Raw genomic sequence first — 115,343 nt, forward strand, 5'->3', positions numbered from 1 at the left:
GCCGCCAACCGGCATGCCTTGTGCCAAACGCGACACCTGTACCCGATGCTTACGGCACAGTTCGGCGATATAAAATGCGGTCGCTTCCCCCTCCACAGTCGGATTGGTGGCCAGGATCACTTCTTCAATTTTGCCTTGACCCAGTTGTTGCGATAACGCATCCAGTCCCAATTCCGTCGGACCTACACCATCAAGGGGCGACAACTGTCCGCGCAGCACAAAATAACGCCCGGCAAATAAGCCGGTTTGTTCAATGGCAAATAAGTCCGCCGCACTGGCGACGATACAGAGCAAAGAACTCTGGCCACGGATCGGGTGCGCGCAGATCTGACAGATCTGGCCTTCGCAGAACGTGCGGCAACGCTGGCAGTGGCCAACTTTGGTCATGGCGGAGTGCAAGGCAGAGGCCAGTTGTAAACCAGCCTCGCGATTGCGTTCCAGCAATTGGTAAGCCATACGCTGCGCTGACTTGGGGCCTACCGATGGCAGTACCCGCAGCGCATCAATCAGTTTTTGCACTAACGGCGTATGTTTACCCATGCATCACCTCAGGATTAAGCTGCTCAGAATGGCATTTTAAAGCCCGGCGGTAACTGCATACCACCGGTCACTGACGCCATGCGCTCTTTACTGGTTTCTTCGACCCGGCGTACCGCATCGTTGATCGCAGCAGCGATTAAATCTTCCAGCATTTCTTTGTCATCAGCCATCAGGCTGTCGTCGATGCTGATCCGGCGCACATTGTGATTGCCAGCCATAGTCACTTTGACCATGCCAGCGCCGGCTTCACCGGTCACTTCCAGCCGGGCGATTTCTTCCTGCGCACGCTGCATTTTTTCTTGCATCGCCTGCGCCTGTTTCATGATGTTACCCATGCCACCTTTAAACATATTCTGTACTCTCAGCTGTATTGATAATGGCGGCCAAGATAATCACAAAGCCGCAAAATTACAAGATTCCGCCCGTGCCGAAGACGCGGACTGGTGAATTAAAATACTTCCAGACTATCAGGTAACCATTCACCGGCAAAATCGCGGGCGATGGCATTTAATGTCGGGTCTTCCTGCAACACCTGATGCACATAACGCCGGCGCGCCGCATCTATACGCTGTTGCAACGCCTGCGGGCTGGCCGGGACCTCATCGACAAATTCAATGTCGACGCTCAGTGGCAAGCCAAATGACTCTGCCAGCACCGACTGTAATTGCGCGCGATTACGCTCCGAATCAAGATGACGCTGCGAACTACTGACCTGAAGAGTTAACTGATTACCATCCAGCGTCATACTACTGTGTAACAGGAACAACCGCATCAGGCCACCAATACGCAGGCTGTCTATGCGCTGCGCCCAGGCATCGACCTGACTGCTACTGCGCACGGCAAAGTTGCCGGCGTGGATCTGGCCATCAAACGTCAGGTCGGCTTCTGTGCCTGCAACCGTCTGCACTTCAGCGATGGTTTCGCTGGCAAAATCGAGATTGTCCGGCAATTCCGGCACGGCCAGACTTTCCAGCAAAGCATGACGGATCGGCTGCACTGGAGCTGCGCTATAAGATTGTTGCCATTGCCATTGTTCAGTGGATTCGACCACGTCGGTGATGTCTGCATCATCTTCTGTCGGGACAACCGCCTCTACAGGTCTGGCGACTGGCACGTCTTCGTCCATCTGCTCTTGATCAACGCCATCATCCACTTGTGGCGTTTGTTCAGGCAATTCATCCCATGGCGGGATATCCGCAGGCTTTGGTTGTACCGGACGCGCAGCCGCTGCTATCGGACCGGGCGCTGCCACAGAGGCATCAACTAGTGTTGGTGCAGCGACTACAGCAGCAGTTCTGGCAGGTAATACGACAGGCGCCTGCTGGCGCTCAGACTTTTTTGGTTCGTTCGAAGCCGCCCGCTGCAGACCACGGCGTGCCAGAATACTGGCCGTAACTGAATCGATACCACTGCTCGCCGCAGATTCTGGTGCCGTTTCAGGCGCCGACACTGCGGCTGCCTTTTCGACCGGGGCTGCAACAACAACTGGTTCCACAGTGAGTTGCGCTGTTGGTAGCAGCTGCGCAACTTGCAGCTGCGGCACCTCGGTTTCGGTTGATGGCGATGCAACAGCTGGCATTTGTGCTGGCGCCACATGCGCCGCCGACAGCGCTGCTGCCCGGCCGGCACTTACTTCCGGCATAGTGCCGGCTTTGGCCGGTACAAAAGCAATAGCACGAAGCAACGCCATTTCCAGACCAATCCGCGGCTCGGGGGCATATGGCAAGTCACGTTTGCCGGATAACAATAATTGGTAATACAGCTGGATCGATTCCGGCGCGTGCGTCTTGGCAACAGCGCGAACAAAAGCCGACTCGGTCAGCGCCAGTTCGGAAGCACTCAGCTGATACTGTGACAACGCAGCCAGATGTAACAGCGATAACATGTCATCTAACACCGCCTGAAAATGGCTGTGGCTACTGACCAGTTGCTGAATATGCGCTTGCATCCCAAATAAGTCGCGGTTAAGCACATCCTGCAGCAGGATCTCGGCCCAGCTTTGCTCCAGAAACCCGAGCATTTCACGCACCGCGCCGAGGCGGATATCGCCGTTAGTCTGTGCGATCGCCTGATCAGTCAGACTGAGAGAATCGCGTAAACTGCCTTTGGCGGCCCGCGCCAGCAACGCCAGCGCTTCGTCTTCGGCAGCGATACCTTCCTGGCCGAGGATATAATTCAGATGCTGTTTAATCTGGCTTTGCGATAGCGCCTTTAAACTGAACTGCAAGCAACGCGACAACACGGTGATCGGCAACTTTTGCGGATCTGTGGTCGCCAGTAAGAACTTCACATGAGGCGGCGGTTCTTCCAAAGTTTTCAGCAGCGCATTAAAACTGTGTTTAGACAACATGTGCACTTCGTCGATGAGGTACACCTTATAGCGGCCACGGGTTGGCGCGTACTGTACGTTGTCCAGCAGATCGCGGGTATCTTCAACTTTGGTGCGGCTTGCCGCATCTATTTCCATTAAATCGACGAAAAAGCCTTTATCGATTTCGGTACAGGCACTGCAGATACCGCAAGGCGTGGCGGTGACGCCCTGTTCGCAGTTCAGACTTTTGGCAAAGATGCGGGCGATGGTGGTTTTACCAACGCCGCGCGTACCGGTAAACAGATAAGCATGGTGCAGACGATTTTGCGTCAGCGCGTGCGTCAGTGCAGTTTTGACATGCTCCTGCCCCACCAACTGACCAAAATTCTGTGGCCGCCATTTGCGCGCCAGCACCTGATAACTCATGTGTTCACCTTGTCGGAAGTCGCGCTGGCATCATGCCGGTACGCAGGTCGGGTTTAGTGTCCCGGAAAATCAACCAGACTGTGGATGGTCAGACCCAGCGCTTCAAGACGCAGCTGGCCACCGAGATCCGGCAGATTGACGACAAAAGTAGCATCCGTGACTTGACCGCCTAAACGACGGACCAGTTTTGTCGTAGCATCAATAGTACCACCAGTCGCCAATAAATCGTCAACTAACAGGACTTTATCTTCTGGTGCGATCGCGTCCAGATGAATTTCCAAAGTGTCCTGACCGTATTCCAATTGGTAGCTTTCCGCGATAGTTTCACGCGGCAGTTTGCCCGGTTTACGCACCGGCACAAAAGCCACGCCCATGGCATAGGCCAGTGGCGCACCAAAAATAAAACCACGCGATTCAGTGCCGACAATTTTGGTGATGCCATGGCCACTGTAATGTTGCTTCAGATGATCAATTACTGCGGCAAAAGCGGCGCCATCCTGCATCAGGCTGGTCACGTCGCGAAATAAAATGCCTGGCTTCGGATAGTCCTGCACTGACTTGATGACTTGTTCAAGTAAGCGGCTTAATTCGGTATGCGTCATGGAGAAATCTCTATATTAAATTCGATAAAAAAACCGCCTGCAGGCGGTTTTTCGGTCTGGTCGCTCGGCTTAACCTAAAATGCGCAACCAGGTTACCAGGGGCGGTTGGCACAACAGCAATACAAACACAGCGACGAAGCCTAACAAATGCCACACGCTGAAGGATTCTTTAAAATTCTCGTCTGCCATCGACATCTTTCCAGTGCAAAATAAGGGGGGGTCGATTTTAATAAAAAAATCTGGCAATAGCCAGTGATTGTCGCGGCGGCCAGGCGCATTTTTATCGGAAAAATTCTGGTCGGAACTAAGGTCAACGATACGGGCACTGAAGGCTAGTTTTCGGCCGCAGCAGTGACAATGCCGCGCAAGGCAAAATCGGTCAACAAAGGCGTCACCTCGGCCAATAACTGGTCGCTGTCCCATTGCGGAACATAAGGCTGCAACCATTCAAGATAGGTGCTGATTTGCTGACCTGGTTCTGCCAGCATCAACTGCAACAATGCGGCACTCCAGGCGTTCAGTTCGAGAAAGCGCACCTGATCGGCATGATCGCGGTACAACAGCAAAAACACCGGTTGTGCCGCCGGCGCAGTCGGTTGAAACTGTACTGAAATTTGCTGTACCGGATATTGATAACAACACAGACGCGCCAGTGGCGACAAAGCCAAAGCGGAATTAGGACTAAATTGCCAGCCTGACGCGGCCATCGCGATATCAGTCGCCAATGCCAGTTCCAGCCACTCATATTCAGCCAGCTCCAGCGCAAACAGGGGCAATTGTTCTTCGACCTGCGGTAGCCAGTGCAGAAAAGCTTGGGAAATATGCAGAAAATAAGGACTATGCAGCCGCTGTTCGCGGAAAAACTGCCGGCACAACGCTTGCCAATGTGCTGCAGAAACAATCGACAGCAACACCGGAAAAGCGCTGGAAACAAAATTCTGTACATTGTTAAAAAACAATTCTTCGTAGACGGCCATCCGCTCAGGTCGCATGCCCGCCGGCAAAGGCGCGCTTGGATCTTTGATCCGGTTTATAAAGGCCAGCTGTTGCTGCTGAAAGCTGTGCATCAGGCAGCCCCGCTGTTGAGCCGCGATGCTTGCCGCTGGATCTGACGGATCTGTTCAACTTCCGTCATCAAGTCAGCAAAAGGCGGCAGATTAAAGTCGCGCTCTAATAATGTCGGTTTAACGCCATGCACAGCATAAGCTTCTGCTAACAAAGCCCAGACCGGGTCATTGACATCACTACCATGGGTATCAATCAGTAAGTCAGCACTTTGGCGTAAGTGACCTGCTACATGGCAATAGCGAATGCGTTGGGTCGGTAGCGCACGCAAAAAAGCACTGGCGTCATAACTATGATTAACCGAATTGACATAAATATTGTTCACATCGAGCAGCAAACCACAATCTGCCCGATCCAGCACTTCGCCCAGGAATTCCAGCTCAGACAAGGTCGATGCAGGCGTGTCGTAATAAGAGATATTCTCCAGCACCAGCTCCTGCTCCAACACGTCCTGCACCTGACGAATACGGGGCACCAGATAATCAATAGCTTCAGCACAAAAAGGCACCGGCATCAGATCATACAGATGCCCTTGCCCCGAACAATAACTCAGATGCTCGCTGTACAAATGCACCTGATGTTGACGAAAAAACTGTTTCAGCTGATTCAGAAAGACCAGATCCAGCGGATCCGGCCCAGCAATAGACAGCGACAAACCGTGGCAAATCAGCGGATATTGCGCCGCGACCTCCGCAAACTGGCGTTGCAGCCGGCCACCAAAGGGGATCCAGTTCTCCGGTGCGACTTCGATAAAATCAATGCCCTGCTCGCCTTGTTGCAACGGGGCCAGCAGCTCACGCCGCAGGCCCAATCCAACGCCTTGGATCGGCGGCATATTAGTTCATGCCGCCGCATTTACCTTCTTTGGCTTTGTCTGTGCCGGCTTTTTTGTCGCCACCGCACTTACCTTCACCGCACTTGCCCTCACCACATTTACCTTCTTTGGCTTTATCGGCGCTGGCGTCGGCTTTCTTGCCTTCACCGCATTTACCTTCGCCACATTTGCCTTCTTTAGCTTTTTCCGCGCCAGCTTTTGGATCTGCTGCTTGTTGTGCCGCACCATCAGGTGACTGCTGATAACCAGAGCTCAGTTCTGTTGCCTGAAACGCCTGAGCGGTGCCACTTAAACCGGCCAGCGCGGATAACATCAGGCCACCTAAGGCTGCTTTGACTTTTTGTTGTTGATTCATCTGCTAAATCCTTCTGTTGTTTTGAACGATGTATTGGGCTACCGGTTTATTGTCACCGATAACACACCAGACCGACGTCACTGGGAATTTCTTTCGCCGAGCATAGTAAAATTTTGCAATGACCGGAAGATCACGCGGGCCACCAACGGGGATTTCGCGGTGACCGGCGGTTGCGTCGAAAAAAATCCTGCAACTGTAGATAGCTTTGATCTGTATCAGCACAGAGCTGGTGGTCTTTTGCCACACTGCAGCCTCAATCATTATTTCAGCGCTGAGGATCTTATGCCCAAGTCTCTCATTCCGGAATTACGTGGCCAGTTACAGCAGGAACTTCAGCAGCTACGCGAGGATATCTTTTCCTACCTGCAACGCGATCATGCCGACGAATTCAGTCACTTATTATTGCAGCTTGAGCATCAGGCACTAAGCCATTGGCCTGAATTGTTGCGGCATTGGCTGACGCCCGAACTGGAACAAAAAAGTCGTAGACTCGAATTGGTGCAGGCAGCGCTTAGCCAGATGGATATGGGTCTGTATGGACTCTGTTCGGATTGCGAAGCCCGAATCGAACGTGAGTTACTGCAGCAAGACCCGGCCAGACAGCGTTGTGCCCGCTGTGAACGTCAGTTGCACGAAAACAAAAGCCGGGCTCTTTGTTAAAATGGACGAAGTGGTCGTCCAATCCGGCTGGCCGCTTTACCCTGTTTTCTGTTAATTTAGCCACATTCTGCTTTGAACTCAGTGTTGATTATGCACGCTCAGCAATTTCTTCAGGCTGCCATTGCCGCTTTTGGTCAGGGCCAGCTGGACCGCGCCGGTCAATTCGCCTTACAAGTCTTACAGCTGGTGCCGGAACAACCCGATGCTTTGCATCTGCTGGCTTTATGTGCACGTCAACAAGGCCAAGCCGACCAAGCGTTGCAATGGTTTAAACGCAGTCTGGCAGCAGCGCCGGCACAGAGTGTCGTCTGGTCCAACTACGGCAATCTGTTGCAACAACTGGAGCAAACTGACCAAGCCGAACAAGCTTACCAACGCGCCTTGAGTTTAGCGCCAGAACAAGCTGACACCTGGCTCAATGCTGGTTTGCTGGCGTTACGGATCCAGCAACCGGCTTTAGCACAGCAACGTTTGCAAAAAGCGCAGCAACTGCGGCCAGATGACCCACGTAGCTATGCTCCTCTCGCCAGTGCGTTGGCACAGCTGCAACAAGTCACTGCGGCGTTACAAACATTGGAGCAGGCACTAGTTCGCTGGCCTGCGCAGTCGCAGTTGTTATGGCAAAAAGCCCAGTTACTCCGAGATCAACAACAAGCAGGCGCCGCAGCAGAGATCATCCGGCAAATGCTGATTGCCACACCACAACAGGCAGATTTGCACTTTATTGCGGGCTGTCTGCAACACGATTTAGGTCAGGATCAGCATGCGGAATCCGCGTTACTGCAAGCTATTGCGCTGGAACCTTTACATATCGGCGCCCACGAGGCGCTCAATCAGCTGTACTGGGAACAACAAAACCTGGCAAAGTTCCTACAGTTAACCAGCCAAACACTACAGGCACAACCCGAGGCATTGGCGCTGCGTTATTGCCTGGCCACCTTGTTGATCCAATCAGGTGATAATAGCGAAGCGACGCGCTTGCTCGAGGCTGGTCTGCATTTACATGGCCGTTTGCCTGACTTGTTGCATGCGCTGGGAGTACAAGTTGCGAAAACGGGTGATATTCGTCAAGCCGCAGCACTGACCACTGAAGCATTACAACATCCGCAAACACCGCCGGCATTCCGGGTGCGGGCCCTGATTGATGCCGCAAACTATGCCATTCGGTTGCAGCAACTAGACCATGCCGTGCAGCTATTGCAGCAAGCTCGGCAGCTGAGTCCACAGGATCAGGAGATCTGGGCTTATTTGGGTACTTGTTGGCGTCTGCTAGGCGATGCAAAAACCGACTGGCTGAATAACTACCCAACTTTGATTGACGCCCGGCCTCTGCCGACGCCACCAGGTTATCAAAGTCTGGCAGAGTTTCTGGCCGTGCTGAACCCGGTGATCCGACGTTTACATACCAGTACGCGTCAGCCGTTAGATCAAAGCGTCCGCGGTGGCACTCAAACTTTGGGACGGCTGTTGTCTGAACCAGACCCGGCGATCCAACAATTTCGTGCCGCATTGGAACAAAGGATCCACGAATACCTGCAGCGTCTACCGCAAGATGCTGAACATCCACTGCTGGGCCGAAACAACAAGCAATTCCGTTTCTCCGGTAGTTGGTCAGTCCGGTTAGCCGATCAAGGTTTTCATACCAATCACGTGCATCCGCAAGGTTGGTTATCTGCCTGCACCTATCTCGAGTTGCCAGACTGCATCCGGCCGGACGACCCATTGCGACAGGGCTGGCTAAAACTTGGTGAAACCTCTCTGCTGCTGGGTGATCAGGAAGAAGTGGCGCAGGCAATTTGCCCCGTGCCGGGTCTTGTTGTGTTATTTCCAAGTTTTGTCTGGCATGGCACTTATCCGTTTCATACCAGCAATGGTCACGACTTCCGCATGACAGCCCCCTGCGACATCATGCCGGTTTGAGGGTCAGACTGGATCACCACTCGCATCAATCAAACCCGCGGCAAATAACCGTTCACGCACAGGGGTCAGTTCATTTGCAAACTGACGCCACTTTTGCACAGATTTTTGGTGAATAGGTTGACGGACCTGCGCTGCGCTAGCTGTGGTCGAAGCAGATTTAGCCTGATGGAAGGCCAGTAAGTCTTGTTGCCATGGTAAATCACACCAATCCAGGATCCGTTTCGCCTGGCTCTCGGGCTCAGCGACCACCTGTTCATAATGCACATCGAGGATTTGCCCCGGCAACACCTGGTGCCAATGCGCCATCAGCTTTTTATATTCGATAAAATAATCTGCCAGCTCATCCAGCTGATATGAAAACGAATAGACCTGATTAAACAAGGTTTTATAAATTGCAAAACAGGTATCGAGCGGGTCCCGCACTAAATGGATGATCCGGGCCTGCGGTAAAGCTTTTTTAATCAGGCCACAGTAAATAAAGTTAAATGGCAATTTATCGATAAAAATTGGCTTGCCCTGCGCCATCGCTGCGGCTTGTTGCAGGTAGCGGGCGCCCAGTGCCGGATAATCGATTTGTAATGCCGCCTCAACTAAAGAACCAACTCCTTGAACTTGCTGGGCAGCGAGCCCCACTTCCTGCGGAAAATCCGGAAATTCACCAATCGAGATAACGTCAGGATGCTGGCCCAGGATCCGCTCGACGAGGGTTGTGCCAGTGCGCGGCATGCCAAGAATAAAAATAGGTTTCAGTGTCGATATGGCCGCAGGCGTCGGGACTGATCCAGCCTGAGCAAAAAACGCGGCGTTAAAATGCTGCCTCATAGCGGCGAAGGTTGCGAACTCGCTGCGGGCGTCATACCGCAGTTGCTGGCGTTTTTGCGTCGCCGCCTGACGCAGGGCCACAAAAGCAGCCGCATAGTCCCCAATATCTTCTAACTCTTTGGCAAGCGCATAACCTGCACCGACAGCATCTTGTGGCCTGAGCGCTCGCTGTGCTAAACGCTGTTGCAGGTCAGCAATATGATTATCGTCGTTGCTGGCGCTGCGGGTAGCAGATCTCAGGTGCAGCACGTTACCGGCCAGCGGCAGTTGCTCCAGCACCAGTGCGAGATTCTGTTGCGCGGCTGTCATTTGATTTAAAAAAAACTGTGCCAATGCCAGATCAAAACGCAAAGCTGCATCCTGCGGCGACCAGGACACGGCTTGCTCCAGCCAGGGTAAAGCTGCTGAAGGATCATCCAGCGCACTATATACCGCCGCGACGGCCCGGTAAAAACCCGCATCCTGAATCGGTGCTTCGGCGATCAAAGCTAACATCTGACGACACTCTAAGCGCCGGCGTGTTGCCACATAGTGCTGCGCCAGACGCAGTGCCGCGCCTGCCTGCTCATCTCTTCTGCGGCAAATATCGGTAATAATCGGCACAACTGCAGCGTCATTGCCACTGCTTAAAGCCAGCTCCAGAGCAAGCACGCGCCACTGCGGGTGATCGACCTGATGGCGCTGTAAGAAAGTTTCAACAGCCTGAAATTGCTGTTGGCGTAACGCCTGATAAACCTGTGGCAGTAGTTGCAAAAAGGATGATAGAAGCGCTTCAGAAGACATGACAATTCCCAATACCGCAAGAAATGAGATAAGAGTGCTCAGTTCCGGCCCGCACTGCAACTACTCTTTGCAAGCGCACACCAGATACAAAATGACCTGATAAAAAAAGCCGGCAACAGCCGGCTTTTTTCGGGGTTCAACTTCGAATTAGAAGCGAACTGTTACGCTAGCGTGCAGGTAACGACCCAGAGTGTCGTAGTAACCTGATACGGTGTTCGCGTTTGTAGACAGAGTCAGACCAACCATTGGAGGTTCTTTGTCCAGTACGTTGTTCACACCGGCCAGTAAGCTAACATGGTCGTTCAGATCGAATGAACCAACTAAGTCCAGGTAGCTCTGAGCACTGATGCCATCTGGGATCAACTGATCAGTAGTTCCCTCGTAGTCAACCTGACCATAGTAACGCCATTTCGCTGTAGCTGACCACCAGTCACCTGTGGTGTAGCTGGCTGACAGCGTGTGACGCCATTTTGGTTGAGCGAAACAGTCGATGCTGACGTTACCAGAACAGTCATAAGTGGCTGAATCGTTACCTGGCAGTGATTCGTACTCTTTCTTCATGTTGATAGAGCCGATCATCTTGACGGTCAGTTTACCACCGAACACTTCTTGTTCGTAGTTAGAGCTAACGTCAATACCACGCCAGTGACGGCTGGCTAAGTTGATGTTCGTTGCTTGAACGAAACCAGCGTTACCTAACCACAGGCTACCTGTAGGAGCACGTTTGATGTTGTTACAGAACGCAGCAGCACCTGTCGTAGCACACTGGTCAACAGTCAGCTGAGCAGATACGTTACCGATAACTTCATCCAGTTGGATATCCCAGTAGTCGATTGACAGGTTCAGGTTATCCAGTGGTTGACCAACGATACCGAAAGACATGGTATCTGCAACTTCTGGTTTCAGATCCGGGTTACCACCGAATACGCCGTTGTACTGACCAGCCGGGCTGGCAGAAATTTTGCCGTATTGTGCCGCAGTTACACCAGTCAGCGCACATTGTGCAGCTGAGTATTTCGGAGTTGCGCCTGAACAGCCGTCAGTACCGCCCCACAGACCGTTGGTTTGCGGTGCGAACAGTTCACCAACGTTTGGTGCACGGACTGCACGGTTGTAGCTGGCACGGATTTTCCAGTCGTCGATCGGAGTCCAGTCCAGTTCAGCTTTGTAAGTTGGCTCGCTACCTGAAGTTGAGTAATCTGAATAACGACCACCCAGACCTAAAGTAACATCTTTGAAGATACCAACTTCTTCAACCAGCGGGATGCTTAATTCACCGAACACTTCTTTCACGGTGTAACCACCTTCGATAGAAGGAGTCTGGCCGCCCTGACCTAACAGTAAGCCTTTAGCAAATACTTCGTCCGCAGTACGTTCGAATTTGTTTTCACGGTGTTCAACACCGATTACAGCAGCGACTGGCATTGAGTGAGATGGCAGAGTAAAGCCCAATTCACCTGATGCGAAACCGTTCAGGATTGTTTCTGAAGTCACACCTTTCATGACCGCAGTACCAGTCAGGTTGCTGGCTTGTGCGCCAGTAATACCTTGGTATTTGAACACTTGGTAAGGGATACATGAACCAGTACATGGATCAGCACCTTCAGCACTTAACGCTTGCGCGATACGTGGGCCGAAGAAGTCGTTCAGGTAAGCAACACCAGAAGTAGTGACACCGTGCTGGAATGACAGGTCATAAGACCATGTATCGTTGATGATACCTTCAGTACCAGTTACCACGCGGAAAGAGGTGTGTTCCAGGTCTGACTGACGTGGGCCACCTTCTGTGTTCCGTTTACCGATATAAGCGGCAACTGTTTTCACGTCGTTACCGAACGCGGTACGGAATTGACCACGTTGTGCATCGCTGAACAACGGGTTGTTGATATCTAAGTGATATTCTTCCGCGTAGAATGTACCTGATTCAGCAATCTGCGCCACAGTACGGTCGTTCATGAACGACACTTCTAAGTACGGACGAACATATTCGCTGATTTCATAGTTGGCGAACGCACCTAAAGTGTAACGCTCGTCAGGACGCATGAAGTGGTTGATTGGCGCATAGTTGTAGATGTTACCAACTGAAGGAATGAACTGGCTGCTTGAATTCAGCGTCCAGAATTGTTCCTTGTCATAGTCAGTTGCACCGTTCACTACCGGATAGAAGTAGAAGTTAGGCACTACCGCGTTACCTGAACCACCACAAGCAGTACCGGCGTTGTTTAACGCACAAGCTGAGTAGTCACGGGCTTCTTGACGCAGTTCATCAACCTGACGCCAGGTTGCATATGCAGTCACGTGGCCTTTTGAACCTAATGAACCACCCATAGTCAGATCGATATTGCCGGTTTTACCGTCAATGCCTGAGCTGCCTGTAGGGTAAGTGAACTTACGTTTGTCCATCAGACCCTGGATGTATTTGTTGTCGTTGTCATGCTGGTAACCTGAACCACCTAAGGTCAGCTCCATGCCTTCGAAATCTTTTTTCATCACGAAGTTAACAACACCGGCAACCGCATCCGCACCGTAAGTAGCAGAACCACCACCGGTCAGCACTTCTACGCGCTCAACCAGGGCTGAAGGGATTTGGTTAACGTCAGCTGCACCAGCGTTGTAGATACCGCCTGGTTGCAGACGACGGCCGTTGACCAGCACTAATGTACGCTGAGCACCCAGACCACGTAAGTCCAGTGTCGCGTTACCTGAGGCGCCGTTGGCCTGGAATGAAGTTTCTGACGCTTCGATTTGCGGCAGGCTGTTCATCAAATCTTCGATTTTGGTGAAACCTGACAGCTTGATGTCTTCCGCAGAAGTGATTTGTACCGGGCTCGCAGTTTCAATGTCGGTACGTTTAATCCGTGAACCTGTAACTTCGATACGTTCTACTTTGTCTTTCGCTTCTTCAGTCTGCTCTTGAGCAGACACAGCAGTTGAGGTAAAGGCTGCTGTTGAAGCTGCGCCGAATGCAAGGGCAATACGCACGGCATTTGCTGTTTTATTGTTACTAAACATTATTATCTCCCTGGACCACTTAGCAGTGATTTTGTTGTCTGTAAGTCAACTGGCATTACCCGCCATACTGGTAGTTCGGGCAATTTTTTCCGCTATGCGCGGAAACTGACCACTGGATAATAAGAGTATTTTTTTAAACGGGTCAACCGCTTTTACACAAATTCCCACAGAGATTTGCAGATGCAGGGAACTATTCGCCAAGCCAGCAGTCGTGCCGCTTACAGGGAATATGCAAAGATTCGAATGAAAGGAAAATAATAAAGGGTAATTATGTTTTTTATATGTTAGCAGTCGGGGCTTATTTGGTAAATTACCCCTTTTTGCATCCGATTAAGTGAATTTTTCAGCCGCATGACTGTTTGCTCGAAATTTAATCTCGTAAAAAAATCAATACAGATTAATTCTGCAGAATGTTGTTACAATTCTGAGTCAAAAGCGCAAAATTTCTTACATATGACTGATAACAGTTCTTATTGCGTTTTTAACAGAGTCCAATTGCCGTCAGTTCAATGGCAAAAAGCTATGTGCAACTGAAGCGCTAAAACTACTTTCAATAAAAAAGCCGGCATCAGCCGGCTTTTTTTTAACAGTTCAATGCTGAATCTATTAGAACTTCTGAGTGAAGCTCACGTAGTAGAAACGGCCTGGTGTACGGTAGTTCGGGTCGAAAGAGTTAGCGAATGCTGAATAAGCAACCGGTGGTTCTTTGTCGAAAATGTTACGCACACCAACTGAAATATCGCTGTTCCAAGGTGAAGTCCAGCCGATTTGACCGTCAAAGTACACAGTCGCTTTCAGCTCGTTGGTTGCCCAAGCTTCGTTTGGTACTTCTTTTGGCTGACCATTGGACAGGGTATAACCCATGCGAGTGCCATCTGGGTTTGAACACAGATTTTTCAGTGCTGGTTGTTTCAGACCATTCGCAACACCGATAACCAGGTTACATTCTTCAGTCAGTTTACCCAGATACTGAGCAGTAACTGACGCGTTCCAGTCATCTTTGCTCCACGTCAGAGTCGTGTTTGACTTCAGACGGTAAGCTGTACCACCACCAGAAGCACCAGCTGTCAGACGACCTGAAGCGTTACCACCAGACAGAGAACCATCCAGAGTCAACTCGCCACGTTTCAGTTTACCCAGTGAACCATCATAGATCACGTAAGCGTTATCGTTGTTGATGCGCCAGGTACCGTAATCAGTGGTGAAACGGTAATCGATGTTCAGGTCGACACCTTCTACATGTGAACCACCTTTGAAGTTCTGGTTGGTCAGCGCCATAAAGTCAACTTCGCCGATGTTGCCGTTCAGAGCACCAGTTTTGTCACGAGTTAACAGCTGACAGTACTTGGCATCGCCTTCTTTGTAGCAACCATCAAACACACGTTGTGCACTGTATGAACCAACCGCATTGGCGATTTCGATTTTGTACCAGTCTAATGTCAGGCTCAGACCTTCGATGAAGTCTGGGCTATACACCACACCACCGGCCCATGACTCAGAAGTCTCTGGTTGCAGATCCGGGTTACCACCTACTTTTGCCTGGATTTGAGGCAGTTTCTGCACGAAACCAACTGGTACACCGGCTGCGGCACAACGTGCAGCGATATCGGCAGCAATTGGTGCTGAACCTGCTGGTGGCGTTGAACATGGATCATTCGCGGTTGGACGCGAGTCGTTCATGCCTTGGTACAGTTCCTGAATGGATGGCGCACGGAAGCCTTCGTTAAAGCTGGCGCGGAACATCACTTCAGACGTTGGGCGGTAAGTCAGTTTATAGCTGCTATTGGTGGTGTCACCAAAGGTAGAATAATCTGAATAACGGGTAGAAACTGACAGGTCCAGACTTTCTACAAATGTAACATCAGCCAGTAATGGCAGGTTTGCTTCTAAATAAACTTCTTTCAGGCCATAACCACCTTTGGTTGGGGTGGCAGCGTTATCACCCAATACCTGACCTAATACAGTCAGCGGCTCTGGGCTGGTGAAACCTGATTCACGGCGGATCTCAGTACCAGCAGCTACCTGAACCATACCAGCTGGCAGTTCAAACAGGTCTGTGGTGATGTTCGCCGAGTAGTCCCACATTTTGGCGTAAGCTAAGTCACGTGGTGCTACAGATACATAATCCAGCATGGCTTGTGTTACGCCTGTTGGACCACCGAATACGTTAAATGGCACACAACCAGCAATTGGAGCCGCCACGGTACCACAAGTCGGTACGCCTTGCGCATTCACGAAAGATGGACCCATCGCTGTAGTGAAACGGCCTGAATGGAAGAAACCTTCTTTCAGTGCAACGAATGAGTTGTCAGAGTAAGTTGCCGCAGCATCCCAAGTGAAGGTGCGGTCTACCAGTTCAAATTCACCATCTAAGCTGGTACCAAAACGCCAGGTATCCACTTCTGCACCAAACACACGTGGAGAAACGATTGGGCGGAATGACGCACCAGAAATACGCGTTTTGAACGGGTTGTACATGTTGGCTGCGTCAACAACCATTGGCGTGCCGCTTAATGGCTGAGCCGCCAGCTGTGCAGTTGAAGTCCGCTCGTTGAACAGCACTTCTGTTTTCCAGTTCAGTGTATCGGTGATGGCATAACCACCTTGCGCGTACAGAGACAGTGTTTCAGAAGGTTGTTGGATATAGTTCACTGGTGCGAAGTTATAACCATCTGTGTTGCCGTTAAATGGTCTGAAGTCAGCTGTTGAAGTACAAACTTTGTTTGCAACACAACCAGCTTTGCTCGGGTCCAGCGTCATCGATACGCCATTGACCGGGAACTGACCATATGGAGTCGTTGGTGATGCGCGACCGCCGTTGATCGAAACGTTTGCTGGCAGACCATAGATAGGCACTGAAGAGATCTCACGATCGCCGCCCATGATTGGCTCTTGCTTGGTATAGCTGACGTTGATCAGGGCGTTTGACTTCTCGGTAGAAGTACCGAAAGTCGCAGAATAAGTTTCACGTTTGCCATCTTCAAAAGACGTCTGACCGTTGTAGGCAGAGATTTCTGCACCATCAAAGTCGTTTTTAGTGATGATGTTTACAACACCACACATTGCATCGGTACCGTAGATTGAAGATGCGCCATCTTTCAGAATTTCTACAGAGCGGATTGCAGCCAGTGGGATTGTTGATAAGTCCACAGCACCATTCAGGTCAGCCACCCAGCGACGGCCGTTAACCAGTACCAGCGTGCGGTTAGATGAACAGTTACGCAGGTTGACGCGCGATGCACCACCAGTGTTACCGTTGTTGGTTTGTAAGCCTAAAGCGGCACCGTTGGTTGAAATTTCTTTTAATACGTCACCGACGCTGACCAGACCTGAACGAGAAATATCTTCCTGGCTGATAGCCAGAACTGGTTGTGCGGTTTCCATATCAGTACGTTTGATACGAGAACCAGTCACTTCAATCCGTTCTACTTTTTTCGCTTCTTCAGTTTCCTGAGCAACAGCATTAGTGCTCAGAGCAGCTGTAGAAGCAGCACCGAATACCAGTGCCAATCGAACCGCGTGGGTAACTTTGGTATTTGTAAACATTGATTTTTCTCCCTGGACCACTTAAGGAAAGTGATTCTATTTGTAAAGTTAATACCGGCGTATTAACGAAAAGTATCGGGACCTAACACAATACTGGCAGCATAAATATCGGATTTTATTTTTAAGGTCAATGCATTTACTGGGAACTTCATCGCATCAAACAGGTCACGCCATCCGTTCTTACATTTGTGAACAAAATCAAAATAACCACCACTTAACCCAATTTAATATTCAGATACAAACACTTACGCACGAACTTTGCATGCCAAAAAACCACAATTTTACGATTTTATTAACATTTGTAGTGGTGTTTATTTTGTCTCAAAAATCTGGTCTGACCACGCCAAATCTGCGAATTAGTTTGCCGCAGAGGCATTCTGCACATTAGACTGGCAACACTGTACTTTCATACAGATCTTCTTATGCTAAGCGACGCGCTGAAACAACAAATCCGTTCTATTCACCAACAAATGAAAGCAAACCTACCGGGCTATCAGCCAAGGCCAGGTCAAAATCAGCTGGTCGCTGAGATGGCCAATATTTTGGCCGGTAGCTATCACAACCACGATCGGATTGGTTTGATTGAGGCCGGCACTGGCACTGGCAAATCACTGGCCTATCTGATGGCCGCCATTCCATTGGCACTGGCACAGAAAAAAACCTTGGTGATTGCCACCGCCACAGTAGCGCTGCAGGAACAGCTGGTGAATAAAGATTTGCCATTCTTCCAAAAACATAGCGGTATAGATTTCCAGTTCAGTCTGGTGAAAGGCCGCCAGCGTTATGCCTGCATTCAGCGCCTGCAGCAACAAATTCAACAACCTGAATTATTTGCGCAGGTGCAGTTAGGTCAGTTGGCGCGTTTGCTGGAGGACTGGAAAAGCCGCAGCTGGCTGGGAGATCGCGATTCATTGCCCGAAGCATTGCCGGAGACAAGCTGGCAATTGCTGCAAGCCGACGCCTATCACTGTCCGCGACAGCATGCGGCGCACCGCAACTGCCCTTTCCATTTGGCACGCGCCGAAATTGAGGACAGTCAGGTGCTGGTGGTGAATCACGCCTTGCTGTTGGCCGATCTTGATGCCGGCAGTAGTGTGTTGCCAGCCCCCGAAGACTGCATTTACGTCATTGATGAGGCACACCATCTGGCCGATGTGGGCCGGGATTATTTCTCGGCACGCGCGTTACTCAGCAGCGAAGCCAGTCTGTGGCAAGATAAAGTGCAAAAATTGAAGCAAATGCTGAACAAGCTGTTGCCACAACATGCTGCCATTGGTGAGCTGCTGCGACTGGCAGACGCAACCGATGAGTTTTTTGGTCACTATCAGCCGGTACAACGCCAAATTGCGGCGTTATTCCGGGCCGCTGCCGGCGATGAACCTCATGTCAGGTTCGCCGATGCGATATTGCCGGATTTACTGCAACGCCAGGCAGAGCCACTGCGCGACAGCAGCCAGAAGGTACTCACGTCCATCGACAAACTGTTTCAGTTACTGCTCGAAGTGGCCAATGACGGCAAACTGTCTACCACTGCTTTAGCCAGCCTGCAGCAGGAACTGAGTCAGTTACAGCAAAAATTCAGCAGTCAGGCTGAACTGTGGGCCTGCTGGAACCAATCACAACACCATGTCAATCAAGCACGCTGGCTGGAAGCGGACGCCCAGCATATCAGTGGTCATGCCTGCCCGTTATCGGTCAGTTTTCAGTTAGAAGATTTGTTATTTAGCCAGGCTCAGGCCGTGTTGTTATGTTCTGCCACATTAAAAACGCTCGGCAGTTTTGAGCATATCAGCCGTGAATTGGGCCTGACCGATCACCCGGGCTTGCGCCAGCTGGAAGTCGCTTCGCCTTTTGCCTTTCGCGAACGTGGCCTGATCCACATTCCGCGGCTGAACACGGAGCCCACTGCAGATGCTTTTACCGACGAGCTCTGCCAGCGTCTTGCCAGCTTTTTGCAGCCAGATGCCGGCAATCTGGTGTTGTTCGCCTCGTACTGGCAAATGGAACAGGTCGCCGCAGCCATACGCCAGCAAGGGCTGAGTTTGTTAGTGCAAGGTGAAGCCAGCCGGCAGGCGCTACTGGATCTGCATAAAAGTAAAATTGACGGCGGCAGTGGCAGCATTTTGTTCGGCACTCAGAGTTTTTCCGAAGGTCTGGATTTGCCGGGCAAACTGCTGACCAATCTGGTGATCACCAAATTACCCTTTGCCGTCCCCACTTCGCCATTTGAAGCGGCCATGGCAGAAGCCATCACTAAACGCGGCGGCAATGCCTTTCTAACCCTGACGGTGCCGGCCGCGGCACGCAAACTGGTGCAGGCCTGTGGTAGACTGCTGCGCCAGGAACAGGATTATGGCCGGATAGTGATCCTCGACCGGCGTCTGGTCAGCAAATCTTATGGCAGCGCTATGTTAAATGCCCTGCCGCCCTTTCAACGTCAGATAGATGAATAATCATGGAAGTACTGCTCGACCCCACTACACTGGCTTTGCTCTGTGCTGTTGCCTTTGTCGCCGGTTTCATTGATGCCATTGCCGGAGGCGGTGGTTTGTTGACAGTCCCGGCGTTATTGACTGCCGGCCTGCCCCCACATTTGGTGCTAGGCACTAACAAGCTGGCCGCAACTTTTGGCTCGCTGACCGCTTCTTACACTTATTATAAGAAAAAGCTGTTTGATCCCCATTTCTGGCGCCACGCGTTGTTGGCTACCGCGATTGGCGCCTGTATCGGCGTGCTGGTGGTAGATCAAATCAGCAAAAGCGCATTGGAAAAAGTGCTGCCGATATTAATCCTGCTGGCAGCCATTTATAGTTTGTTCGCCAAAGTGCCGCATGATGACCAGCAGCAATTACCGCTGCAAAACCGGCAACACATCTGGACTCAACGCACTCAGGGGTTCGTGCTGGGTTTCTACGACGGGATCGCCGGACCAGGTACCGGTTCATTCTGGATGGTCTCCAGCATGGCGCTGTATAAAATCAATCTGCTGCTAACCAGCGGCCTGGCCCGCACGATGAATTTTATTTCTAATGGCGTGGCATTAGTCACCTTCGGCTTATTAGGACATATTCATTATCAGCTTGGGATTGCGATGGGACTGTGCCTGATGGCCGGCTCTTATCTTGGTGCTCACACGGCGATCCGGTTTGGCAGCAAACTGATTAAACCACTGTTTATTTTGATGGTCATGGCGATTGCAACCCGACTTTTGTGGCAACAATGGAGTCATACCTGATGGCGGCACAGCAACTGCTGCAACAACTCGAACACCAGTTACTTACTTTGGCAGCACGGGCTGGCAAGCTTGATCAGCATTTGCCGGACTGGCAGCAACGCGATTGCTTTTCAAGTCAGTTGTTTCAGACCCGTTCACGCCATTTACTCGACTATGTGCAGGAAAGTATGCAGCTGTGTCAGCGAATTAAGACTTATCTGGATAAACCGCAAGCCCTGCAATCTCAACAAATGTTGTGTGAAAAACTGGCGGCACAGGTGCAAGCCCTGATGCAGGCCTTCTCTAGCCAAGATGTGCGGCAAAAAGAACAAGCACCGAAATGGCGCGCGGCGCGCAATAAAACCGCACCGGCAACAGTGGCACGACATCAGGCTGGTCAGCTGCTGGCGCAACTGGGCGGCACAGCTCAAGCCATGCACCAGCAGTTAGCTGAGTATCGTGGTTTTGAGCGCCGTCTGCAGGACATGGTGCAGGAATCAGCCCAGCTGCAACAACCACCGGCCATGCAGTTGGCTTTACATGCCAGGCTTGGCCGTTGCCGTAAAGCGATTAGTGCGCTGGAAGCGGAGATCCAGTGGTACGAACAGCGCGGACGTAAATCCTGATGCTGCCAATGGTCTACCACGAATGCTACAGCGATTTGGTATTGCCGGAACGGCATCGCTACCCGATCGGTAAGTATCGTGCGCTCTATCAGCATTTATTGCGCGTCGGCGTGCCGGAAACCTGGTTTGAGCTGGATGCGCCGCCGGCAACTCCGGCGCAACTCGGCTTCGTGCATCACCCGGATTATATCGACGCGTTGTGTTATGGCCGACTCGACAGCAAAGCGATGCGCCGGATTGGCTTTCCCTGGTCAGAATTTCTTCTGCAGCGTAGTTTGCAATCGGTTGGGGGCACTGTCCGCACCATGCAACTAGCCCTCAAACATGGCGTCGCGCTGCACCTGAGCGGTGGCTACCATCATGCCTTTGCCGAAGAAGGCGCCGGCTTTTGCCTGTTTAACGATTTAGCCGTGGCGGCCAAAGCCGCACGGCAACAAGGTGTCGAAAAAGTGCTGATTTTCGACTGTGACGTGCATCAGGGGGACGGCACTGCCCTGCTGTTTGCGGACGAACCGAACATCATCACAGCATCTCTTCACGGCGAGAAAAACTTCCCGGCGCGCAAGCAACAATCCAATTGGGATATTGCTTTACCAACGCACTGTGGCGACGAGGACTATCTGGACGCAGTCAAAACCAGTCTGGATTATTTATTACACCTGCATCAACCCGATCTGGTGTTGTATGACGCTGGCGTTGATATCCATCAGGACGACGATTTAGGCCTGTTGCAAGTTTCCACCTTGGGCGTGTTTCAGCGCGATCGTTTTGTCTTTGAGCGCTGTCGTGCCTTACAGATCCCAGTGGCAGCAGTCATTGGCGGCGGTTATCAACGCGATATGACCAAACTGACCGGAGTGCACAGCCAATTATTCCGTGCTGCTTGCGCCGTCTACACGCCGGCGCAAGCATTACTCTGGGACTGATTAACCCGCATCCCCGGAGAAATAGAACCCCAGCTGCCGCCGCACCGGAGCCGGCAGAACCGGGAGACTGGCTTTGGGCACTAAAAAAGTGGCCATATGAAATAAGTCGGTGAACACGCGGTTTTTCTCCGTCGTGCGTTTTAGGTAGTCATGGCCACTGGAGCCACCGGTACCAATTTTGGTCCCGAGCATCCGCTGCACCATCATCGCGTGTTTATAGCGCCAGATCGTCAGGTTTTCATCGATTTCGGTCAGACAGGTCAGTACTTGAAACGGCAAGTTAAACACCGGTTCTTCCTGATACAAACTAATAAACAAGGCGCCTAACATCGCACGCTGACTCAAACGGAAGCTGCCTTGTTGTTGTAACTCGGCGTACTTGTCTGCATCGAGCAACGCATTAAACTTCGCGCGGGTACGTTCAATCTCATCGAGCTGTAACTGCCGCTCCGGCGCTGCCAGCGCAGCAATTGATTCGACAGTTTGCTGATCTTCGTCGAGCATTTGTGCCGTTACCTGCTGGTACATCTGCCAGAAACTGAAATCGCCAAATTCCAGGAATGGCATCCGCTCAAGCCAAGCCTGCACGCGCTCAAATAGCGATGGCAAGGTTTCAAAGCTTTGCAGGAACTCGCGGTCTTTGTCGTTCAGCCGGTTATAAAACGAGTTTTTGTCAAAATCGATGCGGAACTCACTTTTCAGGCCCAACCCAATTTCCAGCATCTTAAATTGCACCGACTGAAAACCAGACGCCGGTACCAGATAGTCGCGAAACGACATAAAATCCTGCGGTGTCATCGTTTCCATCACACCAATCTGCTGGTTTAGCAGCTGCTGAATGGTAATGACCCGCTTGAGTTTATGCACCACGCCAGTCAGTTGCTGGTCGTGGATCACTGGTTCAGCGAATACGGTCAGCACCGCTTTTAACTCATGCAGAATTTGTTTAAACCAAAGTTCATATACCTGATGCACCACGATAAACAAGGTTTCGTCATGCGCTTCATTGCCATAACGGGCACTCTCGGGCGCTTGCGCCGCCAAGATTTTGTCGAGTTGCAGATAATCGCCGTAATAGCAGGGAGTGGTATTTTTTTGCATTTTTTATTATTCCGGCCCTAGGCCCTGAGGAAGACAAAGCAGTCTAACGTGACCATCGGTGAATGTCAGCAGCTGTGCCCGGCCGGAGGACTCTGGTCAGTCCGGTGGCGTTTTTGCCAACTAATGGTTATGCTGGGTCGATACCGGCTGCCTGCTGGCAGATTTAACCCAACTCGCGGGAGTAGTTGATGAAATTACATGACGATATCCATAATTATTATGAAAAACTGATGCTCGATCACCTCAGTGAACTGGGCCTTAGTGACGCCCATGACAGTGAATACCTGGCTGATTTGTGTTGTATTGTGCTGAATCAGTTGCCGTGCAAATATATTCGTTATGAAGTGGACATGGCATTTTACCTGCCACAAACCGAGCGGTTTGAAATGGTGACGCGGGTACAGGATGCCGTCAGCAAAGCCAGAGCATTCCTCGACAGTCCGGATAACAAAAAAATCGATCCGGTTGCCCCTGCCGAAGCATGACAACCGATCAGCTATCGATAGACCAAGCGCCGCCAGCAGTGCAACTGGCGGTTGACCTTATCATGCTGTTAGAGCAACATCAGCTTGATCCGGCCATTGTGCTGGCTGCATTACCAATAGTGACCAGAGATTTTCTGCGCAAACTGCAAAATCAACAGCAAGCGCAGCAATAAGCCTGCAACAGCTTAATGAGATAAAATTTGGGGAGTTTGGGTGGTAGCCTTACCAGCCACATCCCGGCACATAGATCATTCGCTGCGGCTGCTTCCTTCCGGACCTGACCGGGTTCACGAACTACTATTGCGGGAGGACCAATAAGGCCACCATAGTGTTGCTGACAGGCGTCAGCAATGAGTGCGGCGGCATTATGCGCAAAAGCGCTTTAGCCTGCAACCAAAAATCTGTCAGCGACAACAAAAAGCCGCTGGCTCGGACAAAACTTCAGCACAAACCGACAATGAGCGTTAAAAGTTCTGCGGAAAACGTGGCTGCATCTCAGTAAAAAATTCGCGCATTTGTGGGTAGTCCACATCGAAACTTTCGCCGGGTTGCAGTAACGGCCCGAACACAACCGACTTCGTTTTAAAATCCAGTCCAATCAGTTGGATAGGCACATTGGCCTGTTTGGCAATATGCCAGAAACCTGATTTCCACTGCGCAACTTTTTTCCGCGTACCTTCAGGTGCAATACCAAGCAGCAAAGCAGGCTCGCGCTGAAAGGTCTCGACCAGCTGCGGCACAATGCCATGACGCTGACTACGCTCGACCGGAATTCCGCCAAACCGCAGCAGAAAATTCCGCACAGGCCAGATAAAAATACTGTGTTTACCCAAAAAAGAGATTTTCACTCCCAGCGCCAGACTGGCGGCAAAAGCGACAATAAAATCCCAGTTTGAGGTATGCGGTGCCACGGCGGCGACCAACTTGGGCAAGTCCGGCAAATTACCGCGAACCTGCCAACCGAGGCGCAACAGGATCCAATATCCGAGCCGCTGCGCCCGGGCACTGCCATGCCGTGGCAATGCTGGCGCCAACTCAGGCAAGCGTAGACTCACCGCTTTAATACCGACTGATATTGCACCAACAACAATTTAAGCCGCTGCTGATTCGCTTGCCCCAGCCGCAGCATTTGTTTTTGTGCCATACCCAGCTGTTCCAGCTCAGCATCGGCAAAAGCATAATGGACCGAGGGTAATGTCAGATCCGGTTCATCGCTGATCTCAGGTGCATTCAGCAACACTTTAATCGCCTGCTGTACACGGTCGTCAAATTGCTGGTTCGGGTACCCAAGCTCTAAATAAGCCGCCTGCAGTAACGGATAAAACTGCTTATATAAGGCACCAACCTGCTCTGGTGGCACACTCTCCAGCAAATCCAGATATGGCTGGTAACGAGCATAGTTACTTTTATCCAGCGTATAGCCCTGACCTTTAGCCTTGGCGGCGAAGTCTTTGCTGAGACCTTTAAACAAAGCCTGCTCCGCAATCAATCGACCCTGAGCAATATTGTCAACCTGCACGACAAAACGCCGGATCATCTCTTCATTTAAAAACAATGACGCCAGGCCCGGTTGCCATTTCAGGCCCAAAAACGCTTCTTTGACTACAGCATCTGACTGGTCCAATGGCGGCAAGGCCGGCGCGCCGGCGACTTCAGTTTCACTGCCAAGATCAGTGCCAGCATCATCAGCCTGAGCCGCCAGGCCATCCTCGCCGACTGGAACCGGGGTCAGTTTATCCGCCGGTTCCGCCTTGACAGGCGCTGGTACTACAGGCGCCGGCTGCATTGAAACCGGGGTTGTGGCAATAGGTTGTGGTACTGGTTTTAACAAATACCAGGCGGCCCCTGCGATCAGCACCAACACCAACACCGGTGCAATCCAGGATATAGAACGAGATTTCGGTTGATTCGACATAAACGCTTCGACTCCTTGTGAACCTATTCAGATTACTTTAACGCAGACCATGTCGTTTTAGTTATTAAAGTGATTGAAAAGTTTCAATTTTATCTTGTCGCCAGCCTAGCCCGACCAGTGATGGCATTGCTTAAAACCATGCAATAGTTAATAGTTAGGCTATTCAGACGTATGTTGTTATCTCTATGACAGATAAAACAAATTCACAAAAAACCGCCATTCTACTGACTGGCGGTGGCGCGCGTGCGGCCTATCAGGTCGGCGTGCTTAAAGCGATAGCACAACAATATCCGCGCAACAGCAAAATTCCGTTTCAAATCATCTGTGGCACTTCGGCAGGCGCCATCAATGGCACCGCCATCGCCTGTTACGCCAGTTGCTTTCAGCTTGGCGTCAAAAAACTGGAGTGGGTGTGGAAAAACTTCCATACCGGTCAGGTGTATTATTCCGATTATATCCGCGCCACCTGGCATTTGATCCGCGGGTTTCTGAGCGCTTTTCAGGCCGATTATGCCAATCATAAACCGGTATCGATGCTGGACAACAAACCACTGAAGATCCTGCTGAATAATATGCTGGATTTAAAGCGGCTGGACCGCAATATTATGGGCGGTTACCTCGACAGCGTGTCAGTGACCGCCAGTTGCTACAACAGCGGTGATTCGATTACCTTTTTTCAAAGCCGGGATGCCAGTGAATGGCAACGTTCGCGTCGTTGTGGTCAACGCACATTGCTGGGGATCCACCATCTGATGGCCTCTGCCGCCATCCCGCTGGTGATGCCATCTGTGCGCATCAATCAGCAGTATTTTGGCGATGGCTCAGTCAATCAACTGGCACCGCTCAGCGCGCCAATCCATTTGGGCGCAGATCGGATCCTGATTGTCGGTCTGGAACAACCGCGCCGGCGCGAACATCTGCAGCAGATGCCACATCACCCGAACCTGTCCACTATTGCCGGCCATCTGCTCGACAGTATATTTTCTGACACGCTGAATGCCGATTTAGAACGGATGCAACGGGTGAATAAGACACTCGAGACATTGCAGCAACATAACATCGGATCCGAACTCAAGCCCGTTCACAGCTACCTGATCAATCCGTCGGTGAATTTTAATGCGCTGGCCAGCGAGCACTTTCTGGCGCTGCCGATGGCAATACGCTCGTTGTTACGCAACATTGGTATCAAACAACACTCAGATTCCAGTCTGGCCAGTTATCTGCTGTTTGAAAAAAATTTCACCAAACGCTTAATTGAACTGGGTTATCAGGACGCGATGGTACAAATGGACAGTCTGATGACTTTTCTCGCCGCCAAAAATTAGTCACTTGCGGCAGCATGCTGCCGCTTCTGCAGTTGATTTAACGCATGTTTTTTATACATTCTCATTTCTAAACATATACTTACACTGAGTGGCACAAAACATGCTTTGCTGAACTATTATCCACGTCAGGGAGTCGCTGATGGAAATGTTCAGCTTTTCCGATATGTCATTACAACATGTGCCCAGTTATGCCGGCATTACCAGCAGCCCGTTGTGGTCCGCCGTCGCCAATAAACTGAGTTCGGCGTTGCCGGAACAACTGCAAACCACGCTGGAACTCAACCAGCAATTGCAGATGTTCTCGATGGCCGCCGGCAAAATTCTGCCATTGACGGCAATGCAGCTGTGCACCGCCGTCGGCGAGTTTAAGGCCGCCGGTTCCAGCAATGGCCCGCATGAATACCGCAGTATGCTGGTGCTGAATGAACAATGTTTGGCTGAACTGATTTATCAGAGTGAACTGCCGGTCAGCCCAATGCAGCAGCGCAAATTGCTGGAGTTGGAACAACAATGGCTGTTCCCGCTGCGCAATGCGTTAATTGTCACCCGGCTACAGCAACTAGCCCTGCGTGATACGCTGACCGGGCTCGGCAATCGACGGTATTTTGACGATGCGATCCAAAAAGCGCTGCAGCTGACGGAGCGCAAGCAACAGCCGATGGTGCTGATCCTGTTAGATTTGGACAACTTTAAACAAGTGAATGACAACTTCGGCCATCATGCCGGTGACGAAGTGTTGCTGGCCGTCGCAGACGCCATGCGCTGTACACTGCGTGCCAGTGATAATCTGTTTCGCTTTGGTGGTGACGAATTTGCCGTGTTGTTAACTGCAGAAGATGCCCAAAGCGCTGAATTGGTTGCACATCGCCTGGTGAAGGCCATTGGCCAGCATCATATTTGTGTCAAATTTGGTGTATCTGCCAGCGCGGGCTTAGCTTCCCACCAAGCGGAAGAAACCACTCAAACCTTGTTTAATCGAGCCGATTCAGCACTATATGACGCCAAGCAAAGTGGTAAAAATGCGGTGCGTACTGCCGTGATCCACAGCAAGCCGATCGTAGAAGTGATGAACGCCTGAATTAAACTTCCGCTTTAAAGTGCAGCCAGCTGAGTGCCTGTGCTGCCTCGCAATGACTGGCAAAATCAGGCACTGCGACCACTGTGTTTTGCTGTCCGGCGATGATAAACGGCATGGAGCCACGTCGCCAGGGCGGCACTTTCCAATGCTTACACCAGTCTTTCAGTGCTTTGCTATGCGCATAACCTGCCGGGGTAAAACGTCGGTTAAGTTGCCCTGTGGTCAGCCGAAGCTGGTCTGCCAAGGGGACGGCCAACGGTAAGCTGGACCACGTCGCATCAGGCGCCTTTGCATCACTATTCCATAAAAACTGCCAGTGCTGCCAAAGCAGTGGTTGCTGCGGCGCCAGCTGGGCTTCATCGGCTGGCTGTGCTGTCGCTTGCAGCTGTGCTTTTTGATCAAGCAGGTATAACAAGCCATCAAAGCGGCGCAATTGCCAATCCCCCCACTGCAGCTGCGGCTGTGCATCCGTTTCAGCCAATAAAAAGCACTGGACAAACTCACGGGTTTGCTCGGCAGAAGGCGTCAGGTCAAAGCGGCTCAGGAAGTGTCTCAGTAATAAATCGCGTACCGGATTCGCTAATTGTGCAAGCCGGGTTAAATCCAGTTGGTCGTGGCGCAGTACTCGTGTCAACTCGCTTGCCAACTGCTGTTGCTGGTATTCAAGACTTTGCTGCAACAACTGACAACTGCGGGCCGTGGTTTGGCTGATCGCAGGGAAACGTTGTTGTAATAACGGCAGCACGTGCTGGCGCAGGAAATTCCGGTCAAAGCTGTCATCCTGATTGCTTGGATCCGTGACAAAAGCCAGCTGCTGAGCTTTTGCATATTGTTCCAGCTCAGAGCGACTAAAAGCTAGCAGTGGCCGCAACAGCTGAGTGCCGGCAAAAGGTTTTTGTGCGGCAATTGCGGCCAGTCCTTGCAAACCACTGCCGCGCTTAAGCGCCAATAACATTGTTTCCAGCTGGTCATCAGCATGGTGTGCTGTCATTAACACAGTGTCCGGCGTCAGCAGTTCTGCCAGCGCCTGATAGCGCAAGGTGCGCGCCTGCTGTTCAATATTGCGCTCTGGCTCGGCTAGCTGGACCCGGCAGAGTTGAAAATCGAGCTGCAAGGCATTCGCCTGCGCCTGACAAAAAGCCGCCCAATCGTCGGCCTGCGCCTGCAAGCCATGATGGACATGAGCGACCTTTAAAGAAAAGCCGGCTTTATGCCGCAGGCTCGCCAGCAGGTGTAGCAACACCATTGAATCCAGCCCACCGCTCAGCGCCAACAGGACATTGGGTTTGTTGCTGGCCACAAGCGCAGTCAATACGGCCTGCTGCAGGTTTTGGCATAAATTATCGGCTTCAGGGCTGATTAGCATCGAGATAAAAAAGCCGCCTGACGGCGGCTTTCCTTGTTGCTGGCTTAGCAATAACCAAAGGACATCAGGCGTTTATACCGCCGGTCCAGTAATTCGGCAACAGAGAATTTATCGAGTTTCGCTAAATCACGTTGCAGTGCTGTTTTAACACTTTGTGCAATTTGCTCGTGGGCGCGGTGCGCGCCACCAAGCGGCTCATTGATGATGTCATCAATCAGGCCTAATTCTTTGATGCGAGGTGCAGTCACACCCATTGCCTCGGCCGCCAAAGGAGCTTTTTCCGCGCTTTTCCACAGAATGGAGGCACAGCCTTCCGGTGAAATCACCGAGTAGGTGCTGTATTGCAGCATGTTGACCTGATCGCCAACGCCAATCGCCAATGCACCACCAGAACCACCTTCACCAATCACAGTACACAGCACCGGCACTTTCAGGCCTGCCATCACTTTGAGGTTACGGGCGATAGCTTCACTTTGACCACGCTCTTCCGCGCCGATGCCCGGATAAGCACCCGGGGTGTCAATAAAAGTGATAATCGGCATTTTAAAGCGTTCAGCCATTTCATACATGCGCAGCGCTTTGCGATAACCTTCTGGCTTCGGCATACCGAAGTTGCGTTTGATTTTCTCGGCAGTATCACGGCCTTTCTGATGACCGATAATCATCACCGGACGGTCGCCTAAACGGGCAGTACCGCAAACAATAGCCGGATCGTTGGCAAAAGCGCGGTCGCCAGCTAGTTCATCAAAATCAGTAAAGATGTGTTTGATATAGTCCAGCGTGTAAGGACGCAGCGGATGGCGGGCTAACTGTGCAACCTGCCATGGACCTAACTCTGCAAAAATCTTTTTGGTCAGCGTCAGACTTTTTTCTTTGAGCTTGTTCACCTCTTCTTCGAGGCCCAGGTCAAACTCACCATTACGGCTGACTTTGCGCAGTTCTTCTATTTTTGCTTCAAGTTCCGCAATCGGTTGCTCAAACTCTAAATAATTCAGCATCATCGACTGTCACTACCTACCTAATTAAATTCAAGTTGTATTGTTGCTAATTGTTTTAACTGATGCAACAAAGCGTCTGTGGGTGTGATCCACCAATCTGTACCGAGTGCCAGTGTCACCGCGCCTTCCGGACGCTGGTAACGTAATTTGACAGGCACGGTTCCGGCTTTAAATTCGTTCAGAACCTGCCGCAACTGTTGCAGCTTGTCCGGATTGAGTTTGTCGGCGTCAATACTGACAAACAAATGTTTCAGGCATTTTTCCCTGGCCTGGGTGATCTCGACCACCTCGCGGCCGGTCATTGTAAGGCCACCGCTGAAATCATCAAAGCTGACCTGTCCTGATACCACCAAAACCTTGTCTTTTTGCAGCAGATGCTCGAAGTTCTCGAACTGTTCGGGGAAAAAACGTACATCTAACCGCGCCGATTTATCATCGAGCTGCACCAAAGCCCAGCGCCGGCCTTTTTTATTGATTAAAACCCGCACGTTCACCACTAAGCCACAAGCATGCACAGTCTGATCACGCCGGGTCGGCGTAAAGTCAACCAGCCTTGCCGTTGAATAATGGTGGATCTCCGCCAGATAGCGGTTGATCGGGTGACCGGTCAGATACAAGCCCAGCGTTTCGCGTTCACCTTCCAGCCAAACTTCATCCGGCCATACCGGCACCTGTTTAAAAGCATGCTGCGAGTTTTCCGGCTCAGGCGCGAGAGAACCAAACAAGTCATCTTGTCCCATCGCCTGCGCTTTGGCTTGCTGTTCCGCGGCTTTCATCGCCTCTTCCAGCGTCGCCATTGTCGATGCGCGGTGCGGCCCCAGCCGGTCCATCGCACCGGCCAGGATCAGTTTTTCAATCACACGGCGATTGAGCCGTTTTAAATCAACTCGATGGCAAAAATCGAACAAATCCAGGAAAGGCCCACCGCTATCGCGCGCTTCGATAATCGCTTCGATCGGACCTTCACCCACGCCTTTAATAGCGCCAATACCATACACGATATGGCCATCGGTGTTGACGGTGAATTTATGCTGGCCCGAATTCACATCCGGTGGCAGCAGTTTGAGCTTCATATGCTCACATTCGTCAACCAACGTCACTATTTTGTCGGTGTTGTCCATATCCGCCGACATTACCGCCGCCATAAACTCGGCCGGATAATGCGCTTTCATCCATAGCGTCTGGTACGACACCAGCGCATAAGCGGCAGAGTGCGATTTGTTAAAGCCGTAACCGGCGAACTTCTCTACCAGATCGAAGATTTTCATCGCCAATTCTGGATCTACACCGTTGGCCGCCGCACCGTTCTGGAAGGTATCACGCTGTTTGGCCATTTCTTCGGGTTTCTTTTTACCCATAGCCCGGCGCAATAAGTCAGCGCCGCCAAGCGAATAACCCGACAGCACCTGCGCAATCTGCATGACTTGCTCTTGGTACAGAATAATGCCGTAGGTTGGTTCCAGGATCGGTTTTAGCGATTCGTGTTGCCAGGTTGCATCTGGATAGGAAATTTCTTCGCGGCCGCGTTTCCGGTCGATGAAGTTATCCACCATGCCCGATTGCAAAGGGCCTGGCCGGAACAGCGCAACCAGTGCGATCATGTCTTCAAAGCAGTCCGGCTGCAGCCGGCGGATCAGATCTTTCATGCCGCGTGATTCCAACTGGAATACTGCGGTTGTCTCCGCTTTCATCAGCATGTCGTAACTTTTACGGTCGACCAGCGGGATATGATTGATATCGACCAGCGGCTGATTGGTTTTTTTATGCCGGTCGTTCACCATATTGACCGCCCATTGCAGGATGGTCAGGGTGCGTAAGCCAAGGAAGTCAAACTTCACTAAGCCGGCATATTCCACGTCGTTTTTATCAAACTGGGTGACTGGGTTATTGCCTTCAGCGTCACAATAGACCGGAGCAAAGTCGGTAATTTTTGTTGGCGCGATCACCACGCCACCGGCGTGTTTACCGGCGTTACGCGTCACGCCTTCGAGCCGGCGCGCCATATCAATCAGATCTTTCACTTCCTGATCAGACGCGTACAACTCAGGCAGCCGTGGCTCTTCAATAAAGGCTTGTTCCAGCGTCATGCCAGGTGTTGGCGGGATCAGTTTAGAGATGCGATCAACAAAACCATATGGATGCCCCAGCACCCGGCCAACGTCGCGGATCACCGCTTTGGCCGCCATAGTACCGAAGGTAATAATCTGCGACACCGCTTCGCGGCCGTACATGTCGGAGACGTGTTCAATGACTTCGTCGCGCCGGTCCATACAGAAGTCGACGTCAAAGTCAGGCATTGATACCCGTTCCGGGTTTAAGAAACGCTCAAACAGTAAGTCAAATTCCAGCGGATCCAGATCGGTGATCTTCAGTGCATAAGCCACCAGTGAGCCGGCACCCGAGCCGCGACCCGGCCCTACCGGAATGTCGTTATCCTTAGACCACTGGATAAACTCCATCACGACCAGGAAGTAACCCGGGAAGCCCATCTGGTTGATCACGTCGAGTTCAATCTGCAGACGTTCATCATAAGGCTGGCGTTTTTCAGCACGGACCGCTTCGTCCGGAAACAGGATCTGCATCCGATCTTCCAGACCTTCGCGCGATTTCAGCACCAGAAAATCGGCGTCAGACATGCCACCGGTCGGAAAAGCCGGCAGGAAATATTCACCAAGGCGGATAGTCACATTGCAACGCTTGGCGATTTCGACAGAGTTGGCCAGCGCTTCAGGCAGGTCGTGAAACAGCGCAGCCATCTCGTCAGCCGAGCGTAAGTACTGAGATTCACTGTATTTTTTCGGTCGGCGTTTGTCTTCTAAGGTATAGCCATCGTGGATGGCGACCCGAATTTCATGCGCAGAAAAATCATCCGGCGTTAAAAACACCACTTCGTTGGTCGCAACGACCGGAAGGCCGGTATTTTCCGCCAGAGTAACCGCTTGCTGGATATAGATCTCTTCATCCGGTCGGCCTGTGCGGATCAACTCGAGAAAAAAACTGTCCGGGAAATATTGCTGATAGAACTGCACCAGCGCATCGGTACTGCCCTGATTGCCTTTGATCAGTGCTTTCCCTAGCGGACCTTCTTTGCCGCCGGAAATCACAATCAGGCCTTTGTGATGTTCAGCCAGCCAGTCGTGGTCAATTTGCGGTTTGTTGTCGACATGGCCACGCAAGTAGGCCTTCGACAGCAACATGGTCAGATTCTGGTAGCCATCATTGTCAGCGGCCAGGATCAATAACCGGCAGGCTTCACCGGGGAAAAACGGATGTTGGACAAACAGGTCGGCGCCAACGATAGGCTTGATACCGGCGTCGTGCGCAGTGGAATAAAACCGCACCAGACCACACATGTTCATCTGATCAGTCAGCGCCAAGGCTGGCATCGCCTGCTTTTTGGCCGCACTGACAATAGGTTTGATCTTCGATAATCCATCGATCATCGAAAAATCACTGTGCACCCGCAGATGTACAAAAATCGGTTCCATCAACACCCCGCCACGGCTACTGGCCTGTGGTTATAACAGCTCACGCACCGGCCGGAAACTGCGACGGTGCTGCGCCAAGATACCAAATTGTTTGATCGCCGCCAGATGTTCAGCGGTCGGATAGCCTTTATGTCCGGCAAAATTATATTGTGGATACTGTTGATGCAAGGCCGTCATCTCTGCGTCACGCGCTACTTTGGCTAAAATCGACGCGGCACTGATCTCCGGCACCAGACTATCACCTTTCACCACCGCGCCGGCACGGCCTTTGAGACCTTCCGGCACGCGGTTGCCGTCAATCAGCACCCACTCAGGTCGGATATGTAAGCCGGCCACGGCACGTTCCATTGCCAGCATCGTTGCATGCAAGATATTCAGACTATCAATTTCTTCAACTTCAGCCCGGCCCAGGCTCCAGCTTAAAGCCTTGGCTTTAATTTCTTCAACCAACAATAAGCGTTTCTTTTCGCTGAGCTTTTTAGAGTCATTCAGACCACTGATCGGCTTTGCCGGGTCGAGTATCACAGCCGCCGTCACGACTGCGCCAATCAGCGGACCGCGGCCGACTTCATCGACACCGGCAATCAGCGTAAAAGGCGGCCGGACAAATTCATAGGTCATTGCTGTGTCTCTACAGAGGAGGTTTCAAGTAATGCGGTCACAGCCTGCGCCGCAGTGGCGCTGGCATCACAGCGAATTTGTTGGTGGATGGCGACAAAATCCTGATAAGTATCCTGCCCTTTGACGCCAAGCAGTGGCTGCATTTGACTGACTAAGGCTGCAACTGTCACCGCGTCTTGTAATAGCTCTGGCACCAGTGCTTTATCGGCCAGTAAATTCGGTAAACTGAAATGCTGCAGTTTCACCATCCGGCTGGCGATCTGATAAGTCAGCCAGTTGGTCTTGTAAGCCACCACCATCGGCGTTTTAGCCAGCATTGCTTCTAACGTCGCAGTGCCGGAGGCGATGTAGACCGCATCGGCGGCGGTCAGCACATCGCGCGCCTGACCTATCAGCAGTTTGACCTGTAACTGAGGTGCGACTTCATCTTTAATCTTTTGATAAAGCTCGGCTTTTTGCGCAGTCACCATATTACAGACTAGCTGCAGCTCAGGCTGCTGTTGCTGTAACGCGGCCGCCGCGCGGAAAAAATCCGGCGCCAGCAGTTTGATTTCGTTGGTGCGGCTACCCGGCATCAGCGCCAGTAATGGCCGCTCAGCGGCAAAGCCTAACGCCGTTTTCGCGGCGATTTTGTCAGGCTCGACCGGCATCTGGTCAGCCAGGGTGTGGCCAACAAAAGCGCAAGGTACCTGAAATTTATCATAAAAGGCTTTTTCAAACGGCAACAACGCCAGAACCAGATGAGTCGCCTTTTCGATTTTAAAAATACGTTTTTGCCGCCAGGCCCAAACCGAGGGACTGACATACTGAATGGTTTTGATACCCGCTTGTTTCAGTTTCAGTTCAACCGGTAAGTTAAAATCCGGTGCATCGATGCCAATAAAGACATCGGGCCGGTTTTGACTGAAATGCGCCAGGATCTCGCGCCGCACCTGCAGTAACCTCGGAAGACGGCCTAGCACTTCAACAATGCCCATCACGGCCAATTCTTCCATATCAAACACTGCGGTAAACCCTTGTGCCCGCATACGCTCACCACCGATGCCATAAAATTCAGCATCTGGATAGCGCTGCTTTAACGCACGGATTAAATCAGCGCCAAGGATATCACCGGAATGTTCACCGGCGATCAAACCGATGCGAAGAGGCGTTTTAAACAAGGAGTTCATCCTGAAACAAGAAGCAGGTGATTGCCGGAGCTGCAGCTGGGCAGTCCGGCGCCACCATCAGCGGACAATACCGCGTGATGCGTTTTCAATAAAATCAGTGAAGGCTTTTAACTCTGGCAGCTCTGCCGCTTTGGCGTTTAACTCTGCCAGCGCTTCCGGCACCGTCAGGCCCTGACGGTACAGCACTTTATAAGCGCGGCGGATCTCCAGAATGACTTCTGAAGTGAAACCACGACGTTTTAAGCCTTCGCTGTTAATGCCATGTGGCACTGCGTGCGAGCCATGCGCCATCACATAAGGCGGCACATCTTTGACCACAATAGAGCCCCCGCCGATAAAAGCGTGCGCGCCAATGTGACAAAATTGGTGAATGCCGCTCATACCGCCCAGGATCGCCCAATTGCCGATATGCACATGGCCTGCGGCCTGCGCACCACTGGCGAAGATCACGTCATCACCAATGACACAGTCATGGGCAACGTGGCTGCTGTTCATATACAAGCCGCGACTGCCGATTTGGGTGATGCCTTTGTCCTGGATAGTGCCGCGATGCACAGTACAGTTTTCGCGAAATACGTTGTCATTGCCAATGATCAGCTGTGTCGGTTCGTTGCGGTATTTTTTATCCTGACAAGCTTCACCGATACTGCAAAACTGGAAAAAGTGATTGCCTGAACCAATCCGGCTCGGGCCTTTAATCACCACATGAGATTCCAGGATACAATTATCACCGATCTCAACGTCGGCACCGATGTAACAAAATGGGCCGACTTTTACATTGGCGCCAATGCGGGCACCGGCTTCAATCACCGCACTTGGATGGATCATATTAAAGCTCTCTTCTGGCGCACATAATCTGGGCAGAACAAACGATTTGACCGTCGACTTTGGCTTCGGCGTAAAATTTCCAGATGTTGCGTTTTTCAACCAAAAACTTCACTTCGAGGATCAGCTGGTCGCCCGGCACGACCGGCTTTTTGAATCGCGCTTCATCGACACCGGCAAACAGATACAACTCGTTTTCTTTGCGTTCGCTGACGGTCTTAAAACCAAGCAAACCAGTCGCCTGTGCCATTGCTTCAAGGATCAACACGCCAGGAAAGATTGGCAAATTCGGGAAGTGGCCGGTGAAAATTGGCTCGTTGATTGTGACATTTTTCACTGCGGTCAGGCTCTCACCTGGCACATAATCCAGCACCCGATCGATCAACAGAAACGGATAACGGTGTGGCAATAACGCCATGATTTCCTGGATGTCCAGTGTGTTTAATGAATTAGCCAAAATGATTCCTCTGTCTGAAAAGAAGCGTTGCCGCCCGGCGTTTAAGACGCGTTCGGGCCGGCTGACGGCGTCAGGGCAGCGACTTGCTGCTCCAGTTCGCGTAAACGCTGATACATCTGATCCAGCTGCCGGTAACGGGCACTGTTTTTGCGCCATTCCAGATTGGTGGCCGCTGGCATCCCCGAAGAATAAATACCTTTTTCGGTGATGGATTTAATAATCATCGACATGCCGGTGATCTGGACACCATCACAGATCTCCATATGCCCATTGATGGCACAGGCGCCGCCAATGATGCAGTATTTGCCAATCTTAGTACTGCCGGCGACCACAGTACAGCCAGCGATGGCAGTATGGTCCCCAATCTGCACGTTGTGCGCGATTTGTACCTGATTATCTATAATGCAGTTAGTACCTATTACGGTATCTTCCAGCGCGCCACGATCTATCGTGGTGCTGGCGCCGATCTCACAGCGATCGCCAATGATGACGGTACCAACCTGGGGGATCTTCAGCCAGTTGCCGCGCTGATTGGCAAAACCAAATCCATCGGCACCCAGCACTGCGCCACTATGCACAATACAATCAGCACCGAGTCGTACGCGATGATAAATACTGACATTCGGCCAAATCTTACTGCCGGCACCGATGACTGCGCCTTCGCCGATAAAACAACCAGCGCCGATTTGCACGCCATCGCCGATCACCGCGCCGGCACTAATGACCGCATGATGACCGATAGCAACATCAGCGCCAAGCTGCGCACTGGCGTCAATCTGTGCGGTCGGTGCTATCGCGGTAGCGGCGCGTGGGGTGTTGTCGAGTAATTGGGCCACTTTGGCAAAAGCGACGTAAGGATCGGGCACCACTAAGGCTGCGACCGGGCAATACTCCAGCTCAGCAGCACTAATCAACACGACAGATGCCTGGGTTTGCTGCAGATACTTGCGATATTTGCTGTTGGACAGAAAGGTGATCTGGCCACGCACGGCATTTTCTAATGTGGCAACGGCGCTGATGATTTCAGCGCCGTCTCCGTGCAGCTCAGCTGAGAGCAGCTGAGCTAATTCATGCAGGCTAAAAGCTGGCATTATTTCGCTTTGCTGACCTGAGCAACCACAGCGGCAGAGATGTTGTACTCTGGCTTGGCATACACAGCAGCTTCAGCATTCAGTACCAGATCGTACTGGTCTTTTGCTGCGATTTGATCGATAGCAGATTTGATCAGTGCCTGCAGTTTGTTCCGCTCTTCTGTTTCACGAGCGCGGATCTGTTCACCCAGCGGACGAGCCAGTTGCTCATACTGTTGCTGTTGTTTACCGATATCTTCCTGCAGTTTTTTCTTTTGCTCGTCGCTCATGGTTGAGCCATCACGTTTGAATTTTTCAACGTTGAATGCGATGTCTTTTTCCAGTTTTTGTACTTCAGCGATTTTGCCACCGAATTCGGCTTTCATCGTTTCTTGCAGTTTGGCGGCTTGCGGCAGTTGTGAGAACACTTCACGCACATCAACAAAACCAATTTTCATTTCTTTGGCAGACACAGCACCGGCCATCATCACACCGGCAACTAACAGTGCTGTTTTAGAAAAAGCTGACTTAAACATGTTTCCTATTACCTCAAATTAATTTTTAGAATGTAGTACCAATGTTGAAACTGAAGTTCTCTTGCTCGTCACCTTCGTATTTGCGCAGGATCTTCGCGAGACTAAAGGTTAACGGGCCCATTGGCGAGATCCATTGCACAGTCAGACCGGCTGAAGCGCGCATCATACCTGCATCTGAATAATCCAGCAAACCAGGCTGGTAGTAGGACGAATCCAGTGCCTGAGTCAGACCTGTGTACCGATTAATGTCAAATTCGGTGTCCCAGACGTTACCGGCATCGACAAACAAACTGGTGCGCACTGAGTTGGCATAATCTTCTTTCAGGAACGGCGTAGGCGTGATGAGTTCAAGCGTACCAATCGCCATCGCGTTACCACCGAATGACCGGCGGGATACCTGATAAGTATCATATTTCGCCGAGTTTGGCAGCCCCCCGGTAGAAGTGCCGTTAAATGGATCAGGTAAACCTGGAATCGCATTCACATAACGATAAACAGCGCGTGGACCGATTACGCGGTTTTCAAAACCACGGAAGTTCTGACCACCGGCATAGAAGCTGTCGTTAAATGGTAAGGTATGGTCGTAACCATTGTTATCGCCATAGCCGTTGCCATAACCCAGTTCCAGCTTGCTAAGGAATGACCAGCCGTGATCGCTGCTTAGCGGAATATAATGCCGCGCCTCAAAGTTGGTTTTAAAGTACGTTAAATCTGAATTGGGCGTCGTTACCTTGATATTGGCACCCAGATAAGTACCGTCCGTTGGGAAAGTGCCGCGGTTTAACGTACTCATCACCCAACCGGCCAACAGTTCATAGTTAGTGAACTTGTAAGCTGCATCCGGATTTGCTGAATCAATCAAAACACCACGGAAATGGCGGATTTGGTCAAATTCTTGAATCGAGTTGATCTCGTTCCATACCACGTTGGCACCAAAATTCAGCCGGTTAAAGTCATTCAGCGGATAGCCGAAGTTTACACCCGTGCCATAACTCTTCTGGTTGTATGCTTCAAGACCCGCACGGCTACCGTCGAAGTCAGAATAAAACACTGAGCCACCGAGGCTGACGCCATCGAGGGTGAAATACGGATCGGTAAATGACAGATTCACCGACTTCTGATATTTGTTGGTATTAAAGCTGATGCCAGCAGAATTACCGCTGCCGAGGAAGCTTTGTTGCTCAACGCCAAACTGGAACGCCAGACCTTGATAACTACCAAAAGACACACCGGCGTTAAAGCTGCCCGACGGCCGTTCTTTGATCTTAAAGGTCACGTCGACTTTATCGTCGACACCCGGTACATCTTTGGTCTCGAACTCAACCTTCTCGATATACGGCAGGCGTTGGATAAATAACTTCGACATTTCCAGCCGGTCATTCGACAACCAGGAACCTTCCATCTGCCGCATCTCACGACGAATGACTTCGTCTTTCGTGGCCGCATTGCCGGTCACAGAAATGCGGTTAACATAGACGCGCTTGCCCGGATCAACGTTAATCGACAACGCCACTTCTTTAGTATCGTCGTTGATGTTCGTGCTGGTACGCACTTTCGAGTTGGCATAACCGAAGCTGGCCAGGAATTTAGCGATACTTTCTTCGGTGTAAGTCACCAAAGCGCCGTTATACAACTGGCCGTCTTTGAGTGGCAGCATGGCTTTAATCAGCTCATCCTGACCAATCAGGTCGCCAACAAACTCAATGCCTTTGATGTTGTATTGCACGCCCTCTTTGACTTGCAACGTAACATACACTGAGTTTTTATCCGGGCTGACCGCAACGGTATTGGCTTCGATATCAAAACGCAAATAACCACGATCCAGGTAATAACTGCGGATCTTTTCCAAATCGCCTTTTAAGGTGTCTTTTTGGTAACGGTCAGATGACATAAAACGCCACCACGGTAAATCGACCATCGACTCGATATCTTTCATGATCTCTTCGTCGCTGAACAATTCGTTACCGACGATATTGATCTGACGGACGGAGGCGGCATCGCCTTCTTTAAATTCCAGTTTCAGATTGACGCGGTTACGTGGCAGATAAGTCAGTTTGATCTCAACTTTGGCATTGTATTTACCAACACCATGGAAGAATTCGGTCAAACCATTTTCCAGTTCACGGATGATCGTCTTGTCCAGTTGTTCACCGACGATGATCTTCTGGTTAGTCAGACTTTCCTGTAACTGTTCTTCTTTGATGTCTTTGTTGCCGTCGAACTCCACCGCGTTAATGGTCGGACGTTCTTTGACGCGGTAGATGATGGCATTGCCATCGCGCAGCACTGTAATCTCATCAAAATGGCCAGCTGCGTACAACGTTTTGATACTTTTAGATAAAGTGTATTCTGTAACAGTGTCGCCGATGTTAAACGGCAGATTATTCAGGGCTGCACCTAAAGCGACGCGTTGTAAGCCTTCCACCTGAATATCTTGTACAGTAAATGATTGTTCAGCGAGCACCGACGCGCTGGCAGAGGCCAGCCACATCGCAGCTACTAATCGTTTAATTGTCATTGTTTTGGACTACTTTTGATTAGTTATTACAAACGAGAAATATCGTTGAGCAGCGCAATTCCCATTAACATCAGCAGAACGAAGGCTCCGATTTTAAAACCTGTCTCCTGCGCTTTCTCAGAGACCGGCCTGCCGCGTATTAGTTCCACGACAAGATACATTAAATGACCGCCGTCCAAAATAGGCAGCGGCAGTAAATTTACCACTCCCAGATTGACGCTAATCAGCGCCAGAAAGGACAGGAACGCAATCAGACCAAGGTCTGCACTGCTACCGGCACCTTGTGCAATGGCGATGGGGCCACTTAAATGTTTCACGGAAACGTCACCTAACAGCAGTTTCCCCACCATCGAGAAACTCAGCCGCACCAGTTGCCAGGTCTTTTGTATGCCCTGCCAAACCGCTTCTATCGGCCCATATTGCACCTGTTGAATAAACTGAGGGTCAACCGGTTGCACCTTTGGTGAGACACCAAGGAAGCCCTGATGAAAACCATCTGGTGTGAGTTGTGATGCAGGAGTCACCGTCAGTGTCACAGGCTGACCATCCCGTTCAACCAGCAATGACAGCGCTTTGCCCGGATTATTCTGGATAATTGTGACCATACTGGCCCAGTCAGTTAGTGCAACACCGTCCAACACCCGCAATTTGTCATGCAGCTGCAGACCTGCCGCAGCTGCCGGGCTATTAGGCTGCACTGAGCCCACATCTAACAATGGTTTCGCTTGCACTGGCACCATGCCAAGACTGCCAAAGACTGAGTCTCGTTCAGGGTCAAATTGCCAGCTGGTCAAATCCAGCTTCACATCGGCACCTGGACTGTTGCTATCATCCGCCATCGTCAGGGTAACACTGTCCCGACCGATTTGCTCCAGCAGTAACAGTTGCACGCCTTGCCAGTCCTGCACACTTTCGCCATTAACGGCAATAATTTGCTGATTTGGCAAATAGGCTTTGGCCGCTATCGAATCCGGCGTGACCTGTGCAACAACCGGTCGCAGGCTTGGCACGCCAATCAGATACATCAACATCAAGGCAAAAATGGCAAACAGGAAATTGGCGGCAGGGCCTGCGGCAATGACAGCCATGCGTTGTGGTACGGTCTTGCTGTCAAATGCCAGATCAGCATGCTGTGGCAACACCGGGTCGACCCGGCCATCGAGCATCCGGACATAACCGCCCAACGGAATCGCCGCGATTACGAACTCGGTGCCATGACGGTCACGCCAGCTAAACAGTGTTTTACCAAAACCAATCGAAAAACGTTGCACCAGAATGCCGTTTTTACGCGCTACCCAAAAATGACCGTATTCATGCACTGTAACCAGCAGACCAAGCGCTACAACAAAGCTCAGCAGGTTCCACATAAAATCAAACATCAGGACCAATCCTTTAATAACTTCAGCGAATACACACGGGCCTGACTGTCCAGCGATAAAATTTCTTCAAGATCAGCTACTTTGCTTGAAGCAAAATGATCAAGAACCTGTGCGTTTAACGCTGCGATCTGCGGAAAACGGATCTGCCGGTTTAAAAATGCTTCCACCGCGATTTCGTTGGCAGCATTTAACGCTGTGGTTGCGCCCTGGCCCGCCGCACAGGCTTGCTGCGCCAGATATAAACATGGATAGCGTTCAGGATCCGGCTTATCGAAAGTAAAAGCCGGCACTTCAAAGAAATTCAGCGGTTTAACATTGGAAGCAATACGTGCCGGAAAGGCCAGTGCATGGGCGATCGGTGTGCGCATATCCGGATTACCGAGCTGCGCCAGTACCGAACCGTCGGTGTATTGCACCATCGAATGAATGATGCTTTGTGGATGAATCACCACCTGAATATCGCTGACGCCGCAGTTAAACAACCAACGCGCTTCGATAAATTCCAAACCTTTGTTCATCATCGTCGCGCTGTCGACCGAGATTTTTTTGCCCATATTCCAGTTGGGATGGGCCACAGCCTGTTCCGGCGTGATCTGGTCAAAGGCATTCAGAGGCGTCTGGCGAAATGGCCCGCCGCTGCCGGTTAGCAGAATTTTGGCGATACCAGCGGTTTGTAGTTCACTCTGATAACAATGCTGCTGCAACGCTGCGGGCAAACATTGAAAAATCGCATTGTGTTCACTGTCGATCGGTAACAGCGTCGCGCCGTGTTGTTGTACCGCGCGGATAAACAACTCGCCGCTCATCACCAACGCTTCTTTATTGGCTAGTAGCACGGTTTTACCGGCCTTGACCGCCGCCAGTGTTGGCAGTAAACCCGCCGCACCGACAATAGCCGCCATCACGATCTCGGCATCCGGATGCGCAGCCAGTTCTGCCAGTGCGTCAGCACCTGCGACCACTTCAGTCGTCAAACCTGCTTGCTGCAGTTGCCGCTGCAGTTCAGCAGCATCAGCGGCATCACTTAGTGCTGCATATCTGGGCCGGAACTGCATACATTGGGCGAACAGCACGTCGAGACGTTTACCGCCGGTCAGTGCCAGTACCTGATACAAATCAGGATGTTGCGCTATCACATCCAGCGTACTGCAGCCAATAGAGCCGGTTGCGCCCAGCACTACTACTTGTTTTGGCATTAAAAACCACCAAACATAGCAACAAAAATTGCGAACAGCGGTGCCGTTGCGGTCAGACTGTCAATCCGGTCTAACATGCCACCATGACCTGGAAAGATGCTACCGCTGTCTTTGAGACCTGCGACACGTTTAAACATACTTTCAGACAGATCACCAAACACCGATAACAACGTCAGAATCACCGCAGCAGCAAACCATAAACCGGTTTGTTCAGGCCAGCCTTGACCTGCAGCAACGACGCCGACCAGCAGCAACACAAACAGCAATCCGCCAGCAAAACCTTCCAGCGTTTTCCCCGGACTGACATCGGGCATCAGTTTGTGTTTCCCAAATGGTTTACCGATGACGTAGCCGCCAATGTCTGCCGCCCAGACCAGCCCTAACATCAGACAAATCAGCCAGGCGCCGGTAAAGCTGGATTGGTCGAAATTAACCTGACGGACTAACAAAATCGCAGTGAAACTAGGCACCAATGTCAGTACCCCCATCAGTGCTTTGATAGCCTGGTTGCCGGCCCAGAAACGTTGGGAAACGCGAAAGCTTAGCACCAGCAACACAGCCAGCAACCACCAGATCACGCCTAACCACAACAAAGCTTGCACGGCATAATTCGTCTGCACCGGCCAGTGTAACGCTGCAGGAGTCACTAGATACACGGCACCATACAACATTGAAATCAGCGTGGTAAAAGCGGTCTTGCTACTACTGGTATGCCAGCCACAAAAACCGGCCCATTCCCAGGCTGCCACTGCAAAAGCCGTTGCCAGAAAGATAGCAAAGCCGATCGGCGGCAAATAAAACACCGCCCCTAGCGCAAGCGGAGCCAGCACTAAAGCTGTGATCACCCGTTGTTTAAACAAATCTATTATCCTTGTCCAGTTGCCGCTGCCAGCTCGCGGATCTGCGCGCCGGTACAGCCGAAACGTCGTTCGCGGCTGACAAAACTGGCGATAGCATCGGCAAATACCTGATCATCAAAATCAGGCCATAAGGTATCAATAAAAAGCAGCTCCGCATAGGCAGCCTGCCAAAGCAAAAAATTGCTGATGCGGATATCACCACCAGTACGGATCATCAAATCCAGTTCAGGCTGGTCGTGCATCTGGATATGGCTGGCGAGTAACTGTTCGTTGATGTCTTCAGCACGCAAGGTACCTGCTGCGACCTGAGTTGCCAGCTGTTGCGCTGCCTGAGCAATATCCCAACGCCCGCCATAGTTTGCCGCCACATTCAGCGTTAAACCGGTATTGCCAGCAGTCAGCGCTTCGGCTTCTGCAATTTTGGCCTGTAATTTTGTGCTAAATCGCGACAAGTCACCGATGATGTTCAACCGGACCTGATTTTTATGCAGCAATTTGATCTCTTTTTGCAGCACAAACATAAACAGTTCCATCAGACTGCTGACTTCGTCTTCTGGCCGGCGCCAGTTTTCGCTGCTAAATGCAAACAGCGTTAATGAAGGAATATTCAGTCGACGGCAAAAGCTGACCGCGCGACGCACCGCGTCCACACCTTTTTTGTGGCCCCAGACTCGGGGTTTGCCTTGTCGTTCTGCCCAACGGCCATTGCCGTCCATAATGATTCCGACATGCCGGGGTAGCGCTTGATCCATCGTCGAGCTTGTAATAGTCATCCGTCGAAATATCCGCATTGAATGCTGTTTTTATCAACAAAAAAGCGCCGCGAAGGGGTCTGCACGGCGCTTTCCATCAGCCATGGACAGTCATCAGACTTCCATGAGTTCCTTTTCTTTCGCTGCCAGAACTTCATCAATCTTTTTGATGAACAGATCGGTCAGCTTTTGCGTTTCTTCCGCGGCGCGGCGTTCATCATCTTCACTGATTTCTTTGTCTTTTTGTAACGCTTTAAAATCAGCGTTCGCGTCGCGACGGATATTGCGCACAGCAACACGAGCACCTTCAGCTTCAGCGCGCACTACTTTAACCAGATCGCGACGACGCTCTTCAGTCAGCGCCGGTAACGGCACCCGGATGCTGGTGCCGGCACCGATTGGGTTTAAGCCTAAATCAGATTGCATAATCGCCTTTTCCACAGCCTGGATCATCGAGCGATCAAATACTGTGATCATCAGCGTGCGGGAGTCTTCAGCAGAGACGTTGGCACATTGACGCAGCGGCGTATCCACACCGTAATAAGACACGTGAATACCATCAAGCAGGCTCGGGTGAGCGCGGCCGGTCCGGATTTTCGACAGCTGGTTTTTCAGCGCATCTACGCTTTTATCCATCCGGGTTTTGCTGTCTTGCAGAATATCGTTAATCACTTGGTTGTTCCTTCGCGTACTGTCGGCTCGAAAAAAGTGCCGGTAGTTTACTGTAAATTTTCAGCGTGGTCGATCACTGTACCTTCCGCTTCGCCCATCGTCACGCGCTTCAGTGCGCCTGGTTTATTCATGTTAAACACACGGATTTGCAGGTTATGGTCACGCGCTAAAGTGAATGCAGCTAAGTCCATGACTTTTAACTCTTTTGACAGAACTTCATCATAAGTCAGGCTGGCGTATAAAGTTGCCGTTGGATCTTTTACCGGATCGGCGGAATAAACTCCGTCTACTTTTGTCGCCTTTAACACGGCATCCGCTTCGATTTCGATGCCACGTAAACAGGCGGCTGAGTCTGTGGTGAAAAATGGATTACCGGTGCCGGCAGAGAAAATCACGACACGGCCGGATTTCAGCAGGCTGATGGCTTCAGCCCAGCTGTAGTTGTCACAAACGCCATTCAGCGGGAATGCACTCATCAGGCGAGCGTTAACAAAGGCACGGTGCAGCGCATCACGCATCGCCAGACCATTCATCACAGTGGCCAGCATGCCCATGTGGTCACCCACCACACGGTTCATGCCGGCTTTTGCCAGACCTTCACCGCGGAAAATGTTACCACCGCCAATCACGATACCCACCTGGATCCCAAGCTCGACCAGCTCTTTGATTTCGGCAGCCATCCGGTCCAGCACTTTGGGATCAATACCAAAGCCTTCATCGCCCATCAGGGCTTCACCACTGAGTTTTAACAGGATTCTTCTATAGGTAGGTTTTGGATTGATGCTCATAGGATCCCCATCATGCTGGTCAGTTAAAAACATAGAATGCAATGAAACTACTGAGGCGGTACTGACAGATGGACTGCAGTTTCCACAGGTTTCACTTAAAAAAAACCGCGGCTGGCAAGCCAGTCGCGGTTAGTGTAGTCGGTTTCAGCGTCATGCTGAAGCGCGATTATTTCTTCGCTGCAGCGATTTGAGCAGCAACTTCAGCTGCGAAGTCAGTTTCCTGCTTCTCGATGCCTTCGCCTACTTCCAGACGGATGAAGCTGACTGCTTTCGCGCCGTTTTGCTTCAGGAAGTCGCCTGTAGTAATAGCTGGGTCTTTCACGAATGGCTGACCAGTCAGAGATACTTCGCCAGTGAACTTAGTCATCCGGCCAGCAACCATCTTCTCAGCGATTTCTTTTGGCTTACCGCTGTTGATAGCGATTTCGATCTGGATTTCCTGTTCTTTTGCCACAACGTCAGCCGGAACTGAGTCTGGAGTCAGGAAAGATGGGTTGTTTGCAGCAACATGCATAGCAACATCTTTTGCTACGTCTTCGTTACCGCCTTCCAGTACCACTAACACGCCGATACGGCCTGAGTGCGTGTACTGACCGATCACGTCACCCTGAACTACAGAGATGCGGCGGATGTTGATGTTTTCACCGATTTTAGCAACCAGTGTCGCGCGTGCTTCTTCAACAGTCGCTTCGCCCAAAGAGGCAGCGCTTAACGCTTCCACAGTGAACAGCTGGTTGGCGTGTGCCAGGTCAGCAGCAGCATTGGCGAATGCCAGGAAGTTAGCATCACGGGCAACGAAATCTGTTTCACAGTTGAATTCAATTGCAGCAGCGTAACCGTTACCAACGCGAGTCAGTACAGTACCTTCTGCAGCGATCCGACCAGCTTTCTTGGCAGCTTTGGCCTGACCGTTTTTACGCATTAATTCAATTGCGCCTTCGATATCACCGTTGGTTTCTTCTAAAGCTTTTTTGCAGTCCATCATGCCAGCGCCAGTGCGCTCGCGTAATTCTTTAACCATACCGGCAGTTACGGCCATGGGGAATTCCTCGTTTCAATCGGGTTAGACAAACAGGGGCGAAGCCCCTGTCAGATTAAAAGGTGAATGGGGTCAATCTGATGACAGACCCCATACAGCTGTATTACTCAGCTGCAACGAAGTTGTCGGCTTCAGCCTGAACTTCGATGTTTTTATCACGGCCTTCTGCGATAGCAGCATTGACGGCGCTCAGGTACAGCTGGATAGCGCGGATCGCGTCATCGTTACCTGGGATAACAAAATCAACACCTTTTGGATCAGAGTTTGTATCAACGATAGAAACCACTGGGATACCCAGGTTGTTGGCTTCTTTGATCGCGATGTGTTCATGGTCAGCATCGATCACGAACAGAGCGTCTGGCAGACCGCCCATATCTTTGATACCGCCTAAGCTCTTTTCCAGTTTTTCCATTTCACGGGTACGATCCAGAGCTTCTTTTTTGGTCAGCTTGTCGAAAGTACCGTCCTGGCTCTGAGATTCCAGGTCTTTTAAACGCTTGATGGACTGACGAACAGTTTTCCAGTTAGTCAGCATACCGCCTAACCAGCGGTGGTTAACATAGTACTGGTCAGCTTGTTTAGCAGCTTCTTTGATTGCTTCAGAGGCAGCGCGTTTGGTACCAACGAACAGGATTTTGCCTTTCTTCGCAGCCACTGACTGGATGAAAGTCAGTGCGTCATTCATCATTGGAACAGTTTTTTCCAGGTTGATGATATGAACGCGGTTACGGGCGCCGAAAATGAACGGCTTCATTTTTGGATTCCAGTAACGAGTTTGGTGACCGAAATGTACGCCCGCCTGGAGCATATCGCGCATTGAAACTTTAGCCATTTGAGTAATTCCTTAAAGGGGGTTAGGCCTCCATACATCCCATAGATCCGACTGAAGCGAGCTTCAGCACCCCGGCTTATGTGACGATGTATGTGTGTTGTTTAACTTAAGTTTGGGTTTGCAATATTGACGCTGACGGCTCTTTTCAGAATTTCGTCGGCTTTATTTGCCAAATTGCGGCGCGCTTTATACCATAGGCGCCCCGTAAACACAACGAATTGTGTAGTTTTACAGCAGAGAGCACCCCATGGCCGCGACGATCAAAACCCCGGAACAAATCGAAAAAATGCGCATTGCAGGCCGTCTGGCGGCAGAAGTGCTGGAGATGATCGAACCGCATGTGAAACCGGGTATCACTACCGGCGAACTCGACCGGATTTGCCACGACTATATGGTCAATGTGCAAAAGACCATCCCTGCCCCGCTGAATTACCACGGTTTTCCAAAATCGATTTGTACGTCAGTCAACCATGTGATTTGTCACGGTATTCCGGCGGATGACAAAGCGTTAAAAGACGGCGATATCGTCAACATCGACATCACCGTGATTAAAGACGGTTTTCATGGCGACACATCCAAAATGTTCGTCGTCGGCAAACCCAGCATTCTGGCCGAACGGCTGATCCGGGTCACGCAGGAATGTTTGTACCTTGGTCTGAAAAAAGTCAAAAACGGCGCGCGCCTCGGCGATATCGGTCATGTGATCCAAGTCCATGCCGAGAAGCATAACTATTCAATTGTGCGCGAATATTGCGGCCATGGCATCGGTGAAGTTTTCCATGAAGACCCGCAAGTGCTGCACTACGGCCGGCCAAACACCGGTGACGTGTTAAAAACCGGCATGTGTCTGACGGTAGAGCCGATGGTCAACGCTGGAGAACGTCACAGTAAATTACTGAAAGACGGCTGGACGGTTGTAACGAAAGATCGTAGTTTATCCGCTCAGTTCGAGCACACGATTGTCGTGACGGACACGGGTTGTGAAATTCTGACCTTGCGATCAGATGACACTATTGAGCGGATCCTGACAGCGGACGCCTGAGCGCGGTCCCTGTCAGCACAGGGTAACAGCGCATGACAACGGCTATGGTCTTTGAAAAAACAGTCCCGGGCCAGTTTACCCTCGACGGTTATAAAAAACATTTCAGCGACTTTCTCGACTGGCTGAAGGTCGCTTCGGCCAGCCAAAGCGTGGCAACGCTGGTGCGGGCCAGAGCTCGTTTTATTGACGAGGTGCTGCAACAGCTGTGGCGCCATTACCAGTTACATCAGCACAAAAGCCTGACCTTAATTGCCGTGGGTGGTTATGGCCGTGGTGAGCTGCATCCCTATTCTGATATCGATTTATTGATCCTGACCGAATCACGCTTAAGCCGTGAACAGCAGGAACAAATTGGCCAGTTTGTCACTATTTTGTGGGATTTACGTCTCGAAGTTGGCCACAGCGTTCGCACCATCAAAGAAACGCTGACACTCGGCCGCGACGACATCACCATCGCCACCAACCTGATGGAAATGCGTTTTCTCTGTGGTAATCAGCCTTTATTTGAACAGCTATCGCACGAAGTCGGTAAAGACAACTTCTGGCCGAGTAAAGACTTCTTCCAGGCCAAGCGCCATGAACAACAAGGCCGTCATGCGCAGTATCACGGTACGGCGTATAACCTCGAACCGAATTTAAAAGCCAACCCAGGTGGCCTGCGCGACATCCAAACTGTTGGCTGGGTGGCGAAAAAACATTTCCGCACCCGTACCATGCGCGAGTTAGTGGCGCACCATTATCTGACAGAAGATGAATATCAGGAGCTGATGGAGTGTGAGGCCTATCTGTGGCAAATGCGGTTTGCCCTGCACCTCGAAGCTGGTCGCAATGAAAACCGCATTTTGTTTGATTATCAACCTGCAGTTGCGCGCTGGCTCGGTTTTGGTGATGATGGTAAAGCCTCGGTCGAACGGATGATGAAGCGCTTTTTCCGCACCGTGCAGCGAGTCAGCGAACTGAACGAAATGCTGTTGCAGCATTTTGAAGGCAACATCCTAAAAAGCCACAGTAAATTCAAAGCGCAAAAGCTGGATGATGTGTTTGAGCAACATGGTCATTTAATTTTTGCTTCTGACAAAGCTGTATTTGCCCGGCGCGAGAATATTCTGAAGTTGTTCTGGCACATTGCTGAACAACCGCAAATCCAGGGCATTCATTCCGAAACGTTGCGCCTGCTGCGTCAGGTGCGCCGTCGTCTGATGGGCGATCTGCAGGACTATCAGGGCTGCCGCGATTTATTTATGGCGATCATCCGCCATCCGCAAGGTATGGACCGCGCTATCACTTTGATGCACCGCCACGGCATCCTGGCCGCTTATTTACCGGCCTGGCGTAACATTGTTGGCCAGATGCAGTTTGATTTGTTTCATGCTTACACCGTCGATGAACATACTCACCGCCTACTGAAAAACCTGCATCGCTACACCGAGCCGGAGTTTGCTAACGAATTCCCGCTGTGCACCGATATTGTCAAACGGCTGGAAAAACCGGAACTGCTGTATTTGGCCGGGATCTTCCACGATATCGCCAAAGGCCGTGGCGGTGACCATTCTGAACTCGGCGCTATCGATGCCCGCGAGTTTGGCAAAATGCATAAACTCAGTGAATTTGATACCAAACTGATTGTCTGGCTGGTGGAACAACATCTGCTGATGTCGGTAACGGCGCAGCGCCGTGATATTCACGATCCGGCCGTGATCGCCGAATTTGCCGACAAAGTTCGCGACGAAACCCGATTGAATTACCTGTATTGCCTGACACTGGCCGATATCCGCGCCACTAACGATAATCTGTGGAATGACTGGAAAGGCTCGTTATTGCGTGAGCTTTATCTCGGTACACAAAAAGCGTTCCGGCGTGGTCTGGAAAAACCGATGGACCTGCGTGATCAGATCCGCGAACACCAGACTGAAGCGCTGCGCTTGTTAGCAGAGACAGGCATTACCGAAGATAAAGTGTTACCGCTGTGGGCAAAATTCAAAGCCGATTATTTTGCCCGTTACAATCCGAAACTGATTGCCTGGCATAGTGAAAACCTGCTTGCGCACACTGATTTCGGCAAGCCAATGGTACTGGTCAGCCCGACCGCGATGCGCGGCGGCACGCAGGTCTTTGTTTATACTGCGGACCAACCAAAACTATTTGCCCGGATGGTGGCGGCGCTCGACAGTAAAAAAGTCAGTATTTTTGATGCCCAGATCATGACTAACAAAGATGGTTACGCCATGGATACCTTTGTGGTGCTGGAGCAAAACGGCAATGCGGTTACGTCCACTTCCAGGATCCAGAGTATTAAAAAGGCTCTGGAGCAGGCAATTGGCCAACCCGAGCTGGTGCTGAACGCCAAAGTGCGCGTCAATAAGCAGCTCAAAGCTTTCCATGTGCCGCCAAAGGTGGTGTTTTTACCCGGCAAAAATAAACAACGCACGATGCTCGAACTGGCAGCGCTCGATATGCCGGGTTTGCTGGCCACTATTGGTCAGGTGTTTGCGCAGTGCGAGATTAATATCCATGCTGCCAAAATCACCACTATCGGCGAACGTGCTGAAGACTTTTTTATGATTTCAACCCGCGAGGACCAGGCGTTATCTGCTGACGAGCAGGCGATTTTGCGCCGGGTGCTGGTGGAACAACTCACAGATGTTACAGAAGGCTGAAGAACCACCATGTCTGATTTAAAAAGCATTATCGAACAAGCATTTGAAGACCGCTTGTCGATCACTCCATCTACCGTCAGCGACGAAGTCCGCCAGGCAGTCCAGAATGCGATCGCCCTGCTCGACTCCGGTCAGGCCCGTGTCGCCGAAAAAATTGCCGGTGAATGGGTGACCCATCAGTGGCTGAAAAAAGCGGTACTGTTGTCGTTTCGCATTAACGACAATCAGGTGATGGATGGTGCTGAAAACCGTTTTTTCGACAAAGTGCCAATGAAATATGCCAGCTACAGCCATGAACAGTTTGTTGCTGAAGGCGTGCGTGTGGTACCACCTGCCGCCGTGCGTAAAGGTAGCTATATCGCTAAAAACGTCGTACTGATGCCCTCCTATGTCAACATCGGCGCTTATGTCGGTGAAGGCACAATGGTAGACACCTGGGCCACCGTTGGCTCTTGCGCCCAAATTGGTAAAAACGTGCATTTATCCGGCGGCGTTGGCATCGGTGGCGTGTTGGAGCCGCTGCAGGCCAATCCAACCATTATCGAAGACAATTGCTTTATCGGTGCACGCTCTGAAGTGGTCGAAGGTGTGATTGTCGAAGAAGGTGCAGTGTTGTCGATGGGTGTTTATATCAGCCAGTCAACCCGGATTTTTGACCGCGAAACCGGCGAAATCACCTACGGCCGTGTGCCTGCAGGCGCTGTGGTTGTGCCAGGCTCTATTCCGTCGAAAGACGGTACGCATAGCCTGTATGCCGCGATCATCGTGAAAAAAGTTGATGCGCAAACCCGCGCCAAAGTCGGCATTAATGCGTTGCTGCGTAGTATCGACTAATAAATTAGATCGCGAGAGCCCTGCAGATGCGGGGCTTTTTTTGCCTGCGATACCGCCTGCGGTGTATCCAGAAACAGCTGGCAATGAGAGGACGGCAACTGTCTCTGCATGCACAGCGCGTCGACTAAACCGGCATAAAAAAAGCCCGCTGAGGGAGGGACAGCGGGCTTTGCCGGTTAACTTACAGAATTAGAACCGACCTTCAATACCTACACGAACATAACGTGGTGTTTGCCATGTGTATGCAGCATTGTACCAAGGGTTAAAGGTCCCTGCAGAACGACGGGCTTCATAATGTTCATTACTTGACGTAATTTCTTGAATATTAAGAATGTTATAGACGTTTACAGAGGCTCTTAAATCAACACCTGAAACAGTGAAGTCATAAGTCGCTGATACATCGACATTGAAGTTCCAAGGCGTACGACCCGCACTACCACGTGGCGTTTTAGAGAAAATACGTTCCGCTGGATCACACTTGCCATTACCGTTGGTATCGGTACAGCCTGTAACCAGATAGAAAGTATCACCGTAGCTACCATACAGTTTAGGATCGCTGCTTGGGTACCCTTGACCAAACATGCTCAGTGGGCGACCACTGCTCAGAGTCGAGTTCATCCCCAAGGTCAGTTTGTCAGTAACATCATAGCTACCGAAGAACTTAAACACATGACGACGGTCGTTGGCCTGATATCCATCAGCACCATCCATCAATGCAGGGAAGTCAAAGTCCTGAGTAATACCAGCATCAGCCTGGTTGATATCAGATTTCACCGCACCTTCAAAATTACCAGTACTACGCGACCAAGTGTAAATGAAGTCCCAACGCAGCGCTTCGTTGCGGTAAGCTAATTGGCTTTGCAATGACACATAGTCGTTGTCAGCTTCAGGTAACGCCATATCTGCAGCAGTGTAAGTTTTTAACGAACCTGCATCCGGTACGTTGTCGTCATCGGCGTCAGAATACCAGCTACCAGGTTTGCCAGGGTTCACCAGAGTACAGAAGTGCTGATTCGCAACTGGACCACAGAAGTCATCCAGTGCTGCACCTACAAATCGATAAGTACCGCGGACTGACGCTGAGTAGTCGTCAGTCAGTTGGGTTTCATAACCCAGTACCCACTCTTCTTTGTAGAATGGTTCAGCTTCTTGTGCTTGGAACAAAGCAACACTTGGCATTGCAGTTGATGTTGAGTTCACAACCTGAGAATTTCCAACAGTGCCATTGACCGGAGTAGCGCCTGTTGGAGCGCCTGTTTTCGGATCAAAGCCAGTGAAATAATAATAAGTTGTCGTATCGTCTACACCTGATGCAGCACGGTAGTTGGTGTTGTTAGGGACAGGCAGATAATAACGGCCCCAGGTACCAAATATTTTTGACTCACCAGATCCAGTTGGGTCGTAGCTGAAACCTAACCGTGGAGCAACATCAGTTTTCAAATCAACGAAATCGACGCCGGTCGCACCTGTATTGATGAAGTGATCCTGACGAACACCGATGTTTAAAGTCAGTTGTTCTGTCGGTTGATACTGGTCTTCGATGTACCAAGCAGTCAGTTCACTACCAAATGAACCACCACCTACGAAGATACGGTCTTCAACCAAATCAACCGGCTTGCCTGTGGTGTTTGCCCACAGTTGGCCGTTGTTACCCTGAATGGTATCGCCAGCCAGCTTAGTTGAATATGTGAAGCTGTGGCCGCCAACCGGAGCTGTAGTCTTTCTGGACTGACGATCTTGTTTGTCGTAGCCGAATTTCAGTAAATGTGAACCATACAAATCACCGGCAGCCCACTCAAAATCGGCACGAGTTTGTTTGTTATCGTCGTAGTCATCGCCTAATGTACCGCCGGCACCACAACCAACAATCGGTTTTGCGACCTGACGACCATCAGTAACGAATGGGCAATCGGTCACAGTTGGAGTTGTCCCGTATTGTGTTTTAATCTTGCCGTACATCAGATTGACAGTAAAATCATCTGTAATGCTGCCAACGTAACTCAAGCTAGCGGCTTCACCACCTCGCTCGTTGACAAAATCACCCTGTTTTGCGCCAATAATTCCAGTATTCGGGTTGCGGGCATAACGGGTTTCTTGCGAGTCAGTGCGGTCAGAATAAGCGAAGAAACTCAGACGGTGGCCTTCAACGATATCCCAATCAATTTTGCTACCCCAGAACAGGTTATCACTACCTGATGATTCCAGAGTACGCCAGCGATTGTCAGCGTCGTATGGGACACGACCACTGGTATCCGACCACTCTGATTTACGATCACGAGGGTTCACAATAGCGTAGATAAACAACTTGTCTTCGATCAGCGGGCCAGAAGCAGACAGCGTTAAATCGCTTTCGCTGAATTCATCATCTGTGGTATCACGAAATACCTGGCCTAAACGACTGCCTGTACCATAAGATTTTTTACCTTCAGCACGTAAAGATGAAGGCTGAGAGTTGGCCGTAAATGCAAATTCCCATTCATTGCTGCCTGACTTCGTCACAGCATTCAACACACCACCAGTTGAACGACCGTACATAGCAGAGTAACCGCCAGTCTTGACCTGGAATTCTTTATAAAATTCAAATGGTACAGAGCCACAACCTAAACCCTGACGAGTGTTAGTCACTTCAAGACCATTGATATAACAGGCGTTTTCCGAAATTGATGAACCGCCAAAAGAAGCAAAACCAATACCACCCGATGCACCAAACTTGGAGTCACCTAATACAACACCCGGCGCCAGTAATGACACTGCAGTGATATTACGTGCAACAGGCATTTTATCGAATTCCATCTCGCCAACAACCAGACCTGAATCAACGCTGGTTACGTCAACTGCACGAATACGCGCACCAGTGACTTCAATAACTTCAGTACCATCATTCGGCCGGTTTAGTGCAAATGATGCAACTGAGTTACTACCTAAAGACAAGCGAACTTTGTCTTGAGCAACAACTTTGCCATTTGCCGTAACTTCAATTTGGTATTCACCAATTGGTAACTGGCTTACACGGAAGTTACCAGCATTATCCAGTGATACTTCGCGACTGAAGCCGGTTTTCGGATCTTTCACTTTCACACTGTAGGATTGTGAACTGTTTAGACCCTTTACACTTCCGAGAATGTTAGATGTATCTGCAGCGTAGACAGCACCTGGTAAGCCAAGAATTGCAGAGACAGCGACTGCAGCCAGCGAGCGCTTAAAGCGCCATGTTCCATTGTTGGATTTCATTATTTCTTATTCTCCAATTTGTTGTTATCTAGGAACTTTCCGTTCCTTACCTAGTATTACCATGAACTTACTCCAGCTGTACACCGACAAATTACCCATAAATGGAACTGAAAAGATGCAAAAAAAATGGAAAAAATGCGTAATATTTTCATTCAAATTACATGCGTTCACAAAATAGGCAAAAATTTGCCATACCCAGGGGCGTTATTCATTGAGAGGAAATATGACAAAAATTACATAAATATATGTAATTAAACGCTTTTTATACATATCTTTATCAGCCTGACTGCATGAAACAAAAAAATCGATTCATATTAATTTTTTCATTTATTTATCATTATTTAACATCAGGCGAGGCGCGCGGCTGCGTCCAATTAACAAAATTTTGCGATATTCGGTTTGAACTGACCCCGTGTCAGTTTAAAGCTTATTTTATAGCGCCTCAATCAGGTAATTATCCCAATTCTTGCCTAATCCTGCCGTTGGGGTAACACCTGATAGTTCAATGTGGGGAGTTGGTGAATGAAGTCATCTTCGGTGAATGTGAAGCCAATTTGACGCAATAATGCGGAAAAATCGCGCCAAGGCGCTGATACCGAAATGGTCTCACCGGAGACTGGATGGCTGAAACTGAGCCGGGCGGCGTGCAGAAGTAAACGAGCGCAGCTGAACTGTTGACGGAACAACTGATTGTGCTTGCCATCACCATGAGTCGTGTCGCCAATAATTGGATGAAACAGATGTTCACAATGGCGGCGCAGTTGATGTTTACGTCCGGTAAGTGGTTGCAACGCGAGTAAGCTGTATCGCGCTGTTGCATAACGACCGACAGCAAAGGGTAATTCGATATGTTGTAAAGGCCAAATTGCCGTTTGTGCCGACTGCGCCGCTTTGTCTTGACGGGCGAACTTATCAGCAATCGCATCCTGCTGCTCTTTTAGCGCATAATCGAGCAGCAGCGCCTCTTTCAGATGTCCACGCACCACAGCCAGATAAGTCTTTTGCCACAGATGCTGTTGTTCTCCCATGACTCGGGCGATCTCACTAGACAAGCCAAATAACAATACGCCTGAAGTTGGTCGGTCTAAGCGGTGTAGTGGAAACACATGCTGACCAATCTGGTCACGCAGCCGCAACATGACGAACTCGGTTTCATGTTTGTCGAGAAAAGACCGATGCACCAGCATACCGGCAGGTTTATTGACCGCAACCAGCCATTGATCCTGATACAAGATCTCCAGCGGTGGTTTAACTTCAGACTCTTGCAATTTTTTGCTCCCGCCGGCCACTTAACAACTCATCCAAATCGGCGATGCGGTTAATCAGCGGCCATGCTGTTGCGCTCAAATCGGCAAAGGCTTCTTCGGCGATCGGGCAAATACTGATTTGTGTCGGCAACGGCAGTCGCGCATCAATCAGTGCCTGAATTCTTGGCAGCAAAACATATTGCAGCCAGTGTTGCAGTGGCATCGTATCGCAACAAAATGGCGCCTGGCTGGCAAGCGCTGCAGCGCTGGGCGGCAGCTCAGTCCACAGCTGCAGGCGTCGTAATTCAGCCTCAATGGCCTGTAATATCGCTTGGGTCTGTTGATACTTCATCGGAAGCTCCCCGGAAGAAAGGCTGCGGATTTTAGCACAGTGCTTGCTTTTACTGATGAGCAGCCACATGATCGTCGCAGGGAGGAACCTTTATGAGTTCAATTGCGGTTTTACTGGCGCTGATGCTGGTCGCTTATCTGTTTTTACTACAACGCCGGCAAGACGAACGCGCTACTGCGTTAGCGCGGCAACTGTGCCAGCAACAGCAAGTACAGTTTCTCGATTGTGCACGTGACGGTCACCGCTGGGTCAAGATAAGCCAGAGATCTGGTTTACGGACTTTATATCTGATTGATTTCAGTGGAGATGGTGAAAGCCGCTACCAGGCAGAACTGTGGATGAAAGGCCTTCGCCTGGCGGACTTTAAACTACCGCCCTTTCGGGTCTGATGCGGTCAAACGCGCTGCCAATCTGCCGGTCATAAACTCAGCATACATGACCCAGTCACCCAGCAGGCTGTAAAACGGGTATTTGAAAGTCGCAGGCTTGTTGTGTTCGACAAAAAAATGCCCCACCCAGGCAAAGCCATATCCAGCCAGTGGTAACCACCACAATAACGCCCATTGGGCTGTCCACAATGCATAACCTAAAATAACCAACACCAATGTGCTGCCACAATAATGCAGCGCACGGCACAGCGGGTGTTGGTGCTCGCCAAGATAGTATGGATAAAACTCACTGAAACGCTGAAATTCGGGCACTGACATCAAGACTCCTGCAGTAGTTGCCGCTTTCTGAACAGCAATTTACCGCTGACCTGCTGGAAGTCAAGTTGACCGACGACCTGATATTGGTCCTGATGGAAAAACTGCAGGTATTTGTCCAGCGTGACAAAAACGCCGACGCCTTCTGACCCCGGATGCTGGTCAACCCAATGATCAATTGCTTTTAAAAAATGCCCCATGGCCTCTGGGTGATGGTAAGCCGGGTTTCGGGCGATAAACGCCAGCATATGGTAGGAAGATGCAGGCATTGCATCGTGTACTTTGCGTTCTTTGTCGAGCATTTGTTTGCTGGATAAATATCCTGCCGTCAGCAACATTTTCAGCCGCCAATGCCAGAGGCGCTCGCCCTGAAATCCGGCATCTGGCTCAGTCAGGCAAGCCACCCCCAGCAATTGCTCATCACAAAACAAGCCCAAAACCGGCTGTTGTTTATCCCAGAATGTGGCAATTTCTTCTCTGATCGCGGCCCGTAATCTGGCTTCAAAATCCGGTTTTTCTGCCTGAAAAATCTGCATAAATAAGGGATCGTCGTGGTAGGCGCTATACAGAATAGAATTGGCTTGTCTGAGTTGTTCGGCATTGAGTTGCTCAATGCGACATTTGGAAAAATCCAGCGTTGTTGACTGGTTCATACCACGCCCCTTTTTTATAGTTCCACTGACGATAGCAGGGCGAATCGGAACTGCAAGTTTGTGCCTCGATCAGGTGTCGACAAAAAAACGCCGGGCTCTGCACCCGGCGCTTTCTCATGGCCAGCTTGTTCAGAGGTTTTGATAGGCCTTGTCACCCCAGCCAACTAATAAACCCCGTTTGAAAATCAACGCGGTGCATTCATCTTTACTGGTCACGCCATCACTGTGGCTGTGATGGGTGCGATAAAACAGTACTTCGACCGTCTCGCCCTGTTTATTAAAAGACTCACTGAAAGCCGGAGTGCCGAGGTTCTGCCGGACGGCGCCAATCTCAGTACCCGTTTTGAGCCCGCTGACATAATTCTGGTTGTACTGCTGAGTCTTGCGCCAGTTGTTGCCATCATCGTCATCATCAAAATCATCATTACCGACAGCCACAACACACCCTGACAAACTGCTGATCACTGCAACTGCGGTGATTAATTTAAAAAATGCATGCATATATTTTCCTTAGTTCTGAAAAAACAATTCGCTGACTGAATTGATAAACTCGCTCAGCAATCCTAATGCCAACTATTTAATCATTTAAATTCAGATAGTTAAACCACCACACTCGCACTCAGCACAATTAAAGTGGTAAATTAAACCAATATTTAGCCAATGTAACGATTCTGATGAGCACATTACAAAACCGGATTGGTGTTATTGCCACTCAACTACAACAGGAAGGTAAGTCGCCAAGTCTTGCACTGGTGCGGGCCCGGCTAGGCGGCGGCATAAACCCGGCAGAGCTATTCAGCGCTTACCAGAGCTGGCGCGCTCAGGGCAGCCCGCTGACAAAATCTTCAGAAGAACCCGGTGCCGTAACTAAATCGAGCGCTGACGGCAAAGATAACGCCAATGACACAGCCATCAGACAGGATTTGGCGCGGATTGAAGCGAAATTGGACCTTATTCTGACGTTGCTGCAGGAAAAATCCTGATGTACAGCGCCGAACTTCAGTTCCGGATCATTGGCGATACCAGCTATGCAGCTGCGGAAACTGCGATCCGTGTGTATTTGGAAGCGTTGATTTTTCAGGGCCAAATCCTCGGCCGCGAGTTTCCCACAGCATTCCAGCAGGAACAGTTCGTCAGCCGGGTGGTGTTACCAGAAAAAAATGCGTTGCAAGCCGCATATCATAGCCAATCGGGCCACAAGGCGCTGCAAGCACTGCAGCAGGCTGGGCTGTCATACCCCAAAGTACTGATCATGGGGATTGATTTGATGTCCAATCACACCGACCCTTGCGAGCAGCCAGACAGTTATATCCTGTACTGCCGTTTTGCCCAGATGAATTCAGTCCTGTATTGCGCGGAACATTTTGCCCCAGTGCCGCTTTACCTGCTGGGCATGCAAACCGGCTTTGAAGATTTAATCCGCTGGCAGTTGCAGTATCAGGCGTTGGACGAAATCCAGATGCAGCAGCACAGTGTGCTGCTAAAACCGGCTGAACGTGCCCTGCAGAGTTTTCGCAGCACAGTCAATGTGCAGGGCCGGCAATTTGCAAAAAGACTCAGAGCCCACACCGGAAAACCGGTGTATTACGCCTTGTATCGTGGAGTTAGTGCGGACTGTAGCCTTGAAACCAGCCGTTGCTGTCCGGGCTGTGGCGGGCCGTGGTTACAGGACGAGCCCTGGCATGATTTGTTCGATTTCCGTTGTGATAGCTGCCAGCTGGTCAGTAATATTGCCTGGCAATGTCAGGGCTGATTTTTCTGTCAAAACCAAATCAGCCCGGGCTCAACTGACGTAGAAAACTGAGTAAATCTGGCGCCAGCAACTGTTTAACTTCCTGCCCGGTCTGCTCCAGATACACTTCGCCGGTGCTATTTAACACCGACAACATCGAATCCTCTTCATCGGTCACGGCAAAAAACAGCGTTTCACGTTGTTTCAGCCGTCGTTTCATCAGGACATGCGCAATCAGATTTTGCTGCAAACGGATAAAATCGCCCGGATGCCATAATAACAACAAGCTGGCTGGACCACGGGGATGACTGACCGGCAGATCTGCCCCCCATAAAGTTGCGTAAAAGTCTTTCACAGAAGGATGCAGGGTCAAGCCCAGACCTTGTTCTAATCCGGTAAAATCGAGCGGATCATTCTGCGCTACAGGCCACCAACCAACTTGATCTTCGCTTGGCTCACCATATTGCGCCGGTGAAACTTCGGCTGGATCGGCAAACGCGCGCCAATGGTCGCCTTGTTGTTCCGCTTTCAACCGGGCTTGTTGTGCCAGTTGCAGTAGTTGCAGTTGTAACTCAGACATCGATATTTGCTTCCTGTGATAAACTGGGAATTTTATCCCGTTCACCATTTTATGCTTTTCGGATAAGCCATGACAAAACAAACTGAAGCAGCCCTTGCTCATCTGAGCCTTGGTAAAGTAACCGCCTATGCCGACCAATATGACGCCAGTCTGTTACAACCTGTGCCACGCCAGCTGGCGCGCGATGCGATTGGCCTTGCCGCTGACAGCGCACTGCCGTTTGTCGGCCACGATATCTGGCACGGCTATGAGCTATCCTGGCTCAACAGCAAAAGCAAACCCATGGTGGCGCTGCTGACCGTCGTGGTCCCTTTCGACTCGGCAAATCTGATCGAATCCAAATCTTTTAAACTGTACCTGAACAGTTTCAACCAAAGCCGATTTCGCGATATCAGCCAGGTCTATCAAACTCTGCAGCAGGATTTGTCGCTCTGTGCCGGCAAAACGGTAGAAGTGACCATCCATCATGTTAACGAGCTGGTGGCATTTCAGCCGACCTGGATCCCGGGTCGTTGTATCGATGATTTGGACATCGATATCGACCAATATCAATATGATGGCACCTTGCTGCAACTGACTGACAACGCCGAGCAAGTTGAAGAAAAATTGCATTCGCATCTGTTGAAATCAAATTGCCTGATCACCTCGCAGCCAGACTGGGCCAGTGTATTTATCCATTACAAAGGCAAAGGTTTGTCACACGAGAGTTTATTGCGCTATCTGATCAGTTTCCGCCAACACAATGAATTCCATGAACAGTGTGTCGAGCGGATCTATACCGATATCTGGCGGCTGGCCCAGCCAGAGTTTCTTGCAGTCTACGCCTGTTACACCCGCCGGGGCGGTCTGGACATCAATCCATTGCGCTCTAACGTACCTTATACACCGCCAAATATTCGTCTGACCCGCCAATAACTCGGATCAAAAAAGCCCGCACTGCGGGCTTTTTCATTGAGAACCTGTGGAGTTATTTCGCAGAAGGCAGATCTACGCCCAACCAGGCCCGATAGTACGCCTTCTGCTGCCGGGTCGGCTTGGCAACCGGCACAATCTGCCAGCTACCGGCAGGCTGTGTTTTCGGCGTCAACTGTCGCTCCAGCAAACGCCCATCACGAAACAGTGTCACTTTGATAGCGGTATCCGCCGGAAAATCTTTTAACCGCTCAGCAAGCTCGGTTTGCAACTGCAGGCCATCCAGCGCGATGATTTGATCGCCGACGGAAAAATCTGCCAGCCAGGCTGGAGAATCGCGCTCAACTTTGCTGATCTCTGCGCCAGTTTTATCAGCCTGTACGGTCAGCCCGGTAAAAGGCTCCGTCGGTTTAGGTTTCACCAGCTGTAATCCGGCAGCTGTCAGTAACGTTTCTGCATCCAGCTCCAGTGGCGTTTCAACTTGATCTAACCAGAAGTCAGCCAACGATTTCCCAGTCAAATCCTCGGCGATTTTCTGTACATCGGCCGCGGTAAACGCCGTGGTTTTGCCAAAGCGCTGGTACAACTCATTGTGCAACGTTCGGTAATTAGATTTTAAGCCACTGTTATTCATCAGAAAATGATCCAGCATCCAACTCACCAGATAACCTTCGCTATAAATGTTCACGCTAAAGTTGTCAGCATGATCACCACCGAGGCTAATCCAATTATCAAAACTACTTTGCGCCACCGACTGGATCTCCCGACCAGGTGTCCGTTCAAAACGTTTTAAACGTTTGGCTAAGTCGGTATAGAACTCTTGCGGTGTCATCAGCCCCGCCCGCAGTAATAACTGGTTCTGGAAATAACTGGTAGAGCCTTCAGAAATCCATAACAGTTTGCTGTAATTTGGCTGCAAATAATCATAAGGCACTAACTCTGCAGGCCGGTAAGCTTTCACATTCCAGGTGTGCACCAGTTCATGGGCTGCGGTCGACAAAAACTCCAGATAATGTTCACGTTTGCGAAAGCTAAACCGGTCACGTTGGATCACGGTCGAATTCAGATGTTCCGTTGCGCCACGTGCACCGCTGGCGGCATGCACGATAAACAGATAATTCTGATACGGATACCCTTGCCAGATACTGCCGGCCTGCAACACTATTTTTTCGAGGTCCTTCACCGTTTGTGCGGCGTCAAAATTACCCTGCCCCCAAAATACAACTTCGTAATCACGGCCGTCGGCTTTAAAAGTGAAACTCTGATGGATACCGGTTTCAATCGGCGAATCGGCCAATACATCATAATCGGCGGCTTTAAAACTGTGATCGCCGGTACGGGTCATGCCAGAAGTACTGCGCCAGCCTTGTGGCACTTGTAAACTGACGGTCACCGGATCTTTACGCTGTGCATCGTGATACATCAGAAATGCAGACGCATTGATGTAGGCATGAGTATCGTCAATATGCCGGGTACGCTGGTTCAATTCGTTGGCATACAGCTGGTAACTGACCACGATATCGCCGGCGGCCGGCAACTGTAATTGCCAAGTGCTTTTCTCAGTTTTTTCAACCGGCACCGCTTGCCCGTTGGCTAAACGCGCTTCAAAACGTCTGACGCCATTTGCTAAATCGAGGATCTGATATTTCCCACTGCGCCAGGCCGGTAGTTTCAGCGAAAAAGCCCCCGCCTGTTCCGCGGTCATTTTGATCTGGATATCAGCTAAATGCTGATCGGGATCAGTGATTTTGATCTGATAGTCCACTGCGGCCGAAGCCCATAGTGGTAGAACTGCACACAACAAAGCTAAATAACGCATACAAACTCCTGATTTTTATCCAAGCCTATGCAAATCCAAGCCAGGAAACCAGCGCTTTGCGTTAAAGCTGGCAAATTTCGCTGCCAAAATTCATGTAACCCATCATGTAATAGTACGAAATAACTTTTACTTTCGAATCGAAATATGTTTAAATATTCTTCGTTGGTGCCAGACACATCAACCCAACCCGAATGCTGATTTAATGCTGAAATAGGAAAGTTGTTATGAACATGCTTACCGATGCTGAAGAGCAAAGCTGGTTACCCTACTACCTGACAAAAAAATAATTCGGCCAGCCCCGCTGCTGGCGAAATAAATAAAGCCGGAGGCTGCAAAAGCCCCGGCTTTATTTATTTTTGCAACATTCATATGTTTCGTTTCGAAAGAAAACCCACAGCGATTGACCACAATCAACATTAATAAGACAAGATATTGAATCTGTAGAAAAACCTACAAAACAGCCCCAGCATTCAGCCGATTTTTTGACTGTGCTTTTTCCGCTTTAACGATATACTTAGGTCAGTCTTCATTGCCGCTACTGACGGGAACATCTGAGTCGTGGATTCCGAACAATCTCTCAAGCAACAACTTGCTACTGCCGTGAAAGCCCGCAAACAGCTGGAAGACACCTACGAAAGCCAGTTCACAATTCTGACGCAGTTCGTCGCCCGTTTGTCACTGGTCTGTAAAGGCATCGATGTCGAACTCGACAACCGGCTAGCCCGTTTACGGCAGCAACTTAGCAATGGTACTGACCTGGAAAAGTTGTTGCCACAAATCGACGCGACCTCTGAGCATCTGAAAACGTTAGACACTAAGCAACAACAAGAAGTTAAAAAGGCGCAACTGACCATCAGTGAAGCTGGAAAACTGTTGCAAAAACAACGCGGTTTACCAAACCAATTGCGGCGCGACCTGCGGGACTTACTGAGCCGGGTCGAAGAACCTGCGCCGACCATCCATGCCTACATGCCTCATTTGACGCATCTGACTGAGCTCTATCAGCTGGCGCTGAATGCCAAACAAAGCATGGAGCTGGAGGACATCTCTGACAACAGCAGATACGAGCGGATCTGCCGGCAAATCTCAGTTGAGCTGACCAATTTACTCAGTGAACTAGCTTTTGAAGGCGCTCATGCCAAAGCCATTGATGCTATCCGGCAGAGCTTGTTGGGTGAGCTCAGTATCGAAAAATTGCTGGAAGCTTGCTTACGCACTATTGAAATTATTATCTCCAGCATTAACGAAGAGCGGCAATCTGCGCAGCATTTCCTGCTGAAACTGAATGATGCGTTGACCAGCGTACAAAATTCACTGGTTTCGTCGCTGAAATCGACCAATAACATCCGCGACAAAATGGCGTTGCTGAATCAGCAGATTGAACAGCAGATTTCGGTGCTTAGCCATGAGACAAAATCTGCAACATCGCTGGAACAGCTGCAACGACTAGTGACCGACAAGCTCAATACACTAAGCATGTCGTTAAAAGACAAAGAAGCGCTGGAAAAACAAGAACGTGAGATCCTGTTGTCATCAGTCAAAGAAATGGATGCTCGCCTGAAAGAACTGGAAGAAGAAGCCAAGCAATTCAAAAAACGTCTGGCGGAACAGAAATTCCGGAGTTTGCAGGATGCACTGACTGAATTACCTAACCGCGCCGCGTTTGACGAGCGCTACGAACTCGAACTTAAACGCAGTCGGCGCTACAACACGCCACTGTCTATTGTGCTGGCAGATGTTGATCACTTTAAAAACATTAACGACAGCTATGGCCATAGTGCCGGCGACAAAACACTGAAAGTCATTGCCCGTGCGCTGAAACAAAGCATGCGTGAAGCCGATTTCATCGCCCGCTATGGTGGCGAAGAGTTTATTTTGTTGTTCCCGGAAACCCCGCTGGAACAACTGGAAACCCCGCTGAACATTCTGCGGGAGAAAATCAAACGGATCCCGTTTAAATTTAAAGACACCAACGTCCCTATTTCCATTTCTTTTGGGGCGACACAACTTAAACCTACAGACGAAGGCCGGGAAGCTTTTGATCGCGCAGACGAAGCGCTGTACGAAGCCAAGCGGCAAGGCCGGGATCAGGTCATTCTGAAGTCCTGATCCACTGCGCTGCTGTCCCCGCTGCTGTTCAAGGAGCAACCGATGCATGTACAGTTAAACCCGTTAGGCGCGATGGATTTGTTGTCGCAGCTGGAAGTCGATCAGCTGAAGCAACATGCACACAGTGAAACCTTCAGATTATTCCGCAATTGTTGCCTGGCCGTACTAAACGTTGGCAGTCATACCGACAGCTCGGCAGAGATCTATGACCAGTATAAAGATTTTGCCGTGAATTTGGTGGCGCGCGAACGCGGTATCAAAATTGAACTGTTTAATCCGCCGCTGAGTGCTTTTGTTGATGGTGAACTGATTAAAGGCATTCACGAGCATCTGTTTGCGGTGTTGCGGGACATCCTGTTTTATCACACCCGGTTAGGTGCAGACACAAAACAGCTCGATCTACATAACAGCGAACATATTACCCATACCGTGTTTGATATTTTACGCAACGCCCAAGTGATTGCACCCGGTGCTACGCCCAATATGATCGTATGTTGGGGTGGTCATTCAATCAACGAAACCGAATACAAGTACACTAAAGAAGTGGGCTATCAGCTCGGATTGCGCGGTCTGGATATCTGTACCGGCTGTGGCCCGGGGGCGATGAAAGGCCCGATGAAAGGCGCCACTATTGGTCATGCCAAGCAACGGATCAGCAGCGGCCGTTATCTGGGCCTGACTGAGCCCAGCATTATTGCTGCCGAACCGCCAAATCCAATTGTCAATGAACTGGTGATCCTGCCAGATATCGAAAAACGCCTTGAAGCATTCGTGCGCAGCGCACACGGCATCATCATTTTCCCTGGTGGCGCAGGCACAGCCGAAGAGTTGTTATATCTGCTCGGAATTATGTTGCATGAAGATAACCGCCAGCAGGTCTTACCGGTGATCCTAACCGGACCGAAACAAAGTGCAGCCTATTTCACTGAGTTAACCAGCTTTATCGAAAAGACTCTCGGCAAAGATGCGCTCAATTTGTTTGAAGTGATTATCGACGATCCAGCAGCTGTTGCGCAAAAACTGAAGCAAGGCTGCCAGGCAGTCCGGCAATACCGGAAATCAGCCGGTGATGCTTATCATTTTAACTGGACCTTGCAAATCGACGACGATTTCCAGCATCCGTTTGCGCCAACCCATCAGAATATGGCCAGTCTCGATTTGCACCTGAATCAGGATAAAGCACGTCTTGCCGCCAATTTGCGCCGGGCGTTTTCCGGGATTGTCGCAGGCAACGTCAAAGATGAAGGGATCAAAGCGATTGCACAACAAGGTCCCTTTATCTTGTCCGGTGAACCTGCATTGATGGAGTTAATGGATACGTTGCTAGAAGCTTTTGTCGCTCAGGGCCGGATGAAATTGCCAGGTAGTAAATACGTGCCTTGCTACCAAATCAGCCGCTAACCAGGCATCCGTCTGACTGAACTCACTCTCCGGCGCTTCGATGCGCCGGAGTTGTTTTAGCAAGGTATAGTGACAAATTCGCGCCAATTCATAGAATTGGCAGATTTATTGTATAAGTGATGACCTGAGAACAATGCATTGTCGGGTTATATGATTCTGGTTCAACGTTTGCTGCCCCAAAGCGACGGAGCTGCAATGAAAAAACACATTAAAATTGCCCTGCTTGCAGCCGCGCTGTTGGCAATCTATCCGCTGGCCACATGGCTTGCACTGAACTGCTATCAGGATGACCCCGCCGATATGGTCTGGACCGATCGTGAAGCATATAACCGAAAGTTTATCAGTAACTTAGACTTAACCACTGCGGTACAACAAGATCAGGTTCAACACAAACTGGGTGGGCCCGATATCACTGAAGCATACCAAAGCACTGCAGATTTATACCAGCTGGTGTTTTACCGCACACAGCGTGACATTTCTGATGGCATCACCACCAAAGTAGAGTGTACAGCTTTGTTATACCGTAACCGGCAATTGATTGCCGTGGGTGACGCGGCGCAGCAGCAATTTCTGCAGATGCAGCCAGGCAGGCCCTGATCACGATGAGCAACGCAGTAGCACAGCTACATAGCCTGTACCAGTACCTGGATCGGTTGTATCCGCAGGCAACGAATTTAGCAGCTGCTGAACGTTTGCAACTGGCTTGCGACCAGATAGCGCCAAAATTCTGTCAGCTTTACCAGCAACAACCGGTGTTGATGCAGGCTCAGCTGGCATTGGCATCCGCTAACCACTCAGCGCTGGCGAATCTGGCATTGAAACAGGCGGTGGTGATTCTGGTGATCGCTAGTCACAGTCGCTGGCCTTTATCACTGCAAGAGCATGTGCTCAGTGCCAGCTTTGCCGGACTTTGCGGCCTCAAGTCTGAGATGCTCAGTCAAGTTGACGAAGACCCAATACAGCTTAAAGATCCTTGGTTGATCACTTTACGCAGTCATCAGGCGCATTTACCTGCCATTTGGCTGCAGCTCTTTGCCAGTTGCTGCCGTCTACGCCAACAAGCACCGATCTGGCAACAGGACCCACTGGCGGCGGTATTGCTGCTGGCTTATCAACTGACGCTGCCACTTTGCCAGACCACCACCGCAGGGAAAGTGGGCTTTGAAACCGTGTTTCGGCAACTATGGCGACAGTCGGAAGGGATTGGGTTGAGCTTGCTACAGATCCTTAGCCTCAGCGGCGCCCAGTTGTACCAACTGGGTCGTTTTTGCAGTGACAGTATCGGCGCAGTAGCATTTATTACCGAAGCAGAGCCGCAACTTCGTGGCTATCTATTTGATTTAAACCTAAAAAGCTTAAGCGCCGAACCCATTGCACTAGCCGGTTCGGGCATGCATTTATTGCCACCACGGGTGTGCAAAGACCAAAGCTGGTTAAGTCTATTAGTGCGCCAGGCCAAAGACCTGCTGGAAACCGCAGATCCAGAGCCGATGTCCCTCGCGTTGATCCAACAACTCAATCCGGACTGGTCAGTAAGCCGACAGGTCAGTTTTTTACAAGACCATCCGGCATTTTGCCAGTTGCTTTGTAACGCCGCGTCAGAACTCAGCCGACAGCATACTCAGGTCAAAGATTTGCGCCACGCTTTGGCTCTAATTGGCACTGAGCAACTGCCGTTACTGCTACGGCAATCCTGGCTGGCACAACAAACAGAGCTCTGTGCACAACCCTGGCAGCAATGGTTTCAGCAACTCGACGCGGTCTTCAGTCAGGCGCTACAGTTACTGGCGGCACAGACCAGACGCGTTGATTTAACGCCAAATCAGGCAAAGCTGATCGCCGGTTGTTTTAATCTGCAATTGCAGCAACACGAAGTTTTACGGCATTTGCCATTACACCGGCCTGGTCGAAACAACACCTCTATCGTCAGCGAATGCCGAACCTTCATCTGGCAGGATGCGGAAAGCTTGCGGCAAACCGCGCAGTTGCTGGCTGCGACCGGCGCAAAAATGTTATGGCAAGATGCCGTATTGAATTTTCGCACGACGCCGGGAATACAAGCTGACTATAGCCAGCAACAAGCGGCGCAGCTGCTGTTGCAATTTGGCTGGGTCTTGACCGAATTGTATTTCTGGGGTGCTGCCACGCAGCCAGACACATTGGAAGCTCTGTATAAAAACAGCCGGCATGCTCTTGATTTACCAGCAATATCTTTGTCTCAATGGCTGGAACAGCTCCAGCAACACTGCCAGGCTTTTTGGCCACTCCAACCCAAAATGTAGTTTTCTTTCATCATTTTTGGCTATATCCACTATTTCCAACACTTATAGTGCCACCACCACGCCATTCTGGTAACGAATGACGAAAACTGCTATAGTCCGGCAGTTTCCGTTGGAGTCCAGACCTCAGACCAGAGGCTCAAAAGAGCCCGCGACTCCGGCATTCTGTTTTAGCCAATTCCACCACGAAGGTTTCTTATGAGCGCACAAATTATTACAGTCATCAAAGGCGATGGCATTGGTCCAAGCATCGTTGATGCAGCGACGGCTATTTTGGACAAAGTTGGTTGTAACTTTCAGTACGAATATGTTGATGCCGGCCTGACTGCGCTGGAAAAAACCGGTGAACTGTTGCCGCAAGCCACGCTTGATGCGATTGCCCGCAATAAAATCACGTTAAAAGGCCCGCTGACGACGCCGGTTGGCGAAGGCTTCACTTCTATCAACGTGACGCTGCGCAAAAAATTCAATCTGTATTCAAACGTACGCCCGGTCATTTCCTTTAAAGGCACCAAAGCCCGTTATGACAATATCGATATCATCACGGTACGTGAAAATACTGAAGGCATGTACTCAGGTGCCGGTCAGGTGGTGAAAAACGACGGCGAACTGGCTGAAGCGATGAGTATTGTGACCCGCGAAGGTTCTGCACGTATCGTCGAATTTGCCTTTGAACTGGCCCGACGCGAACAGCGCAAAAAAGTCACTATTGTGCACAAAGCCAATATTCTGAAATCAACTTCTGGCTTGTTCCTGAAAACAGCGCGTGAAGTCGCCGCACGTTACCCGGACATTCAAACCGTTGAAATGATCGTGGACAATGCCTGTATGCAGCTGGTGATGAACCCACAACAATTTGACGTCATCGTTACCACCAACTTGTTTGGCGACATCCTGTCCGATCTGTGCGCGGGTCTGGTTGGCGGTCTGGGTATGGCGCCTGGAGCAAACATCGGTAAAGACTGCGCTATTTTTGAAGCGGTACACGGCAGCGCGCCGGACATCGCCGGGAAGAATCTGGCGAATCCAAGCTCGGTGATCCTGGCGTCAATCCAAATGCTGGAATATCTGGGCATGAAGGACAAAGCGCAACAGATCCTGGCTGCCGTCACCGATGTTATCGCCACCGGCGACCGCACGACCCGAGACCTGGGTGGCACGCACGGCACCACAGATTTCACTCAGGCGGTACTGGAACGTCTCTGATCCTCGTATTGACCAGACAAGGCTGCCTCTGTGCAGCCTTTTTTGTCGCAAAAATATGGCCAATCATAGCGAAGCCTGATTTACCGCAAACTGCTGAAACTTTGCTATGGTAAATTCTGCAACAGTCACAATCAGTTAGCGGGAGTCTGGCATGGGTTGGTTTTCAAGTCTGTATACCACAGTAGAGCGCACCTTTTTTGATAGTCTCAGCAAAAAAATCATCGGTAACATAGGGTTCCTGACCATCATTTTCTGGTTGGCGCTGTATTTCGCATATCCGGATACCGGCAGTGCCAGCAGTGCCTGGTGGACCACGTTGTTACTGGGTACCGGCGCATTCCTGTTCACCATCGGCTATTTGATTTATCTGATTGTGCGACCTGTGCAGGCGCTGGTACAGGCACTGCAAAAAGCCAATCAGAACGGCACAGATTTAAATCACCGTCTGCCCGCGTTTACCTATGATGAGTTCAGAACGCTGTCCGAGGAATACAACCAATTTGTCAGCCAATTGGCACAGTTGCTCACCAAATTGCATCATCAGGCCCAACATACCCACCAGATCAACGAGCAAGTCAGCGGTGCCGTAAAAACGACCCGCAGCCATCTGCTGGCGACAGAACAACGTAGCGAACAAATCCGCAGTGATAGTGACCATGTGTTGGATCAGCTGGCAGCGATTGTCAGCACTGGCGATCAAATGAATCAGGTCGCGCAGACCACAGTGACCAAAGCGGCAGACGCCAGCAACGGCATGACCGCCATTTCGACGCAGTTATCCGGCATAGTACAACTACTGGAAACCTTTGGAGCCACTGTCGAAGGCCTACAAAAGAATTCGGAAAATGTGCGGCAAATACTGCAAATGGTAGAAACATTCTCCGACCAAACCAATCTGCTAGCACTGAATGCGGCCATCGAAGCAGCACGTGCCGGCGATGCAGGACGAGGTTTTGCTGTAGTTGCAGACGAAGTCCGCACCTTGGCGGCCAAGGTGAATGAGGCAACGCGGCAGATTTCTGGTTTCCTCAACGATATGGAACGCCTCGTTCGCGACACCCGGGCAGAATCTGAACGATTGAATGAGCAAGCAGGTCAGGCCCAGCAGTCGATTGGTAGCACCGCCAGCGAATTCGCCCAGTTGCAACAGCAACTGGCGCAAGCCAAGCAGGGTGTCCAACAGATCACCGGTTCTGTGTTAGATTTAGAACGCAGCTATCAGCAAACTCACCAGCATTTAAGTGCCATAGAGCAGGGCACTACAGATGCTTATCAGCAGATGTCATCGATTGAAACCGCTGGTCAGACCCTATTAAAAGCGACCGCGGAAACTCAGCAACAGCTGGGTCGATTTGCTCATTAACCGGCACTCGTTCAGTTCCCGCTCTGAGCCAGCGCCTGCACTAATTGCAACACCGCCGGATGCGTCAGCTTACGCTCCGGCGAAATCGCATAAAAAACTTCTTTCACCTGATCAGTCCGCCCTACTACTTCCACTTCATACTGCCGACAAATTTTCGCCTCGATCAGGCTAGGCGCGGAAAAAATACCTAAACCCTGCTGACCAAAAGCCTTCATCAGAGCACTGTCATCAAATTCCGCCACTATTTGACCACTCACAGCATGCTGGGCGAACCAAGCGTCCAGCCGTTGCCGGATGATCGACCTTTTACTTTGCAGCAACAGTGGCTGCATGTGTAAACAAGCCGGAAAGCTGGTGCGCTTTAGAACTGCCGACAACGACGGGCTGGCAAAAAAACTGGTGCCAGACTCAACAATCTGATGGCTGTACGCTTTCAGTGGGCTGGATGGGGACAATGGCTGATCGCTTAACACCAAATCCAGCTTGTTCAACGCCAGATCAGCCAGCAATTGGTTTTGATCACCTTCAACACAAATCAGCCGCAGTTGTTCTGGCAAGGTAAATACCGGCCGCAACATCTCGTAAATAAAAGCTTTGGGTAACACGTCGGTGACCCCGACGGTAAATGTCTGCCACTGCACACCATGGTGGCCTTTGAGCACAGTTCTGAGTTCGTCCCCCAGCCGGAAAATATCCTCGGCATAACGATAGGTGACCCGTCCCAGCTCGGTAAGCGCCCATTTTTTCCCACTGCGGACAAATAAGGCTGTCCCCGTACTGTGCTCCAGCGCGGCCAGCTGACCGCTGATCGTTTGTGCCGTCACATGTAGTTGTTCACTGACTCTGGCAATACTGCCTTCCTTTGCAACCAGATAAAAATAATACAGCTGATTAAAATTGACCGGTGTCATGCGTTCACCATGTAAGTTATAAACTGATTTCGAATTAGGTATATTCGATTTTACCGAATAGTACAATCTTTGTTTTAATGCAGGAAGTTAAAACCGGCTGGCAACAGCTCATTTCAATCCGGAGTGCATATGACGACATATCATCAACAGGCCTATAGCGGCGCTCTCGGCGTCGAACAGGCCAACAAAGTTCTTCGCAACACTTACTCCTTGCTGGCAATGACACTGGCGTTCAGCGCGGTGATGGCCGGCATCAGCGCCAGCATGAATCTGCCGCATCCCGGCATTCTGATCACACTGGTCGGTTACTTCGGTTTGTTATTTTTCACTACCAAATTCCGCAACAGCGCCATGGGACTGGTCGGTGTATTTGGTCTGACTGGCTTTATGGGTTACACCCTCGGCCCGATCATCAACCGTTATCTGTCGCTGCCTAACGGTGGTGAAATTGTTATGTTAGCGATGGCGGGCACTGCAGCCATATTCTTTGCATTGTCAGCGTACGCTTTGATCAAAAAGACCAATTTTAGTTTTATGGGCAGTTTCCTAACCGTTGGCATCCTGGTCGCTTTCCTGGCCGGCCTGGGTGCCGTCTTTTTTGAAATTGCGGCTCTGAGCCTTGCAGTGTCAGCCATGTTTGTCCTGCTGATGTCTGGCATGATCTTGTATCAAACCAGTGAAATAGTCCACGGCGGCGAGACCAACTACATCATGGCAACAGTCAGCTTGTTTGTATCAATCTTTAATCTGTTCACCAGCTTGCTGCAGCTGCTGGGATTCATGAACAGCGATGAGTAACTGAGTTTTATTGTTAGACGTGTTCCATTTCATGTTCCGTTAGTAAGACCCTTGAGCAACTCGACACCCGCTCTTTGCCCCCGTATTTCGGGGGCTTTTTTTTATGTACAGGATGTACGGTACTGTGAAGCAGGGATTTCGAGACGCCAACAGTTTGGCGTCTCGCCTGATGAACGCCAGTCGCTCTGCGAATGGTAAATGCAGGAGCAATTTTTGGGGGGACAGGATGTACGGTACTGTGAAGCAGGGATTTCGAGACGCCAACAGTTTGGCGTCTCGCCTGATGAACGCCAGTCGCTCTGCGAATGGTAAATGCAGGAGCAATTTTTGGGGGGACAGGATGTACGGTACAGTGAAACAGGGATTTCGAGACGCCAACAGTTTGGCGTCTCGCCTGATGAACGCCAGTCGCTCTGCGAATGGCAAATGCAGGAGCAATTTTGGCGGGGACCGGACACCGCAATCGCCCGTCACTTCAGTCCACACATTGTAATTGTCCGACAACTCTTGTTACAAAGCCTTGCCGGACCATCTGGTTACTTTCGGACCCAGAGCTGATAGCTTAGCTCCGCTATTTTCTTCGATCAGATTGGGGTTTTGTCATGCTGAATCAGTTTCTGCTGGGCCGCCTGCTGCTGTTGAGTTGTGCGCTGCTGTTTTCTGTTGCCGCCAAAGCTGACACACTGCCAGACAGTTCCGGCATGGCACAAGGCATCTATTACCAAACCTTTGGCGCTGGTCAGCCAGTCCTGATCATCAATGGCGGACCCGGCCTCGACAGCGCCGGCTTTGAACCGGTTGCCAAAGCAATTGCAGCACAAGGCTTTCAGTCAATCCTGTTTGATCAACGCGGTACAGGACGTTCGGTTTTGGCAAACATCAATGCTGACAACATCCGGTTGGCGCTGATGGTGCAAGACATCGAACATCTGCGTCAGCATTTGCAGCATGACAAACTGATCATTTTGGGTCATTCGTTTGGCGGCATGTTGGGCGCTGCGTATGCGGCTAAATATCCGCAACACATTCAGAAGTTAATCTTCTCTTCATCCGGTGGTTTGGATCTGCAATTCCGTGATCAAATCGCCGAGCGACTACTGCAAAATCTCAGTCTGGAAGAACAGATAAAACTGCAGATGTATCAGCTGCGCCAACGCAGCGGCGATGATTCGGTATCAACACGCGACAAACTGGCTCAGTTGCGTGCCAACGCCTATGTCATCGATAAAACGAAAGCGTCACTGATTGCTGCGCGGCTTAAAGTCGTGAATATGACTATCAATAGCCTGGTATTCGCTGATCTCGACAGCCTGCACTTTGATTTGAAACAGCAATTTAAAACCTTTGAGGCGCCGGTCCTGGTGCTGCAGGGGGAAAAGGATATTATCAGCGTCGATACGGCAAAAACCATCGCCGGCAGTTTCAGCAATGCCCGGCTGGTGCTGATGCCAAACTGTGCGCACTATGGCTGGCTTGATCAACCACAGCTGTATTACAACGCTTTATTTGCCTTTTTGCGCGCATCACCTGAACAGAACAGCTAATGCCGGTTTTCCGGCGGCTGCGCTGCGGTAAACAGCATAGAAAAAAGCATTGACCCACCGGTGAAATTCTATACACTGCGCCGCTGTTTTCCCTGCGCCGAGTGACTGATGAATCCAACTGCAATAACCCTGAAAACCGAACTGCAACAAAACCTGAATGACCTCGGTTTTACAGAACTGACGCCGGTACAACAAGCCAGTTTACCGCTGATCCTAGCCAAACGGGATCTGATCGCGCAGGCGCAGACCGGCTCAGGCAAAACCGCAGCCTTTGCGCTTGGCATGCTGCAGTTACTCGATGTTAAACGCTTTCGTATTCAAAGCCTGGTGTTATGTCCGACCCGTGAGCTGGCCGACCAGGTCGCCACAGAGATCCGCAAACTGGGCCGTGCCATTCACAATATCAAAGTGCTGACCCTGTGCGGCGGTGTACCATTTGGCCCGCAGCTGGGCAGTCTGGAACATGGCGCCCACATCATTGTCGGCACGCCTGGCCGTATTGAAGAACACTTACAAAAAGGCTCGTTGCAGCTGCAAGATTTAAATCTGCTGGTATTGGATGAAGCCGACCGGATGCTGGAAATGGGTTTTGCCCCAAGCCTCGAGGCCATCGTGCAACAAACGCCGAAGAACCGTCAGACGCTGCTGTTCAGCGCCACCTTCCCGCGGCAAATTGAACAGTTGGCCAGCCGCTATTTAACTGATCCGGCACGGGTGCAGATTGAAACGGCCGACAACAAACCGGCCATCGACCAACAATTTCACGCTATTAGTAATAACGACCGTTTTATGGCGGTTGAACTGTTGCTCAAACAACACCAACCGGTGTCTGCCGTGTTGTTCTGTAACCAAAAACGCGAGTGCCATGAACTGTGGCAATATCTGGTTGATCAGGGCTTTAGCGCCCTAGCTTTGCATGGCGATCTGGAACAACGCGACCGCGATCTGACGCTGATCCGGTTCAGTAACCAAAGCTGTAACGTATTGGTGGCAACCGATGTTGCAGCGCGCGGTCTGGATATTCAGGGATTGGATCTGGTGATTAACGTGCAACTGGCGCACGACACCGAAACTCACGTGCACCGTATCGGGCGTACCGGTCGTGCCGGCGCCTCTGGCCTGGCAGTCAGTCTGGTGACGCCAGCCGATGATTACAAACGCGCTTTGCTGGCTGATTTATATCCGGCTGCAGAACAGCTGCTGGCGTTACCCGATGCAAGTTTATTGCAACGAACGCCGCGTACACCAGCGATGGCTGCGATCTGGATTGACGGTGGGAAAAAACACAAAGTCCGGGCAGGCGATATTGTTGGCGCGCTGACAGTTGATCAGCAAATCGAAGGCAATCAGATTGGTAAAATCCAGGTAACGGAGTTCCATTCTTATGTCGCAGTGCCCGCCCATCAGGCCAAACATGCACTGAAGCTGATCAGTGCTGGTATCAAAGGCCGCAATTTCCGCTGCCGGATCTGCTAATCAAACGCTAAAGTGTTCTCTCAGACGCTGCATCGCAGCGTCTGCTTTCCTCCTTCCTCTTGCACTGGGCACTCCGGCAAATTCAGGCTAAGCTCGAACATCGATTCAGCGACACAGGGAATTTGTTATGTCAGGTCTGGACATGCTCGATGCTTTTATCGGGCTGGTTGGCATCTATCTGACGCTTAGCTTATTGGTCACCGCCATTGGCGAAGGCCTTAGTCAGGCGGCCGGTATGCGGGGGCGCAATTTACGCCAGGTATTCATCGGTCTGATTGGTAAAAACCGCACCAAAGAATTCTATCTGCATCCCCGCATCCGCCAGTTAATGCAATATGATGCGCCAACAAACGCACTTAGAAAGATCTGGTTACGGCTGGGGTTTGGCTTACCATCATATATTCCGGCCGATATCGCCATTGAAGTGTTGTTGGAGCAGCAGCTCGGTGCGCCGCTGCTGCAACTGCGCCAGTCGCCGCTGGAGATCCAGCAACGGTTGGAACGCCTCCCTTCTTCTTCAACCCGCAGTAGTTTGCTCTATTTCTGGCAGCAGGCCAGTGCCGATCCCCACCAATTTCAGACATTGGTGCAAGACTGGTTTAACGACCGCTGTGACCGCGCTGTGGGCTGGTTTAAACGCAAATTAGGCATCCTGCAGTTAATTATCGGCCTGGGGGTCGCGATTGGCATGAATGTCGATTCCATCGCCTTATATCAAAAACTGTTCTCTGACCCGGTTGCGCGCCAGCAAGCTGTGTTACTGGCTGAAAATCTGGCCGCCAATCCGCAATTGGCATCGGAACTATGCCGGGAAGACAAGGCAAGCTGCATGGATACTATGGCGTTGAAACAGCAGCTGACGCAAACCGCTCCATTGTTAGGCCGCAGCGCTGACGATGCTTTACTACCATCGGATCTGCTGACCTGGATTGGCTACTTGCTGACCGCCTTTGCCCTGTCTTTGGGCGCGCCGTTCTGGTTTGATATCCTGCAGAAGCTGATGGCGGTAAAGCAGAAGTTCCGCTCTGGCAACAGCGCCAATACCGATGAGGAGGCGCAGAATTCCGCTGCCAGTGTCACGGCAACAGTAGTCACAAACAGCAGTGGCACCGTGGTTGCTTTGTCCGGCAACGCTAACCCTGTGTCGGCGATGGACCTGCAATTAGCACGCTTATCAGATCTGGTCTATCTGGATGGGCCGCAACTGGAGTTGGAACTGCAGTCTTTTTTACTGAGCGGCACACTGCGCTCGGTCGGTGAGGACACCCAATATCTGTACGCGCGGGGCGCTGACTATGACGTGCTGATCTGCCGGGGCACCGAAGGTAAATTAGCGGATATCCGCACCGATGCGCAGTGCCCGCTAAGGCCGTGGCCCGAAGGCAGCAATAGCAACGCACATCAAGGTTTCAGTGCTCAGGCGAACGTGATTCTGGCCGATTTGAAAGCACAGCATCCAACTGCCGGACTGGAACGTTCACTGTGGATCACCGGGCATAGCCTCGGCGGTGCTCTGGCAGTGTTATTGGCGCTGCAACTGAGTAAAATCAGCGGTTTCAAGCTGGCAGGTTTAGTCACCTTTGGCCAACCTAAAGTGGGCGATGCCCAGCTGACTCAGGCGATCACCCAGCAGCTGCTGCCGTTTTACCGGCGCTATGTGAATCAGCGCGATATAGTGCCGAAACTGCCACCGCTGCCAGAGTATCGCCACAGCGGTCAGTTGTATTATTTCGATGATTTGGACCAACTGCAGCTCAACCCACCACGCTGGCTGATGCTGTTAGACCAGGTGTTATGCAATCCTGATCAGGCAGAAGCCGCGCTGCGCCAGCATCTGGATGATCACCGGATGAAAGGATATCTGCATCTGCTAGCCAAACAACGCTGAATGCTTGGGTATGGTTTACTCAGCTCTGGATAGTGCTTGCCCCAGCAGCCGGAAATACTGTAGCCAGTGTCCCGCCAGCTGGCTGCTTTCCAGCTCATCTGGATAAACTGCGGCGCGCATCTGTTGTTCAGCACTGAGCCGGCGCGCCGGCCAGACAGTGCCACTGACCAGAAAACTGTTTTGCAAACTCTGGCGCTGCAGCATATTTTCAAAAGCGCGGGCGCACAGTTCCTCCGGCAAGGCGTAATACAACATATTACGCGCACTGTCGGCGGCGGCGGCACGCTGAAATAATACCGAAGGTTCCCGCCCGTCCGCGGCAACTAGGCAATGGGCATAACCCGCCGCCAGCAACTGATTCAGCGGATGTGGTTGTACCGGCGCGCCATACAGCCAGCTGCGGCTGGCGAAATCGCCGGGTTTCACGTCGCTACATAACCGACTGGCAATATAATGGTCAAAGGCATGAAACCATTCGTGGGCTAAGGAGCCGCCCCCGGCATTTTTGGCCAAAGCGAGCAACCGGCCATGCGGCTGGTAAAATGCGCAACTGCCGGGTTCGCCGCCAGTGCCAAAACTCAGCGCCAGCGAGCCATTCAGGGAAATCACCTGCGCCGGTACCTGCAATAGCAGCTGCAAATCGGCCAGCGCATCAAAAAACAGATTCGCCGCCAGCTGGGTTTCTGCCGGCGTGACCCAACGACCGATTTTAATCCGCCTGAAATCAAAGATTTTAACGATATCGCCGAAACTGACATCCGCACCGGCACGATGTGCCGGGCCATTGCGAAAATAAGGCCGCTGAATGCGCGGCAAGCGAGCCTGAGACTGCATCCAGCGGCTACGGTAGCTTCAGGTGGCGGCCACCGTCCAAGGCCAGCACCCGGCCTGTGATATATCGGCTTTGCAGCAAATATAAAATACTCTGCAGCACTTCCGTTGGCCCCGGCTCGATTTCCATCAGTGACTTTTTCAGCGTATAGGCTTTGTATTCTGCGCTATCACCTTCGTTGAACATCAACAAAGCCGGCGCTATCGCGTTGACTTTCACTTGCGGCGCCAGCTGACGCGCCAGCGACAACACCAAATTTTCCAGTGCGGCTTTGGACGCGGCATAAGCCATATGATTACAACTGCCGGTGGTCACGGCGAAATCACTAATCGCAATAATATCAGCTGTTTGTGGTAGCGCAGTAGCGAGCAGCGGCGCCAGCGCACGGCTCAGCAGATAAGGTAATTTGGTATGAATGCGGAACATATCATCAAACACCGCCGCATCGGCTCTTAACTGGTCCAGCAGGTTTCCACCCGATTCAGACTCGCCAGCCCAACTGGAAGCGTTGTGGATTAACGCACGCAGTGGCAACTGATGCTGCTGACATAAAGCGCTGACGGTATCAGCCAGCTCACTGACCTGCAATGCCAAATCTGTATCAGGTTGAATATCCAGCGGCAAACAAATCGCACCAGCCTGACGTAACTGCTCAACACCCGCTTTTGGCTGACGATAAGTGGCGATCACCTGATAGCCAGCCTGTTGCAAACCCAGTGCACAATGTAATCCCACGCGCTGCGCCGCACCGGTGATCAAAACCATTCCCGTCATACATACTCCCGAGCAGATTTTCACTGAATTATGCCAGATATTGGCTGCTGCCGGCGAGGTCGGCGACAAGCAACAGCGCGGCATATACGCAGTGTGTCGCCGGAATGATCAAACCTGATCAGCGCCTTCCTGCACTGATTGCAGTTTCTGTACAAATAACAGGCAGAAAAAAAGCGCCAGTGGCGCTTTTTCTATCAGTGAGTGGCTCGCTGCGATTAGGCAGCTTTCATCCAGCCAGCACACCAGCCACCTTTCGCAACGAGCTTGCCACTGAAGATGGCACAGCCGCCGCTGTCGCCTTTCGCATCTTTTGCATAATGCATACAGTTGCCGCAGGTCTGGTCGGCAGTGGTAGATTTTGCGACATATTTCATCGCAACGGCCATTGGGTCATCCGCTTTCACGGCTTCTTGCGCCACTGCATTCAGGCTGACGCCGCCCATGGTGACACCAATCAAAGTGGCTGAGGATAATTTTAAAAAGGAACGACGATCAAGTTGAGACATTTCTTGCTCCTGTTGCACGGTAGATATCAGGTCTTATTCGTGTTTGCTGTCGATTGATAGTTGGCAGAAACTGCAGTCGAAATCTGGTTTGCGCCCAGATCCACAACACATACGGTCCGAGCTGCAGTATGGATGATTTTGCCAGCTCTGCTCGTCGCAAATGTTGATCCGGCGCAGATTTTGACAAAAAAAAGCGCGAATTCAACAAGATCCGCGCTGATTCAGCACCAATACGCTGTGACAATCCGCAGGCAAGACGTCAAAGTTCAGGCTCGGTAAATTCCTGTTGATGTAACCAGGCTGCCAATTTCGGTGCACGTTTGGTTTGCGACCATTCCTCCAGCATCTGCCATTTGACCGCATCCAACTGGCTCAGCATTGACGGTGTCGCCGTGACACAGGTCAGTTCGATGCGATGGCCATTCGGGTCGAAGAAATAAATGGAGCGGATAATCTCGTGATTGGTCGGCCCGACGACGGCAATGCCGCGCTGTTCCAGTTCTGCTTTTGCCGCCAACAACGCGGTTTCATCCTCGACTTGCAGCGCGATATGTTGCACCCAGTCCGGCGTGTGTGGGTCTTTGCCCATCCGCGGCGAGTTCGGTAGCTCAAAAAATGCCAGAATATTGCCCTGCCCGGCATCTAAAAATACATGCATGTAGGGATCCGGTGCTTTCGTTGACGGTACCCGATCCTCAGCGATCGCCAGCATAAAGTTCATACCCAGTACGTCATGGTAAAACTGCACCGTTTCGCGGGCATCATGGCAACGATACGCCACATGATGGATCTGCCGGATCTGGATAGTGCTGGTCGTTGGCGCGCTCATAACAGCCCCCGTTTTTGTTGGTCCCGCTCAATCGATTCAAACAGTGCCTGGAAATTACCTTCGCCAAAACCGAGATTATCGACGCGCTGGATGATCTCGACAAAAATCGGCCCAAACAGATTCTTGGTGAAGATTTGCAACAGATACCCATCATCATCACCATCCACTAACACCTGATGCTGCTGAATACGTTGCTTGTCTTCGCGGACCTGAGGAACCCGGGCAAAAGCCTCGGCGTAATAGTCGTCGTGAATGTCGAGCGTATCGATCACCTGATGATCCAGTTTATCCAATGAATCTAGAATGTTGTCGGTCAGAAAAGCGATATGCTGCACACCCGGACCGTTGTATTCGCGCAGGAACTCATCGATCTGATTGCGATCATCGCCTTTGCCTTCATTGATTGGAATACAGAAACTGCCATCCGGTGAACGCAGTGCATAAGACAACAATGCCGTTTGCTGACCTTTGATGTCGAAGTAACGCACTTCAGTGAAGCCAAACACCTTTTTGTAGAAATCAGCCCAATAGTGCATGGTGCCTTTTGCCACATTGTTGGTCAGATGATCGATACAGCTAAAGCCTAAATCCGCGACTATGGCCGGTTCATCATGCGGCTCAAAATCACGTTGATAAATAGAATCCGTCACACTGTAGCGATCGATAAAATAGATCAGGCTATCGCCGATGCCATAAATAGCCGGATAAGGCAGATCAGTCGTAGCAGGATCTGCGCCGCGGGCGCCGCGTTCAATGGCGATGCGCCGGGCAGCGACTGCATCATCGACCCGCCAGCCCATCGCACAAATTGCCGGACCATGACTACGGCTGAAATCCGCCGAAAAGCCACTACGCTCGCGGTTCAGTAAAATATGAATGTCATTTTGCTGATAATAATCAATGGCTTTTCCTTTAAACTGCCTGGTTCTGGAAAAGCCAAAAGCTTGGAACACCTGATGTAAGTAATAGCTGTCGGCTGCGGCGAACTCGGTAAATTCGATCCCACGTAAGCTAAGTGGATTGTGCTGCATGTGCGCCTCAAAAGTGAATATATTGTAAAATCAATAACCACTTCACGATAACGACCAAGCACAGCTAATTTGTTGATGCAGATCAAAGTTGGCTGAGGACAAGCAAAAACGGTCGTTTTTACTCTGTCAGCAATCCGTGACAGAAACTGTCAGCAATTAAAATATTTCATTTTAAAATCAAACGCTTAAATTATTTTTTGACATTATTTGCCCGCACATCCGGCATCGCTTCGACAAAAAGCCGGGCGACAATCCGTTGATATTCGCCACTGCGTTTCATCTCATCCAGCGCTGACTGTAACGCTTTTACATGTTCCGGCGGGACAGCCAGATTTAACGCCAGATAGTTGTCGCCTTTGGTTTCCAGTTCAATCACCGGTTCGACTTGCTCCATCGTGGCGTTATGTGCTGCCAGCCAGGCTGGCATCACCAGCTCAGAGCCAATAATCAGGTCCACTTTGCCTTGCAGGAATAAACCGATGGGGGCGGATTTTGACGGGAAATCCAGTAAGTTTTTTCCTCTGACAAATCCAGCCTTTAGCAAAAACTCTTCATAAACATCACCACGAGCCACTGCAATGCCGAATTGCTGAGCCTGAACTAAGTCTTGCGGATTGACTTCCGGTCGGTTTTTCAGTCGGTACAAGAAAGCCCTGGACGAGGCTAGAGGTCCTACCCACTGAAATTTTGCTTGCCGCTCTGGCGTACGGGATGTGGTAAATAAACCGGCTTTTGGGTCTTGCAGGGCATACTCATAAGCACGCAACCAAGGATATAGCTGCATGCTGCATTCGGTATTCGCGATCTCACAGAGGCGGTGCACAATTTCAGCATTAATGCCGGTAATGCGGTTACCATCCTGATAGTTATAAGGCGGGAAATGCTCGGTCAACAGATGCAGCGTGGTGGCGGCATACAGGGAGCTGCTGATGAAAAACAGAACAGTGCAGAAAAAACGACGCATCGGCGGTCACCGTGACAACTGCGGATCTAATTTCCACTATGGCAGACTTCCTGAGCAAAAACCATGCAGACCAAGGCACCGATACTAAGTTTTGAGCTTGATCCGCAGTAAATACTGACTGGCAGTGATATAGAGATACTGCCGATCGCTGCTGAGCGCGACATTCGCCGCAGCAACACCGGTGTTGATCCGTCCGAGCACTTTGCGATCCGCGTTGATCACCCAGACCCCACCAGGTCCGGTTGCCAGTAAAATGCCATTCGGCAGGACTTTTAAACCATCCGGTAGCCCTGAAGCTTTGGCCACTTCGGCCGTGACATCCAGCCACAGCTGGCCATCCTGATATTGGCCCTGTGCATCGCGGCGAAAACGCCACCACTGCGCAGCGGCTGGATCTGAATTGGCAACATACAAATATTGTTCATCCGGCGACACTGCAAGACCATTGGGCCGGGTTAATCCAGCGCTGATTAAGCTCACCACACCATCGACTTTCAGCTGATAGACGCCGTTATGCGGTTGTTGTTTGTCAGGAGATCGATCGCCGTCTTTTAAACCATATGGCGGGTCGGTAAATAAATAACGGCCATCTTGTAGTTCAATCAGGTCATTTGGACTATTAAAAGCTTTGCCTTGATATTGCTCAGTCAGAGTGCGGAACGTCGCTTGTTGCCCTTGCTGGGCGGAGCGGATGGCCAACCGGCGATCGCCATGCTGTGCCAGCACCAGTTCCGATTTTTTATTAAAAATCAAACCGTTGCTGCCTTCTCCCAATGCCGATTTTTTGTGACCTGTGGCGCCGGAAGGCGTCAGATACAAAGTTGAGCCTGTCGCTGCTGACCAGCGCCAGATTTGATTTTTAGGTACATCGGAAAACAACACGGCGCCGGTGCCCGGCTCTGCAACTGGTCCTTCTGCCCACAGATGACCGGTCGACAGGATCTCCAGTTTCGCATCGGCACCAATCACTTGCAGCATCGCCGCATCCGCTACTTCAACCGGTTGCTGAGGCAGCTCGACCGGCCACACTGCAGCTGCTTGCACAGCAGACATTCCGGCGACCTGCAGCAACAGGACAGCGAGCAGACGTGGGGAACACAGGCGATAAAGGGACATCAGTGTTAGCTCCGGAAATTATTCAATTTACTGCGCGAATGGCTGAGCCGCGAACGACCAGTTCAGGTTCAAATACGTTATTGACCAAGGTCTGGTCATCAGCATAGACATGGCGTAACACCCACAAAGCCGCCATCTTGCCCATCTCATGGATTGGGTTATTGACTGTCGTCAGCTTGGGTGAAATGTATTTTGCAAAAGGAACATTGTCATAACCGATCACCGACAAGTCGCGCGGGATCACCAAACCACGTTGCAAACAAACGGCAATAGCACCGGATGCCATCTGATCATTGGCGCAAACGACGGCACTGAATGACTTGCCGGTTTGTAACAACGCCAGCATGCCGGCTTCGCCGCCCTCTTCTTTATAATCGCCTTCGATATATAGCGCGGGGTCAAATACCAGACCACCTTCTGCTAAAGCCCGTTGATGGCCGACCAGTCGTTCCATCGCGTCGTGTTTGTTTTTCGGGCCTGAGATATAAGCGATGCTACGATGGCCTAAGTCGACCATATGCCGCGTCGCCAAATAGCCACCGAGCTCATTATTGAGGTAAATGCAGCAAGGTTCCATCGCCTGAATGTAGCGGTTGATCAACACGATAGGCACCGAGCGTTGACTGAGCTTTACCAGATAGTCATCGGATACCGCTTCAACGTCGAGGATCAGTGCATCGCAACCGCGGCTGAGCAGAAACTCCACACTGTCCTGTTCCACGGCAGCATCACTGTGACCCACTGCGATAATCACGTGCTTGTTTTGCGCACGCAGCGCCGCTTCAATTTCAGCCATCATCGGGCCGTAGTACGGACCATCGAGCTGCGACACCAACACACCAACACTATTCGATACATTCGACGCCAGCGACTGAGCAATGGTATTGGGCCGATAATCCAGCTCTGCCATAGCCTCCAGCACTTTTTGCCGGGTTTTATCGCTAACGTTGTTGTTTTTGTTAATCACCCGCGACACTGTCGCCAGCGACACGCCGGCGCGCAGTGAGACATCGTAAATCGTAGCCATCTGTGTGATTAATCCCCAAGCTATAAGTGCATAACCCGAATAGTATCAGCTTTTTGGCGACTGCTGCCCGGCAATTTCAACTGGCACTTTGCTTCAATTGCAACTGGATCTCAGTCATTTTGGCACTGTCCAGCAGGTAGCGGCGCATCACAATCGCGACAATGACCGAGCCAATGGCCGGGAACAACGTGAATGACAACAAAATGCCATTTTTTGCTTCATCAGTTTGTGCCGTATCGGCCTGATAACCATACCCGGCCAATAGCCAACCGGCCGCTGCGCCACCCAGCGCTAAACCGAGCTTGATAAAGAAAATAATTGATGAATACACCATGCCGGTGGTGCGAATGCCGGTTTTCCATTCGCCGTAATCGACCGTATCGGCCATCTTCGCCCACAACAATGGAGTGGCCGCATTAAAGCAGAAGTTCCAGGCGATAAACACGACAAAAGCCATTGTCAGCTGGTCGGCGGCGACCCAATAACTCAGCGCACAGAAAAGCGCAGCAGCCAGCTGTAAGCCAATGTAAGCCTTCACTTTTTCGACTTTCTTCGCCAGCGGATTGGCAAACATACAACCGGCCATACTGCCGAGCATGCCCAAGGTGATAAACAACGTAATGTCATCCGGCGCACCGAGGTAATATTTGACGTAATAGATGGCCATGGTGTTTTTCAACACATTGCCGGTCAGCAGGAACAGCGCCGCCACAGACAACACCCGCCACTGGTCGTTTTACCATAAGGCTTTGAAATCCTGGCGGAAGTTAGTTTTGCGCTCGACTACAGTCTGCACCCGCTCTTTGGTACCGGCAAAACAGAGTAAAAACATCACGACCCCGGCCACACTCATCAGCAAAATAGTCAGCTGATAACCTTTGGCTTTGTCACCGGCGCCAAAATAATCGACCAGTGGCAAGGTCAATGCGGAAACTAATAAGCCGCCGATAAAAGCACAGACAAAACGGTACGACTGTACTGACACCCGCTCCTGCGGATCTGCCGTTAACACGCCACCTAAAGCGCAATATGGAATGTTGACGGCGGTATAAACCAGCATCAACAAGGTGTAAGTCACGAAGGCGTAGATCATTTTGCCCTGATCGGACAAATCCGGCGTGGTAAAAGCCAGCACGCTTAAAATGCCAAATGGAATGGCACCCCACAGGATATAAGGCCGGAACTTGCCGTGTTTACTGTTTGTCCGATCGGCAATGGCACCCATAATCGGATCTGTCACCGCATCGATGATCCGCACCGCCAGGAACATAAAACCGATATAAGCCGGCGCTAAGCCAAAAATATCCGTATAAAAGTATGTCAGGAACATCATGACCGTCTGGAACACGATATTACTGGCGGTATCGCCAAGACCGTATGCGATCTTCTCCCGCTTGCTGAGCATAAGCCACCCTGTCAAAGTTGTTGATTTGTTTTATTTGCTAACGGCGCATCTTTGGCGCCGTTTTTTTTTATAATATGATGCGCTTAGCCTTTGCGGCTTAAACTCAGGTCGCGAAACGCCAGTCCGCTTTGTTTAATCACCCGTTGTTGTGTTGCGTAATCGACATAGACGATACCAAAGCGTTTCAGATAGCCTTCGGCCCATTCGAAGTTATCCATCAGGCTCCAGGCAAAATAGCCCCGCACGTCTACACCTTGCCGGATCGCGCTGTCCAGTGCCAGCAAATGTTGTTGATAATAACCAAGCCGCATGTCGTCCTGCACCACCCCATCAACCAGCGTATCTGCACCGGCTGCACCATTTTCCATGATGTACAGCGGGGGTAACGGGTAGCGGCGATTTAAATCCAGCAACAGATCAGTAAAAGCCTGTGGGTAAATTTCCCAGCCAATATCGGTTTTCGGTGCTGCCGCCTGATCGACCACAACAAAACCTTCTGTTTCATCAGCACGATAGACATGACGGGTATAGAAGTTGATACCGAGATAATCCAGTGGCGCCGCGATAATATCAAAATCACCGGGTAGGATCTGTGGCTGCTGATCGGCAGTTAAAGTGTTGATGCACTCTGGATAAGCTTTATCAAACAATGGCTTGATATACCACTGATTAAAATACTGGTCGGCAAAATCAGCCGCAGCTTTATCCGCCGGCGTATCGGTGTCAGCATAACAAGGCGTGAAATTGAGTACGATGCCATGCTGTGCCTGGGGTGCATTTTTGCGCAGTTTTGGCATCGCCAACCCATGTGCTAATAACAGATGATGCGCACTCTGCCGGCCCCAGCCTTTATTTTTCAGGCCTGGCGCATGCACACCAATTTCATAACCAAGGTATGAACTACAAAACGGCTCATTCAGCGTCGCCCAGGCGTCGACGAGATCAGCCAGTGCTGCGGAGACTTTGTCGGCATAGTCGGCAAAGGCATAGGCGGTGTCGCGGTTGCGCCACCCCCCCTGATCTTCGAGATACTGAGGCAAATCCCAGTGATACAAGGTGACAAAAGTGCGGATGCCTTCGGCTTTTAATGCCGTCAGTAAATCACGATAAAACGCTACACCCGCCGGATCCAAATCACCGTTTTGCTGCATCACGCGCGGCCAGGCAATAGACAAGCGGTATGCATCGACGCCCAGCGACTTGATCAGCTGTACATCTTGCGGCCACAAGCGAATATGGTCACAGGCGACAGCACCATGACTGCCATCGCGGATGGCTCCCGGTGTTGCGCAAAAGGTATCCCAGATACAAGGTAAACGGCTATCTTGGCCGCCTTCAATCTGGAATGAAGAAGTGGCAACACCAAACACAAAATCGGTGTTTAAAATGCGGGAATCCGCCGGCAGTTGTAATGTCATTGTCGTCTCTTGGCTATCCACTTGTCTGATCCCCTGTACGGGGTATTCCATCACGCTGCTCAACAAGAGCAGGCGATAGATTTGATTTTGTAAGCGCTTTCAAATAAATGTAACAACTGCTTGCCGGATGGTCAAGCACCCAAAGAAAGTAGATTGAAATTTCGCTGCTTTTAGCCACAAACCGACTGAATAATCGCGCGTTGTTAGCGCTTTCAATAAAAGCCTAAACATCAGGTCAAACTGACGATTAGCGCTTGGGCTGAAATTGCACAAACAAGTTCGCGGTTAGCCTGCCGTGCCGAGGATCTGCGGATAAGTCAGTGTCCGGCTCCACCAACGCCGAGTGCAGCAAATGCCCCGGATAAATCAACAGCCGGTTCGGTTTATAAGCAAGCTGCTGGTACAAAGTGAAATGTGGCGTTTGTGCTGCAGGAAAACCAGCCGCGGCGCCGCCCTGCGCTGCGAGTTGCTGCTGCAACTGGCTGAAATAAGCCTGTTGCTGCGCCGGCGTAATTTTTTCCAGACCAGAAGCATCGTGGCGGAAAAAACCGGTGCCGCCGTGCGGTCCATCCGCCAGATAATGCAAAATCGCCAGATGTAGCGGTTCGGCTTTATCAAAATGTGGTAAACGCTGCAGGGGCAATAACTGAGCTGCCGGTGTTGTCAGCAACGACAAGTACCATTGCTGTGGGATTAAGCGGTATTCCGGCGGTGGCTGCACCAGTTGCAGCAACAACGGATACAGCGCTTCGAGCAGACAACGGGCATAAGCTTGCGGCAATTCTGCCCGAACACCGGGATAATACGACCCCTGATCTTGGCGAAACGTGGCACTCATCGCCTCCTGACGGATCAGGCTCAGATCCGTCAGCGCATCATCAATCAATAAAGCGCGGGTACGGCTTTGGCCTAATTCCAGCCACTGCACCTGCGCTTTTGGGTTGAAGGCATACACCTCACATCATCCGGCTTTTACAGTAGTGCTGGACAAAGTCATAGTGCGGCGGCCAAGCCTGAACCTGCCGTGCCACATTGGTTTTGATATTGCCAAGGAACTGCGCCAGCTCCGACTGCGGCATCAAATCAACAATCGGATGGTGTTGTTTCGGCGTCAGGCCCTGCCCCAGCATCACTTGGATCCAGGAACTTTCACCAAACAGTTCCTGCGCAAATTTGTAGACTTTACCGGCCTCACCAAACATTTCGATGCGATGCGCCAGTGATGGCGGGATCTCCATCGCCGCGCAGTGGCGCCAGAAGGCACTGTCGTCACGCTCCGTCACTTTGTAGTGCAGGATGATAAAATCGCGGATGTTCTCCATCTCGATTTTGGTCTGCAGGTTGTATTCATCGACATCAGCCTGCACCACAGCGCCGGCCGGCATCATCTGCAGCAGCCGGATAATACTGCGCTGAATGAGGTGAATACTGGTTGATTCCAGTGGCTCGAGAAAGCCGCTCGACAGACCAATCGCAATACAGTTTTTATTCCAGTGTTTACGCCTTGTGCCGGTGCGGAATTTAATCAGCCGGGGTTCGGTCAGCATCTCGCCCTGCACATTGGCTTTGAGCAGCGTTTTCGCATCCATATCAGACAGATATTTACTGCAATACACCAAACCATTGCCGACGCGGCTTTGCAGCGGGATGCGCCATTGCCAGCCAGCCGGATGGGAAATGGAGCGGGTATAAGGCACCGGCGTGCCGGTCGACACCGTCTGCACCGCGACGGCGCTGTCGCAGGGTAACCAATGCGTCCAGTCGTCATAACCGGTCATTAACGTCTGTTCAATCAACAGGCCACGAAAGCCGGTGCAATCGATAAACAAATCGCCCTCAAGCAACTGACCGGACTCCAGTAACAGCGCTTTGATAAAGCCGTTCTGCGGATGTTGCTGATCAAAAACATGCTGTTGCACCTCGGCAATTTTGCCTTCGATGCGTTTGACGCCATGCATTTCAGCGATGCCGCGCAGAAATTTGGCATAGAGGCTGGCATCAAAATGGTACGCATGATTCTGGTCCTGACCGGCCAGTGCCGCAAAACGCCCTTCCCTCGCCGCCAGATGCTCTGCGCAATAATCGCCAATGTCAGAAGCCAGGCCCATTTCGCGGCCTTTGAGCCAGAAATGCTGGAAACCGCAGGCCCAGCAGTCTTTGCCCAGAAAACCGAAAGAGTGCAGATAGTCTTTACCGACATCACGCCAGTTTTCAAACATGATACCGAGTTTAAAAGTAGCGTTCGTCGCGGCCATCATATCCGCTTCATTGATATTGAGCAGACGATGATACAGATGCAAAGTGGGAATAGTCGCCTCGCCGACACCGACGGTGCCGATCTCGTCGGATTCAATCAGGGTTACATCCAGCTGTTTGCCCATCAGCTTGCCAAGGGCCGCTGCGGTCATCCAGCCTGCAGTGCCGCCACCGGCGATCACCACCCGTTGTTTGTTGTTTTGCATCTGCCAATCCTGTTTAAGTGTCTTTATCAGTGACGAGACTCGTCACCGCGATAGTTATCGTTGTAATTTCTGAATAATCAGGCTTCTGAGCGCCCGTGCTGTCGCTTCATCGAGTGGCTGGCGCAACAAGCCCTGCGCCGCAGGTGGCAGCTCTGCGCCACCTGAGGGTTCGTCAGCAAAAATGTAATAGTCAAACAACGCCTGCCAGGCTTTGCGCTGGGCTTTGGGTAAATGCCGGATACTGAGCATGGCATTTAACAAGGCGTTATTGGGACGCCCCAGATAGGCTGGCGTGTCGCGCCACCAGTGGGTCAGCAGTAAATTCAGCTCGTCGAGCGCTTCAACATGGTGCCACCACATGGACGGCATAAAGAGCACGTCGCCGGGTTCCAGCGTGACCTGAAAACCTGCGGCCAGCGCCTGCGAGAAACGTGGGAAACGCGAATAATCCGGCGCGGCAAAATCGACCAGACTGACATCCTGCCCACCCGGCGCAAACTCCATCGGTCCCGGATACAGGTTTACCACCTGCTCCGGCGGAAATAAGGTAAAACGGCGCTGCCCAACCAGATTGCAGGCCAGGTTATGCGGGAAATCATAATGTGCGGCGATGCGGCTTTTGCTGCCGAGCCAGATACTGACCAAGGCCTGTGCAGCGCCCGGTAACAAATCAAGCGGCAGCTGATGTTGTTCGCGGATCCCCGGAAAATATTGGCCGATTTCGGTCGAGCCCATATAAATCGAGGCGCCACTTTGCGTCAGCGTCGGGTCCAGCAGACGCTTACATAAATCGGCAAACGGTAACGGCCCACCCTGATAGTTAAATCCGGAAAAATCGGCGTTGTAAAATACCCGGCCGCGCGTTTCGGGCGGCAGATAACAAGCGGTTACCGGCAAACCAGCACTGTAGCCTTGCAGCAAAGCCAGAGCTGCAGCCGGGCTTTGCAAGCCGGCTTGCGTTAAAGGCCAGTGCCGGCATAGCCCACGCAGCACAATCGGCGTGTCGGCACCGGCTAAAATCGCCGCCAGTGCAGTCGCATCGGGCATTGTGCTCGACTCTGCGCGATGCGCTGTACTGAGTGTAAGTTCGGCAACCGGCTGCATGTTTTACAAACCCAGCTGTTGGTTTTTCAGCGCGACCAACTGACGGATCTGCGCCTGCGACGCGATCATCAGATAAATTGCCTGCAAATAGCCCTGCTGATGCAATTGTGCCAATGCCGCGCCATCGAGTTTTGCCAGTTGCTCTTCAGCAATAGTCAAAAAACCAACGAGTTGATGGCTGCTGCTGTCTTTCAGTGTGACATTAACAGTCACCGGCTCCAGTAACTGATATTGCTCCAGCAAGGCAACAAAGTTGTTGGCATCCTGCATGCCAAGATGCAATGTTTCCAGTAAACCAGCCATGTCCTGCAGGAACGGCGTCTGACCGCCATATGGCAGGAACAAAGGCTCCCCGGCGTTTTGACTGTCACCACGGCGAACGCGCGGATGGTCCAAATCAATGTGCAGCACCCGTTGTTCCCGCACCATGCCGTCTTCACGCACTTGCTGCCGGCCAATTAAAAACGGTTGGCGACGCACTGACAGCGGTAAATACTGCTCCTGCCAGCCGGCCCGCAGAAACAGGTTCTCGCCATGCTGAAAGCCAAACAGTGCCACCGGGTAAATTTGCTGGCTTTGCGTGTCTTTGAAGAAAAACAATGGATAACAGGCGGCACAACTGCGCATTTCCAGTGGGAACGTGGTGGCGAACCACTGATTGTCACCATATTCAGCGCCACGAGCCGTGATCACACGCACATCAGCGTGGTCGGCGGCATTTAATAACACAGGCTGGGTCATGCTTTATCCTTCTCTCTTTGTTTTCGTTTTAGTTTGAATGTTTCAGGGCCAGCTGTTGCAGCAATTGCCGGTTATCCGGCAGCAGTTGCTGCAGCTTGGTTAAATCCTGATAATTTTGCGCAAACAGCGCACGGGCTCGGGCCTGTTGCGACGGTTTCGCCGCCAGCGTTTGCGTCAGCGCGCCCATGCCATAGAGGACATATTGATAGCTGGCTGCCGGAAACAGCAAATCCTGATAAGCAAAATCCAGCGGTTGTGGCACTTGCTGTTGCCAAAGTTGCAGCTGGTCTTGCAAAGTCTGTGGGATCGAAGCTGTCTCACGATGTGCCCGCCAATACGGCGTATCGCGTTCTGACAGCACATAATGCAGCTTCAGAAACTCGATAATTTGTTGCCAGTGGCGCAGAAAAGTCCGGTTCATTTTTGCCGCCGCCAGGCCGTACAGCGCGGGCTCCAGCGGTAAAGCTGCTGCCAGCGTTTTGGCACTCCACTCCACCAACGCCAGTGCCGAGGCTTCCAGCGGTTCAATAAAACCTGCCGCCATCCCGACCGCAACACAGTTTTGCTGCCAGCAGCCGTCTCGGTAGCCGGGTTTAAATTGCAGCTGACGGGGTTCGGCCGCTGCGGCCAGTTCCGCACCGGCGGATTGCTTTAAATAGCTGCGCAGGCACGCATCGGCTTCGTCGTCGCTGCAATAGTCACTGGCGTAGACAAATCCGACACCACGCCGGGTCGGCAAGCCGATATCCCAGACCCAGCCAGTGTCTTGTGCCGTCGATATAGTATTACTGGCGATCGGCGTTTGTGCATCGGGATATGGCACCTGCACCGCCAATGCGCGGTCGTTAAACAGGATATGTTTGACACTGTGCAGCGGCGTCTGCAGCGCCTGGCCCAATAACAGCGATTGCATACCGGTGCAGTCGACATACAAATCCGCCTGATAGGTACACAGATCATTACGGCCTGCCGGCATCGCCAGCAGCTTGTCGATAGCGCCATCACCGCGCAGCACGACTTCTTTCAGGTGCGCCGGAATATACCGTACGCCGAGTTTGTCCTGACAATGTTGCTGCAACAGCGCGGTAAACTTGCCGGCGTTTAAGTGATAACCGTAGTTGAGCACCGGCTGATAATCCGGCGCCTGCGGCAACCGCGGCGCAAAACCGGCACGGCTTAACTGGTATTGGGTAGTGACGGCATCGGCAAAGGCGATGTCACCGGCAAAAGGCAACCAGCAACTGGCCAGATTAAACTCGGGCCAGCCAGACGGTAATGTGAACGGGTGTAAATAGCTGCTGCCCGGTTTTAACCAGTCGACAAACATTGAGCCTTGTTTGGCGCTGACATCGCAGCAGCGGAAGAATTCAGTTTCAGCTAAACCAATCAGTTTTAAGGTCTGACGCATCGAAGGCCAGGTGCCTTCACCAACACCAATGGTTGGTACGTCCGGTGATTCCAGCACGGTGACCTGGACACGGGGTTGCTGCGCCAGCACACCTTCATCAAGATTATGGCTCGCACTCAGCACTGCAGCCGTCAACCAGCCAGCAGCTCCGCCACCAACAATCAGCACTTCAGTTTTTGCAGGAGGACAGCTTGGCATCGGCATGACCTTTTACAGCTTGATTTAGAATAACAATGGCGTATTGGCCGCAATACAGCCGAAAAAAAAGCGCTCTGCAGCATGCAACAAACCGCGGTTGCAAACAAGAGAGCGCTTACAATTCAGCAGGGCAAATCCTATGCACCTGCTGTCTCACTTCACCAGTGACAACTTCGGTTAGAAGCTGTAACGGGCGCCGATGCTATAACGTGAACCGGCTTCGATCAGGCTCAGCACCTGCTCTTTAGCACGGCCGTGCACACGGATGTACTCGTCAGTGATGTTCAGCGCTTCAAGATACACAGTTAAGCCTTTGACTTGTGGCAGGTCATAGCTGACCGACGCGTCAATTTGTGAATAAGCTTCGGTGTATTGTGGGTTTGCACCTGTGCCCTGACCGCGTGAGTTCAGGAACTCATCACGCCAGTTATATGCAACACGCGCCTGCAGACCATTGTTCTCATAGAACAGGATGGCGTTGGCCGTGTCACTTAAGCCCACCAGCGCCGGCTGGTCTTTCAGGATAAAGTTGTCATATTCCACACCTGAATCGACCATGGTGTAGTTCAGGATTGTGCCAAAACCAGTCTCACCAAAGGCGTGCTGGACAGCGAATTCCCAACCGTCAATCGTTTCTTCTTCAGCACCGTTGGACGGGGTGTCGATTTTGAAGATCATCGTATTGTCTTCACCGGTTTTACCGCTGATGACTTTACCGGCCACGTTGACACTTGGATCTTTCGAGTAATTGGCAAAAATCCAGTTGCGGATCGCAGCCGCATCAGCACCGACTGCAGCTAAAGCTTCGCGATACTTTTTACCATCTGCCGGGTTCGCCAGGTTGTAAATGGTCGAATCGACTTTGACGTTGGTAATAAAGTTAGACACGTTTTTGCGGAAATAACCGGCGGACAGGTAACTGGCTTCGGCATAATACCACTCCGCAGAGAAGTCATAGTTCTGCGACTCTAATGGCAACAGACCCGGATTCCCTGAAGAACCACTGCCGCCTGAACGGTTTGCCAAGGTACCAACCACAGTCCCGCCCTGAATAGACACATAATCCGGACGACCAATGGTTTCGCTGTAGGCAGCCCGTAACATCACATCTTCAACGATTTCGATGTTGAAGTTGATGCTAGGTAATACGTAATCGTAATCACCGGTTTGGGTCTGGAATTCGCGCTGACCGCTTGCGACTAATGCAATTTCAGTATCTGCGATCCAATCTGCCCGGTTGTAGGCTGCGACGGCAGACGTTGAAGTCACATCGGTCTGTTCATAGCGTAAGCCAACATGCAGGTCATATGGCTTGCCTTTCCAGTCATTGCGGTAGTTGTACTGCACATAAGCCGATTGTGATTCTTCTTCGGTGTAACGGTCAGTATCGCTGGCGTAGTCTGTCGACGGGCAGAAATCATTGCCACAATCGCCTTTGCCTTTGTAACCGGCTGGAGTATACAGCTTGGCAGCCTGGGCACGGACTTTCTCAAAGTCCCACATGAAGATTTTGTTCAGTACGTCAAAATTACGGCCGGTGAACGACGAGAAATTGCCACCATTGGCGGTGAATTTGTCATGGATAGTTTCTGCCGGGAACCAGCTTGGATCTAAATCGCCAGCTTTACCCACACCACCCCAGTCGTTGCGTTGTACGTTGACTGATTGTGAATGGTTATCCACTGTCGTCAGCGCAATACCAAAATCGATAGTGGATTCGTCGTTCAGACTGTAATCACCATCAAATTGCACTTGTTCAATTTCTGACTTGTTACGGGCATTGCCGAACACAGAACCTGTTACACGCATATCTTGTGGGGTGACCGCATTGCCACCGCCGACTGCCAGCACTGGCAAATCACCGCTGAAGTCGGTTGCCGCATAAGTACGGACAAAACCTGCGGTACTTAAGGTACTGTTGGAACCATTCGGGCTGTTTGGTTTGTTTTCGGCTTCAGATTTGTGCAAGTCAAACGTCAGATTCAGTTTGTCGTTGACTTCCCACTCCAGGTTAAAGCCCAACGAACCACTTTCGTTACGCACACCGTGGTCACCGGCACCCATCGACAAGTCTTGTTTCGCATCATAAGTTTCGGAATAAACCAGTGGCGATGAAACAGGACCATCAGTCCAGACGCTGGAAGAAGGCGCGAAAGTAAACCAGGCCGACACGTCGTTATACTGCGTGTCGATGTCGTTACGCATGTAGGTGTAATCCAGCGTTGCTTTGATATCATCGCGCGGGCTGTATTGCAGCACTAACTGACCATTGGTCCGTTTACGTTGCTGCTCTTCAAATTTGTAGATGGTGGTTTGTGGTACTGAGTAGACTTCATCAGCACTTGGACGGTTGACCTGATTGCCTTGCGGTACACCACCCCATTCAGCGGTACCAGCCCCCCAGTTATCGTCCACTTTACCTAAGAAGCTGCGCCAGCCAGTGCCGACGTTGGCTTGCTGGTTACCGCTTTCACGTTCCTGATAAGAACCAGACAGCAAAATACCGAATTTGTTGTCGTTAAACGTATTGGAATACAGTGCCGACACTTCAGGTGTGGTACTGCCTTTATCAGTAGAACGATCATCGACAGCCGCAATGCTGGCGGTGGCTTTTTGGCCCGGAGAATCTAATGGACGCAGGGTCTGCACATTGATCGTTGAACCGATACCACCGGTTGAATTCGATGCCAATGCCGTTTTGTGTACTTCGACGCCACTGATGGAGTCTGACGAAATGTTGGCGAAATCAAAAGAGCGTGAGCCTGTGGTCACTGGCATCTGACGACCGTTTAATGTCACCAGGTTAAAGTCAGGGCCAAAACCACGCACAGTAACTTTGCTGCCTTCACCGTTGACGCGGTCAATCGACACACCGGTGATCCGCTGCAGAGATTCTGCCAGGTTGGTATCCGGGAACTTACCGATATCTTCGGCAGAAATTGCATCCAGGATGCCTTCAGATTCGCGTTTGGTGTCCATCGATTTGATCAGACTGCCGCGAATACCGGTGACCGTAATCACCTCAATTTTGTCTTCTTTGGCCGCTGCAGCGTCATCTGCAGCTGCATAGCCGGGCATTGCAACGCCAAGCACCAGCGCAATGCTGGTGGCGAGTCTGCTCTTGTGAAATGTAGTTGGATTCATTTGGTTTCCCTGTCGACTGTGTTTTCTGGCTTTTTTTGCTCGTCTGCTGACGAGACGTTGCGCCTTTTTCTTTGGTGTTGATACTGCCCTGACACACTTCTGAAAGCGCTTTCAGGACATTAGTTGATTTTTTATAATGCGTCAATACAAAAAACGTAACCCATGATATCTCATTGTTTAATATCATTTTATACACCAGTAACCGGTTACATTGCGTACAACGATAGACGCCAGTTGTGCGGGAAAAGGCCCAGAGCTCGGCGGAAAAAGCACTTGGCCCTCTGGAAAAACGATGCTATATCTGTAAGCGCTTCCATTTATTCATTTACTGGTCTTTTTAGCAGCGCTGCCCGCAGCAGCTTGCCTCAGGGCCAACTTTTGCACGGGGATCTGATTCTATGTTGCCAGCTTTGTTCCAATTCACCTCACTACCCTCGCGTCGCCGGATTGCTCCTGTAGCGCTGGCTGTGACTCTGGCTTTAACCGCTAGCGCCACTGCCGCTGCAAATCCAGACAGCGCAGGCGCAAAAGATCGGGATCTTCAGCGCTGGCCTGCCTTGAAGTCGGCAGTGCCGGTGGATAAAAAACTGGAACAACGCTTAGAGAAGATTCTCGCCGGCATGACGCTGGAGCAAAAAATTGCCCAGATGATCCAGCCGGAGATCCGCGATATCACGGTCGAAGACATGCGCAAATATGGCTTTGGCTCTTATCTCAATGGCGGTGGCTCGTTCCCGGCGAATAACAAGCACGCCACGCCGGCCGATTGGATCAAACTGGCGGACGCGATGTATCAGGCTTCTGTCGACGCCAGTCAGGATGGCAGTACTATCCCGACCATGTGGGGCACAGATGCTGTGCACGGCCATAACAACGTCATCGGTGCCACCATTTTCCCGCACAATATTGGCCTCGGTGCTGCGCGTGAACCCAAACTAATTGAGCAAATTGCCCGTGCCACCGCGGTTGAAGTCCGCGCCACTGGTATTGACTGGATCTTCGCGCCGACAGTCGCAGTGCCACAGGACGACCGCTGGGGCCGCACTTATGAAGGCTATGCCGAAGAGCCGACGCTGGTGCGGGATTATGCCGCCGCCATCGTGCGAGGCTTACAAGGCGAACCCGGCCGCGACTTTATGACTGACCATCATGTGATCAGTACCGTCAAGCATTTCCTCGGCGACGGCGGCACTGAAGGCGGCGTCGATCAGGGTGACAATATCGCCAGTGAACAGCAGCTAATCGACATCCATGCCCAGGGGTATGTCGGTGGTCTGCAGGCCGGCGCTCAAACCGTGATGGCATCTTTTAACAGCTGGCATGGTGAGAAAAACCACGGCAGCCCTTATTTACTCACGCAGGTGTTGAAAGAGCGTTTTGGTTTTGACGGTCTGGTGGTTGGCGACTGGAACGGCCATGGCCAAATACCCGGTTGCAGCAATGAAAACTGTGCCCAGGCCGCCAATGCCGGTCTCGATATTTACATGGTGCCGACCAGTGCATGGAAACCGCTGTATCACAATCTGCTGGCGCAGGTGAAAAGTGGTGAGATTGCGCAAAGCCGGATTGACGACGCGGTAAGGCGCATCCTGCGCGTCAAATTACGCGCCGGTTTATTCGACCGGCCAGGCCCGGCCAAACGCGCTTTATCTGGTAAAACTGAATTGATTGGCGCAGCCTCGCACCGTGCTGTGGCGCGCGACGCTGTGCGTAAATCATTGGTATTACTGAAAAATAATCAGTCACTACTGCCATTATCGCCAAAAGCCAAGATCTTGCTGACCGGCCCTGGCGCCGACGATATCGGTCTACAAAGCGGTGGCTGGTCGATCAGCTGGCAAGGCACCGGCAACGTCAATGCTGATTTCCCGGGCGGCAGCTCGATTTATCAGGGTTTCGCCAGTCAAATCAAAGCCGCAGGCGGTCAGGTCATGCTGTCTAAAGACGGCAGCTTCCAGCAAAAACCGGATGTGGCTGTGGTGGTTTTTGGTGAAGAGCCATACGCCGAAGGCAACGGTGATATCGATAATTTTGAGTTCCAGCGCGGCAATAAAACTGCGTTAGCGTTATTGAAGTCGCTGAAACAACAAGGGATCCCGGTCGTCAGTGTGTTCCTGAGCGGCCGACCGCTGTGGGTCAACCCGGAGCTGAATCAGTCCGACGCTTTTGTCGCGGCCTGGTTACCGGGCAGTGAAGGTGCCGGCATCGCCGACGTCTTATTAAAAACCGCGGACGGCAAAGTGCAATATGACTTCCAGGGCAAGCTGAGTTATAGCTGGCCGCAACATCCGACTCAGTTCAAAGTTAACACCGGTGATGGCCAAACGCCGTTACTACCCTATGGTTTTGGTCTGAGCTACAGCAGTCAGGATGCTGGACCGCTGAGCAAACCACTATCGGAACAAGCGGCAGGCGGCAACGGCGCCCAAGATCCATTGCCATTATTTGAACGGGCGGCCAAAGCACCGTGGCAATTCTGGCTCAGCAGCGGCAGCCAAATGGCACCGGTGACCGCCAATGTGCAGACGCTCGGCGACCTGAGCTACAAATCCATCGACCGCCGTGTGCAGGAAGATGGCCGTGAAATCAGCTTTGGCGGGAAGGCACAAAACGCGCTGGCCCTTGCCAGTAACTTCCCACGGGATTTACGTGGCTATCGCGAAAGCAATGCCGTGCTTGAACTGCAAATCAATCCGCTGCAGGCCGTGCAGGCGCTGAGCCTTGGCCTGGGCTGTGGCGAGCAATGCGGCGGCACTGTGGACCTGACACCACTACTGAAAGGCAAAACCGGCTGGCAGACGCTGAGTATTGATCTCGCCTGCTTCAAGGGCACGGACTTTGGCAAAGTGCAGCAAAGTTTTGTGCTCAGCAGCAAAGCTGCCAATAAAGTCCAGCTGTCGGATATTCGCTTGGTACCGGGTATGGCCGGCAAAGCCAGTTTGTCCTGTCAGTAATTTAACCAGCGTATCCGGGCCTGCAGTAAAACCCGGATATGCAGCCTCCAAAACAGCGGCTACGGCCGCTGTTTTGGTTTGGCTCCTGGCCTATTGCATTTCATCTTTGTCGCCTGTTGTCCGGCGATAATATCAAATCACTCATCTCAACCTCACCTTTGGACTTATAGGCACAAGCCGAAAAAAACGGTAAGGTACTGGTTCAGCATTGGCTTAAAGACAATGAACAGCAGGGAGGCCGGGTGCGCGGGAAATCGGAAGTCTATCATCGGGGTTCATTGGCGTTGGTCTGGGACCAACGCATGCTCGATGCGCAGGTTGCGCTATGGCAACAGTTGGGCAAACCGAGCTTTTTTGCTGCGATACTGGATGTGCTCGAAGCGGTGTGTCCGGTCGATTCCAGTGGATTATTGGTATTTTATCGCCAGCAAAAACCATTAAGCCTGTTGCACCGGTTTCACCCCTTTGACCGCAGCCTGCATGCCGATATTTATTCAACCGGGCCTTATGCGCTCGACCCGCAATATCAGTTGTTTTTAAAAGGCTGCGCCAGCGGCACTTACTGGCTGGCGGATGTTGCGCCGGATGATTTTTATCAGAGCAGCTATTACACAGCGTTTTACAGCAAAATTGGCGTGGCAGATTCAATTGATGTGTTATGGCGCATCGACGACAACACGGCACTGAATTTTTTCATGCAGCGCAATATCAACAGCAACACTTTTAGCCGTGCCGATGTGCAGGCACTGAATATGGTGATGCCGATCATCGATGCGGCGCTGCTGCGGCATCATCAGCTGGCCACCCCGCTGCCACTGGCCAATAGCGCTGATCAAACCCATTTACAGGTTGAAGCGACACTGAGTAATTTTGCCAGTTCTTTGCTGACGCCACGCGAGCGCGACGTACTGTGGTATCTGCTGCGGGGCTATTCCTCAGCGCTGACCGCAGAAAAACTACAGACCTCAGACGGTACCGTCAAAATCCACCGCAAGAACATTTACCGCAAGTTGGAGATTGGCTCACAAGCCGAATTATTCTCGTTATTTATCAACTGTATTCCGTTTGCCCGCCCGGGTTTGCCGGAAGATCCGCTGCACAGTTATCAGCAGGCACAAGAGCCCAGTCATCCCATCGCTGCGCTGTGACCTCAGCGTTACTGCGACTGTCTATTCCTTAAGCAATAGGAAAGGTCTGTTACCGGCTAACTCTGTCCTGCCCTCTATCCCTAAGGGGATATTTCTGATCCCGATATTGACCACTAATATCAGGGTTGGTTTGCCCCGCACCAGACGTTTTGCGCCGTCCGGGTGGTCACATCAATAAATATCAGGCAAGCACAGACAGGCACAACACTGGAGAACCTATGCAACGCAATCCTTTGAACATTCTCAAAAAAACTGCGCTGGCCTCGCTGGTCGCACTGGCTCTGGCCCCTGCCGCTCAGGCGGACTTGTCCGTCGGCTCGATTTTTGGTCAGGCGACCAAAGGCAGCACTGTCACAGTGCAGAATCTGGATACCGGCCTGAAACGTCAGATCCAGGTTGACCAAAACGGTCGTTTCCAGTTCAGCCAGTTACCGGGTGGCCGCTATAAAGTCGAAAACGCCGGTATCGCGCGCGAAGTCACTGTATCGCTTGGCACCGGTACGTCAGTCAGCTTTACTGGCGGCGAAATTGAACGCATTGCAGTACAAGGTCGTGCCATCAATCCGATTGACACCTCATCGGTCGAATCCAGCACTGTATTCAGTGCCGAGCAACTGGAAATGTTGCCGGTTGGCCGCGATATCAGTGATGTGGCTTTATTAGCCCCCGGCACAGTGCGCGGCGACAGCGGTTTTGGCAACCTGGCCTCGTTCGGTGGCGCTTCTGTGGCAGAAAACGGCTATTACATCAACGGCTTTGACGTCACCAATGCGCGCACCTTTTTGTCTTATGGCAAAGTGCCGTTTGATGCCATCGGCGAGCAGCAAGTCAAAACCGGTGGTTATGGCGCCGAATACGGTCGCGCTTTAGGCGGTGTGATCAATATCGTCACCAAACGCGGTAGTAACGACTGGGAATTCACCAGCTCTGTGGTCTGGGATCCGGCCAGTCTCGCTGCTCATGGTAAAGATGTGGTTAGCAAAGTGCCGGGCATAGCGCCGGGCGAAAACAGCTATTATTCGGCGTATCGCTCAGACGATGAAGAAGACAAACTGGTCTATAGCGTCGGGGGCGGCGGTGCGCTGATCCAAGACAAATTGTTTATCTACGGCCTGGTCGAAGGTAAAAAACAAAGCGCTGACTACTTCTCATCAGACAATAGCACCGCGACTGAAAACACCAGCCCGAATGGCTTGCTGAAACTGGACTGGTATATCACCGATAGCCATATTTTCGAACTGACCGGCATTCGCAACGTCAATAAAACCCGTTACACCACCTATCGCAACAATGCAGACCAGTATTACACCGGCCAACACGGCAATCTGCGCACCGAATATGAAGAGCGCGACGGCGGTAACATTGTCATCGGTAAATATACCGGCCAGCTGACCGACAATTTTAATGTCGGCGTGATGTATGGTTCGCTGAAAACTGATGCCGCCTATGTCACACCAGATCCGCTGCCAGGCAATGAATGTCCGTTGGTCGACGTCTACGATCAGGACACCGACGACATCACCGACGTCGGCTGCTGGAATGAAATCAACGTGCGGACGCTGAACTTTGGCCCTAATACCGACGAGCGCGAAGCACTGCGCATCGACGGTGAGTGGACGTTAGACGCGCACACCATCCGGTTTGGATATGACAGTGAGACTTTCACCTCTGACCGCGCGGGCGCCGAATACTCCGGTGGCGTGTTTTATCGCCGTTACACGCCGCTGCCTTTTGCCGACCGCTGGAATGGCGTCAACGTGGCACCAAACGCCCATGTAGTGCGCAAACGCACGCGCAGTTCGCCAGCCGGTAGTTATGAAGTGAAAAACGATGCGATTTACCTCGAGGACAGTTTTTACGTCACTGACGACCTGATGTTGTACGCCGGTCTGCGCAATGAATCCTTTGATAACCTCAATAGCGACGGCGTGTCTTTTGTTGACGCCAAAGATATGCTGGCACCGCGTTTAGGCTTCGCCTGGGATGTGAACTCGGACGGCAGCGCCAAAGTGTTCGCCAACGCCGGTCGTTATTTTATTCCGATCGCCGCCAATACCAACGTACGGGCGTCGAACTGGCAATATGTCACCACTGAATATTATCTGTATGACGGCACCGTTGATCCGGTCACGCTGGCTCCTCGCCAGCTTGGCCAGAAGCTTGGCGACACGCTGACCAGCGGCCGCAACACCGCGCCGGCGCCAGCAACGGTCGCGTCTGCTGACCTAGAACCGATGTTGCAGGACGAACTGATCGTCGGTTACCAGCGCGAGTTGTTTGACGGCTGGACCGGCGGTGTTAAAGCTATCGCGCGGGAAGTGAAAAACGGTGTTGACGATTATTGCGGCCGTCAGGCCTTTATCGATTTCGCCGACGACCAGGGCTTCAGCGATTTTGACCCGGACAGCCTCGCCAGTTGTATCATCGTCAACCCGGGCCGTGACCTTGAAATGGATATGGATGTCGCCGGAGACGGTGAACTGAAACGGGTCACGGTTTCGAATGACTATCTGCAGCTGGAAGAATACAAACGCACCTATAAAGCGCTGGAGTTTTTCTTCGAACGCGGCCGCAGTGATGGCTGGTATTTGCAGGGTAGCTACACCCTCGCCTACAGCAAAGGCAATGCTGAAGGTCTGGTCAACAGCTTCCTGGAAGCAGAATCTCCAGGTCTCACCAATGACTTCGACCACAAAATGTTTGTTGATGGCACCGACGGCTATCTGTCGAACGACCGACGCCACAGCTTTAAGGTATTTGGTGGCTATGAGCTGACCGATGAGCTGGAAGTCTCTGCCAATCTGGCGGTGCAATCCGGCCGGCCAGTAAGCTGTTTCGGTTATCCGGCCTTTGATGTCGACGATCCGGAATATGAAGTGTTTGAACGTTATGCCGCTTCGACCTTGTATTGCCGCAATGAAGCCGGTGAGCAAACTCTGACGCAACGTGGCCAATATGGTCGCACACCTTGGACCTACACGCTGGATGCCGGTCTGACTTATCAACCGGTCAAAGTGCCAGGGCTGCGTTTGCAAATGCAGGTGTATAACCTGCTGAATAGCCAGCAAGTCACCGAGTACGACGAACAAGGCGATGTGTCGCTCGAGGATACGGGACGTAACCCGAACTTCCTGCATGACCTGAACTATCAGACCCCCAGATCAGTGCGTCTGACCGCCCGTTATTCGTTTTAACAAGCACCAGCCGCCGCATTTTGTTGCCTTCGCGGCGGCTGGTCTTTTTTCCGGAGTTTTCATGTTAGTTCCTTTGAAGCGGCACGCTTTGGCGTTGCCGGCGCTGTCACTTTTGCTATTCGCTGCAACGCAGGTAGTTGCAGTACAGGCTGTCGCTGGGCCGCAGGCTTTACCCGGCAAAGAATTGTGGTTGTTTGGCGGTGGCGAGCGCATTTGTTCCAGCGTCGAACCGGAATATTGCGAAGCCTCGAAACTAGCGGCAGCACAGCAATTTTTTGCCCAGCAGCAGGCGCAAACCAGCAAGACCTTTCGTTGCGACAAGAAAAGCCTGCAGCTGTTGCAGCAACTAGCGCACTGGCCGGTCGATGCGGCGCCACAGGCGCGGCGTCTTCAAGTGCTGCAGGCACTGAGTGCGAAGCAGAATCAAATCTTGAGTGCAGCTGAGCTGGAACAGCTCGCAGAGCTGCTCAAACTCACAGGCGACGAACAAAGCGCGATTGAGGACAGCTGTGAAGTCCGGCCGCAACGCCCGGACGGCAGCACCGCCCGGATGGCGGTGTATTGGCCCGGCACTTATGCCGTCACACAGGACTTATTCCAGCGCTTTATCGCCTCGGCGCGCGAGCGCCGTCAGTTGCGTCGGCCACAAACACCCGTGACGCAAAAGCCTCGTTTACTGCTGATCACTGCGTCCTCTTATAACCCCTATGAATGGGTCGATTATTATCAGCAACTGTTTCAGGCCGCGGGCGCCGACGTCGATTGGCTGCCGCTGGAACCTGCAATCAGCCAACAAGTCCAGCCCTGGGATTGCGGCGCGATTGAAGCGGGTCGGCTCAAACATTCAGGTCAGCTGCGCCGCGCCGAACGTTATCCGGAACTGGCGGTTCAACAACAGAAATTGTGCCGCGATCCCAAAGCGATGGCCGATGTGGTGGAACAAGCCGATGTGGTGTTTATCAATGGCGGCGATCAGTCGCTGACGTTACGTGCCCTGACCAGCCCGGACGGTCGCTGGTTACCGCTGGTCGAGCGCTTGCTGCAGCGGGTACGTTTTGCCGCCGTGCCGCTTGGCGGTTCCAGCGCCGGCAATGCGGTGCAATCTGGTCGCCCGCTCGGGGACATCGCGATGATTAGCGGCGGTCGCAGTACGCATGCTTTGCAGCATGGTGCGCTGGCGCATGATATTGATGCTCCTTTGTGCCGGTTGAGCCAAAGTTGCGGCAAAGTGCTGGCCGACGAACAGCTGACCTACCGGCCACAAGGTGGCCTGCAGCTGTTTAGCCTCGGCATCGCCGACACGCATTTTCGTGAACGCAACCGCGAAGGACGCTTATTGCGCCTGGTACAGGATGCCAAAGCGCCAGCAGGTTTTGGCGTCGATGAAGCTACAGTGCTGCGTGCCCGCTTCGCGCCGGATCGGGATGGCAATGGCCAGGACGCCATGCTGGAAGTTCATGGCAGTGGCGCTGTCTGGATCGTTGACCGTACCGCAGCCAAGGGCGATTTGGCCATGAGTTCAGGGATGGCGGGCCTGCGTGTCAGCCGCTTGTTACCGGGTGATACGCTGCATTGGCAGCAAGTGCCGGCCAGCAAGACTGCTCACAGCGAGGGATCTGGCAGCAAGGGACCTGGCAGTGAAGGACAAAGCAGCCAGGTGCAATATCAGGGTCAGTTGTCTTGTGGCACAGCGCCGCGCCAGCCAACGACTCAGGTTGATGCAGAGGCCTATGCGCCATTGGCGCTGCCGGGTCTGTCTGTGCGCTGGCAACTGGGAAGTGAGGGACAAGTTGCGGCTTGTCAACGGAGCGACGGCCGCTGGCATTATCTGGCGCAGCCGCTTAGTCTGCAGCTGACTGCAACCAAAGGATAGCCAGATGCAAACACCTCAATCATCCGGAGTCTCTACCCCGCCAAACCGCGGCTGGCAGATGCCCGATACGCTGCTCATCGTCGCTGGTGTGTTACTGCTGGCGTTGTTACTCACCGCCCTGCTCGCGCCAGGACAATTTGAAACCAGGCTGGATGCTGAAACTGGCCGCCATTTGCTGCAGGCCGGCAGTTATCAGGCTGTTGGCGAAGCGTCGTTAGCGCCACTGTTTACGGCTGGTGAGCAAACTGGTTTTTTCAGCGCCTTTTTTGATGGTATGACGTCGGGTAGCCGCTCAGGCTCCGCAATTGGCGTGGTGGTCTTTATTCTGCTGGTCGGCGGCAGTTTTGGCATCGTGCTCAGAACCGGTGCGATCGACGAAATGTTGAAGTGGCTGATTAACCGGCTGCAACACAAAGCACGGCTGTTACTGCCGGTGATGGCGCTGTTTTTCTCATTAGGCGGCGCCGTGTTTGGAATGGGCGAAGAAGCGATGGCCTTTGCGGTGTTTCTGGTGCCATTGGTCAAACTGCTGGGCTATGACGCTATCACTGGCGTGTTGCTGACCTACGGTGCCACTCAGGTTGGCTTTGCCACGTCCTGGATGAACCCGTTTTCAGTCGCCATTGCGCAAAGTATTGCCGGCTTACCGCCGCTGTCGGGCGCTGGTTTTCGCATGGGCCTGTGGCTGGTTTTCACGCTGATTTATATTCTGTGGATGATGACCCGGGCTGAGCGCCTGCGCAAAAACCAGCACGGAGACACGCAGGCTCAGCCTTTTGCGCTGGAGCAACAATTTGCCTGGCCGCATCTGCTGATTGTGCTGTGTTTTGCCGCCGGTATGGTCTGGCTGGTTTGGGGCGTGGTGACCCAAGGTTATTACTTGCGTGAGATCGCCAGCCAGTTTTTGGTGATTGGTTGTGTGTCAGCCTTATTGGCCCGGCTGTTTTTGCCACAACATGGCCGCACCAATGACTATGTCGACGCTTTTAAAACCGGCGCGGCGCAGCTGTTACCGGCCGCCATGGTTGTTGGCATCGCACAAGGCATTTTGTTACTGCTGGGCGGCACAGATCCAGCCAAGCCGTCAGTCATCAATACCATTTTGCAACACGCCGCCGGTGCTATCGATGGTCACAGTTCGATGGTCGCAGCGCAGGGCATGCTGGTATTCCAGAGTGCGTTTAATTTCCTGGTTACCTCCGGTTCCGGTCAGGCCGCACTGACAATGCCGTTGATGGCGCCGTTATCGGATTTAGTTGGCGTATCGCGTCAAACCGCCGTGCTGGCGTTTCAGCTCGGTGATGGCCTGGCCCATTTATTTTATCCGACCTCTCCTGCGCTGATGGGGACGCTGGCGATAGCCGGTGTCGAATTCAGTCGCTGGCTCAAAGCCATGTGGTCGTTGTGGCTGTTGCTGACGCTGATGAGTATGAGCACCATGGCAATTGCCGTCTGGATTGGTTTTTAACTGAGGGATCCTATGATCACCCTGATCCAACATGCAGAAGTTTTTAGTCCAAAAGCCTTAGGCACACCGGCGTTGCTGGTTAGCGGCGGGCAGATCGCAGATATCAGTTCCACTATTGATATTCAAGGCACCGCAGTACAGCAACTGGATGCCAGCGGTTGTTATCTGGTGCCTGGTTTGGTCGATTCGCTGGCCCATATCATCGGCGGCGGCGGCGAAGGCGGTTTTCGCACCCGGACCCCGGAATTAACAGCCGACGATGCCTTTGCCAGTGGTGTCACCACGCTGGTGGGGGTGCTGGGTACTGACAGCATTACCCGCACCTTGACCAACCTACTGGCAAAAGCCCACGCGCTGACCGAAGAAGGCCTGAGCTGTTATTGCCATACCGGTTCTTATCAAATCCCGGTACGCACTTTATTCCCGACCATCAGCGAAGATTTGCTGCTGATTGACAAGTTTATCGGCGTCGGTGAAGTGGCCATTGCCGATCACCGCAGTTCGCAGCCGACACCGGATGAGCTAAAAAAACTGGCGGCTGAAGCCCGCGTGGGCGGTATGTTATCCGGCAAAGCCGGTATCGTCAGCGTGCATGTGGGGCCTGCGCCAGCCGGTGTGTCGTTGTTGCTGGATGTCGCGAAAAGCAGCGATATTCCGCTGACGCAGTTTTATCCGACCCACATGAACCGCAATCAGCAGTTGGTGGAACAAGGTTTTGCCTTTTTACAGGCCGGTGGCTGGATCGATTTCACTACCAGCACGACACCGCAGGAACTGGCAGCTGGCGAAGTGCAATGCGCGAAAGCACTGCATCAGGCCTGGCAACAGGGGCTGGATTGTAGCCGGATCACCTTCTCGTCCGATGCCAATGCATCGTTGCCGCTGTTTGACGATAAACAACAATTTATTGGTCTGGGCATTGGTCGGATCGCCAGTTTGCTGGAAGAAGTGGTGGCTGCGATCAGGCTTGGTGTGCCTTTGCCGGTTGCACTTAGCGTCGCCACCACGAACCCGGCACGGGTGCTGAAACTGCCACAAAAAGGTGAACTGGCTGCGGGCAAAGATGCTGACTTAGTGCTGCTTGATAAAACAACTTTGGCGGTGCGCGCCGTGATGTGTAAAGGCATCTGGCGCTATAGCGACGGGAGCCTGCCGGTACAGGTGCAACGCGACTCGTTGTTTGTCTGATCCAGCATTGACCATAAAAAACAGCGCCAACCGGCGCTGTTTTGTTTTCCAAAGTGGACTGATTTACTACGCTTGTGGCGCGCGGTTCGACATCCACTTTTGCACGGCCGACACCAGCTCATCCGGGTGGAACTTGGCAATAAACTGGTCCGCGCCAACTTTTTCAATCATCGCCTGGTTAAACACACCGCTCAACGATGAGTGCAGCACGATATGAATATTGCGCAGTCGTTCATCAGCTTTGACTTCAGCCGTCAGAGTGTAGCCATCCATCTCCGGCATCTCGATATCCGAAATCAGCAGCGGCATTTTGTGCGAGATATCACCGCCAATCTCATCGGCCAGATTTTTCAGCCAGTTCAGTGCTGAACGGCCATCATTGACGGTCTGGATCTCAACACCAATCGCCGATAACGCCCGTTTCACCTGATTACGTGCCACTGCCGAATCGTCGGCGACCAGCACCACCAGGTTTTTAAAATCAACGTCTTTGGATTTTTCTTTCACCGATTCGCTGACCGTCTCGTCCGCTGGTGAAATTTCATTAAAGACTTTTTCTACATCCAGAATTTGCACCAGCTTTTTATCAACTTCGGTTACAGCCGTCACATAATGCGCTTTACCCGCACCTTGTGGCGCCGGATGGATTTGCTCCCAGCTACTACTGACAATCCGGTCCACACCGGCAACCAGAAAACCCTGCGTATTGCGGTTATATTCGGTTACCAGAATATACGCCGTCGCCAAATCAGTAATTGGCTTACCACCGGTCGCTTGACTGAGATCTATGACGGTCACCGGCTCGCCACGTAAATGCGCAATACCGCGTACATGCGAGTGTGCTCCGGGCAACGCCGACAACTCCGGGCAGGTTAAGACTTCCCGGACTTTAAACACGTTAATGCCAAATAACTGCGCGGAATTCAGCCGGAATAACAACAGCTCAAGCCGGTTTTTTCCGACCATATTGGTCTTTGAATCGATACTGGTTAATAAACTGCTCATGAGCCCTCCGCGCGGCTACGATCCTGATGCTGAACCTACAAAACTAATGATATATAACCTATTGCTAAACATAGCAAAGTTTTCCGGCGGATATACTGTCTTCGAACAAGGAATTTATCCTCGTACTCCATCACCTCACGCAGATTGAATCACCCGGCCTGTACTGATGCCAAGTCTTTTTGCCAATCGCTGTAGATTGGCCCGGTCCAGTTGTAAGCGGCGTGCCGCCTCAGCCCAGTTGCAGTTTGTTTGCGCCAGCGTTTGCAGGATCAGCTGGCGCTGGAATGCTTCAGTCGCCGTTTTTAAATCGGTCAACGCCTGCGGCATGCCGCTGTCATCCGATGTTGAGACAACTGGCACAGCAGCCGATGTCAGCGCCAGATCCTCGGCCTGCATCGTCAGGATGCCATGGCGCCCTTCCCGCCCTGATGCTTTTAATGCCGCACGACTGACCACATGCTCCAGTTCACGGACATTGCCGGGCCAAACCGCGGCTTGCAGTGCCTGCGCTGCGGCCGGACTTAGTTTCAACTGCCGCACACCCAGTTTACGTCGGGTTTGTTCGATAAAATAGCCGGCCAATAACAGGATATCTTCCGGACGCTGGCGCAGCGGTGGCACCGTCAGTGGATATACTGACAGCCGGTGATACAAATCAGCGCGAAAACGGCCTTGCTGCACTTCGAGCTGCAGATCGCGGTTGGTGGCGGCGATGATCCGCACATTGACCTGCTGTACCTGATCCTTACCAACCGGCTGGATCTCGCCCCTTTGCAGCACCCTAAGCAACTTACTCTGAATACTCAGCGGCAACTCACCAATTTCATCGAGAAAAATGGTGCCGCCATCGGCCAGTAAAAACTTGCCGGGCCGTTCACGCTCCGCGCCGGTAAAAGCACCGCGGGCATGGCCAAATAACTCGGCATCCGCCAGTGTTTCAGGCAAGGCCGCGCAGTTCAGATGCACCAGCGGCCCACGATGTCTGGCCGACTTTTTGTGTACAGTACGCGCCACCAACTCTTTACCAACGCCACTTTCGCCCAGGATTAACACGGTGTAATCCGAGCCGGCAACCAGGTTGATGTCATGCTGCAACGCCTGCATCGAGGCACTTTGACCAATCAGTTCCCCGCCATCTTTTAACAACGCTTCCTGCGTCAGCTCTTCCACCAGCTGCCTAGCCTGATGCGCATGCAACGACAGTTTAGCCAGCTCTAACGCAGTTTTTAACGTCGCGGCGGACAAGGCGGCGATCAGTGCCAGCGTGCGATCACTGATGTGATGAAAAGCATCAGGCTGCATGCTGTCGATGGTGACTAACCCCATCAGCTGACCATCGGAATACAGCGGCAGGCCCATACAAGAATGCACCGGCAACTCGCCGCTATGCGCAAGCAATAAACCATCATATGGATCTGGCAACGGACAATCCGGCGGGAAGCGATGCACGCGTTCGGCGTTACACAGCGCAGCCAGGCGCGGATGTTCACTTAACAGGAAACGCCGGCCCAACGTATCCGCTGCCAGCCCCTGAATAGCCAGCGGAATGAGCATCTGCTGTTGCAGGCGCAACAAAGCTACCGCGTCACAGCGGATCGCTTTGCGGATACAGCTCAGCAGACGATCAAAACGATCTTCAGTGTTGATACTGTTCGCCAGATCTAACGCCACTTCCAGTAATAGATGGTTATCTGAGTTCATCTGTGTGCTCATGCTTTTCAGTCAAGACAAAAGTGACACACATGAGTCAATATGACAACCATCACAATGAGTCAAAATGACAACATTGCTGGCTAAATTATAGCTATATCATTGATTTTATTAAATTATAATAGTTGGCACATTAACTGTAATACCTCAGGCAGAATCAATCAGCACTGAGGTGTTTATGTTACTAGATGCAAGATTATCTCATCAGCCAGTCTATCTATCGTTATTGCGCGCTGCCAACTGGGGCTTATTGTTGTCGGCCTGCCTGTTTTTGGCGACTGTGTTGATTTGTTATCCGTTTGAGCAGCTATTTTCTTTGCCGCAAATTGTCATCAGTCATGTGTTGCTGATCGTCAGTGCAACGCTGATTAAGATCTGCTACGTCTGCCGTTGTATTGCCTTATATGGCCTGGCACGGGAAGTGTGCTGAGATGCAACGCCCTGACAACCTGCAGCCAACAACGTCATCCACGCCACTGTGGGCCATGCCTTTTCGGCCGGCTTTTTTACTGGCTGGCTGCTGGGCAATAATCGCCATCAGTATCTGGCTGGCCCAACTCAGCGGTTTCATTCAAGGCGCCGCTGGCCTCAGCGGCACTTTGTGGCATGTCCACGAAATGCTGTTTGGCTTCGCCGCATTAGTTGCCGTCGGCTTTCTGTTAACTGCAGCACAAAACTGGACGCAAATCCCTGCGCTGCATAGTCGATGGTTAATGGGCTGGAGTCTGCTGTGGCTGATTGCCAGGCTGCTGGCATTTACCGAGCCCCTTGCCAGCACCGGACACAACTTGATGCTGCTCGCGCTGGCGCAGGGCAGCTGGTGGCTCCTTGGTATTAGCGCACTGTGCCGCCAACTCTGGCTGGCGCGCAGCCAGCGCAATTATCAGTTTGTGCTGATGTTGACGGGCATGGCACTGCTCAACCTGCTGTTTTTACAACAAAGTGCAAATGGCCATTACCTGCTGGCGCTGCATCTGGGCCATAGCATGATCCTGCTGTTCGGCGTGCTGATGGGCGTGTTGGGCGGTCGTGTTATCCCGTTTTTCACCGCCAGAGCAACCAACACCCCGCAGTCTCAGACACCGCGGCTGGACATGCTGGTATTAGTCAGTGCAATCGCAGGCACGCTGGGCTTTATCAGCAGTATCTGGTGGTCTTGGCTGAATCCCGGCTGGCTGATGCTACTGGTTGCCGCACTGCATTTGCTGCGCCTTGGTTACTGGTTTACGCCGAAGCTGCTGGCGCAACCATTATTGTGGTCTTTACATTTTGCCAATCTGGCGCTGGCTGTTGGTCTGGCGCTGATGGCCATCGCCTTGTTGTCTGCACCGGCAGCGCTGCCACGCCCAACCTTATTCAAAGATGCGCTGCACTTGGTTGGCATCAGCGCCATGGCCGGCATGATGCTGGCGATGATGGCTCGGGTCGCACTCGGCCATACCGGCCGCCCGTTGCAGGTCAGCCGCCTACTGGCGCTGGCTTTTGCTCTCATAACGCTCAGTGGCGTATTGCGCGCAGCAGCGGGTTTATTCAGCCAACCACACCTGAGCTGGTACGCCAGTGCCGGCTTGTGGTTAGCCTCCTTCGCTATTTTCACCCGGGTCTATTGGCCCATCCTGACTTCAGCCCGGTTGGATGGCCGGCCGGGCTGAGATTCCCCCACTCTATGAGGTTGTTATGTTAACTGAAGTACAGATCCGGTTGGTTAAGGGCACAGTGCCATTATTGGAAAGTGCCGGCGTCGCCGTGACTGAATATTTTTACAATCGCATGTTCAATGCCCATCCGGAGCTGCTGGACATCTTCAACAAAAGTAATCAACGCAGTGGCCGCCAGCAGTTTGCGCTGTTCAGTGCGGTAGCGTCATATGCGCAGCATATCGATGATCTGGCGACACTACGCGAGGTGGTGGAACGGGTAGCCAATAAACATACCAGCCTGTTTATTCAGCCGGAACACTACGACATTGTTGGCCATCACCTGATCGCCACGCTCAAAGAACTGGCACCTGATGCATTCAATACTGAAGTGGCGGACGCCTGGACCGCAGCTTATGCCGTTCTGGCCGGCATTCTCAGCGGCCGTGAGCAGCAGCTTTACACGGAAAAACGCAGCGCAACCGGAGGCTGGTATGGCCCAAGACCTTTTAAAGTTATCAGTAAAACGATGGAATCCGAGCTGGTATGCAGCTTTGTATTCGCGCCTGTGGACGGACAACCAGTGCTGGATTATCTGCCTGGCCAGTATCTCGGCGTCAAAGTGAAACCGGCGTTGGCGAGCAATATCGAGATCCGTCAGTATTCGCTGTCTGATCAAGCAAATGGCCAAACTTATCGCATCAGCGTCAAACGCGAAACTTTACCGCAGCCCGGTTTGGTGTCGAATTACCTGCATGACGAGGTTAAGGTCGGAGATGTATTGGAATTATTGCCGCCGGCCGGCGATTTTTATCTGCAAGCAGAGCCAGCGCCGACGGTGCTGATCTCGGCTGGTGTTGGCCTCACCCCGATGCTGGCGATGTTGGAAACAATAGTCGCCGCGGGCCGGAATACGCCGCTGTGGTTTTTACATGCCTGTGAAAATCGCGCTCAGCATTCGTTCGTCAGCCGGCTACATACTCTCGCCCAGCAGCAGGACAATCTGCAGCGGCATTATTGGTATCAGCAGGTCACTACGGCCGATTTAAAAACGGGCTTGGTCAGCGCCGGATTGATGGACCTCGGAGCACTGAAAGATCAGCTGCCGCTACCACAAGGTCAGTTCTATCTGTGTGGTCCGGCTGCGTTTATGCAGTTTGTCAAAACACAACTGTTACAACTAGGCGTCGTCGCAACCAACATCCACTATGAGGTGTTTGGCCCACATCAGGCGTTGTGATCGAAAAATAACTGGCACAATCTCCGCAGCTTCACGTTGCGGAGGTTTCAATACGTTTGGCAGAATTGCAGGCACAAAAAAACCAGCACTTGGCTGGCTATTGTTTTACTGATGTT

At 51.6% G+C, this 115,343-nt stretch carries 93 protein-coding genes, 1 other RNA gene and 1 pseudogene (1 of these 95 only partly in view); 36 read left to right on the top strand and 59 right to left on the bottom strand.

Annotation, left to right across the window (positions count from 1 at the left end):
- The 7 genes from recR to ACFFJP_RS19100 form a co-directional block, all read right to left on the bottom strand.
- A protein-coding gene (recR, locus tag ACFFJP_RS19070; protein WP_377248091.1) for a recombination mediator RecR crosses the window boundary here: on the bottom strand, positions 1-540 show its 5' portion. It extends 63 nt beyond the left edge of the window; the window shows 540 of its 603 coding nt (coding positions 1-540); the start codon lies at positions 538-540; its stop codon lies beyond the left edge, outside the window.
- A gap of 23 nt (positions 541-563) precedes the next feature.
- A complete protein-coding gene (locus tag ACFFJP_RS19075; RefSeq protein ID WP_208932304.1) occupies positions 564-890 on the bottom strand; it encodes a YbaB/EbfC family nucleoid-associated protein in 327 nt (108 codons plus the stop codon).
- Positions 891-988: 98 nt separating this feature from the next.
- Positions 989-3,277 carry a DNA polymerase III subunit gamma/tau gene (gene dnaX, locus ACFFJP_RS19080; protein WP_377248094.1) on the bottom strand — a complete coding sequence of 763 codons (2,289 nt, stop codon included), beginning with the start codon at positions 3,275-3,277 and terminating at the stop codon, positions 989-991.
- Positions 3,278-3,330: 53 nt separating this feature from the next.
- Complete coding sequence (gene apt, locus ACFFJP_RS19085) at positions 3,331-3,879, bottom strand: adenine phosphoribosyltransferase (RefSeq protein WP_377248097.1); 549 nt, start codon at positions 3,877-3,879, stop codon at positions 3,331-3,333.
- 332 nt (positions 3,880-4,211) lie between these two features.
- Positions 4,212-4,946 carry an HvfC family RiPP maturation protein gene (locus ACFFJP_RS19090; RefSeq protein WP_377248100.1) on the bottom strand — a complete coding sequence of 245 codons (735 nt, stop codon included), beginning with the start codon at positions 4,944-4,946 and terminating at the stop codon, positions 4,212-4,214.
- Positions 4,946-5,779 carry an HvfB family MNIO-type RiPP peptide maturase gene (locus ACFFJP_RS19095; protein WP_377248103.1) on the bottom strand — a complete coding sequence of 278 codons (834 nt, stop codon included), beginning with the start codon at positions 5,777-5,779 and terminating at the stop codon, positions 4,946-4,948. The genes ACFFJP_RS19090 and ACFFJP_RS19095 overlap by 1 nt, the downstream gene beginning before the upstream one ends.
- Position 5,780: 1 nt before the next feature.
- Entirely contained in the window at positions 5,781-6,134 is a 354-nt protein-coding gene (locus ACFFJP_RS19100) for an HvfA family oxazolone/thioamide-modified RiPP metallophore (protein WP_377248106.1), read from the bottom strand.
- A gap of 282 nt (positions 6,135-6,416) precedes the next feature.
- Between ACFFJP_RS19100 and ACFFJP_RS19105 the strand changes: the two genes are divergently transcribed.
- Entirely contained in the window at positions 6,417-6,794 is a 378-nt protein-coding gene (locus ACFFJP_RS19105) for a hypothetical protein (protein WP_377248109.1), read from the top strand.
- A gap of 90 nt (positions 6,795-6,884) precedes the next feature.
- The gene (locus ACFFJP_RS19110) at positions 6,885-8,714 is read left to right on the top strand and encodes a tetratricopeptide repeat protein (RefSeq protein WP_377248112.1); all 1,830 of its coding nucleotides are present in this window, start codon (positions 6,885-6,887) and stop codon (positions 8,712-8,714) included.
- 3 nt (positions 8,715-8,717) lie between these two features.
- Here the strand turns inward: ACFFJP_RS19110 and ACFFJP_RS19115 are convergent, their stop codons facing one another.
- From ACFFJP_RS19115 to ACFFJP_RS19125, 3 genes are all read right to left on the bottom strand, one after another.
- A complete protein-coding gene (locus ACFFJP_RS19115) occupies positions 8,718-10,319 on the bottom strand; it encodes a tetratricopeptide repeat-containing sulfotransferase family protein (RefSeq protein ID WP_377248115.1) in 1,602 nt (533 codons plus the stop codon).
- 147 nt (positions 10,320-10,466) lie between these two features.
- A complete protein-coding gene (locus tag ACFFJP_RS19120; RefSeq protein WP_377248118.1) occupies positions 10,467-13,331 on the bottom strand; it encodes a TonB-dependent receptor domain-containing protein in 2,865 nt (954 codons plus the stop codon).
- A 606-nt stretch (positions 13,332-13,937) separates the two neighbouring features.
- Complete coding sequence (locus tag ACFFJP_RS19125) at positions 13,938-16,877, bottom strand: TonB-dependent receptor domain-containing protein (RefSeq protein ID WP_377248121.1); 2,940 nt, start codon at positions 16,875-16,877, stop codon at positions 13,938-13,940.
- A gap of 422 nt (positions 16,878-17,299) precedes the next feature.
- Between ACFFJP_RS19125 and dinG the strand changes: the two genes are divergently transcribed.
- Genes dinG through ACFFJP_RS19145 form a run of 4 tightly spaced genes read left to right on the top strand, consistent with a single transcriptional unit; the run spans position 17,300 to position 21,643 of the window.
- The gene (gene dinG, locus ACFFJP_RS19130; RefSeq protein WP_377248124.1) at positions 17,300-19,330 is read left to right on the top strand and encodes an ATP-dependent DNA helicase DinG; all 2,031 of its coding nucleotides are present in this window, start codon (positions 17,300-17,302) and stop codon (positions 19,328-19,330) included.
- A gap of 2 nt (positions 19,331-19,332) precedes the next feature.
- A complete protein-coding gene (locus ACFFJP_RS19135) occupies positions 19,333-20,112 on the top strand; it encodes a sulfite exporter TauE/SafE family protein (protein ID WP_377248128.1) in 780 nt (259 codons plus the stop codon).
- Complete coding sequence (gene priC / locus ACFFJP_RS19140; protein WP_377248131.1) at positions 20,112-20,717, top strand: primosomal replication protein PriC; 606 nt, start codon at positions 20,112-20,114, stop codon at positions 20,715-20,717. Before ACFFJP_RS19135 ends, priC begins: the two co-directional genes overlap by 1 nt.
- A complete protein-coding gene (locus tag ACFFJP_RS19145; protein WP_377248134.1) occupies positions 20,717-21,643 on the top strand; it encodes a histone deacetylase family protein in 927 nt (308 codons plus the stop codon). Before priC ends, ACFFJP_RS19145 begins: the two co-directional genes overlap by 1 nt.
- On the opposite strand, the gene ACFFJP_RS19150 is transcribed toward ACFFJP_RS19145, so the two are convergent.
- Entirely contained in the window at positions 21,644-22,744 is a 1,101-nt protein-coding gene (locus ACFFJP_RS19150) for a tryptophan 2,3-dioxygenase family protein (protein ID WP_377248137.1), read from the bottom strand.
- 188 nt (positions 22,745-22,932) lie between these two features.
- Here ACFFJP_RS19150 and ACFFJP_RS19155 point away from each other — a divergent pair, with 188 nt between their 5' ends.
- Positions 22,933-23,229, top strand: a complete 297-nt coding sequence (locus ACFFJP_RS19155; RefSeq protein WP_377248140.1) for a late competence development ComFB family protein — start codon at positions 22,933-22,935, stop codon at positions 23,227-23,229.
- Positions 23,226-23,402, top strand: a complete 177-nt coding sequence (locus tag ACFFJP_RS19160) for a DUF2496 domain-containing protein (protein WP_377248143.1) — start codon at positions 23,226-23,228, stop codon at positions 23,400-23,402. Before ACFFJP_RS19155 ends, ACFFJP_RS19160 begins: the two co-directional genes overlap by 4 nt.
- A 47-nt stretch (positions 23,403-23,449) precedes the next feature.
- Here ACFFJP_RS19160 and ffs read toward each other — a convergent pair.
- The 3 genes from ffs to ACFFJP_RS19175 all read right to left on the bottom strand — a co-directional run bounded on the left by ffs (position 23,450) and on the right by ACFFJP_RS19175 (position 25,144).
- An RNA gene (gene ffs, locus ACFFJP_RS19165) (signal recognition particle sRNA small type) lies at positions 23,450-23,546 on the bottom strand.
- Between the two features lie 147 nt (positions 23,547-23,693).
- Entirely contained in the window at positions 23,694-24,284 is a 591-nt protein-coding gene (locus ACFFJP_RS19170; protein ID WP_377248146.1) for a lysophospholipid acyltransferase family protein, read from the bottom strand.
- The gene (locus tag ACFFJP_RS19175) at positions 24,281-25,144 is read right to left on the bottom strand and encodes a DUF3014 domain-containing protein (protein WP_377248149.1); all 864 of its coding nucleotides are present in this window, start codon (positions 25,142-25,144) and stop codon (positions 24,281-24,283) included. Before ACFFJP_RS19175 ends, ACFFJP_RS19170 begins: the two co-directional genes overlap by 4 nt.
- 185 nt (positions 25,145-25,329) lie before the next feature.
- Between ACFFJP_RS19175 and ACFFJP_RS19180 the strand changes: the two genes are divergently transcribed.
- Positions 25,330-26,469: a patatin-like phospholipase family protein gene (locus tag ACFFJP_RS19180; protein ID WP_377248152.1), complete on the top strand. Its 1,140-nt coding sequence runs from the start codon at positions 25,330-25,332 to the stop codon at positions 26,467-26,469.
- A gap of 139 nt (positions 26,470-26,608) precedes the next feature.
- Positions 26,609-27,547 carry a GGDEF domain-containing protein gene (locus ACFFJP_RS19185; RefSeq protein ID WP_377248155.1) on the top strand — a complete coding sequence of 313 codons (939 nt, stop codon included), beginning with the start codon at positions 26,609-26,611 and terminating at the stop codon, positions 27,545-27,547.
- A 1-nt stretch (position 27,548) separates the two neighbouring features.
- Here ACFFJP_RS19185 and tilS read toward each other — a convergent pair whose 3' ends face one another.
- The 18 genes from tilS to rpsB form a co-directional block, all read right to left on the bottom strand.
- Complete coding sequence (gene tilS, locus ACFFJP_RS19190) at positions 27,549-28,913, bottom strand: tRNA lysidine(34) synthetase TilS (protein WP_377248158.1); 1,365 nt, start codon at positions 28,911-28,913, stop codon at positions 27,549-27,551.
- A 44-nt stretch (positions 28,914-28,957) separates the two neighbouring features.
- Positions 28,958-29,914 carry an acetyl-CoA carboxylase carboxyl transferase subunit alpha gene (gene accA, locus ACFFJP_RS19195; protein ID WP_377248161.1) on the bottom strand — a complete coding sequence of 319 codons (957 nt, stop codon included), beginning with the start codon at positions 29,912-29,914 and terminating at the stop codon, positions 28,958-28,960.
- 17 nt (positions 29,915-29,931) lie between these two features.
- On the bottom strand, positions 29,932-33,399 hold the full coding sequence (dnaE, locus tag ACFFJP_RS19200; RefSeq protein WP_377248164.1) for a DNA polymerase III subunit alpha: 3,468 nt from the start codon (positions 33,397-33,399) through the stop codon (positions 29,932-29,934).
- A 30-nt stretch (positions 33,400-33,429) separates the two neighbouring features.
- Complete coding sequence (gene rnhB, locus ACFFJP_RS19205; protein WP_377248167.1) at positions 33,430-34,020, bottom strand: ribonuclease HII; 591 nt, start codon at positions 34,018-34,020, stop codon at positions 33,430-33,432.
- Positions 34,017-35,180, bottom strand: coding sequence for a lipid-A-disaccharide synthase (gene lpxB, locus ACFFJP_RS19210; RefSeq protein WP_377248170.1), 1,164 nt, complete (start codon positions 35,178-35,180; stop codon positions 34,017-34,019). The genes rnhB and lpxB overlap by 4 nt, the downstream gene beginning before the upstream one ends.
- Before the next feature lie 66 nt (positions 35,181-35,246).
- Positions 35,247-36,017 (bottom strand): acyl-ACP--UDP-N-acetylglucosamine O-acyltransferase, encoded by a 771-nt coding sequence (lpxA, locus tag ACFFJP_RS19215; protein WP_377248173.1) that lies wholly within the window; start codon positions 36,015-36,017, stop codon positions 35,247-35,249.
- A 1-nt stretch (position 36,018) separates the two neighbouring features.
- A complete protein-coding gene (gene fabZ / locus ACFFJP_RS19220; protein WP_208932330.1) occupies positions 36,019-36,471 on the bottom strand; it encodes a 3-hydroxyacyl-ACP dehydratase FabZ in 453 nt (150 codons plus the stop codon).
- A gap of 41 nt (positions 36,472-36,512) precedes the next feature.
- Positions 36,513-37,562: a UDP-3-O-(3-hydroxymyristoyl)glucosamine N-acyltransferase gene (gene lpxD, locus ACFFJP_RS19225; RefSeq protein ID WP_377248176.1), complete on the bottom strand. Its 1,050-nt coding sequence runs from the start codon at positions 37,560-37,562 to the stop codon at positions 36,513-36,515.
- Positions 37,562-38,077 carry an OmpH/Skp family outer membrane protein gene (locus tag ACFFJP_RS19230; protein WP_208932332.1) on the bottom strand — a complete coding sequence of 172 codons (516 nt, stop codon included), beginning with the start codon at positions 38,075-38,077 and terminating at the stop codon, positions 37,562-37,564. Before ACFFJP_RS19230 ends, lpxD begins: the two co-directional genes overlap by 1 nt.
- Positions 38,078-38,102: 25 nt before the next feature.
- Positions 38,103-40,595 carry an outer membrane protein assembly factor BamA gene (bamA, locus tag ACFFJP_RS19235; RefSeq protein ID WP_377248180.1) on the bottom strand — a complete coding sequence of 831 codons (2,493 nt, stop codon included), beginning with the start codon at positions 40,593-40,595 and terminating at the stop codon, positions 38,103-38,105.
- Positions 40,596-40,621: 26 nt separating this feature from the next.
- Positions 40,622-41,974, bottom strand: coding sequence for a sigma E protease regulator RseP (gene rseP, locus ACFFJP_RS19240; RefSeq protein ID WP_377248183.1), 1,353 nt, complete (start codon positions 41,972-41,974; stop codon positions 40,622-40,624).
- A complete protein-coding gene (gene ispC, locus ACFFJP_RS19245; RefSeq protein ID WP_377248186.1) occupies positions 41,974-43,170 on the bottom strand; it encodes a 1-deoxy-D-xylulose-5-phosphate reductoisomerase in 1,197 nt (398 codons plus the stop codon). Before ispC ends, rseP begins: the two co-directional genes overlap by 1 nt.
- The gene (locus tag ACFFJP_RS19250) at positions 43,170-44,030 is read right to left on the bottom strand and encodes a phosphatidate cytidylyltransferase (protein WP_377248189.1); all 861 of its coding nucleotides are present in this window, start codon (positions 44,028-44,030) and stop codon (positions 43,170-43,172) included. Before ACFFJP_RS19250 ends, ispC begins: the two co-directional genes overlap by 1 nt.
- A 5-nt stretch (positions 44,031-44,035) precedes the next feature.
- Positions 44,036-44,803, bottom strand: coding sequence for a polyprenyl diphosphate synthase (gene uppS / locus ACFFJP_RS19255; RefSeq protein ID WP_377248192.1), 768 nt, complete (start codon positions 44,801-44,803; stop codon positions 44,036-44,038).
- Positions 44,804-44,896: 93 nt separating this feature from the next.
- On the bottom strand, positions 44,897-45,418 hold the full coding sequence (gene frr / locus ACFFJP_RS19260; RefSeq protein WP_377248479.1) for a ribosome recycling factor: 522 nt from the start codon (positions 45,416-45,418) through the stop codon (positions 44,897-44,899).
- Between the two features lie 83 nt (positions 45,419-45,501).
- A complete protein-coding gene (gene pyrH / locus ACFFJP_RS19265) occupies positions 45,502-46,242 on the bottom strand; it encodes a UMP kinase (RefSeq protein ID WP_208932338.1) in 741 nt (246 codons plus the stop codon).
- Positions 46,243-46,408: 166 nt separating this feature from the next.
- On the bottom strand, positions 46,409-47,281 hold the full coding sequence (gene tsf / locus ACFFJP_RS19270) for a translation elongation factor Ts (RefSeq protein WP_377248197.1): 873 nt from the start codon (positions 47,279-47,281) through the stop codon (positions 46,409-46,411).
- Between the two features lie 103 nt (positions 47,282-47,384).
- Positions 47,385-48,113 carry a 30S ribosomal protein S2 gene (rpsB, locus tag ACFFJP_RS19275; protein ID WP_208932340.1) on the bottom strand — a complete coding sequence of 243 codons (729 nt, stop codon included), beginning with the start codon at positions 48,111-48,113 and terminating at the stop codon, positions 47,385-47,387.
- Between the two features lie 247 nt (positions 48,114-48,360).
- On the opposite strand from rpsB, the gene map reads away from it, so the two are divergent.
- The 3 genes from map to dapD are packed head-to-tail and all read left to right on the top strand — an operon-like array spanning position 48,361 to position 52,646.
- Complete coding sequence (gene map / locus ACFFJP_RS19280) at positions 48,361-49,155, top strand: type I methionyl aminopeptidase (protein WP_377248200.1); 795 nt, start codon at positions 48,361-48,363, stop codon at positions 49,153-49,155.
- A 32-nt stretch (positions 49,156-49,187) separates the two neighbouring features.
- Positions 49,188-51,812, top strand: a complete 2,625-nt coding sequence (glnD, locus tag ACFFJP_RS19285; RefSeq protein ID WP_377248203.1) for a [protein-PII] uridylyltransferase — start codon at positions 49,188-49,190, stop codon at positions 51,810-51,812.
- A gap of 9 nt (positions 51,813-51,821) precedes the next feature.
- A complete protein-coding gene (dapD, locus tag ACFFJP_RS19290; protein ID WP_377248206.1) occupies positions 51,822-52,646 on the top strand; it encodes a 2,3,4,5-tetrahydropyridine-2,6-dicarboxylate N-succinyltransferase in 825 nt (274 codons plus the stop codon).
- 189 nt (positions 52,647-52,835) lie between these two features.
- On the opposite strand, the gene ACFFJP_RS19295 is transcribed toward dapD, so the two are convergent.
- From ACFFJP_RS19295 to ACFFJP_RS19305, 3 genes are all read right to left on the bottom strand, one after another.
- Complete coding sequence (locus ACFFJP_RS19295) at positions 52,836-55,877, bottom strand: TonB-dependent receptor (protein WP_377248209.1); 3,042 nt, start codon at positions 55,875-55,877, stop codon at positions 52,836-52,838.
- Positions 55,878-56,347: 470 nt separating this feature from the next.
- Positions 56,348-57,145 (bottom strand): tRNA pseudouridine(65) synthase TruC, encoded by a 798-nt coding sequence (gene truC, locus ACFFJP_RS19300; protein ID WP_377248212.1) that lies wholly within the window; start codon positions 57,143-57,145, stop codon positions 56,348-56,350.
- A complete protein-coding gene (locus ACFFJP_RS19305; protein WP_377248216.1) occupies positions 57,132-57,476 on the bottom strand; it encodes a YqcC family protein in 345 nt (114 codons plus the stop codon). The genes truC and ACFFJP_RS19305 overlap by 14 nt, the downstream gene beginning before the upstream one ends.
- 92 nt (positions 57,477-57,568) lie before the next feature.
- Here ACFFJP_RS19305 and ACFFJP_RS19310 point away from each other — a divergent pair, with 92 nt between their 5' ends.
- Positions 57,569-57,865 carry a DUF3301 domain-containing protein gene (locus ACFFJP_RS19310; RefSeq protein WP_208932346.1) on the top strand — a complete coding sequence of 99 codons (297 nt, stop codon included), beginning with the start codon at positions 57,569-57,571 and terminating at the stop codon, positions 57,863-57,865.
- Here the strand turns inward: ACFFJP_RS19310 and ACFFJP_RS19315 are convergent.
- The 3 genes from ACFFJP_RS19315 to ACFFJP_RS19325 all read right to left on the bottom strand — a co-directional run bounded on the left by ACFFJP_RS19315 (position 57,845) and on the right by ACFFJP_RS19325 (position 59,334).
- Complete coding sequence (locus ACFFJP_RS19315) at positions 57,845-58,183, bottom strand: Mpo1-like protein (protein WP_377248220.1); 339 nt, start codon at positions 58,181-58,183, stop codon at positions 57,845-57,847. The genes ACFFJP_RS19310 and ACFFJP_RS19315 overlap by 21 nt on opposite strands.
- Positions 58,183-58,833 (bottom strand): GNAT family N-acetyltransferase, encoded by a 651-nt coding sequence (locus ACFFJP_RS19320; RefSeq protein ID WP_377248223.1) that lies wholly within the window; start codon positions 58,831-58,833, stop codon positions 58,183-58,185. The genes ACFFJP_RS19315 and ACFFJP_RS19320 overlap by 1 nt, the downstream gene beginning before the upstream one ends.
- 129 nt (positions 58,834-58,962) lie before the next feature.
- Positions 58,963-59,334 carry a DUF3192 domain-containing protein gene (locus ACFFJP_RS19325; RefSeq protein WP_377248226.1) on the bottom strand — a complete coding sequence of 124 codons (372 nt, stop codon included), beginning with the start codon at positions 59,332-59,334 and terminating at the stop codon, positions 58,963-58,965.
- 173 nt (positions 59,335-59,507) lie between these two features.
- Here ACFFJP_RS19325 and ACFFJP_RS19330 point away from each other — a divergent pair, with 173 nt between their 5' ends.
- Together ACFFJP_RS19330 and ACFFJP_RS19335 are read left to right on the top strand one after the other, a co-directional pair.
- A complete protein-coding gene (locus tag ACFFJP_RS19330) occupies positions 59,508-59,816 on the top strand; it encodes a hypothetical protein (RefSeq protein ID WP_377248230.1) in 309 nt (102 codons plus the stop codon).
- Positions 59,816-60,586, top strand: coding sequence for a DUF2310 family Zn-ribbon-containing protein (locus ACFFJP_RS19335; RefSeq protein WP_377248233.1), 771 nt, complete (start codon positions 59,816-59,818; stop codon positions 60,584-60,586). The genes ACFFJP_RS19330 and ACFFJP_RS19335 overlap by 1 nt, the downstream gene beginning before the upstream one ends.
- Positions 60,587-60,605: 19 nt before the next feature.
- On the opposite strand, the gene syd is transcribed toward ACFFJP_RS19335, so the two are convergent.
- On the bottom strand, positions 60,606-61,145 hold the full coding sequence (gene syd / locus ACFFJP_RS19340; RefSeq protein ID WP_377248236.1) for a SecY-interacting protein: 540 nt from the start codon (positions 61,143-61,145) through the stop codon (positions 60,606-60,608).
- Between the two features lie 69 nt (positions 61,146-61,214).
- On the opposite strand from syd, the gene queF reads away from it, so the two are divergent.
- Entirely contained in the window at positions 61,215-62,060 is an 846-nt protein-coding gene (gene queF, locus ACFFJP_RS19345) for an NADPH-dependent 7-cyano-7-deazaguanine reductase QueF (protein WP_377248239.1), read from the top strand.
- Positions 62,061-62,112: 52 nt separating this feature from the next.
- On the opposite strand, the gene ACFFJP_RS19350 is transcribed toward queF, so the two are convergent.
- Positions 62,113-63,876 carry a M61 family metallopeptidase gene (locus tag ACFFJP_RS19350; RefSeq protein WP_377248242.1) on the bottom strand — a complete coding sequence of 588 codons (1,764 nt, stop codon included), beginning with the start codon at positions 63,874-63,876 and terminating at the stop codon, positions 62,113-62,115.
- Positions 63,877-64,434: 558 nt separating this feature from the next.
- On the opposite strand from ACFFJP_RS19350, the gene ACFFJP_RS19355 reads away from it, so the two are divergent.
- The 6 genes from ACFFJP_RS19355 to ACFFJP_RS19380 all read left to right on the top strand — a co-directional run bounded on the left by ACFFJP_RS19355 (position 64,435) and on the right by ACFFJP_RS19380 (position 72,234).
- On the top strand, positions 64,435-65,985 hold the full coding sequence (locus tag ACFFJP_RS19355; RefSeq protein WP_377248245.1) for a sensor domain-containing diguanylate cyclase: 1,551 nt from the start codon (positions 64,435-64,437) through the stop codon (positions 65,983-65,985).
- A gap of 42 nt (positions 65,986-66,027) precedes the next feature.
- On the top strand, positions 66,028-67,386 hold the full coding sequence (gene ppnN, locus ACFFJP_RS19360) for a nucleotide 5'-monophosphate nucleosidase PpnN (protein ID WP_377248248.1): 1,359 nt from the start codon (positions 66,028-66,030) through the stop codon (positions 67,384-67,386).
- Between the two features lie 195 nt (positions 67,387-67,581).
- Positions 67,582-67,983, top strand: a complete 402-nt coding sequence (locus ACFFJP_RS19365; protein WP_377248251.1) for a DUF3192 domain-containing protein — start codon at positions 67,582-67,584, stop codon at positions 67,981-67,983.
- Between the two features lie 5 nt (positions 67,984-67,988).
- A complete protein-coding gene (locus tag ACFFJP_RS19370) occupies positions 67,989-69,668 on the top strand; it encodes a hypothetical protein (RefSeq protein ID WP_377248254.1) in 1,680 nt (559 codons plus the stop codon).
- Positions 69,669-69,863: 195 nt separating this feature from the next.
- On the top strand, positions 69,864-70,871 hold the full coding sequence (locus ACFFJP_RS19375) for an isocitrate dehydrogenase (RefSeq protein WP_377248257.1): 1,008 nt from the start codon (positions 69,864-69,866) through the stop codon (positions 70,869-70,871).
- 151 nt (positions 70,872-71,022) lie between these two features.
- Positions 71,023-72,234, top strand: coding sequence for a methyl-accepting chemotaxis protein (locus tag ACFFJP_RS19380; RefSeq protein ID WP_377248260.1), 1,212 nt, complete (start codon positions 71,023-71,025; stop codon positions 72,232-72,234).
- An 11-nt stretch (positions 72,235-72,245) separates the two neighbouring features.
- Here ACFFJP_RS19380 and nhaR read toward each other — a convergent pair whose 3' ends face one another.
- Complete coding sequence (nhaR, locus tag ACFFJP_RS19385; protein WP_377248263.1) at positions 72,246-73,145, bottom strand: transcriptional activator NhaR; 900 nt, start codon at positions 73,143-73,145, stop codon at positions 72,246-72,248.
- A 129-nt stretch (positions 73,146-73,274) separates the two neighbouring features.
- On the opposite strand from nhaR, the gene ACFFJP_RS19390 reads away from it, so the two are divergent.
- From ACFFJP_RS19390 to ACFFJP_RS19405, 4 genes are all read left to right on the top strand, one after another.
- Positions 73,275-73,943 (top strand): Bax inhibitor-1/YccA family protein, encoded by a 669-nt coding sequence (locus tag ACFFJP_RS19390; protein ID WP_377248266.1) that lies wholly within the window; start codon positions 73,275-73,277, stop codon positions 73,941-73,943.
- A 602-nt stretch (positions 73,944-74,545) separates the two neighbouring features.
- Entirely contained in the window at positions 74,546-75,487 is a 942-nt protein-coding gene (locus ACFFJP_RS19395; RefSeq protein ID WP_377248269.1) for an alpha/beta fold hydrolase, read from the top strand.
- A 108-nt stretch (positions 75,488-75,595) separates the two neighbouring features.
- Positions 75,596-76,963, top strand: coding sequence for an ATP-dependent RNA helicase DbpA (dbpA, locus tag ACFFJP_RS19400; protein WP_377248272.1), 1,368 nt, complete (start codon positions 75,596-75,598; stop codon positions 76,961-76,963).
- A gap of 127 nt (positions 76,964-77,090) precedes the next feature.
- A complete protein-coding gene (locus ACFFJP_RS19405) occupies positions 77,091-78,851 on the top strand; it encodes a lipase family protein (RefSeq protein ID WP_377248275.1) in 1,761 nt (586 codons plus the stop codon).
- Positions 78,852-78,866: 15 nt separating this feature from the next.
- Here ACFFJP_RS19405 and ACFFJP_RS19410 read toward each other — a convergent pair whose 3' ends face one another.
- The 16 genes and pseudogenes from ACFFJP_RS19410 to ACFFJP_RS19485 all read right to left on the bottom strand — a co-directional run bounded on the left by ACFFJP_RS19410 (position 78,867) and on the right by ACFFJP_RS19485 (position 97,810).
- Positions 78,867-79,685: a CLCA_X family protein gene (locus ACFFJP_RS19410; protein WP_377248278.1), complete on the bottom strand. Its 819-nt coding sequence runs from the start codon at positions 79,683-79,685 to the stop codon at positions 78,867-78,869.
- Positions 79,686-79,692: 7 nt separating this feature from the next.
- Positions 79,693-80,457 (bottom strand): dihydromonapterin reductase, encoded by a 765-nt coding sequence (folM, locus tag ACFFJP_RS19415; protein WP_377248281.1) that lies wholly within the window; start codon positions 80,455-80,457, stop codon positions 79,693-79,695.
- Between the two features lie 215 nt (positions 80,458-80,672).
- Positions 80,673-80,963 (bottom strand): high-potential iron-sulfur protein, encoded by a 291-nt coding sequence (locus ACFFJP_RS19420; protein WP_377248284.1) that lies wholly within the window; start codon positions 80,961-80,963, stop codon positions 80,673-80,675.
- Between the two features lie 259 nt (positions 80,964-81,222).
- On the bottom strand, positions 81,223-81,792 hold the full coding sequence (locus ACFFJP_RS19425; RefSeq protein ID WP_377248287.1) for a VOC family protein: 570 nt from the start codon (positions 81,790-81,792) through the stop codon (positions 81,223-81,225).
- Entirely contained in the window at positions 81,789-82,823 is a 1,035-nt protein-coding gene (gene hppD, locus ACFFJP_RS19430) for a 4-hydroxyphenylpyruvate dioxygenase (protein WP_377248290.1), read from the bottom strand. Before hppD ends, ACFFJP_RS19425 begins: the two co-directional genes overlap by 4 nt.
- Positions 82,824-83,013: 190 nt before the next feature.
- Positions 83,014-83,787, bottom strand: a complete 774-nt coding sequence (locus tag ACFFJP_RS19435) for a substrate-binding periplasmic protein (RefSeq protein ID WP_377248293.1) — start codon at positions 83,785-83,787, stop codon at positions 83,014-83,016.
- A gap of 84 nt (positions 83,788-83,871) precedes the next feature.
- Positions 83,872-84,840 carry an SMP-30/gluconolactonase/LRE family protein gene (locus tag ACFFJP_RS19440; RefSeq protein ID WP_377248296.1) on the bottom strand — a complete coding sequence of 323 codons (969 nt, stop codon included), beginning with the start codon at positions 84,838-84,840 and terminating at the stop codon, positions 83,872-83,874.
- 85 nt (positions 84,841-84,925) lie between these two features.
- Positions 84,926-85,930, bottom strand: coding sequence for a LacI family DNA-binding transcriptional regulator (locus ACFFJP_RS19445; RefSeq protein ID WP_377248299.1), 1,005 nt, complete (start codon positions 85,928-85,930; stop codon positions 84,926-84,928).
- A gap of 76 nt (positions 85,931-86,006) precedes the next feature.
- Positions 86,007-87,335 (bottom strand): annotated as a pseudogene (locus tag ACFFJP_RS19450) (glycoside-pentoside-hexuronide (GPH):cation symporter).
- Positions 87,336-87,418: 83 nt separating this feature from the next.
- Entirely contained in the window at positions 87,419-88,753 is a 1,335-nt protein-coding gene (locus ACFFJP_RS19455) for a GH1 family beta-glucosidase (protein ID WP_377248302.1), read from the bottom strand.
- Between the two features lie 247 nt (positions 88,754-89,000).
- Positions 89,001-89,708 (bottom strand): DUF6445 family protein, encoded by a 708-nt coding sequence (locus ACFFJP_RS19460; RefSeq protein WP_377248305.1) that lies wholly within the window; start codon positions 89,706-89,708, stop codon positions 89,001-89,003.
- 1 nt (position 89,709) lies between these two features.
- Positions 89,710-91,215, bottom strand: coding sequence for a tryptophan halogenase family protein (locus ACFFJP_RS19465; protein ID WP_377248308.1), 1,506 nt, complete (start codon positions 91,213-91,215; stop codon positions 89,710-89,712).
- A 54-nt stretch (positions 91,216-91,269) separates the two neighbouring features.
- Positions 91,270-92,262, bottom strand: coding sequence for a cupin-like domain-containing protein (locus ACFFJP_RS19470; RefSeq protein WP_377248311.1), 993 nt, complete (start codon positions 92,260-92,262; stop codon positions 91,270-91,272).
- A gap of 60 nt (positions 92,263-92,322) precedes the next feature.
- A complete protein-coding gene (locus tag ACFFJP_RS19475) occupies positions 92,323-93,060 on the bottom strand; it encodes a SapC family protein (protein ID WP_377248314.1) in 738 nt (245 codons plus the stop codon).
- A 28-nt stretch (positions 93,061-93,088) separates the two neighbouring features.
- Positions 93,089-94,666, bottom strand: coding sequence for a tryptophan halogenase family protein (locus tag ACFFJP_RS19480; protein WP_377248317.1), 1,578 nt, complete (start codon positions 94,664-94,666; stop codon positions 93,089-93,091).
- A 177-nt stretch (positions 94,667-94,843) separates the two neighbouring features.
- Positions 94,844-97,810 carry a TonB-dependent receptor gene (locus ACFFJP_RS19485; protein WP_377248320.1) on the bottom strand — a complete coding sequence of 989 codons (2,967 nt, stop codon included), beginning with the start codon at positions 97,808-97,810 and terminating at the stop codon, positions 94,844-94,846.
- 575 nt (positions 97,811-98,385) lie between these two features.
- Here ACFFJP_RS19485 and ACFFJP_RS19490 point away from each other — a divergent pair.
- From ACFFJP_RS19490 to iadA, 6 genes are all read left to right on the top strand, one after another.
- Positions 98,386-100,764, top strand: a complete 2,379-nt coding sequence (locus ACFFJP_RS19490; RefSeq protein ID WP_377248323.1) for a glycoside hydrolase family 3 protein — start codon at positions 98,386-98,388, stop codon at positions 100,762-100,764.
- Between the two features lie 242 nt (positions 100,765-101,006).
- The gene (locus tag ACFFJP_RS19495) at positions 101,007-101,912 is read left to right on the top strand and encodes a response regulator transcription factor (protein WP_377248326.1); all 906 of its coding nucleotides are present in this window, start codon (positions 101,007-101,009) and stop codon (positions 101,910-101,912) included.
- A 218-nt stretch (positions 101,913-102,130) separates the two neighbouring features.
- A complete protein-coding gene (locus ACFFJP_RS19500; protein ID WP_377248329.1) occupies positions 102,131-105,106 on the top strand; it encodes a TonB-dependent receptor in 2,976 nt (991 codons plus the stop codon).
- Between the two features lie 61 nt (positions 105,107-105,167).
- A complete protein-coding gene (locus ACFFJP_RS19505; RefSeq protein WP_377248332.1) occupies positions 105,168-106,979 on the top strand; it encodes a cyanophycinase in 1,812 nt (603 codons plus the stop codon).
- A gap of 4 nt (positions 106,980-106,983) precedes the next feature.
- Complete coding sequence (yfcC, locus tag ACFFJP_RS19510) at positions 106,984-108,447, top strand: putative basic amino acid antiporter YfcC (protein ID WP_377248335.1); 1,464 nt, start codon at positions 106,984-106,986, stop codon at positions 108,445-108,447.
- Between the two features lie 12 nt (positions 108,448-108,459).
- Complete coding sequence (gene iadA / locus ACFFJP_RS19515; protein ID WP_377248338.1) at positions 108,460-109,635, top strand: beta-aspartyl-peptidase; 1,176 nt, start codon at positions 108,460-108,462, stop codon at positions 109,633-109,635.
- Positions 109,636-109,701: 66 nt separating this feature from the next.
- Here iadA and ACFFJP_RS19520 read toward each other — a convergent pair whose 3' ends face one another.
- Together ACFFJP_RS19520 and norR are read right to left on the bottom strand one after the other, a co-directional pair.
- On the bottom strand, positions 109,702-110,640 hold the full coding sequence (locus ACFFJP_RS19520) for a chemotaxis protein CheV (protein WP_377248341.1): 939 nt from the start codon (positions 110,638-110,640) through the stop codon (positions 109,702-109,704).
- A gap of 135 nt (positions 110,641-110,775) precedes the next feature.
- The gene (gene norR, locus ACFFJP_RS19525; protein WP_377248344.1) at positions 110,776-112,341 is read right to left on the bottom strand and encodes a nitric oxide reductase transcriptional regulator NorR; all 1,566 of its coding nucleotides are present in this window, start codon (positions 112,339-112,341) and stop codon (positions 110,776-110,778) included.
- 187 nt (positions 112,342-112,528) lie between these two features.
- Between norR and ACFFJP_RS19530 the strand changes: the two genes are divergently transcribed.
- The 3 genes from ACFFJP_RS19530 to hmpA are packed head-to-tail and all read left to right on the top strand — an operon-like array spanning position 112,529 to position 115,227.
- Positions 112,529-112,780: a hypothetical protein gene (locus tag ACFFJP_RS19530; protein WP_377248347.1), complete on the top strand. Its 252-nt coding sequence runs from the start codon at positions 112,529-112,531 to the stop codon at positions 112,778-112,780.
- Position 112,781: 1 nt separating this feature from the next.
- On the top strand, positions 112,782-114,002 hold the full coding sequence (locus ACFFJP_RS19535) for an NnrS family protein (RefSeq protein WP_377248350.1): 1,221 nt from the start codon (positions 112,782-112,784) through the stop codon (positions 114,000-114,002).
- A 25-nt stretch (positions 114,003-114,027) separates the two neighbouring features.
- Positions 114,028-115,227 carry an NO-inducible flavohemoprotein gene (gene hmpA / locus ACFFJP_RS19540; protein WP_377248353.1) on the top strand — a complete coding sequence of 400 codons (1,200 nt, stop codon included), beginning with the start codon at positions 114,028-114,030 and terminating at the stop codon, positions 115,225-115,227.
- The last annotated feature ends 116 nt before the right edge of the window (positions 115,228-115,343 follow it).

The sequence above is a fragment of the Rheinheimera tilapiae genome (genome assembly GCF_042432165.1).
Classification (GTDB): domain Bacteria; phylum Pseudomonadota; class Gammaproteobacteria; order Enterobacterales; family Alteromonadaceae; genus Pararheinheimera; species Pararheinheimera tilapiae.

Bases quoted from the DNA above. Each gene is read 5' to 3' on its own strand.
- ACFFJP_RS19155 (WP_377248140.1), top strand. From the start codon at position 22,933: ATGAAATTACATGACGATATCCATAATTATTATGAAAAACTGATGCTC.
- ACFFJP_RS19390 (WP_377248266.1), top strand. From the start codon at position 73,275: ATGACGACATATCATCAACAGGCCTATAGCGGCGCTCTCGGCGTCGAA.
- pyrH (WP_208932338.1), bottom strand. From the start codon at position 46,242: ATGAGCATCAATCCAAAACCTACCTATAGAAGAATCCTGTTAAAACTC.
- ACFFJP_RS19505 (WP_377248332.1), top strand. From the start codon at position 105,168: ATGTTAGTTCCTTTGAAGCGGCACGCTTTGGCGTTGCCGGCGCTGTCA.
- ACFFJP_RS19230 (WP_208932332.1), bottom strand. From the start codon at position 38,077: ATGTTTAAGTCAGCTTTTTCTAAAACAGCACTGTTAGTTGCCGGTGTG.
- ACFFJP_RS19105 (WP_377248109.1), top strand. From the start codon at position 6,417: ATGCCCAAGTCTCTCATTCCGGAATTACGTGGCCAGTTACAGCAGGAA.
- ACFFJP_RS19500 (WP_377248329.1), top strand. From the start codon at position 102,131: ATGCAACGCAATCCTTTGAACATTCTCAAAAAAACTGCGCTGGCCTCG.
- ACFFJP_RS19475 (WP_377248314.1), bottom strand. From the start codon at position 93,060: ATGACCCAGCCTGTGTTATTAAATGCCGCCGACCACGCTGATGTGCGT.
- ACFFJP_RS19420 (WP_377248284.1), bottom strand. From the start codon at position 80,963: ATGTCTCAACTTGATCGTCGTTCCTTTTTAAAATTATCCTCAGCCACT.
- ACFFJP_RS19350 (WP_377248242.1), bottom strand. From the start codon at position 63,876: ATGCGTTATTTAGCTTTGTTGTGTGCAGTTCTACCACTATGGGCTTCG.
- ACFFJP_RS19180 (WP_377248152.1), top strand. From the start codon at position 25,330: ATGACAGATAAAACAAATTCACAAAAAACCGCCATTCTACTGACTGGC.
- ACFFJP_RS19100 (WP_377248106.1), bottom strand. From the start codon at position 6,134: ATGAATCAACAACAAAAAGTCAAAGCAGCCTTAGGTGGCCTGATGTTA.
- ACFFJP_RS19445 (WP_377248299.1), bottom strand. From the start codon at position 85,930: ATGGCTACGATTTACGATGTCTCACTGCGCGCCGGCGTGTCGCTGGCG.
- ACFFJP_RS19410 (WP_377248278.1), bottom strand. From the start codon at position 79,685: ATGCAGTCTCAGGCTCGCTTGCCGCGCATTCAGCGGCCTTATTTTCGC.
- norR (WP_377248344.1), bottom strand. From the start codon at position 112,341: ATGAACTCAGATAACCATCTATTACTGGAAGTGGCGTTAGATCTGGCG.
- ACFFJP_RS19470 (WP_377248311.1), bottom strand. From the start codon at position 92,262: ATGCCCGATGCGACTGCACTGGCGGCGATTTTAGCCGGTGCCGACACG.
- ACFFJP_RS19440 (WP_377248296.1), bottom strand. From the start codon at position 84,840: ATGTCTGCTGTGCAAGCAGCTGCAGTGTGGCCGGTCGAGCTGCCTCAG.
- ACFFJP_RS19175 (WP_377248149.1), bottom strand. From the start codon at position 25,144: ATGTCGAATCAACCGAAATCTCGTTCTATATCCTGGATTGCACCGGTG.
- ACFFJP_RS19095 (WP_377248103.1), bottom strand. From the start codon at position 5,779: ATGCCGCCGATCCAAGGCGTTGGATTGGGCCTGCGGCGTGAGCTGCTG.
- ACFFJP_RS19395 (WP_377248269.1), top strand. From the start codon at position 74,546: ATGCTGAATCAGTTTCTGCTGGGCCGCCTGCTGCTGTTGAGTTGTGCG.
- frr (WP_377248479.1), bottom strand. From the start codon at position 45,418: ATGGATAAAAGCGTAGATGCGCTGAAAAACCAGCTGTCGAAAATCCGG.
- ACFFJP_RS19405 (WP_377248275.1), top strand. From the start codon at position 77,091: ATGTCAGGTCTGGACATGCTCGATGCTTTTATCGGGCTGGTTGGCATC.
- yfcC (WP_377248335.1), top strand. From the start codon at position 106,984: ATGCAAACACCTCAATCATCCGGAGTCTCTACCCCGCCAAACCGCGGC.
- ACFFJP_RS19465 (WP_377248308.1), bottom strand. From the start codon at position 91,215: ATGCAAAACAACAAACAACGGGTGGTGATCGCCGGTGGCGGCACTGCA.
- dnaE (WP_377248164.1), bottom strand. From the start codon at position 33,399: ATGGAACCGATTTTTGTACATCTGCGGGTGCACAGTGATTTTTCGATG.
- ACFFJP_RS19120 (WP_377248118.1), bottom strand. From the start codon at position 13,331: ATGTTTAGTAACAATAAAACAGCAAATGCCGTGCGTATTGCCCTTGCA.
- ACFFJP_RS19320 (WP_377248223.1), bottom strand. From the start codon at position 58,833: ATGAACCAGTCAACAACGCTGGATTTTTCCAAATGTCGCATTGAGCAA.
- ACFFJP_RS19425 (WP_377248287.1), bottom strand. From the start codon at position 81,792: ATGAGCGCGCCAACGACCAGCACTATCCAGATCCGGCAGATCCATCAT.
- ACFFJP_RS19455 (WP_377248302.1), bottom strand. From the start codon at position 88,753: ATGACATTACAACTGCCGGCGGATTCCCGCATTTTAAACACCGATTTT.
- ACFFJP_RS19535 (WP_377248350.1), top strand. From the start codon at position 112,782: ATGCAACGCCCTGACAACCTGCAGCCAACAACGTCATCCACGCCACTG.
- rpsB (WP_208932340.1), bottom strand. From the start codon at position 48,113: ATGGCTAAAGTTTCAATGCGCGATATGCTCCAGGCGGGCGTACATTTC.
- ACFFJP_RS19310 (WP_208932346.1), top strand. From the start codon at position 57,569: ATGAGTTCAATTGCGGTTTTACTGGCGCTGATGCTGGTCGCTTATCTG.
- priC (WP_377248131.1), top strand. From the start codon at position 20,112: ATGGCGGCACAGCAACTGCTGCAACAACTCGAACACCAGTTACTTACT.
- ACFFJP_RS19365 (WP_377248251.1), top strand. From the start codon at position 67,582: ATGAAAAAACACATTAAAATTGCCCTGCTTGCAGCCGCGCTGTTGGCA.
- lpxD (WP_377248176.1), bottom strand. From the start codon at position 37,562: ATGCCAGCTTTTAGCCTGCATGAATTAGCTCAGCTGCTCTCAGCTGAG.
- queF (WP_377248239.1), top strand. From the start codon at position 61,215: ATGACAAAACAAACTGAAGCAGCCCTTGCTCATCTGAGCCTTGGTAAA.
- bamA (WP_377248180.1), bottom strand. From the start codon at position 40,595: ATGACAATTAAACGATTAGTAGCTGCGATGTGGCTGGCCTCTGCCAGC.
- ACFFJP_RS19160 (WP_377248143.1), top strand. From the start codon at position 23,226: ATGACAACCGATCAGCTATCGATAGACCAAGCGCCGCCAGCAGTGCAA.
- ACFFJP_RS19485 (WP_377248320.1), bottom strand. From the start codon at position 97,810: ATGAATCCAACTACATTTCACAAGAGCAGACTCGCCACCAGCATTGCG.
- ACFFJP_RS19435 (WP_377248293.1), bottom strand. From the start codon at position 83,787: ATGCGTCGTTTTTTCTGCACTGTTCTGTTTTTCATCAGCAGCTCCCTG.
- lpxA (WP_377248173.1), bottom strand. From the start codon at position 36,017: ATGATCCATCCAAGTGCGGTGATTGAAGCCGGTGCCCGCATTGGCGCC.
- iadA (WP_377248338.1), top strand. From the start codon at position 108,460: ATGATCACCCTGATCCAACATGCAGAAGTTTTTAGTCCAAAAGCCTTA.
- ACFFJP_RS19135 (WP_377248128.1), top strand. From the start codon at position 19,333: ATGGAAGTACTGCTCGACCCCACTACACTGGCTTTGCTCTGTGCTGTT.
- glnD (WP_377248203.1), top strand. From the start codon at position 49,188: ATGACAACGGCTATGGTCTTTGAAAAAACAGTCCCGGGCCAGTTTACC.
- ACFFJP_RS19150 (WP_377248137.1), bottom strand. From the start codon at position 22,744: ATGCAAAAAAATACCACTCCCTGCTATTACGGCGATTATCTGCAACTC.
- ACFFJP_RS19325 (WP_377248226.1), bottom strand. From the start codon at position 59,334: ATGCATGCATTTTTTAAATTAATCACCGCAGTTGCAGTGATCAGCAGT.
- accA (WP_377248161.1), bottom strand. From the start codon at position 29,914: ATGATGCTGAATTATTTAGAGTTTGAGCAACCGATTGCGGAACTTGAA.
- ACFFJP_RS19185 (WP_377248155.1), top strand. From the start codon at position 26,609: ATGGAAATGTTCAGCTTTTCCGATATGTCATTACAACATGTGCCCAGT.
- dnaX (WP_377248094.1), bottom strand. From the start codon at position 3,277: ATGAGTTATCAGGTGCTGGCGCGCAAATGGCGGCCACAGAATTTTGGT.
- hppD (WP_377248290.1), bottom strand. From the start codon at position 82,823: ATGCAGCACAATCCACTTAGCTTACGTGGGATCGAATTTACCGAGTTC.
- ACFFJP_RS19295 (WP_377248209.1), bottom strand. From the start codon at position 55,877: ATGAAATCCAACAATGGAACATGGCGCTTTAAGCGCTCGCTGGCTGCA.
- ACFFJP_RS19075 (WP_208932304.1), bottom strand. From the start codon at position 890: ATGTTTAAAGGTGGCATGGGTAACATCATGAAACAGGCGCAGGCGATG.
- ACFFJP_RS19530 (WP_377248347.1), top strand. From the start codon at position 112,529: ATGTTACTAGATGCAAGATTATCTCATCAGCCAGTCTATCTATCGTTA.
- ACFFJP_RS19315 (WP_377248220.1), bottom strand. From the start codon at position 58,183: ATGTCAGTGCCCGAATTTCAGCGTTTCAGTGAGTTTTATCCATACTAT.
- ppnN (WP_377248248.1), top strand. From the start codon at position 66,028: ATGCATGTACAGTTAAACCCGTTAGGCGCGATGGATTTGTTGTCGCAG.
- ACFFJP_RS19305 (WP_377248216.1), bottom strand. From the start codon at position 57,476: ATGAAGTATCAACAGACCCAAGCGATATTACAGGCCATTGAGGCTGAA.
- nhaR (WP_377248263.1), bottom strand. From the start codon at position 73,145: ATGACACCGGTCAATTTTAATCAGCTGTATTATTTTTATCTGGTTGCA.
- ACFFJP_RS19370 (WP_377248254.1), top strand. From the start codon at position 67,989: ATGAGCAACGCAGTAGCACAGCTACATAGCCTGTACCAGTACCTGGAT.
- ACFFJP_RS19110 (WP_377248112.1), top strand. From the start codon at position 6,885: ATGCACGCTCAGCAATTTCTTCAGGCTGCCATTGCCGCTTTTGGTCAG.
- ACFFJP_RS19115 (WP_377248115.1), bottom strand. From the start codon at position 10,319: ATGTCTTCTGAAGCGCTTCTATCATCCTTTTTGCAACTACTGCCACAG.
- folM (WP_377248281.1), bottom strand. From the start codon at position 80,457: ATGACGGGAATGGTTTTGATCACCGGTGCGGCGCAGCGCGTGGGATTA.
- hmpA (WP_377248353.1), top strand. From the start codon at position 114,028: ATGTTAACTGAAGTACAGATCCGGTTGGTTAAGGGCACAGTGCCATTA.
- ispC (WP_377248186.1), bottom strand. From the start codon at position 43,170: ATGCCAAAACAAGTAGTAGTGCTGGGCGCAACCGGCTCTATTGGCTGC.
- apt (WP_377248097.1), bottom strand. From the start codon at position 3,879: ATGACGCATACCGAATTAAGCCGCTTACTTGAACAAGTCATCAAGTCA.
- ACFFJP_RS19480 (WP_377248317.1), bottom strand. From the start codon at position 94,666: ATGCCAAGCTGTCCTCCTGCAAAAACTGAAGTGCTGATTGTTGGTGGC.
- map (WP_377248200.1), top strand. From the start codon at position 48,361: ATGGCCGCGACGATCAAAACCCCGGAACAAATCGAAAAAATGCGCATT.
- ACFFJP_RS19090 (WP_377248100.1), bottom strand. From the start codon at position 4,946: ATGCACAGCTTTCAGCAGCAACAGCTGGCCTTTATAAACCGGATCAAA.
- ACFFJP_RS19145 (WP_377248134.1), top strand. From the start codon at position 20,717: ATGCTGCCAATGGTCTACCACGAATGCTACAGCGATTTGGTATTGCCG.
- ACFFJP_RS19335 (WP_377248233.1), top strand. From the start codon at position 59,816: ATGTACAGCGCCGAACTTCAGTTCCGGATCATTGGCGATACCAGCTAT.
- dapD (WP_377248206.1), top strand. From the start codon at position 51,822: ATGTCTGATTTAAAAAGCATTATCGAACAAGCATTTGAAGACCGCTTG.
- rseP (WP_377248183.1), bottom strand. From the start codon at position 41,974: ATGTTTGATTTTATGTGGAACCTGCTGAGCTTTGTTGTAGCGCTTGGT.
- uppS (WP_377248192.1), bottom strand. From the start codon at position 44,803: ATGACTATTACAAGCTCGACGATGGATCAAGCGCTACCCCGGCATGTC.
- ACFFJP_RS19375 (WP_377248257.1), top strand. From the start codon at position 69,864: ATGAGCGCACAAATTATTACAGTCATCAAAGGCGATGGCATTGGTCCA.
- rnhB (WP_377248167.1), bottom strand. From the start codon at position 34,020: ATGACCTATGAATTTGTCCGGCCGCCTTTTACGCTGATTGCCGGTGTC.
- tsf (WP_377248197.1), bottom strand. From the start codon at position 47,281: ATGGCCGTAACTGCCGGTATGGTTAAAGAATTACGCGAGCGCACTGGC.
- ACFFJP_RS19330 (WP_377248230.1), top strand. From the start codon at position 59,508: ATGAGCACATTACAAAACCGGATTGGTGTTATTGCCACTCAACTACAA.
- ACFFJP_RS19520 (WP_377248341.1), bottom strand. From the start codon at position 110,640: ATGAGCAGTTTATTAACCAGTATCGATTCAAAGACCAATATGGTCGGA.
- dbpA (WP_377248272.1), top strand. From the start codon at position 75,596: ATGAATCCAACTGCAATAACCCTGAAAACCGAACTGCAACAAAACCTG.
- dinG (WP_377248124.1), top strand. From the start codon at position 17,300: ATGCTAAGCGACGCGCTGAAACAACAAATCCGTTCTATTCACCAACAA.
- syd (WP_377248236.1), bottom strand. From the start codon at position 61,145: ATGTCTGAGTTACAACTGCAACTACTGCAACTGGCACAACAAGCCCGG.
- ACFFJP_RS19125 (WP_377248121.1), bottom strand. From the start codon at position 16,877: ATGTTTACAAATACCAAAGTTACCCACGCGGTTCGATTGGCACTGGTA.
- tilS (WP_377248158.1), bottom strand. From the start codon at position 28,913: ATGCTAATCAGCCCTGAAGCCGATAATTTATGCCAAAACCTGCAGCAG.
- ACFFJP_RS19380 (WP_377248260.1), top strand. From the start codon at position 71,023: ATGGGTTGGTTTTCAAGTCTGTATACCACAGTAGAGCGCACCTTTTTT.